The sequence below is a fragment of the Salinispora sp. CH2A1_6 genome (assembly GCF_056820975.1).
This window is the reverse complement of sequence record NZ_JBXEDG010000003.1, coordinates 1-115,343: the sequence shown is the minus strand read 5'-3', so window position 1 is coordinate 115,343 and position 115,343 is coordinate 1. Positions and strand designations below refer to the sequence as shown.

Annotated in this window: 93 protein-coding genes (1 of these 93 running past the window's edge); 41 read left to right on the top strand and 52 right to left on the bottom strand. The window is 70.6% G+C overall.

Going from position 1 to position 115,343, the window contains the following annotated elements:
• A protein-coding gene (locus tag AC1UKG_RS05330) for a cytochrome P450 (protein WP_018814137.1) crosses the window boundary here: on the top strand, positions 1-1,011 show its 3' portion. It extends 237 nt beyond the left edge of the window; the window shows 1,011 of its 1,248 coding nt (coding positions 238-1,248); its start codon lies off the left edge, out of view; its stop codon occupies positions 1,009-1,011.
• The gene (locus AC1UKG_RS05325; RefSeq protein ID WP_018731723.1) at positions 1,005-1,199 is read left to right on the top strand and encodes a ferredoxin; all 195 of its coding nucleotides are present in this window, start codon (positions 1,005-1,007) and stop codon (positions 1,197-1,199) included. Before AC1UKG_RS05330 ends, AC1UKG_RS05325 begins: the two co-directional genes overlap by 7 nt.
• 172 nt (positions 1,200-1,371) lie before the next feature.
• Here AC1UKG_RS05325 and AC1UKG_RS05320 read toward each other — a convergent pair whose 3' ends face one another.
• From AC1UKG_RS05320 to AC1UKG_RS05305, 4 genes are all read right to left on the bottom strand, one after another.
• Positions 1,372-2,184 carry a hypothetical protein gene (locus tag AC1UKG_RS05320; protein ID WP_018744320.1) on the bottom strand — a complete coding sequence of 271 codons (813 nt, stop codon included), beginning with the start codon at positions 2,182-2,184 and terminating at the stop codon, positions 1,372-1,374.
• Between the two features lie 139 nt (positions 2,185-2,323).
• Positions 2,324-3,433 (bottom strand): SPFH domain-containing protein, encoded by a 1,110-nt coding sequence (locus AC1UKG_RS05315; protein WP_018744319.1) that lies wholly within the window; start codon positions 3,431-3,433, stop codon positions 2,324-2,326.
• A gap of 4 nt (positions 3,434-3,437) precedes the next feature.
• Entirely contained in the window at positions 3,438-3,908 is a 471-nt protein-coding gene (locus tag AC1UKG_RS05310; protein ID WP_018744318.1) for an NfeD family protein, read from the bottom strand.
• Positions 3,909-4,107: 199 nt separating this feature from the next.
• The gene (locus AC1UKG_RS05305; protein WP_482642731.1) at positions 4,108-4,923 is read right to left on the bottom strand and encodes a DUF3097 domain-containing protein; all 816 of its coding nucleotides are present in this window, start codon (positions 4,921-4,923) and stop codon (positions 4,108-4,110) included.
• Between the two features lie 116 nt (positions 4,924-5,039).
• Between AC1UKG_RS05305 and AC1UKG_RS05300 the strand changes: the two genes are divergently transcribed.
• Entirely contained in the window at positions 5,040-5,834 is a 795-nt protein-coding gene (locus AC1UKG_RS05300) for a hypothetical protein (protein ID WP_018744316.1), read from the top strand.
• Between the two features lie 62 nt (positions 5,835-5,896).
• Here AC1UKG_RS05300 and AC1UKG_RS05295 read toward each other — a convergent pair whose 3' ends face one another.
• The 7 genes from AC1UKG_RS05295 to AC1UKG_RS05265 all read right to left on the bottom strand — a co-directional run bounded on the left by AC1UKG_RS05295 (position 5,897) and on the right by AC1UKG_RS05265 (position 12,984).
• A complete protein-coding gene (locus AC1UKG_RS05295) occupies positions 5,897-6,676 on the bottom strand; it encodes an HAD-IIA family hydrolase (protein WP_018731717.1) in 780 nt (259 codons plus the stop codon).
• A gap of 34 nt (positions 6,677-6,710) precedes the next feature.
• The gene (locus AC1UKG_RS05290) at positions 6,711-7,742 is read right to left on the bottom strand and encodes a ferrochelatase (RefSeq protein WP_018814136.1); all 1,032 of its coding nucleotides are present in this window, start codon (positions 7,740-7,742) and stop codon (positions 6,711-6,713) included.
• A 64-nt stretch (positions 7,743-7,806) separates the two neighbouring features.
• The gene (gene fabI / locus AC1UKG_RS05285; protein WP_018744314.1) at positions 7,807-8,574 is read right to left on the bottom strand and encodes an enoyl-ACP reductase FabI; all 768 of its coding nucleotides are present in this window, start codon (positions 8,572-8,574) and stop codon (positions 7,807-7,809) included.
• 14 nt (positions 8,575-8,588) lie between these two features.
• Entirely contained in the window at positions 8,589-9,326 is a 738-nt protein-coding gene (gene fabG, locus AC1UKG_RS05280) for a 3-oxoacyl-ACP reductase FabG (RefSeq protein ID WP_018744313.1), read from the bottom strand.
• A gap of 618 nt (positions 9,327-9,944) precedes the next feature.
• Positions 9,945-10,895, bottom strand: a complete 951-nt coding sequence (locus AC1UKG_RS05275) for a VWA domain-containing protein (protein ID WP_018744312.1) — start codon at positions 10,893-10,895, stop codon at positions 9,945-9,947.
• A complete protein-coding gene (locus AC1UKG_RS05270; protein WP_018814134.1) occupies positions 10,892-11,911 on the bottom strand; it encodes a DUF58 domain-containing protein in 1,020 nt (339 codons plus the stop codon). The genes AC1UKG_RS05275 and AC1UKG_RS05270 overlap by 4 nt, the downstream gene beginning before the upstream one ends.
• Positions 11,890-12,984 carry an AAA family ATPase gene (locus AC1UKG_RS05265; protein ID WP_475890791.1) on the bottom strand — a complete coding sequence of 365 codons (1,095 nt, stop codon included), beginning with the start codon at positions 12,982-12,984 and terminating at the stop codon, positions 11,890-11,892. The genes AC1UKG_RS05270 and AC1UKG_RS05265 overlap by 22 nt, the downstream gene beginning before the upstream one ends.
• 243 nt (positions 12,985-13,227) lie before the next feature.
• On the opposite strand from AC1UKG_RS05265, the gene AC1UKG_RS05260 reads away from it, so the two are divergent.
• The 5 genes from AC1UKG_RS05260 (at position 13,228) to AC1UKG_RS05240 (ending at position 16,968) form a co-directional block, all read left to right on the top strand.
• The gene (locus AC1UKG_RS05260) at positions 13,228-13,452 is read left to right on the top strand and encodes a hypothetical protein (RefSeq protein ID WP_080638668.1); all 225 of its coding nucleotides are present in this window, start codon (positions 13,228-13,230) and stop codon (positions 13,450-13,452) included.
• A 22-nt stretch (positions 13,453-13,474) separates the two neighbouring features.
• Positions 13,475-14,023 (top strand): PH domain-containing protein, encoded by a 549-nt coding sequence (locus AC1UKG_RS05255; RefSeq protein WP_018744309.1) that lies wholly within the window; start codon positions 13,475-13,477, stop codon positions 14,021-14,023.
• Positions 14,020-15,591 (top strand): PH domain-containing protein, encoded by a 1,572-nt coding sequence (locus AC1UKG_RS05250; protein ID WP_482642730.1) that lies wholly within the window; start codon positions 14,020-14,022, stop codon positions 15,589-15,591. The genes AC1UKG_RS05255 and AC1UKG_RS05250 overlap by 4 nt, the downstream gene beginning before the upstream one ends.
• 160 nt (positions 15,592-15,751) lie before the next feature.
• Positions 15,752-16,144 carry a thioesterase family protein gene (locus tag AC1UKG_RS05245; RefSeq protein WP_482642729.1) on the top strand — a complete coding sequence of 131 codons (393 nt, stop codon included), beginning with the start codon at positions 15,752-15,754 and terminating at the stop codon, positions 16,142-16,144.
• A complete protein-coding gene (locus AC1UKG_RS05240) occupies positions 16,141-16,968 on the top strand; it encodes an MBL fold metallo-hydrolase (RefSeq protein ID WP_018814131.1) in 828 nt (275 codons plus the stop codon). Before AC1UKG_RS05245 ends, AC1UKG_RS05240 begins: the two co-directional genes overlap by 4 nt.
• Before the next feature lie 7 nt (positions 16,969-16,975).
• Here AC1UKG_RS05240 and AC1UKG_RS05235 read toward each other — a convergent pair whose 3' ends face one another.
• A complete protein-coding gene (locus AC1UKG_RS05235) occupies positions 16,976-17,470 on the bottom strand; it encodes a MarR family transcriptional regulator (protein WP_018814130.1) in 495 nt (164 codons plus the stop codon).
• 72 nt (positions 17,471-17,542) lie between these two features.
• Between AC1UKG_RS05235 and AC1UKG_RS05230 the strand changes: the two genes are divergently transcribed.
• A complete protein-coding gene (locus AC1UKG_RS05230) occupies positions 17,543-18,784 on the top strand; it encodes a multidrug effflux MFS transporter (RefSeq protein ID WP_482642728.1) in 1,242 nt (413 codons plus the stop codon).
• Between the two features lie 368 nt (positions 18,785-19,152).
• A complete protein-coding gene (locus tag AC1UKG_RS05225; RefSeq protein WP_050586561.1) occupies positions 19,153-20,190 on the top strand; it encodes a lytic polysaccharide monooxygenase in 1,038 nt (345 codons plus the stop codon).
• A 59-nt stretch (positions 20,191-20,249) separates the two neighbouring features.
• On the opposite strand, the gene AC1UKG_RS05220 is transcribed toward AC1UKG_RS05225, so the two are convergent.
• The 3 genes from AC1UKG_RS05220 to AC1UKG_RS05210 are packed head-to-tail and all read right to left on the bottom strand — an operon-like array spanning position 20,250 to position 22,502.
• The gene (locus AC1UKG_RS05220) at positions 20,250-20,711 is read right to left on the bottom strand and encodes a hypothetical protein (protein ID WP_482642727.1); all 462 of its coding nucleotides are present in this window, start codon (positions 20,709-20,711) and stop codon (positions 20,250-20,252) included.
• A gap of 16 nt (positions 20,712-20,727) precedes the next feature.
• Positions 20,728-21,291 carry an RNA polymerase sigma factor gene (locus AC1UKG_RS05215; RefSeq protein ID WP_018744301.1) on the bottom strand — a complete coding sequence of 188 codons (564 nt, stop codon included), beginning with the start codon at positions 21,289-21,291 and terminating at the stop codon, positions 20,728-20,730.
• Between the two features lie 32 nt (positions 21,292-21,323).
• Positions 21,324-22,502, bottom strand: a complete 1,179-nt coding sequence (locus AC1UKG_RS05210; RefSeq protein WP_018744300.1) for a S8/S53 family peptidase — start codon at positions 22,500-22,502, stop codon at positions 21,324-21,326.
• Positions 22,503-22,992: 490 nt separating this feature from the next.
• On the opposite strand from AC1UKG_RS05210, the gene AC1UKG_RS05205 reads away from it, so the two are divergent.
• The 12 genes from AC1UKG_RS05205 (at position 22,993) to AC1UKG_RS05150 (ending at position 40,860) form a co-directional block, all read left to right on the top strand.
• Complete coding sequence (locus AC1UKG_RS05205) at positions 22,993-25,395, top strand: CHAT domain-containing protein (RefSeq protein WP_018744298.1); 2,403 nt, start codon at positions 22,993-22,995, stop codon at positions 25,393-25,395.
• Positions 25,396-25,670: 275 nt separating this feature from the next.
• Positions 25,671-26,291 (top strand): NADPH-dependent FMN reductase, encoded by a 621-nt coding sequence (locus AC1UKG_RS05200; RefSeq protein WP_482642726.1) that lies wholly within the window; start codon positions 25,671-25,673, stop codon positions 26,289-26,291.
• An 18-nt stretch (positions 26,292-26,309) separates the two neighbouring features.
• Positions 26,310-26,570, top strand: a complete 261-nt coding sequence (locus tag AC1UKG_RS05195; protein WP_026271378.1) for a lymphostin biosynthesis Trp-donating RiPP — start codon at positions 26,310-26,312, stop codon at positions 26,568-26,570.
• Positions 26,558-28,357: a hypothetical protein gene (locus AC1UKG_RS05190; RefSeq protein ID WP_475890869.1), complete on the top strand. Its 1,800-nt coding sequence runs from the start codon at positions 26,558-26,560 to the stop codon at positions 28,355-28,357. Before AC1UKG_RS05195 ends, AC1UKG_RS05190 begins: the two co-directional genes overlap by 13 nt.
• A gap of 2 nt (positions 28,358-28,359) precedes the next feature.
• Complete coding sequence (locus AC1UKG_RS05185) at positions 28,360-30,795, top strand: lantibiotic dehydratase (protein WP_482642725.1); 2,436 nt, start codon at positions 28,360-28,362, stop codon at positions 30,793-30,795.
• Positions 30,792-33,077 (top strand): lantibiotic dehydratase, encoded by a 2,286-nt coding sequence (locus tag AC1UKG_RS05180; protein WP_482642724.1) that lies wholly within the window; start codon positions 30,792-30,794, stop codon positions 33,075-33,077. Before AC1UKG_RS05185 ends, AC1UKG_RS05180 begins: the two co-directional genes overlap by 4 nt.
• Positions 33,074-34,543, top strand: a complete 1,470-nt coding sequence (locus tag AC1UKG_RS05175) for a hypothetical protein (protein WP_482642723.1) — start codon at positions 33,074-33,076, stop codon at positions 34,541-34,543. Before AC1UKG_RS05180 ends, AC1UKG_RS05175 begins: the two co-directional genes overlap by 4 nt.
• Entirely contained in the window at positions 34,540-36,789 is a 2,250-nt protein-coding gene (locus tag AC1UKG_RS05170; protein ID WP_475890876.1) for a lantibiotic dehydratase, read from the top strand. The genes AC1UKG_RS05175 and AC1UKG_RS05170 overlap by 4 nt, the downstream gene beginning before the upstream one ends.
• On the top strand, positions 36,786-38,045 hold the full coding sequence (locus AC1UKG_RS05165; RefSeq protein ID WP_018744290.1) for a metallopeptidase TldD-related protein: 1,260 nt from the start codon (positions 36,786-36,788) through the stop codon (positions 38,043-38,045). Before AC1UKG_RS05170 ends, AC1UKG_RS05165 begins: the two co-directional genes overlap by 4 nt.
• The gene (locus tag AC1UKG_RS05160; RefSeq protein ID WP_018744289.1) at positions 38,038-39,114 is read left to right on the top strand and encodes a hypothetical protein; all 1,077 of its coding nucleotides are present in this window, start codon (positions 38,038-38,040) and stop codon (positions 39,112-39,114) included. Before AC1UKG_RS05165 ends, AC1UKG_RS05160 begins: the two co-directional genes overlap by 8 nt.
• Positions 39,089-40,189, top strand: coding sequence for an FAD-dependent oxidoreductase (locus tag AC1UKG_RS05155; protein ID WP_026271376.1), 1,101 nt, complete (start codon positions 39,089-39,091; stop codon positions 40,187-40,189). Before AC1UKG_RS05160 ends, AC1UKG_RS05155 begins: the two co-directional genes overlap by 26 nt.
• Positions 40,189-40,860, top strand: a complete 672-nt coding sequence (locus AC1UKG_RS05150) for a VOC family protein (RefSeq protein ID WP_018744287.1) — start codon at positions 40,189-40,191, stop codon at positions 40,858-40,860. The genes AC1UKG_RS05155 and AC1UKG_RS05150 overlap by 1 nt, the downstream gene beginning before the upstream one ends.
• Positions 40,861-40,892: 32 nt before the next feature.
• Here the strand turns inward: AC1UKG_RS05150 and AC1UKG_RS05145 are convergent, their stop codons facing one another.
• Complete coding sequence (locus tag AC1UKG_RS05145; protein ID WP_018814121.1) at positions 40,893-42,101, bottom strand: M20 family metallopeptidase; 1,209 nt, start codon at positions 42,099-42,101, stop codon at positions 40,893-40,895.
• Positions 42,102-42,202: 101 nt separating this feature from the next.
• On the opposite strand from AC1UKG_RS05145, the gene AC1UKG_RS05140 reads away from it, so the two are divergent.
• From AC1UKG_RS05140 to AC1UKG_RS05130, 3 genes are read left to right on the top strand one after another with little or no spacing between them, the layout of a single operon-like run.
• A complete protein-coding gene (locus tag AC1UKG_RS05140; protein WP_018814120.1) occupies positions 42,203-44,725 on the top strand; it encodes a lantibiotic dehydratase in 2,523 nt (840 codons plus the stop codon).
• Positions 44,718-45,575 carry a methyltransferase domain-containing protein gene (locus AC1UKG_RS05135; protein WP_482642722.1) on the top strand — a complete coding sequence of 286 codons (858 nt, stop codon included), beginning with the start codon at positions 44,718-44,720 and terminating at the stop codon, positions 45,573-45,575. The genes AC1UKG_RS05140 and AC1UKG_RS05135 overlap by 8 nt, the downstream gene beginning before the upstream one ends.
• Before the next feature lie 56 nt (positions 45,576-45,631).
• Positions 45,632-52,759, top strand: coding sequence for a thioester reductase domain-containing protein (locus tag AC1UKG_RS05130; protein WP_482642721.1), 7,128 nt, complete (start codon positions 45,632-45,634; stop codon positions 52,757-52,759).
• A gap of 174 nt (positions 52,760-52,933) precedes the next feature.
• Here the strand turns inward: AC1UKG_RS05130 and asnB are convergent, their stop codons facing one another.
• Positions 52,934-54,895, bottom strand: a complete 1,962-nt coding sequence (gene asnB / locus AC1UKG_RS05125; RefSeq protein ID WP_018744283.1) for an asparagine synthase (glutamine-hydrolyzing) — start codon at positions 54,893-54,895, stop codon at positions 52,934-52,936.
• A 120-nt stretch (positions 54,896-55,015) separates the two neighbouring features.
• Here asnB and AC1UKG_RS05120 point away from each other — a divergent pair, with 120 nt between their 5' ends.
• The 3 genes from AC1UKG_RS05120 (at position 55,016) to AC1UKG_RS05110 (ending at position 61,314) form a co-directional block, all read left to right on the top strand.
• Entirely contained in the window at positions 55,016-56,494 is a 1,479-nt protein-coding gene (locus AC1UKG_RS05120; RefSeq protein WP_018744282.1) for an aminopeptidase P family protein, read from the top strand.
• Positions 56,495-56,774: 280 nt separating this feature from the next.
• Positions 56,775-58,481, top strand: coding sequence for a right-handed parallel beta-helix repeat-containing protein (locus tag AC1UKG_RS05115; RefSeq protein WP_482642720.1), 1,707 nt, complete (start codon positions 56,775-56,777; stop codon positions 58,479-58,481).
• 268 nt (positions 58,482-58,749) lie between these two features.
• On the top strand, positions 58,750-61,314 hold the full coding sequence (locus AC1UKG_RS05110) for a hypothetical protein (protein ID WP_482642719.1): 2,565 nt from the start codon (positions 58,750-58,752) through the stop codon (positions 61,312-61,314).
• A 61-nt stretch (positions 61,315-61,375) separates the two neighbouring features.
• Here AC1UKG_RS05110 and pulA read toward each other — a convergent pair whose 3' ends face one another.
• The 3 genes from pulA to AC1UKG_RS05095 form a co-directional block, all read right to left on the bottom strand.
• Positions 61,376-64,219 (bottom strand): pullulanase-type alpha-1,6-glucosidase, encoded by a 2,844-nt coding sequence (gene pulA / locus AC1UKG_RS05105; RefSeq protein WP_482642718.1) that lies wholly within the window; start codon positions 64,217-64,219, stop codon positions 61,376-61,378.
• A gap of 121 nt (positions 64,220-64,340) precedes the next feature.
• On the bottom strand, positions 64,341-64,952 hold the full coding sequence (locus tag AC1UKG_RS05100; protein ID WP_018744277.1) for a disulfide bond formation protein B: 612 nt from the start codon (positions 64,950-64,952) through the stop codon (positions 64,341-64,343).
• A 15-nt stretch (positions 64,953-64,967) separates the two neighbouring features.
• Positions 64,968-65,126, bottom strand: a complete 159-nt coding sequence (locus AC1UKG_RS05095) for a DUF5993 family protein (RefSeq protein WP_018744276.1) — start codon at positions 65,124-65,126, stop codon at positions 64,968-64,970.
• 333 nt (positions 65,127-65,459) lie between these two features.
• Here AC1UKG_RS05095 and AC1UKG_RS05090 point away from each other — a divergent pair, with 333 nt between their 5' ends.
• Together AC1UKG_RS05090 and AC1UKG_RS05085 are read left to right on the top strand one after the other, a co-directional pair.
• The gene (locus AC1UKG_RS05090; RefSeq protein WP_018815298.1) at positions 65,460-68,309 is read left to right on the top strand and encodes an aconitate hydratase; all 2,850 of its coding nucleotides are present in this window, start codon (positions 65,460-65,462) and stop codon (positions 68,307-68,309) included.
• 156 nt (positions 68,310-68,465) lie between these two features.
• Positions 68,466-68,714, top strand: coding sequence for a DUF2630 family protein (locus AC1UKG_RS05085; RefSeq protein WP_033662835.1), 249 nt, complete (start codon positions 68,466-68,468; stop codon positions 68,712-68,714).
• Positions 68,715-68,753: 39 nt separating this feature from the next.
• Here AC1UKG_RS05085 and AC1UKG_RS05080 read toward each other — a convergent pair whose 3' ends face one another.
• Positions 68,754-69,677, bottom strand: a complete 924-nt coding sequence (locus AC1UKG_RS05080) for an RIO1 family regulatory kinase/ATPase domain-containing protein (RefSeq protein WP_018744273.1) — start codon at positions 69,675-69,677, stop codon at positions 68,754-68,756.
• Between the two features lie 154 nt (positions 69,678-69,831).
• The gene (locus AC1UKG_RS05075) at positions 69,832-70,476 is read right to left on the bottom strand and encodes an HAD family hydrolase (RefSeq protein WP_018744272.1); all 645 of its coding nucleotides are present in this window, start codon (positions 70,474-70,476) and stop codon (positions 69,832-69,834) included.
• A gap of 198 nt (positions 70,477-70,674) precedes the next feature.
• Here AC1UKG_RS05075 and AC1UKG_RS05070 point away from each other — a divergent pair, with 198 nt between their 5' ends.
• Together AC1UKG_RS05070 and AC1UKG_RS05065 are read left to right on the top strand one after the other, a co-directional pair.
• Positions 70,675-71,247, top strand: coding sequence for a TetR/AcrR family transcriptional regulator (locus AC1UKG_RS05070; RefSeq protein ID WP_012014281.1), 573 nt, complete (start codon positions 70,675-70,677; stop codon positions 71,245-71,247).
• A 120-nt stretch (positions 71,248-71,367) separates the two neighbouring features.
• Entirely contained in the window at positions 71,368-72,129 is a 762-nt protein-coding gene (locus AC1UKG_RS05065; RefSeq protein WP_018815297.1) for an SDR family oxidoreductase, read from the top strand.
• 46 nt (positions 72,130-72,175) lie between these two features.
• Here the strand turns inward: AC1UKG_RS05065 and AC1UKG_RS05060 are convergent, their stop codons facing one another.
• The 14 genes from AC1UKG_RS05060 to AC1UKG_RS04995 form a co-directional block, all read right to left on the bottom strand.
• A complete protein-coding gene (locus AC1UKG_RS05060; protein ID WP_033662834.1) occupies positions 72,176-74,152 on the bottom strand; it encodes an ABC transporter ATP-binding protein in 1,977 nt (658 codons plus the stop codon).
• 145 nt (positions 74,153-74,297) lie between these two features.
• A complete protein-coding gene (locus AC1UKG_RS05055; RefSeq protein WP_018744269.1) occupies positions 74,298-75,065 on the bottom strand; it encodes an enoyl-CoA hydratase/isomerase family protein in 768 nt (255 codons plus the stop codon).
• Positions 75,066-75,111: 46 nt separating this feature from the next.
• Complete coding sequence (locus tag AC1UKG_RS05050) at positions 75,112-75,339, bottom strand: helix-turn-helix domain-containing protein (RefSeq protein ID WP_007462679.1); 228 nt, start codon at positions 75,337-75,339, stop codon at positions 75,112-75,114.
• 152 nt (positions 75,340-75,491) lie between these two features.
• The gene (locus AC1UKG_RS05045) at positions 75,492-77,096 is read right to left on the bottom strand and encodes an ABC-F family ATP-binding cassette domain-containing protein (protein ID WP_018744268.1); all 1,605 of its coding nucleotides are present in this window, start codon (positions 77,094-77,096) and stop codon (positions 75,492-75,494) included.
• Between the two features lie 236 nt (positions 77,097-77,332).
• Positions 77,333-77,989 (bottom strand): acVLRF1 family peptidyl-tRNA hydrolase, encoded by a 657-nt coding sequence (locus tag AC1UKG_RS05040; protein ID WP_475890326.1) that lies wholly within the window; start codon positions 77,987-77,989, stop codon positions 77,333-77,335.
• A 41-nt stretch (positions 77,990-78,030) separates the two neighbouring features.
• Positions 78,031-78,726 carry a hypothetical protein gene (locus tag AC1UKG_RS05035; RefSeq protein ID WP_475890337.1) on the bottom strand — a complete coding sequence of 232 codons (696 nt, stop codon included), beginning with the start codon at positions 78,724-78,726 and terminating at the stop codon, positions 78,031-78,033.
• 236 nt (positions 78,727-78,962) lie between these two features.
• Positions 78,963-79,382, bottom strand: a complete 420-nt coding sequence (locus AC1UKG_RS05030; protein WP_018744265.1) for a metal-sulfur cluster assembly factor — start codon at positions 79,380-79,382, stop codon at positions 78,963-78,965.
• Positions 79,379-79,855 (bottom strand): Fe-S cluster assembly sulfur transfer protein SufU, encoded by a 477-nt coding sequence (gene sufU, locus AC1UKG_RS05025; protein ID WP_018815293.1) that lies wholly within the window; start codon positions 79,853-79,855, stop codon positions 79,379-79,381. Before sufU ends, AC1UKG_RS05030 begins: the two co-directional genes overlap by 4 nt.
• Complete coding sequence (locus tag AC1UKG_RS05020; RefSeq protein ID WP_018744263.1) at positions 79,855-81,159, bottom strand: cysteine desulfurase; 1,305 nt, start codon at positions 81,157-81,159, stop codon at positions 79,855-79,857. The genes sufU and AC1UKG_RS05020 overlap by 1 nt, the downstream gene beginning before the upstream one ends.
• 25 nt (positions 81,160-81,184) lie before the next feature.
• Positions 81,185-81,958 carry a Fe-S cluster assembly ATPase SufC gene (sufC, locus tag AC1UKG_RS05015; protein WP_018744262.1) on the bottom strand — a complete coding sequence of 258 codons (774 nt, stop codon included), beginning with the start codon at positions 81,956-81,958 and terminating at the stop codon, positions 81,185-81,187.
• On the bottom strand, positions 81,958-82,302 hold the full coding sequence (locus AC1UKG_RS05010) for a non-heme iron oxygenase ferredoxin subunit (protein WP_018815291.1): 345 nt from the start codon (positions 82,300-82,302) through the stop codon (positions 81,958-81,960). The genes sufC and AC1UKG_RS05010 overlap by 1 nt, the downstream gene beginning before the upstream one ends.
• Entirely contained in the window at positions 82,302-83,498 is a 1,197-nt protein-coding gene (gene sufD / locus AC1UKG_RS05005) for a Fe-S cluster assembly protein SufD (RefSeq protein ID WP_018744260.1), read from the bottom strand. The genes AC1UKG_RS05010 and sufD overlap by 1 nt, the downstream gene beginning before the upstream one ends.
• A gap of 75 nt (positions 83,499-83,573) precedes the next feature.
• Complete coding sequence (gene sufB / locus AC1UKG_RS05000) at positions 83,574-85,004, bottom strand: Fe-S cluster assembly protein SufB (protein WP_012014297.1); 1,431 nt, start codon at positions 85,002-85,004, stop codon at positions 83,574-83,576.
• Positions 85,001-85,756 (bottom strand): ArsR family transcriptional regulator, encoded by a 756-nt coding sequence (locus tag AC1UKG_RS04995; RefSeq protein ID WP_018744259.1) that lies wholly within the window; start codon positions 85,754-85,756, stop codon positions 85,001-85,003. Before AC1UKG_RS04995 ends, sufB begins: the two co-directional genes overlap by 4 nt.
• A 98-nt stretch (positions 85,757-85,854) precedes the next feature.
• On the opposite strand from AC1UKG_RS04995, the gene AC1UKG_RS04990 reads away from it, so the two are divergent.
• The gene (locus AC1UKG_RS04990) at positions 85,855-86,862 is read left to right on the top strand and encodes a COX15/CtaA family protein (RefSeq protein ID WP_482642717.1); all 1,008 of its coding nucleotides are present in this window, start codon (positions 85,855-85,857) and stop codon (positions 86,860-86,862) included.
• 93 nt (positions 86,863-86,955) lie between these two features.
• Here the strand turns inward: AC1UKG_RS04990 and AC1UKG_RS04985 are convergent, their stop codons facing one another.
• The 3 genes from AC1UKG_RS04985 to AC1UKG_RS04975 all read right to left on the bottom strand — a co-directional run bounded on the left by AC1UKG_RS04985 (position 86,956) and on the right by AC1UKG_RS04975 (position 89,438).
• Positions 86,956-87,879 carry an ATP-grasp domain-containing protein gene (locus AC1UKG_RS04985; protein WP_482642716.1) on the bottom strand — a complete coding sequence of 308 codons (924 nt, stop codon included), beginning with the start codon at positions 87,877-87,879 and terminating at the stop codon, positions 86,956-86,958.
• Between the two features lie 10 nt (positions 87,880-87,889).
• Complete coding sequence (locus AC1UKG_RS04980; protein WP_018744256.1) at positions 87,890-88,225, bottom strand: hypothetical protein; 336 nt, start codon at positions 88,223-88,225, stop codon at positions 87,890-87,892.
• Positions 88,226-88,475: 250 nt separating this feature from the next.
• Complete coding sequence (locus AC1UKG_RS04975; protein ID WP_482642715.1) at positions 88,476-89,438, bottom strand: heme o synthase; 963 nt, start codon at positions 89,436-89,438, stop codon at positions 88,476-88,478.
• A 255-nt stretch (positions 89,439-89,693) separates the two neighbouring features.
• Between AC1UKG_RS04975 and tkt the strand changes: the two genes are divergently transcribed.
• Genes tkt through pgl form a run of 6 tightly spaced genes read left to right on the top strand, consistent with a single transcriptional unit; the run spans position 89,694 to position 98,051 of the window.
• Positions 89,694-91,832 carry a transketolase gene (gene tkt, locus AC1UKG_RS04970; RefSeq protein ID WP_018744254.1) on the top strand — a complete coding sequence of 713 codons (2,139 nt, stop codon included), beginning with the start codon at positions 89,694-89,696 and terminating at the stop codon, positions 91,830-91,832.
• A 15-nt stretch (positions 91,833-91,847) separates the two neighbouring features.
• Positions 91,848-93,026, top strand: coding sequence for a transaldolase (tal, locus tag AC1UKG_RS04965; protein WP_018744253.1), 1,179 nt, complete (start codon positions 91,848-91,850; stop codon positions 93,024-93,026).
• The gene (locus AC1UKG_RS04960; RefSeq protein ID WP_018744252.1) at positions 93,023-94,687 is read left to right on the top strand and encodes a hypothetical protein; all 1,665 of its coding nucleotides are present in this window, start codon (positions 93,023-93,025) and stop codon (positions 94,685-94,687) included. The genes tal and AC1UKG_RS04960 overlap by 4 nt, the downstream gene beginning before the upstream one ends.
• Before the next feature lie 31 nt (positions 94,688-94,718).
• On the top strand, positions 94,719-96,236 hold the full coding sequence (zwf, locus tag AC1UKG_RS04955) for a glucose-6-phosphate dehydrogenase (RefSeq protein WP_018744251.1): 1,518 nt from the start codon (positions 94,719-94,721) through the stop codon (positions 96,234-96,236).
• A 34-nt stretch (positions 96,237-96,270) separates the two neighbouring features.
• Complete coding sequence (locus tag AC1UKG_RS04950) at positions 96,271-97,284, top strand: glucose-6-phosphate dehydrogenase assembly protein OpcA (protein WP_482642714.1); 1,014 nt, start codon at positions 96,271-96,273, stop codon at positions 97,282-97,284.
• On the top strand, positions 97,281-98,051 hold the full coding sequence (pgl, locus tag AC1UKG_RS04945) for a 6-phosphogluconolactonase (protein WP_475890327.1): 771 nt from the start codon (positions 97,281-97,283) through the stop codon (positions 98,049-98,051). The genes AC1UKG_RS04950 and pgl overlap by 4 nt, the downstream gene beginning before the upstream one ends.
• 134 nt (positions 98,052-98,185) lie before the next feature.
• Here pgl and secG read toward each other — a convergent pair whose 3' ends face one another.
• The 7 genes from secG to rapZ all read right to left on the bottom strand — a co-directional run bounded on the left by secG (position 98,186) and on the right by rapZ (position 104,786).
• Positions 98,186-98,446: a preprotein translocase subunit SecG gene (gene secG / locus AC1UKG_RS04940; protein WP_018744248.1), complete on the bottom strand. Its 261-nt coding sequence runs from the start codon at positions 98,444-98,446 to the stop codon at positions 98,186-98,188.
• A 96-nt stretch (positions 98,447-98,542) separates the two neighbouring features.
• Positions 98,543-99,334 carry a triose-phosphate isomerase gene (gene tpiA / locus AC1UKG_RS04935; protein WP_029125118.1) on the bottom strand — a complete coding sequence of 264 codons (792 nt, stop codon included), beginning with the start codon at positions 99,332-99,334 and terminating at the stop codon, positions 98,543-98,545.
• Positions 99,335-100,534 (bottom strand): phosphoglycerate kinase, encoded by a 1,200-nt coding sequence (locus AC1UKG_RS04930; RefSeq protein WP_482642713.1) that lies wholly within the window; start codon positions 100,532-100,534, stop codon positions 99,335-99,337. It abuts the gene before it with no gap.
• Positions 100,535-100,586: 52 nt separating this feature from the next.
• Entirely contained in the window at positions 100,587-101,591 is a 1,005-nt protein-coding gene (gene gap / locus AC1UKG_RS04925) for a type I glyceraldehyde-3-phosphate dehydrogenase (protein WP_018744245.1), read from the bottom strand.
• A 265-nt stretch (positions 101,592-101,856) separates the two neighbouring features.
• Entirely contained in the window at positions 101,857-102,837 is a 981-nt protein-coding gene (gene whiA / locus AC1UKG_RS04920; protein WP_018731644.1) for a DNA-binding protein WhiA, read from the bottom strand.
• Between the two features lie 54 nt (positions 102,838-102,891).
• Positions 102,892-103,881, bottom strand: coding sequence for a uridine diphosphate-N-acetylglucosamine-binding protein YvcK (locus AC1UKG_RS04915; protein ID WP_018815283.1), 990 nt, complete (start codon positions 103,879-103,881; stop codon positions 102,892-102,894).
• The gene (gene rapZ, locus AC1UKG_RS04910; RefSeq protein ID WP_018744242.1) at positions 103,878-104,786 is read right to left on the bottom strand and encodes an RNase adapter RapZ; all 909 of its coding nucleotides are present in this window, start codon (positions 104,784-104,786) and stop codon (positions 103,878-103,880) included. The genes AC1UKG_RS04915 and rapZ overlap by 4 nt, the downstream gene beginning before the upstream one ends.
• 207 nt (positions 104,787-104,993) lie before the next feature.
• On the opposite strand from rapZ, the gene recQ reads away from it, so the two are divergent.
• Entirely contained in the window at positions 104,994-106,835 is a 1,842-nt protein-coding gene (gene recQ, locus AC1UKG_RS04905; RefSeq protein ID WP_482642712.1) for a DNA helicase RecQ, read from the top strand.
• On the opposite strand, the gene AC1UKG_RS04900 is transcribed toward recQ, so the two are convergent.
• The 6 genes from AC1UKG_RS04900 to rsgA all read right to left on the bottom strand — a co-directional run bounded on the left by AC1UKG_RS04900 (position 106,832) and on the right by rsgA (position 114,816).
• Positions 106,832-107,098, bottom strand: a complete 267-nt coding sequence (locus AC1UKG_RS04900) for a type II toxin-antitoxin system Phd/YefM family antitoxin (protein WP_482642711.1) — start codon at positions 107,096-107,098, stop codon at positions 106,832-106,834. The genes recQ and AC1UKG_RS04900 overlap by 4 nt on opposite strands.
• 7 nt (positions 107,099-107,105) lie before the next feature.
• A complete protein-coding gene (locus AC1UKG_RS04895; RefSeq protein WP_482642710.1) occupies positions 107,106-107,906 on the bottom strand; it encodes an alpha/beta fold hydrolase in 801 nt (266 codons plus the stop codon).
• A 45-nt stretch (positions 107,907-107,951) separates the two neighbouring features.
• A complete protein-coding gene (uvrC, locus tag AC1UKG_RS04890; RefSeq protein ID WP_482642709.1) occupies positions 107,952-109,964 on the bottom strand; it encodes an excinuclease ABC subunit UvrC in 2,013 nt (670 codons plus the stop codon).
• 92 nt (positions 109,965-110,056) lie between these two features.
• Entirely contained in the window at positions 110,057-110,551 is a 495-nt protein-coding gene (locus tag AC1UKG_RS04885; RefSeq protein WP_482642708.1) for a Rieske (2Fe-2S) protein, read from the bottom strand.
• A 218-nt stretch (positions 110,552-110,769) separates the two neighbouring features.
• Entirely contained in the window at positions 110,770-113,733 is a 2,964-nt protein-coding gene (gene uvrA / locus AC1UKG_RS04880; RefSeq protein ID WP_482642707.1) for an excinuclease ABC subunit UvrA, read from the bottom strand.
• 288 nt (positions 113,734-114,021) lie between these two features.
• Positions 114,022-114,816 (bottom strand): GTPase RsgA, encoded by a 795-nt coding sequence (rsgA, locus tag AC1UKG_RS04875; protein WP_482642706.1) that lies wholly within the window; start codon positions 114,814-114,816, stop codon positions 114,022-114,024.
• Between the two features lie 114 nt (positions 114,817-114,930).
• Here rsgA and AC1UKG_RS04870 point away from each other — a divergent pair.
• On the top strand, positions 114,931-115,343 hold a 413-nt coding region (locus AC1UKG_RS04870; protein WP_482643187.1), incomplete at its 3' end, for a maleylpyruvate isomerase N-terminal domain-containing protein.

Below are 115,343 nucleotides of genomic sequence, written 5' to 3'. Positions count from 1 at the left end.
AGTTCCGACATGTCGCATCCAGGCTTTCCCAACCGGACTGGCAAACCGGTCGACGACCTCCTCAAGGACACGCTCGGCGCCATGGACGGCGAGCGGCACAGGTACTACCGCCGCATGTTGACCGGCGAGCTCACTGTCCGGCGGGCGAAGGCCATGCGGCCGGTCATCACCCAGATCACCGACGAGGCACTCGACCAGCTGGCAGCGGCCGGGCCCGGCGCTGACCTCGTCACGCATGTCGCGCTCGTAGTTCCGTCGCGGGTGGCCTGCCACCTCGTCGGCATCCCGTTGAGCGAATACGAACTGTTCACCGGCATGGCGGCCAAGCTGATGGACTCGACCAGCAGCGCCGATCAGATCGCCGCCCTGCAGGACATGGTCTCCTACTTCGACACGTTGGTGACCGACCGGGAGCACCACGACCGAGATGACCTGCTGGGACACATGGTGCGCCGCTACCTGGCCACCGGCGAGCTGGACCGGGAAATGCTGATTAGGCTGGCCTGGACCACCATGGCCGCTGGGCAGGAGACCACAGCGCACATGATCGGTTTGGGCGTCGCGGCGCTGCTACGCCATCCCGACCAGCTCGAACTGCTGCGGCGCGAGCCCCACCTGATGCCCGGGGCGGTGGACGAGCTGATGCGCTACCTGCCCATGATCCAATTCGGCATACCCCGGGTGGCCATGGACGACGTGGAGGTCGACGGCCAAACAGTGACTGCGGGCGAGGGGGTGGTGGCCCTGCCACCCCTCGCCAACCGCGATCCCGCGGTGTTCGAACGGCCGGACGAACTGGATGTGCGACGCAACGCACGCCAGCATCTGTCCTTCGGCTACGGCCCCCACCAGTGTCCGGCCCACGCCCTGGCCCGGCTGGAGCTCGAGGTGGTCTACGGCCGGTTGCTGGAACGCTTTCCCACCCTGCGCCTCGCCGACAGCGACGCCGACCTGAAGGTGCAGGACGAGGACATCATGTACCGCGTGTCAGAGTTGGCGGTGGCGTGGTGAGGGTGAACCTCGACCGTGACCGATGCTACGGCCTCGGACAGTGCGTTCTCGCCGCTCCGGACGTCTTCGACCAGGACGACGAAGGCATCGCTTGGCTACTCGTGGAAGAGCCGCGACCCGAGCAGCACGACGAGGTCCGGCAGGCGGCGCTGGCCTGCCCCCGTCAGGCCATCGGTGTGGCCGACTAACCACGGCCGCCACGTCTGACCCGGGCTTCCACCGCCCACCCGAACCGCCGCCTGTTCGCATCCAGATCGAATACGCGGCGGTTCGGAGGTCGGCACCGGGGGTGCCACGAAGCGATCTCAACGTCCGGATCAGCCACCTGTCGGATCCCGCGTGATCCCCGGTCGAAGCAGGTCAGCCGGCGGCCAATGGTCCGCCGGTTCCGGCCGGGCCGCCGGCAGTCGGCGCGGCCGTGGGCAGACTGGCGTTGGCGGCGTCGCGAATGATGTCGCGGGGCAGCAGGCGGCCGGAACGGTAGCCGATGCCGATGCCGGCGATCAGTGCGAAGATCGCGCCGAAGGTCTGCAACGAACCGATCAGCGAACCCGCCAGGCCGAGCAGCGGCGCCGCGATCATCAACATCACACCGTCGCCGATGCTGAACATGCCGGAACGGGCGACCGCCCATCCGGTGGCCAGCCAACCCAGGCCGTAGCAGGCGGAGCCGACCAGAACCACGACCCGGGCGGTGGTGCCGAAGACCGGCGTCTGCGCGGCCAAGCCGGCGAACGGCAACATCAACACCAGGCCCGTGATACTGAGCAGGAGCCCGGTCACCGCGGCCCGTCGGCTCCGGGTCGCCGCCAGCAGACCAGCCAGCGCGAGTACCGCGAGCAGTCCCAGCCAGGTCGCCAGCAACCAGCCCACCAGGTATAGCGGGCGGCCGTCGCTTGGGTACGGCGCGTTGCCGATGCCCCGGTCGCTCGCCATCGCGACGATCCCGTAGAGGATCGCGTACGCGGGCAGCAGCCACACCGCCGCGCGGGCCAGCCGACGGATCGACCACGCCCAGGTCGCGTCGGTAGCCGGCGCGCCCGGCGGCGGGTCCCCGATGAACGGCAACACGCCGAATCCGCCGCCGGCGCGGCGGGTGCCCAGTGGCGCGATCGGGTCGTGCGCCCCCACGTCCGCCGCCGCGGAGTGGCGTTGCCTGTCCGCCTTCTTCATCCGTCACCTCGCTCCGCCCGAGCGGTGCGGGACGCGCTGAGGCGCCCCGAAACCTGGTCACCGCCCGCCTTACGACCGATGGTGGCAGGCACCGGAGCGCTACATGAGGGGTTCTCGCGTTATCGCGCGAGGTCGACGGTCAGCCCCGCTCGCGCTGCTCGGTGGAGTCGTTCAGCAGGTTCTCCGCGCGGACCGGCTCGGGCGCGGGCAGCCCCTTCGGCTCCGCACCTCCGGCGGCCTGCGCCTCGGCGACGCGTGCCTCGTCGTGGACCTGCCGCGCGGCGTCCGCGGCGGCCCGTGCGGCCTCGTCGGCCTCCCGCTCGACCTGGCTGGCCCCGTCGGAGGCCTCCGGTGACGGTGCGTCACCGACCATCTGGCTCAGGCCCCCCAACGCGCCGCCCATGCCCTCCAGCGCCTTGGTCAGCTCGGCCGGAACGATCCAGACCTTGTTGGCGGAGCCGTTCGCGATCTGCGGTAGCGCCTGCAGGTACTGGTAGGCGAGCACCTTCTGGCTCGGGTTCGCCTGGTGGATGGCGTCGAAGACGGTCCGGACCGCCTTCGCCTGCCCCTCGGCCTCCAGGATGCGGGCCTGCCGGTCACCGTCGGCGCGCAACACCGCCGCCTGCTTCTCGCCCTCGGCGGTGAGGATCTGCGACTCCTTGTGCCCCTCGGCGTTGAGGATCGCGGCCCGACGGTCCCGCTCGGCGCGCATCTGCTTCTCCATCGAGTCCCGGATGCTCGGCGGCGGCTCGATCGCCTTGATCTCCACCCGGGTCACCTTGATGCCCCAGCGGCCGGTGGTCTCGTCCAGCACACCGGAGAGGTGCCGGTTGATCTCCTCCCGGCTGGTCAACGCCCGCTCCAGATCGAGCGAGCCGATGACATTACGCAGCGTGGTCACCGTGAGCTGCTCGATCGCCTGCAGGAAGTTCGAGATCTCGTACGTGGCGCGGACCGAGTCCACCACCTTGAAATAGAGCACGGTGTCGATCGACACCACCAGGTTGTCCGAGGTGATGACCGGCTGCGGCGGGAAGCTGACCACCTGCTCCCGCATATCGACCTTGGTGCGCACCGAATCGATGAAGGGCACCAGCAGGTTCAGCCCCGGGTCCAGGGTGCGCTTGTATCGGCCGAGCCGCTCCACCACGTCCTGGCGCTGCTGCGGCACGATCCGCACCGCCTGGGCCAGGGTCACCACGCCGATTATCGCCAGAGCAATCAATAGGACCGGCAACAGGAAGTCCATCTACTCACCTTTTCGTCTCAGGTAGCTCGCCGGGCCGGGAAACATCATCCCGCCACACCTGCGCGGTCGCGCCGCGCACCTGGATCACCTGCACCTGGTCCCCCGGCGCGAAAACCTGGGTCGCATCGTAGGAACGGGCCTGCCACAACTCGCCGTCGATTTTGACGAGCCCGTTGTGGGCGTCGACCCGCTCCAACACGAGGGCCGCGCTCCCCTCGATCGCGCCGACACCGAATGGTGATTCCTCGGTCGAGGTGAGGGTAATCCGACGCCGCAACGCCGGACGGGCGCCCAGCACGGTCAGCGCCGAGACCACGGCGAAGACAACCGCCTGGATCTCCACGGGCGCCCCGAGCGCGGCTGCGCCGGCAGCCGCGAACGCCCCGACCGCAAACATGATCAGGAACAGCGTCGTCGTAAAGATCTCGGCGACGGCGAGCACCGCCCCGACGACAATCCACAGCACCGCGTCCACACCACGATCGTGACACGCCGGTGCACGTGTCATCGAATTGCCAACTCGCCGTAGCCCGGCAGCACGTGTTCACACCCGCCCCGGTCGGATCTCTAACCCGAACCGGGTCAGCCCGGAACGCCCACCGGAATCGGACGAACCCGCTGGCTCAGGGCGCCGCCGCCGGGCTCGGCTAACGCCTGACTCCAGCGCCGCCGACTCAGGGCGCCGGCTCGGTGACGAAATCGATCAACCGCTCCATCGAATTGATCAACGGCGTCTCGACGTCGGCGAAAGAATTCACCCGGGACAGGATCCGCCGCCACAACTCGGCGGGTTCGGCCACCCCGAGCGCCGCACAGACCCCCTCCTTCCAGGGCTGCCCGGGCGGCACCACCGGCCAGGCCGAGATGTGCAGTGCGGCCGGCCGTACCGCCTGCCACACGTCCACGTAGGGATGCCCGGTCACCAGCACATGCGGCGAGCTCACCCGGGCCACCAGCCGACTCTCCTTGGAACCGGGGACAAGGTGATCAACAAGTATGCCGAGCCGCCGGCCCGGGCCGGGGGCGAAATCGCGTACCCGGACGTCGAGCTCGTCGATCCCGTCCAGCGGCTCCACCACCACCCCCTCGACGCGCAGGTCGTCGCCCCAGATCCGCTCCACCAGGGCGGCGTCGTGCACCCCCTCCACCCAGATCCGGCTCGCCTTCGCCACCTGGGCGCGGACGTTGTCGACGGCAATCGAGCCGGAGGCGGTCCGTCGCCGAGCCGCCGGCACCGCGGGACGGGAGGGGCGACGCAGCGTCACCGGCTCCCCATCAAGCAGGAACGCCGCCGGTAGCAGGGGAAAGGTACGCCGCCGTCGGTGCCGGTCCTCAAGCAGCACCGCGCCGGCCTCAAACCCGACCACCGCGCCGCAGAACCCCGAGTCGGCGTCCTCGACCACCAGGTCGAGCTCCGCGGCCACCTCCGGGATGACCCGGCGCCGCCGCCAGTCCCCCGCCAACACGTCATGGTCGTAACGCCCTGCCATGCTGATCAAGCTAGCCCCAGCGGGCCCCCGCCACCGACCCGGCACGCCGGTCGGGGTGCGGGACGGCTGGGGCGGCAGCCGAGACAGAGGTGGGCGGGAGGACGTACCCTTTCGGCATGTCCACCCCCGCAGCGGGCGCGGTCACTGCCGTGCCACGCCGGTCCAGCCGGTTCGTTGCCTGGGTGCGCGCGTGGCGTGCCGGGCTGGTGCCGTTCGACGAGGTCGCCGACGCCATCGCCGGTGACGAGGAGCACCTGGTCGCCGACGCACCCGGGACCTGGACCGATGTCGCCCTACCCGAGGCGCTGCCCACGCTCGCCAAGCTCTCGCCCGACGTGATCCGCTTGGTGCTGCCCGCGCCCGGTGACCCCCGCGGACTGCCCGGCCCGGGTGACTTCGCCGGTGCCGCTCTCCTCACGGGCGAGGGGGTGGTCGCTGGTTCACTCGGCCTGGTCCCGCAGCTGCGCACGCACACCTCCGGCTCCGGGGATGTCTTCGAGACCGTGCTGTGGCGGGTCTACCCGCTGCCGGCCGACGCGCCGGCCGCATCACTCCATCTCCCCGGCGCGGCGGAGGCAGAGGCGGAGCTCGCCGCCGCCCTCGCCGAGACCACTGCCACGCTGACCCGGCTCGACGTGGCCCAGTGGCGGCCGGAGCTGGCCGGGGCGTTGGAGGCGCTGCGCCGCCCCGACGGCACCACCGACCTGCCGCCCGGCTTCGACCCCCGCGCCCGCCGGCTCTTCGCCCGCGCCGCCGTGCTGGATCGGGTACTCGCCCTGGCGGGGCAGACCGCCCCGGGGGGCGCGGTCAACAACTACGAGGCCCAGCAGCGCGACGCGGCGCTGCGCCCGTTGACCAGCGCCTGTCGACAGGCGCTGGCCGCCGCCTGCAACGCCCCGCTACGCCCGTAACGGGGCGCGGGTAGCCCGCCCCGGGCCGCCGCACCGCCCGGCCGCCACCGCGGCGGCCGGCCTCAGATCTCGTCGATCAGGTCAGCCACCGAGGCCACGATCCGCGACGGCCGGTACGGGTAGCGCTCGGCCTCCGTCCGGCTGCTGATGCCGGTGAGCACCAGGATCGTCTCCAACCCCGCTTCCAGCCCGCAGAGGATGTCGGTGTCCATTCGGTCGCCGATCATCGCCGTGGACTCGGAGTGCGCGTCGATGGTGTTCAACGCCGACCGCATCATCATCGGATTCGGCTTCCCGACGAAGTACGGCTCCACGCCCGTCGCCTTCGACACCATCGCGGCGACCGAACCGGCGGCAGGCAGCGCGCCCTCCATCGACGGGCCGGTCACGTCGGGGTTCGTGCAGATGAACCGGGCCCCGTCGTTGATCAGCCGGATCGCCTTGGTGATCGCCTCGAAGCTGTAGGTACGGGTCTCCCCCAGCACCACATAGTCCGGTGCGAAGTCACTGAGCACGTAGCCGACCGCGTGCAGCGCCGTGGTCAGCCCCGCTTCGCCGATCACGTACGCGGTGCCGCCCGGCCGCTGATCGGCCAGGAACTGCGCGGTGGCCAACGCGGACGACCAGATCGCGGACTCTGGCACGTCCAGCCCCATCCGAACCAGCCGGGCCTGTAGATCGCGCGGCGTGTAGATGGAGTTGTTGGTCAACACCAGGAACGGCCTACCGGAGGAGCGCAGCCGGGCGATGAACTCCGGCGCGCCGGGCACCGGCTGGCCCTCGTGCACCAGCACCCCGTCCATGTCGGTGAGCCAGCTCTGGACGGGCTTACGATCATTCATCTCTCGGATCCCTGGTGTCGGGCCGCCGAAGCGGTCAGGAGGGGCGGCGGGCCGGAACGCAGCAGGCTGTCGGGCAGGTGTCCCACATCGGCAGGTCACCGAGGCGCCGGCGCAACGTCGCGCCAGCCGGATCGACCCGTTCCCGGACCAGCTCGCGCACCATCGCCACGAACCGGGGATCGGTGCCCGGCGTGGCGGCGCGAACAAAGTCCAGACCGAGCTGCTTGGCGGTCTCCCGGGCTTCGGTGTCCAGATCCCACACCACCTCGAGGTGGTCGGAGACGAACCCGATCGGGCTGACCACCACCCCGGTGACGCCCTGCCCGGGCAACTCCGCCAGGTGGTCGTTGACGTCCGGCTCCAGCCAGGGTACCTGTGGGGGCCCGGAACGACTCTGCCATGCCAGGTCGTAGGCGAGGTCGGGGGCCGCGGCGGCGTGCACCAGCCGAGCGGTCTCCGCCAACTGCGCCTCGTACCGGCCACCGTGCGGGCCGGCGGCTGCCGCCGCGGAGGTGGGAATCGAGTGGGCGGTGAAGACGATCCGGGTGCTGTCCCGTCGCGCCGGGTCCACCTGGGCCAACGCCGTCCGCACCGCATCGACGTGCGGCTCGACGAACCCGGGGTGGTCCCAGAACTGGCGCAGCTTCTCGATCACCGGCGCGTCCGGGCCGACCGCCGCCCGGGCCGCGGCGATGTCCTCCTGGTACTGCCGGCAGGAGGAGTATCCGCCGAGGGCACTGGTCACGAAGGCCAGGGCCCGCTCGACCCCGTCGTCGCGCATCTGCGCCACGGTGTCGGCGAGCATCGGGTCCCAGTTCCGGTTGCCCCAGTAGACCGGCAGGTCAACACCGTTGGCGGCGAAGTCGTCCCGAACCGCGGCAAGCAGCTCCCGGCACTGCTGGTTGATCGGCGACACCCCGCCGAAGTGCTGGTAGTGCTCGGCGACCTCGGCCAACCGTTCCGGCGGCACACCCCGGCCCCGGGTCACGTTCTGCAGGAACGGCATCACGTCCTCGGGCCGCTCGGGCCCGCCGAAAGAAACCAGCACCACCGCGTCGTACGCCATGGCCCCATTCTTCCCCGCAGCCTCGGTGACCTTACGACGGCCCCGGCCGGGGCCGTCGGCCGGATCAGGCGCCGATGGCGTGGTAGCCGCCGTCGACGTGGACGATCTCGCCGGTGGTCGCTGGGAACCAGTCGGAGAGCAGCGCCAGACAGGCTCGGGCGGCCGGCTCGGAGTCGGTGAGGTTCCACCCCAACGGTGCCCGCGCCGACCAGGCGTCCTCGAACTGCCCGAAGCCCGGGATCGACTTCGCGGCGATGGTCCGCAGCGGCCCGGCCGCGACCAGGTTGCTGCGGATGCCCTTCGGGCCCAGGTGCAGGGCCAGATAGCGGCTGGCGGACTCCAGGCCTGCTTTGGCGACGCCCATCCAGTCGTACACCGGCCACGCCTTGGTGGCGTCGAAGGTGAGCCCGACCACCGAGCCTCCCGACGCCATCAGCGGCAGCGCCGCGGTGGCGAGGGCCTGGTACGAGTAGGTCGAGACGTGCACGGCCGTCGCGACGTCCTCCCAGGGCGCGTCGAGAAAGCCACCGCCGAGGCAGCTCTGCGGGGCGAAGCCGATGGAGTGGACGATCCCATCGAGGCCGTCGACGTGCTCCCGGACCCGGTCGCCGAGCCCGGCGAGGTGCTCGCGGTTGGTCACGTCCAGTTCGATTACCGGAGCTGGCTCGGGTAGCCGCTTGGCGATCCGCTCGACCAGGGAGAGCCGACCGTAGCCGGTGAGCACCACCTGCGCGCCGTTCTCCTGGGCGAGGCGGGCCACCGAGAAGGCGATCGAGGCGTCGGTGATGACGCCGGTGACCAGCAGCCGTTTACCGGCGAGCAATCCTGACATGTCGATGTCTCCTCTCAGTGCCCCATGCCGAGGCCACCGTCGACCGGGATGACCGCACCGCTGATGTAGCCGGCGGAGTCCCCCGCCAGCCAGGTGACGGCGCTGGCCACCTCGTCCGTGGCGGCGAAGCGGCCAGCCGGGATGGCTTTGCGGTATTCGGTCTTGCGGTCCTCGGGTAGCGCGGCGGTCATATCGGTCTCGACGTAGCCGGGTGCCACCACGTTCGCGGTGATGTTGCGGCTCCCCAGCTCCCGCGTGATGGACCGGGCGACGCCGACCAGGCCGGCCTTGCTGGCGGCGTAGTTGACCTGGCCCGGGCTGCCGTAGAGCCCGACCACCGAGGAGATGAAGATCATTCGACCCCACCGGGCCCGGAGCATCTTGGTCGAGGCGCGCTTGGCGCAGCGGAACGCGCCGGTCAGGTTGGTGTCCAGCACCCCGGTGAACTGGTCTTCGGACATGCGCAGCAGCAGCGTGTCATCGGTGATGCCGGCGTTGGCCACCAGCACCTCGACCGGGCCGAGCTCCGCCTCGATGGCGGTGAACGCCGCGTCCACCGAAGCAGTGTCCGTCACGTCGCAACGGACCCCGAAGAGACGGCCGGCACCGGTTCCCGAGTCGGCCGCGTCGGCGCCGGGCGCCGTCCCACTCCGGTAGGTCACCGCCACCCGGTCACCCTGCTTGACGAAGGCCTGGGCAACAGCCAGACCGATACCGCGGTTACCCCCGGTCACCAGCACGGTACGGGCCACGATTCCCCCTCAGCTCCGAAGATCTCCACGTCGGGTCGGAGCCTAGGGGTTACCGGCAGGTAAGCGCTAACGCGCCACGGCGGCGACCACGACCGACCAGGCGAAACCCACCTCAACCACCCGGCGACGGTCACCCCACCCCGGCCTACTTCGAGACCCCACCGACCAAGGTGTACGATGGCGCCGTTTTGCGAGCCCGCCTTACGACTCGCATCCCTGGGCCCCGCCGACCGCAGGAGGTGATCGCTGTGCGAGATAGCGATCCTCCGAGTCGTGGCCGGGCCGACCGTCAGCCCCGCTGAGTTCCGTTGGCACGGCTGACCAGACCCGCTCCCTCGCGCCACCGGATGCCGGCCCACACCGGACCGATCACCGGGTGACGATCGGAGCTGCCGGCCACGACTTTGTGTGCGCGTTCTGACCACCCTCCCGCGGACCCCGACGCCCGCGCCCAGTCGCCACCGGAGCCACTTCCCATGAGCCGTTACGTCGCCCCCCTGGGCTTCACCCTGGCCGCGGTCTGGGTGGCCGTCCTCTTCGTCCTGGCCGGTGGCGGTCACTGACCCGCCACCGGATCCCAGTGCGATCCTCTCGCCGCCGCCGCCGGCAGCGGCGGCATCAGACGATCCGAGACGACCACAACAGACTGGTCGCGCCGGCGCAGAGCGCCAGCAGCAGCGCCACTGCGGCGTACCACTGGGTGACCTCGCGCGGCTCGGTCCGGAACCCGATCGACGATCCCATGTCCTGGTACACCTGCTTCAGCTCGCTCACCGAGGCCGCCTCGTAGAAGTGCCCGTCGGTCGTCGCCGCCAAATCCGCCAGGGCGAGCCGGTCCACCGGCACCCGTTGGCGTTGGCCACCGATGTCGACCTGACCGCCGTCGGTCCCGAAGGCGATCGTGGAGACGGCGACATTAGCGGCCTGCGCCGCCGCGGCGGCCTCCTCCACCGACCGGCCCGACGTGCGATAGCCGTCGGAGAGCAACACGATCCGGGCCGGCGGAATCCCCGCCGTGCCGTCGGCCGGCACCGCACGGATCGCCTCGAGACAGGTGAAGACCGCCTCCCCGGTCGCCGTCGACTCGGCCAGCGCCAAGCCGTTGATGGCGGTGACCACGGCCTGCCGGTCCTTGGTCGGCGGCACCAGCACGTTGGCTGCCTTCGCGAACGAGACCAGCCCGAGGTTGTAGCTGGCCGGCAACTCGGCGACGAACTGCTGCGCCGCCTCCTGGGCCGCCGCCAGCCGGTTCGGGGCCACATCGTCGGCCTGCATGGACAGGGAGACGTCGACAGCGAGCATGACGGTGGCCCGTTCCAGGGGCTGCCGGGTGTCGATCGACGGCCGGGCCAGCGCCGTGGCGAGCACCAGCAGACAGAGGAGGAACGCGGTCGCCGGTACGTGCCGACGCCACCCGAGGCCCTTCGGCGCGATCGTACGCAGTAGCTCCACGTTCGTGAACCGCAGCGCGTACGCCCGGCGGTGCAGCTGCCGCCACACGTACAGCCCGGCGAGGACGAGGACCGGCAGTACGGCCAGGAGCCACCACGGTTGTAGAAAACGAATCATCGTGTCGTCCCCCGGGTGCGGGTGTGCCGCTGCGCGGCGACGAAGCGCACCATGTCCAGCAGCCAGTCTCGGTCAGTACGCAGTCTCAGGTGGGCGGCACCCCCGGCACGTAGCGCCGCGGCGATCTCCGCCCGCTGGGCGGCAGCCGCCTCGGCGTAGCGGCGGCGCAGCCGCGGATCGCCGGTCCGTACCTCGTGCAGTTCGCCGGTCTCTGGGTCAACCACCGGCAGTACGCCCACGTCGGGCAGCTCCAGCTCACGCGGATCGAGCACCTCGATGGCCAGCACGTCGTGGCGTACTCGCAGCTTGCGCAGCGGCCGGGCCCACTGGGCCGGTGGCGCCAGGAAGTCGGAGACGACGACCGCCACACCACGCCGCCGCGGTGGCCGGTTCAACCGGTCGACCAGGGCGCCGAGGTCGCCCCGGCCGGGCCGGATCTCGGTGCCGGCGACGGCCCGGACCAGGGCCTGCACCTCCCGGCGACCCGAGCGAGCGGGCAGCCGGGTGAATCGGCCGGGCCCGGACGCCGACGCACCCCGACCGGCGGCGGCCGGCTCGCTCCCGGTGCCGATCACCGCACCGACCCGGTTGCCGCCCCGGCTGGTCAGGTGAGCCAGCGCTGCGGCGGCGGCCACCGCCACGTCCCGCTTGAGCCAGCGGCCGGTACCGAAGTCGAGGCTGGCCGAGAGGTCCACCGCAAGCCACGTCTCCAGCTCCCGGTCAGCCACCGTGCGCCGCACGTGCGGCATCGTGGTGCGCGCCGTGACCGGCCAGTCCATCCGCCGAACGTCGTCGCCCGGGCGGTATTCGCGCGAGTCCCCCGCCTCGCTGCCCGGACCGGGTAGCAGTCCGACGTAGTCACCCTGGAGCAGACCGTCAAGCTTGCGGGTGACGAGCAGGTGTAGCCGGGACAGGGTGGCCTCGGTGCGCTTACGGACGGTGGGGTCGACGGCATCATGGCCGGTGGCGTCGGTTGACCGACGGGCGGGTGGGGTCACGGCTGCTGCCCAGGCCACTCGGGGCCGGGGGGCACCGCGGCCGGGGTGGCCTGCTGGCGCGGCGCCACCGCGGGCAGTGGGATCGTCGCCAGCACCCGGCCGACGATGTGGTCGGCCGGCACCTCGTCGGCGAGCGCATCGTAGCTCAACACCAGCCGGTGCCGCAGGATGTCGGGCGCGATGTCCTGGATGTCCTGGGGTAACGCGTAGTCCCGGCCGCGCAGCAGTGCCAGGGCTCGGGTGGCGCGGACCAGGCCGAGCGAGGCTCGCGGGCTCGCCCCGTACTGGATGTGCTGGGCGACGTCGGGCATGCCGTGCTCGGCGGGGCTCCGGGTCGCCAGCACCAGCCGGACCGCGTAGTCGACCAGCGCATTGTGCACGAAGACCTGGTCTGCCCTGCGTTGTAGCGCGACCAGGTCGGCGGTGGTGAACACCGGGTCGGGTTCCGGCGGTGCCACGCCCATCCGGTACACGATCTCCCGCTCCTCGGCGGCTGTCGGGTAGCCGACGACGATCTTCATGAGGAAGCGGTCCCGCTGCGCCTCCGGAAGCGGGTAGACACCCTCCTGCTCGATCGGGTTCTGGGTGGCCATCACGAGGAACGGGTCCGGTACCCGGTGCGTCTCACCGCCGATCGAGACCTGCCGCTCACTCATCACTTCCAGGAGCGCCGACTGCACCTTGGCGGGTGCCCGGTTGATCTCGTCGGCGAGCAGAAAGTTGACGAACACCGGCCCCAGTTCGACATCGAACTTCTCACTCGACTGTCGGTAGATCCGGGTGCCCATGATGTCGGCCGGCACCAGGTCGGGCGTGAACTGCACCCGGCCGAACGACCCGCCGACCACCGTGGCGAGGGTGTCCACGGCGAGCGTCTTCGCCACCCCCGGAACCCCCTCCAGCAGGCAGTGCCCCCGCGCGAGCAGCGCGACGACCATCCGCTCGACCATCCGGTCCTGCCCGACGATCACCCGCTTGACCTCGAACAGCGCCCGTTCCAGCACAGTGGCGTCCGCAGCCGGAGTGCTCTGCGGAGACGGCGGGGTCGACCCGTCGGAGGTCCTGGCATCGGGCGTGCTCGGCTGGGCCACCGGTCCTCCACAGCATGATCGGTACTCGGGCGTGGTGCGGTACAAGACTGACATGACCGGTGGCGGTACGCGGCGGCGCGAGCCCCCGTTTCCCGCCCCGCGGGCCGATCCACCGAAATCGCCCGTCAGCGGGGTGGACAGCGATCGGTACGGAACGTGTACGATTCATCCCGTCGCCGGGCGGCTCCCCCCGTGGTCGCCCGGCGCTCAAACTCTCCCTCGGCCACCCTTAGACTTGCCGGGATGGATACCCCCGCAAACCCCGCCCTGGTCTGCTCAGCCCGTGGCTGCACGGCCCCCGCCCAGTGGGCGCTGCGGTGGAACAATCCCCGCCTACACGACGCGGCGCGACGTAAGACCTGGCTCGCCTGTCCCGAGCACCGGGTGACGCTCGGCGACTTCCTCGGCGCCCGGGGCTTCCTCCGCGAGGTTGTTCCGACGGAAGAATCGCCTACTCTCGACTCGTGAACGCGCACAACGGAACCGCACGGTGACCGGCGACGAGCAGGCCGGGCTCCCGCCCGCTGCCCCGCCCCCGACCGGTCCACCCCCCGGTCCGCTGGAGCCCTGGCCGGAGACTGTCCGCTGGCGGTCCGTCTCCACCGACCTGATCTGGGTGGAGCTGCTGCGACTGGCTGTGCTGATCGTCGTCGTGCTGGCCGGGCTGGCAGTGGGGTGGGCGGTCAGCGGCCTGGGGGCGTTCGGCGTGGCCCTCGCCGGGGTGCTCCTGCTGACCGCGCTACGGACGATCACCATCGTGCGGGCCGTACGCGCGTGGGGATACGCCGAACGCGAGGATGACCTTCTGGTCCGACACGGGCTGCTGGTGCGCCGGCTCTCCATCGTCCCGTACTCGCGGATGCAGTTCGTTGATGTCAGCGCCGGACCGCTGGAACGGGCCTTCAGCCTGGCTACCGTCCAACTACACACGGCGGCGGCGGCCACGGACGCGCGAGTGCCGGGGCTACGCCCGGCCGAGGCGTCCCGACTCCGCGACCGCCTCACCGCGCTCGGTCGCGACCGGGCGGAGGGCTTGTGAGCGAGCCGGCCGCGCGAGACCCAGAAGAGACCCGGCCACCCGACCCACAGCCACAGCCCGGCGGCTATCCGCCCGCCCCGGCACCACATCCCGGCTGGCACCCACCAGCCGGCATGCCCCCGCCGCACTCCGGCTGGCACCCACCAGCCGGCATGCCCCCGCCGCACCCCGGCGGCTATCCGCCCACCCCGCCACCACACCCCGGCTGGCGCCCACCAGCCGGCATGCCCACCCCACCGGTGCCCCCGAACGGCGCCGAACGGCGGCAGCGGCTACATCCGCTCTCCCCCGCGCTGCACGGTGCCAAGTCACTGGTCGTGGTCATCGCTGGGCTCTCCTGGTCCACGTTGTCCCGGGTGGGCGTGGGTTGGTTCGCGGTGCTGGCGGTGGTGCTGGCGCTCGGTGCGACCGTGCTCGCGGTGGTCAGCTGGTACAACACCGGCTATCACATCGTGGACCGCGAGCTCCGGGTGTACGAGGGTCTGCTCTGGCGACGCATCCGGGCGATCCCGCTGGAGCGGCTCCAGGCCGTGGAGGTGGTCCGACCGTTACTCGCCCAGCTCACCGGGTTGGCGGAGCTGCGCCTCGAAGTGGTCGGTGGCGGCAAGACCGAGGCGCCGCTGGCCTATCTGAGCGTGGCGGACGCCGCCGCCCTGCGACAGCGGCTGCTCGCCCTGGCTGGTCCACAACCGGAGGCCACCGCACCGGCACCGGACGCACCGTTGGTCCGCCCGGAGTCGGCTCCGCCCGGCCAACCGCTGCACGCCGTCCGGAACCAGGACCTGTTACTGAGCCAGCTGCTCACCCCACAGGCCCTCATGATCCCGTTCGGGGTGGCCTTCGTGGCGACGCAGTTCCTCTCCGGGGACTCCTGGTCGTTCGTCGCGGTGGCGAGCACGTTGACCGCGATGGCCGGGGTGCTGCTCCAGCCCATCCGCCGCGTGCTCGACGACTGGAACTTCCAGCTGGCTCGTGCTGCCGACACCCTGCGGATCCGCAACGGTCTGCTGGAGACGCGAGCGCAGACCGTGCCACTGCACCGGGTGCAGACGGTCGGTGCCACCTGGCCGTTGTTGTGGCGGGCGAAGGGCTGGCTGCGGCTGCGGCTGGAGGTGGCCGGCTACTCGACGGGGGAAGCCGACGGGCGCAACCGACCAGACCAGCTTCTCCCGGTCGGCAGGCAACCGGTCGCCGAGGCGATCCTCGCCGAGGTGCTGCCCGGGGTACGCCTCGACGAGCTGCCGCTGACCGCACCGCCGCCCCGGGCTCGCTGGCTGAACCCGCTGAGTCAGCCGGTACTCGGTGCGGGGTTGCACGAGCGGGTGTTCGCGGTCCGCTCCGGCCTGCTCACCCGCCAGATCGTGGTCGTGCCGTACGCGAGGATCCAGAGCGTACGAGTGGTGCAGGGGCCGGTGCAGCGACGGCTGGGGCTGGCGACGGTGCACGCGGACACCGCCGGCGGCGCCGGGGCCGCCGCCCCCGACCGAGCAGTCGCCGAGGCGTGGGCCCTGGCCGCCGAGCTGACCGCACGCGCGCACCAGGCGCGCCGCGCCAGCCGACCGCGGTAGCACGCAGCTGTCCAGGTGGCGACGCTCGGTGCCGATCAGCGGCCCGCCGGCAACGGCCACCACGAAGTGGAAGAAGTTGGCGTAGCGGCGGACGCAGGAGGCCCTGGGCGGTTCGGCTCAAGCGTGACCGGCGCCCCATCCGACGCATAGGCTGGTGACCATGCAGGAGCCCTTCTCCCCGGGCTCGACCGCCCGGGTGGAGCTGATCGTCACCGCTGCCGACACCGCCCATGCCATTGGCTCCGGCGACGTGCCGGTCCTGGGCACGCCGCGAATTCTTGCCCTGGCCGAGGCGGCGACGGTCGCGGCGATCGCCCGCCAGCTGCCCGGTGGCACCACGACCGTGGGAGTCCGAATCGCGCTGGAGCACCGCGCTGCCACCCCGGTCGGCCGGACCGTGGTGGCGCTGGCCCGGCTGACGGAGGTCCAGGATCGGCGGCTGCTCTTTGCGATCTCCGTCACCGAGGGCGGCGCCACCGTCGCCGAGGGGCGGGTGGAACGACTCCTGGTTGACCGACAGCGCTTCCTCGAGCGGGCCGGGCGGTCGTCATGACCCTCCGCTTCGTCGAAGTCGCCGACCGGGTGCACGTGCTACGCGAGCCGCTGTTACGGGTCAACGTGACCCTGCTCGTCGGCGACGGCGCGGCCCTGCTCGTGGACACCCTCTCCACGGCCGGCCAGGCAGCGGAGTTGGCCCGGGCGGCGCGGGCCGTCACCCCGCACCCGTGGGTGCTGGTGAACACGCACCACCACTTCGACCACTGTTTCGGAAACGCCACTCTGGCCGGCGATCCACCCCGCCCGGTCTACGCGCACCCGCTCGCCGCCGCCGCCCTACGCGACCCGGACCGGCTACGCCGGGAAGCATCTGCGGAGATGCGCGACGAGCAGCCCCACCTCGCCGACGAGTTGCTCGACGCCGACGTACTGGCACCGACGCACCTGGTGGACCGGCGGGAGGTGCTCGACGTGGGTGGCCGCCAGGTCGTCCTGCGGCACCTGGGGCGGGCGCACACCGCCGCGGACCTGGTGGTGCACGTACCCGATGTGGAGGTGCTCGTCGCGGGTGATCTCGTGGAGCAGAGCGGCCCGCCGGCGTTCGAGGATTCGTACCCGTTGCGGTGGCCGGAGGCGGTCGCCGAGCTGCTGCGGATGACGACCCCGACCACAGTGGTGGTGCCGGGCCACGGCGATCTGGTTGACCAGGAGTTCGTGCACGTCCAGCACGGCCTGCTCAGCGACCTGGCCTGGCAGATCCGGGCTGGCCATGCCGGTGGGACGCCAGCGGAGCGGGTGGCCGCCGAGGCACCCTTCGGTGCCCGTCCCGCGCTGATCGCCACCCGGCGCGGCTACGCCGAACTCAACGGCGAGCTGTGACCGAGGGTTAATCCGAAGGGTCTAGCAGGTCTGCCAGGCAGGTCAGGTACGGAGTGGCCGCCACGACCGCCGCGCGTGCCTCGGGAGACAGCCGGGACACCGCGGCGCCGAGCAGGGCGGCGCGCTGCTGCTCGTGTTCGGCGATCCGAGCGCGGGCGGCGTCGGTGAGGCGCAGCCGGGCGGTACGGCGGTCGGCCGGAGCGCACTCGCGGTGCAGCAGTCCGGCGGCCACCAGGTCCCGGACGAGGGTGCTCACCGTGTTGGGGGCCGCGTGCAGGCGGCACGCGGCGTCCTTCACGCTGACGTCCGGATGGGCCCGGACCAGCAGGAGCAGCTCGACCTGTGCCTCCGGCAACGGGAGGCAGTTGGCGTCGCGGGCGGCCACGCGCCGCAGCCGGCGGTGCAGCTCGCCCACGACGGCACCCAGCGCCGCTGTCGAAGCGAGGTCGAGGCCCGGCACCGGCCGCGCCGTCACGTCCTCGGTCGCCACTGTGTCGCCCACCACCTCACGTTAGAAGACTCTGGATACAGAGCTAAGGTTAGCCGGTTGATCGGCGAATCCCAGGGGACCTCAGTGACGCAGAACGCGCAGTTGACCGCACCCGGCGCCCCGGCTCCCGCCGGCCAGCCGCAGCCAGTCGGGGTCGGTGGTGGGCTTGGCCTGCTGCTCCTCCTCGGGGGGATCACCGCGATCGGCCCGCTCTCCCTGGACATGTACCTGCCGGCGCTCCCCACCATGGCCCGTGACCTGGACGCGAACCAGGCCCAGATTCAGCTCTCCCTCACCACCTGCCTGGTGGGGCTCGCCCTCGGCCAGTTCGTCACCGGCCCGCTCAGCGACCGCTGGGGCCGGCGCCGCCCGGTGCTGATCGGCCTCGCGGCGTACACCCTGCTCGCCCTGGCCTGTGCCGCGGCGCCCAGCGCACCGACGTTCACCGCCTTGCGGTTCGCCCAGGGCTTCGCCGGCGGCATGGGCGCCGTGGTGACCCGTGCCATCGTTCGCGACCTCTACTCAGGCCGGGCGGCAGCGAAGTACTTCTCCCGGCTCACCCTGGTCTTCGGACTCGCCCCGATCGCGGCGCCGACCGTCGGCAGCCTGGTGCTGCGCTTCGGCTCGTGGCGGACCCTCTTCGTCCTCCTCGCTGTCATCGGCGCCCTGCTCACCGCCGTGGTGGCGGCCCGGCTGCCCGAGACCCTGCCCGCGCACCGGCGCAGCCGCGACGGTCTCGCCGGCACCGTCCGGTCGCTTCGCGAACTCCTCACCGACCGGGTCTACCTGGGGTACACGCTGACCCAGGGGCTCGCCTTCGCCGGGCTGTTCGCGTACATCTCCGGTTCGTCGTTCGTCTTCCAGGACGTGTTCCACCTCTCGGCGAGCACATTCGGTCTGCTGTTCGGTCTCAACGCGTTGGCCTTCGTGGCGGTCGGGCAGGCCAACGTCCGCCTGCTGGACCGGTTCTCGCCCCGCACCCTGTTGGTCAGCACCCTCGGGATGAGTGCGGTGGCGGCCACGGCCGTGCTGGCCGGCGCGATCGCCACCAGCCAGCTACTCCTCACGGGCGCGTTGCTGGTCTTCATCGCGTCGCTGGGCATGGTGATGCCGAACGGCACGACCCTCGCCCTCGACCGACACGCACACCACGCCGGGACCGCGGCAGCGCTGATGGGCGCCCTCCAGTCGGTCATCGGATCGCTCGCCGCGCCCCTGGTCGGGTTGGGCGGCGAAGGCAGCGCGGTACCGATGGCAGCGGTGCTCGCGGCCTCAGCCGCACTGTCGCTCACCGCCGCACTCACCCTCGCCCGCCCGCGTCCCTGATCCACCACTCGCGGCCACGCGGGGTTTCGCACCATCGCTCCCGCGAACTGCGCCAACTGAAAAGGACACTGGCCGTCGGCTATTGCGATCGAGTACTGCACCGTGTTGCGATAACGGCGCCGGACGACGCAGGGCTTTTCCGTCGCCGGCTCGGGCTCCACGCGAGGGTATCGGTCCGACCACGGACCACAGGTTCGCGTGCCCGTCACTCCTGTGCACGCCGCCTACACCGTGACCGCTCGTCGCCGCGGGCCGGCCGGGTGCCGCCCCGCGCCCGTCACCCGCGCGGGGTGGTAGGCGCGCCCCGCGAGTCAGGAGCTCCCGTGTCCTCCTATCGAACCCGAACAGCCGCGCTCCTCGCCGCGGCCATGACGCTCCTCGCCGCCGTCGTGGTGCTCACCACCAGGTCGGAGCCGGCGGCGGCGCACGGCGCCGCCATGGCCCCCGGCAGCCGTACCTTCCTTTGCTGGCGGGACGGGCTGAGCCCCACCGGTGAGATCCAACCGCACAACCCCGCCTGCTCGGCGGCGGTGGACCAGAGTGGGGCCAACTCGCTCTACAACTGGTTCAGCGTGCTGCGCTCCGACGCCGCCGGTCGTACCGTCGGATTCATTCCCGACGGCCAGCTGTGCAGCGGAGGCAACTCCGGATTCCTGGGCTACGACCTGGCCCGCAACGACTGGCCACTGACGCACCTGACCGCTGGCCAGAGCATGGAATTCCGCTACAGCAACTGGGCACACCACCCCGGGACGTTCTACTTCTACATCACCAAGGACAGCTGGAGCCCAACCCGTCCGCTGGCCTGGAACGACCTGGAGGAGCAACCGTTCCTGACCGTCACCAACCCACCCCAGCGGGGCGGTCCGGGCACCAACGACGGGCACTACTACTTCACCGGTACGCTGCCGGCTGACAAGAACGGCCGACACCTCATCTACTCCCGCTGGGTCCGTTCGGACAGTCCGGAGAACTTCTTCGGCTGCTCGGACGTCACCTTCGACGGAGGCAACGGTGAGGTGACCGGCATCGGCCCCGGCGGAACCCTCCCGCCACCGAGCCCCACAACCGCACCACCGAGCCCGACCACACCGCCGCCGAACGGCGACTGCATGGCGGTCTACAAGGTGATCAACGCGTGGCCGGACGGCTTCCAGGGGGAGGTCGACGTCATGAACCACACCGCCACCACCTGGAGCGGATGGACGGCGAGCTGGACCTGGCCCAGCGGTCAGTCACTAACCCAGCTCTGGAATGGCACGCACACCAACTCGGGATCGGCGGTAACGGTGACCAACGTGTCGTACAACGGCACCGTGGCCCCCGGAGGTAGGACCACGTTCGGCTTCCTCGCCAGCCTCGCCGGCCCGAACACGTCACCGACCGTGACCTGCAGCGGCAGCTGAACCGCGGGTCATATCCGGCTGTCAACGGTGACGACATCGCTACGGTCTGACCGCTCGGATCACAAGGTCGTCCACTCGGTACAGATCGGACCGGAGTCAGCCGGGGTACAGACCAACCGCGCCGGTCCCGGTGCGGTGCCATCCAGCATGAAGCGTCCCAGACCGTCCGCGTCGGTGCCGACGGTCGACTCCGAGCCCGGCTGCTCTACCTGCACCCGAGCCGGCTGTGGCGGCACCAACTGACCGACGATCCGGAGCCGATCACGAACGGGGATGACCTCCACCTCTATCGTGATCGATTCTGCCCGGAAGGTCAGCAGCCGCGCCTCGTCGCCGCGGACCTCGGCCACCCCGGACATGCTCTCCACCAACTGGGCAAGCTCGGAATCGGGCAAGCGCCAGCTGTAGCTGGCGACCGCGGCGGTGCGTACCGACTCCGGAACCGAGTCGACCTCAGCCAGCAGGCTCCCCAGTCGGACAAGCAGCTCCTCATCTGATGTGGTTAATCGGTCGTCACTCATGCGTACGCACGCTCCCCTAGGTACGTCGCTGCGGTGCTGGTTGATTCAGCAGTGCCCGAAGCCTCGCCAAGCACCGGGCGCGAGAAGGGCCAAGACTGCCGATGGGCACCGAGAGCGCCGCAGCAGCGATCGCATAGCTGCCCACCGGCTCGAACACCAACAACCGTAGTAGCTCCTGACAGCGTATCGGCAACTGACGGTACGCACGCCACAGCTCCGCATCAGTTTCCTCAGCGACCAGCCGCTGCCAGGGCTCCGGCTGTAACTCGTCCATGAGCTCGGAATTGGTGAACTCCGGTGACGGCACCTCCCACCGGTTGCGCAGCAGGGCAAGGGCCTCTCGACGCGCGGTGGTCGCAAGCCACGCCCCCACCGATCCAGGGTCACGTAACTTGTCCAGATTTTCCACAAGCCGTAACCAGGTCGCCTGGCTAACGTCCGCGACATCAGCATCGTCGAGCCGGAATCCCCGCGCCACCGTGTACACCAGTCGGGCGTACCGATCTACCAGCGCTTCCCACGCCGCCTGATCACCGTTGGCAGCAGCACGCACCAGCCGACCCGCGTCGTCGTCGCTCATAGAAATGCATCGTACAGCGCTACCTGAGCGCATCAGATCAGCCCGAGGTGGCCTCCAAACCGCTGGTTGGCCGTCCTCAGGTCGGTCCTCAGCTGGTTGGCAGCGGTCACCGCCCCGACCTCCGAGTCGATCCGCGCGGAGAGTTCGGCAACCACTCGTGGCGCGGCGAACGACGTTCCGCTCCATTGCGCCCACCCTTCCGGGAACAGCGCGTGGTCGATGTACGTGCTTCGCACGTCCGCACCCGGCGCGACGACGCTGACCCACGGTCCGGCGTTACTCCAGGAACAGAGATTGCTGCCGTCGTGCGCGGCGACCGCCAGGACCTGCTCGCTCCACGACTCGCCGGCACCGGCGAAAGCCGCTGGCCAGAACGGGTCGTTGCGGTTGCCCTCGTTACCGGCGGCAGCCACCACCACCCGGTCGATTCCGGACAGGGCCTGCTCCAACGCCGCCCGTACGCCGAGCGGTGCGGACCCGTCGGCGGTGAACCCGCCGAGGGAGAGGTTGATCACCTTGGTGTCCGGGTGTAGCCGGCCAAGTGCGGCAACCAGCTCATCCTCCGTGCAGAAACCAAATGTGTTCAATGCCCGAATCACCCGTAACGCCGCGCGGTCCGTGTGGTTCGCGATGACACCACCGATGAAGTTGGCGTGCCCCACATCGCCATCGAGCAGCCCATCCTCATCGACATCGGTTTCCGTCTCGACCTCCACACCGTCTGCGGCGAGGTAGCCGGCCGGAAGCGGGGTCTCGGTCCAGAACCCGGTGTCGACGATGGACACCGCAACTCGATCGGTTTCGGCCGGCATCTTCAACGTTGCTGCGGCGGTGGGCGCCGGTGGCCCGAACGGACCTCCGTGGTTGAACGGACTGGACAGGAAAACGTGGTTGGGGCTGACCACCTGGTTGCCGGTCGGGCGGCCCGACCGCAGCGCGCGGACCGCAGCCGGCACGTCCAGCCCCGGCGCCCGGTAGCGACGCAGGCCCGGCAGCAGCTCCTCGTCGCCGGAGCCGGGCTGCGCGGCCCGAGCACGGCCGAGATAGCGTTCGGCATCCCGGCGGTTGTCCTCAACGACCAACAGCTCGTCGGCGACGAACCACGCCCGGGCGCTACCGCCGACAGCGGTGTGCGCGAGCTTTGGAAGACGCTCCAGCCGCGCCCGACGGCGAGCGGCGAATCGGTTGACGCGTTCCGAAGACGGAGGCATCCATCTCTCCTTCGGTAGGGGAATCGATCACCATTACCTGCCGGGGACCGGCAAGCAGGCGGTCGCACAGGAGAGAGTGGTGCGCTGCTCGTTGATACACGTCGTGGGCAGCGAGTTGAGTCAGGAATCTGACTGATACCCACCCGAGCTGGGGATTGCCAGAGTGGACGAAACGGAAGCTGCACCGGGCAGCTGTTCGGTCGTTCACCGCTGTGCCAAAATTTTTGGTGTGGGTAGCGCCGACGGCAGTCCAGCATGCAGGGCGCTCCACCTCGTCACCGCCGACCCGGCTCGCGCCACCGAGCTGGCCGATGCCGCGCTCGCCGCTGCCCGTGCCGCTGCGGACCCCGACCAGGAGACCGTGGCGCTGCGGGCACTCGGTCTCGCCGCGCGGGAGCAACACAACGCAGATCACGGGCTCCGCCACCTGCGCCGCGCCCGCCGCGTGGCCGAGGCAGCCAAACTCCCGGTCCGCGCGGCCGAAGCCCGGATGAGCCTGGCGCTGGTCCTGGCCGAGGCCGGCCAGCCGCAACAGGCGCTGCGCGAGATCGACGCCGCGTCACCGACCCTCCGTGGGCTGCCCGCCGCGCGCCTACAGATGCAGCGGGCACTGATCCTCGACCGCCTCGGCCGCTTCGACGAGGCGATGGCCGGCTACACCGACGCGCTGGCCGCATTCCGACGGAGCGGGGACCGGCTGTGGCAAGCCCGTGCGCTCACCAACAGAGGGGTGCTGCACACCTACCGGGGTAGCCTGCGCCAGGCCGAGGCCGACCTGCGGGCCGCGGAGCAGGGCTACGCGGAGCTCGACCAGGAGCTGGCTCTCGCCCAGGTCCGCCACAACCTCGGCTTCGTACTGTCCCGCGCGGGTGATATTCCTGGCGCACTGCGCTGGTACGACCTGGCCGACCAGTACTTCGCCCGGACCTCCCGCCCGGCGATCGCCCTGATGGATCGAGGCGAACTGCTGCTGGGGGCCCGACTACTGCCGGAGGCACGCGCGGCGGCCGAGGCCGCCCTGGACGCGGCCCGGGCAGGCCGAATGGGGCTCTACGAGGCACAGGCCCGGCTGATGCTGGCCGAGGTCGCGCTTGCCGAGGCCGATCTGCCGACCGCCTCGAAGCAGGCGCAGGCCGCCTACCGCCTGTTCAGTCGACAGAACCGACCGGCCTGGGCGGCACTGTCCCGATACGTCAAGCTGCGGGCCAGCTCGCCGGAGGACCCGGCGCACCTGCGACAGGCCCGTTCCGTGGCACGTGCGCTGGCGGCGAGTAGCTGGCCGATACCCGCACTCGACGCCCGCCTCTACGCCGCCCGAGTCGCCCTCGACCGGGCGCTTCGCTCCGGGCGGTGCCCGAAGGCCGCAGGCATCGCCGGGGAGTTGAGTGCCATCCGCACCGCCAGCCGTGGCGGACCGGCCCAGCTCCGGGCCCGCGCCTGGCATGCCGAGGCACTCCGCCGAATCGCCACCGGCGACACCACCGGGGCACGCCGGGCCCTCAACGCGGGAATGGTCTTGCTGGACCGCTACCAGGCAGCCCTCGGCGCCACGGAGCTGCGGGTGATGGCCGGGGTATACGCCCTGGATCTGGCCAGCACCGGCCTTCGACTCGCGGTGGCGGGCGGTAAGGCTCGGGCGGTCCTACGCTGGAGTGAGCGGTGGCGGGCCGCCGCGCTGCGGCTGCCCCCCGCCCGCCCGCCGGACGAAGCCGGGCTCGCCGCCGACCTGGCCGAGCTGCGCCGCACCGTTGACGAGGCCAACCACACGAGCGCCGCGTTGGGATCGACTCTGCTGCGTCGACAGCGGATGATCGAGGAACGGATCCGGACCCGCAGCTGGCAGGCCAGCGGCACCGAGTCTGGTACGGCGAGCGGAATATCGCTGGACCGAGTCGCGGTCGAGCTGGCCGACCAGACGCTGGTCGAGCTGATCGACATTGACGGGACGCTACACATCGTCGTGGTGCACGGCGGCCGGTTTCGCACCCGGGCGCTGGGTGCGCTCGCCGCCGTCACCGACGAGCTCCAGGCACTGCGGTTTGCGCTGCGACGTATCCTGACCAGCCGTGGCACCGATGACTCCCGGGCGGCGGCAGCGACCGCAGCCCGATTCGCGGTGCACCAGCTGGACAACTTGATCTTCGGCGCGATCCAGCCGTGGCTTGGCGCTGGCGGACTGGTCCTGGTGCCGGTCGGCGCACTGCACGCCATGCCCTGGGCACTGCTACCGACCTGTGCCGGGCGACCGGTCACGGTGGTGCCCTCAGCATCGGAGTGGCTCACCGCGTCGGCCCGTCGTCGGGCCGCCCACCCTACGACGGCCACTCCGACCCACCAGCGGAACCCTGTGCTGGTCGCCGGCCCCGGCCTCGCCTATGCCGAAGCAGAGGTGCAGCGGCTGGCGGGAACACTCGCTCCCGTCAAGATGCTCCTCGGCCCCGACGCGACCGCTGAGGCAGCGCTCGCGGCGCTGGATGGTGCTCCCCTTGCGCACCTCGCCGCACACGGCAGGTTCCGCACCGACAACCCCATGTTCTCGCACGTACGCCTCGCCGATGGTCCACTGACCGTCTACGACCTGGAGCGGCTCGACTGTGCACCGGCCACGGTGGTCCTCTCCGCCTGCGACGTGGGGCTGTCCGCGGTGCACCCGGGTGAGGAGCTGATGGGGCTGTCGACCGCACTGCTCCAGCTGGGAACGGCGACGGTACTGGCCAGTGTCCTGCCGGCGCTGGACTCCGCGGCGCAGGAGCTGATGGTGGAGATGCATCGACGGCTGGCCACCGGCGATGCACCGGGTCTCGCCCTCGCCGGCGCACAGGCGGAATTCGGTGCTGGCCTGGATGCCGGCACCGCCACCGCCGCATCGTTCGTCTGCTTCGGCGCCGGCTGACCGACCTCCCCGGCCTCGGCCGCGCCAACGGGCCCGCCCTGCCGGCAGGCCGTCGGCTACCCGGATGAACCCCTGCGAACACCCTCCGTCAATCCACGGCGGAGTGGGCCGTCGCGCGCCGATCTGATACGTCGCCTTCGCGACATGAAACGTATGCATCAGGCGCACCCCGGGCCCGCTCTTATCGGGGAACCGCACGGGGGGCGACGAACGAAACACATCCCATCGCGCCGGACAGCTCGCAGGTTCGAGTCCACGCGCGACAAAGGAGAGGTGTGAAGGTGCTCCAGCTAACCACCACCAGCAATGGTACGAGCAGGGTCCGAAGCCGCACCGGTCCCCTCATCGTCGGCATCGGCGGCACCATGCGCCCCGGCTCCTCCACCGAGCAGGCAGTCCGGGCGGTGTTGTCCGCCGCCGAGCGGGCCGGGGCCCGGACGCACCTGCTCGGTGCCACCGCGCTACAGCTGCCGCTGTACCTGCCCGGCGAGCGTCGGCGGACGGCGGCGGCCCGGCAACTCATCAACGCCGTACGGATGGCCGACGGAATCGTGATCGGAACGCCGGCATACCACGGAGGTATCTCCGGCCTGGTCAAGAATGCCCTCGACTACATCGAGGACCTGAGCGACGCGCCCCGCCCCTATCTGCATGGTCGGGCCATCGGCTGCCTGGTCACCGCTCGCGGGTCCCAGGCCGCTACCACCCTCACCAGCCTCCGGGCGGTGGTACACGCCCTCCGGGGCTGGCCGACGCCGCTCGGCGTCGCGGTCAACACGGAGAACGTCGCGTTCGCCTCCGACGGCACCAGCACGGATTCGCACATCTCCGCCCAGCTGTCCCTCATGGGAAAGCAAGTCGTCGAGTTCGCCCTCGCCCGATCCACCGCTGCCTGAATGCCGAACCAATCCGAAGTGGAGTACGACATGTTGGACAACGCGCGCTCCGGTGCCACCGCGGAAGTAGCTGACGGCACCCTAGACAACCTGCCGCCGGCGGTTGCCACCACGACAGCCACGTCCGGGAACAGCCACCTGACCGGCGCCCAGTCGATCGACTCCGACGTGGATGGGCTCGACGACCTGGACAACGTCGACTTCGACCTCGACGAGGTGGAAAACAAGATCGCACCGCTCGCCCTCGCGTCGAATGAGGCGATCCAGTGGCGCCGGTGACCGTGGCCACCGGTGCCGCCGTCCGGGTGGATATCAACACCGGCCCCGCCAGCTCCTATGTCGGGCTGCGCGAATGTGTCGCCGCGCTCCGTGCGGCAGGTGCCACCTTTGGTGAGCTACCCCACCGCCACGCCGCTGAATGGTCGGAGCTGGCCCCCGACGACACGCCACAGGACAACCCGCTACCACTGGGCGAGATCGCACTCGCCGCCTCCGAGCGGCGACTCCACCGGGAGAGCGAGCAGGTGTACCGAGTTCTCTCGGTCGCTGCCGCCGCGCTCTGCGCCGGCACCGCGGAGTTGGGTCGTCCACTGCTCGTCAGCGGCGCCGGCGGCACCGACCTGTCGTCCCTACGCGGGCTGATGCGGGCCGTGGAGCACGCACGCGTCCACCCCGGCGCGGCACTGCTGCTGGATCGCCCGGAGTCGGTTCGGGCGCCACTTGGACCGCACGCCGACTATCGCGCCGAGCGGGCTCGCTGCCTCCGTCGCATGGACCTGCCCAGCACCGTCGACGATCTCGTGCTGGACCTACCGTCGGTTGCGGCCACCGCGGTGGCGCCCGCCTCCGAGGAGGGCAAGCTCTACCAGCGGGCACGCGACCAGGACAGCTCCGCCGTCGACCGGGTCGCTGCCGCTATGGCCTACTGCCGGCGGGCCTTCTTCTCCGCGAACTGGGAAGGAATGGCGGTCGTCGCCACCGAGGCGATCGAGCTCCTGCCCGGGGTCCCCACGCCGGCCCTTCCCGAGCTTCTGGCCAAGGCGGAACGCGAGGACAGCCTGGTCCACGCCATCGAATTCGAAACCACAATCCTGCGCAGCACCGCTGATATCCGCGGCTTCCTCCTCAAGGTAATCGGCATCCAGGCCGGCTTCCGCGGGGACCAGGACGCGGCTGTCACCGCCTTTCGCGCCATGCGCGAGCACGACGACGGACTCTCTCCGGAGATCCGCGCCCAGTCCCACCTGTACACCGCGCTCACCCTCTCCAAGCGCAAGAACCGCCTGGGCGAGGCGGTGGCCGAGGTCGAGCAGGGGTTCGAGGTCGTCCGGGAACGCCCGAACGAGGCCGACAGCGTCCGCCGGGAGCGGGGTTGGCTGCACAACCTGCGCGGGCTGACCCTCTTCGCCGAGCGACGACTCGGCCCGGCGTTCGAGCATGAGAAGAAAGCGCTCGCCTGCCTCACGGGCCTCAACGATGCCAGCTCCGCTCACCTGCGCATCAATCTGTACTCCAACATCAGTGTGCTGCAGGAGAAGGCCGGCAAGTACTCGTCCGCGCTGGCGACCTGGGACAAGTTCCGGCAGGCCACCGGCTCCTCGACGGCGGGCTTCGCCAAACACCACTCGTATCGCAGCGCCGGGCTGCGGCTGCTGGTCGGTGACCGGGAAGCCGCTGTCAAGGAGATCGATACGACCCTCACCAACGCCGCCGGACTCAACGACATCTTCCATCAGACCGAGGTCCGCCTCGAGCTGGGAATGCTGCACGCCACCGCGGGTGACCGCGAGGCCGCGGTCGCGGAGTACGAGCTGGCCGAGCGGGATGCGCGACTGCTCGGCGACCCGTACCGGATCGCCCTCGCCCAGGCCGGACAGGTGATGACGGGAGGAGCCGGCGCGGATGTCCCGGCCACCGTGGCGAATGCGGCACTGAGCCTGACCCGCCCGGTCGAGGCGACGGCCCTCGCGAAGGCGATGTCCAGCTCAGCGGAGCTCGCCGAGCTCCTGCCGAAGCCCCGCACCAAGCTCAACCGTCCCTTCGACCTGATCAACTTTCAGGACTGACGATGACGGAGCAACCAACCCCCTGGCAGCTCTACCCCCGGCTACTCCTCCGTCGGGCGGGCTTCGACATCGAGCTGTTGACCGCTTTGGCCGATGAACCCACGCGAGCGGGCGCCGCGGAGTACCGCACGGCGGCGGAACAGTTCGGGCGGTGCCGCACCGAGTTGATCGAGGGAATCGCCCGGGCTGTCGCCCGGACCGATCGGCAGTCGGACCGGTCGCGGCTGCGGGCGCTGTCCCGGGCCCGCAGCCGGGCGGGACGTGGCCTGTCGGTAAACCCCGAACAGCTGAGCCCTGACCTGGTGCCAGCGGCGGTGGCCTACGGCACGGCGCAGGCCGAGCTGGAGCAGGCGGGCCAACGGCTGACCGGTGTCCTCGCCGAGGAGGCGTTGCGCCGACCGGGCCGGGTGCGCGCCCTGCTGGGCAACGATCGAGTCTGCGACGCGTTGCTTCAGCTCTCGCCCTCGTTCTACGGCGAGGTCGTGCGCTGGCGGCAGGGGTGGGCCACCCGGGGTGACGAGACAAACCGAAACCGGGCCAAGGACCGCGCTTTCTACCGCCGCGCCTACCTCTACGGCCAGCGCCTGGCCGCGAAGAACGAAACAACCAGTTTCTTCGGTCCGCTGGTGCACGGACAGATCGACCATACGGCCAACGGGATCGCGGTGGGCCCCGAGACCGGGTCGGGAGTCCAGACCACGGAGGCGCAGACCGCGTTCTGGGCCGTGTGCGAGCTGGCCCGCAACCTCGGCACCGATCCCGCCGTCCGCGACCAACTGCCGGTGACCTGGGTGCCGGCCTGCCGTCGCCGGGCGGAGGCCGAAGCCGGAACAGGCACGGTCCAGACCAGTGCCGGGCGCCGGATCCGGCTCTCCGGCACCCACTGGAGACTCGTGCGCGACATCAACGACCACCGTTCGGTACGGGACCTCGCGGACCTCGCCGGGACCGAGGTCACCGAGGCACGCGCGGCCCTGGATCGGCTTCGCCAGGTCGGTGCCGTACGGCTGTGGCCCGAGCCGCCGTCCACCACCGCCCGTCCGCTGGACTGGCTGGTGGGCTTCGCCCAGCAGCACGCCGGTGGCACCGAGTGGCCGGCGCGGCTGCGCGAACTCGCCGCCCTGGCGGACCGGTACGCCGCCGCTGCCGGGCACCACCACCGGGCGGCCGCACTGGCCGAGGTGGAGGCGGGTTTCTCGGCGCTGACGGCGACCGACGCCCGCCGGGCCGGCGGCCAGATGTACGCCGACCGGTTGGTGGTGTCGCTGGACGCCAAGGGTGACCAGTCTCCGGTGGTGGTCGGCGGCGACGTCGCCCGGCGCTGGGAGGAGCAGCTCACCCCGGTGCTGGATGTCGCGGCTCGCTACGGCGAGCTCCAGCAACAGATCGCCGCGCAGCTGTGCGCCAGGGTCATCAGCGAGTCGGGGACCGGCTCGTTGCCCTATGACGAGCTGATCCGTCGGGTGCTACCAGCAGTTGAGGCGGGGGCGCTGACTGCCCTCTCCGACCCGGTGCGGGAGTTCACCCAGATCTACACCGAGCTGGTGCGCGCCGGTCTGCGCGGGCAGGAGGCCCGGTTGTCCCCCGCCGCCCTGGCGGCACTGGCGCCCACCCCGGGCCGGGACCGGTTCGTCAGCCCGGACCTGATGCTGGAGCGACAGCCGGACGGTAGCGACCTGCTGGTCCTGGGGGAGCTGCACCCCTACGTCTTCGCCTGGGGTTCGCAGGGGCTCTTCTGCGACGACCAGGAGCGGATGCTGGCCGACTTCACCGCGGGGCTCGAGCCGTGGGGCGGCCCCGACCAGCTCGCCACGGTGATCCGTCGACGGCGGCACAAGGGCCTGGTCGCCGACTGGTTTCCGGGACGCTTCGTCGAGGTCACCTCCGTGGCCACCGACGACCGCAAGCGCACCGTGGCGCTCGCCGACCTGGCCGCCGTCCTGGTAGACGGGGTGCCGCGGCTGCACGCACCCGACGGTGAGTTGACCCTCTATGCCGGCGAGGACGACCACGTCCACCTCCGGGCCTTCGCCGCACCGGGTGTGGCCCTGCCCCTGATCCGATTCGGTGACTTCGCGCCGCGGATTCGCGTGGGGGAGGTCATCGTGCAGCGGGCCCGCTGGTGGTTCAGCGCCGCTGACCTCGGCGTCGCCGAGGTCCGGGATGCTGCCACCGCGTTCCTCGCGGTGCAGTCCCTACGCGCCCGGCACGGACTGCCCCGCTTCTGCTTCGTCTCGGCGGCGCACGAACCCAAGCCGGTCGGGGTTGACCTCGACAATCCGCTGGCCGTGGACGCGCTGCTGGCGTTGACCCTGGCCGGCGACGGAAAGGTCTCGCTGGCCGAGATGCGACCCGCGCCAGACGCCCTGTGGCTACACCACGGCGACAAACCCGTGACCGCCGAGTTCCGGATCGCTATGAGAAGGGCTTCGTCGTGACCGTCCCCACCAGTGCCGACCCGGCCGACCCCAGCTGGGAGCTGTTGCCACACCTCGTGCTGCGCAGCGCCGGCTTCCCCTGGCAGTTGATCGAGTCCCTGACCTATCGACAGACCGTGGCGCTGCTCGACGAGTTGGCCGTCCTGGAACGAAGGGCCGCCGAGGTGGCCGCCCGGATGCGTACTTCGGCACGCCTGACCCGAGGCCAGCAGAGCAAACTACGCAATGTCCGGCCGCTACCCCCGTCGGACAATTTCGACCACGACTGGCTCGCCGAGTGGAACGACCTCGCCGAGCAGGTGACGCGGATCCGAGAGCAACTGGAGCCGACCGTCGCAGCGGACGCGGCGACGGTAACCGCCGCGCTGGCGGAGATCCGGACCGACCCGCGGATCAACGATGCCATCGTCTGCTCCTCCCCCGCCGTCCACCGGGATCTGGCCCGGGGGGCGACCGGGGGCAGGATCCGCCGCCAGCTCGCCGCGTACGCGCAGCGCCTGGCCGCGAAGAGCGAGACGATGAGCTTCTTCGGGCCGATCAACTATGGCCGGGTGGACACCGCCTCGGACGCTCCAACGACGCTGTCCTGGGCGGGCCACCGGGAGATCCGGGTTCGCCAGGCGCACTGCGCCGCCCGGGTCAACGACGCCGTCCAAGCGATGATCATCGGCGATGACTCGCTGGTGACGCACCTGGTTCCCCTCCGCAAGACCACGGCCCGTCCACCGCGCCGAGACGACCCGTCGGCCGAGTTGATCCGGGCGGTGGACGGCGACCGCACGATCGCTGAGCTCGCCGCGGCCGCCGGCGGCGAGGTAGCCGGTACGGTGGGGCTGTTCCGCACGGCCGTCGCCAAGGGAGTGCTGACGCACTCCTGGTGCCCGCCGGCGACGACGGTGGATCCGTTGCGCTGGACCCTCGAGCGGATCGACGAGGCCGGTGTCGAGATCGCCAGCCGCGCGGCGGCTGTCCGGTCGCTGCTGGTCAAGGTGCTCGACCTCCTCGACAGCTACCCCTGGACCTCGCCGGAGCGCAAGCTGGGCATTCAGGCCGAGGTGGAGGCCCTGCTCCCCACCGATGGGCCGACGAACCGCAGCCGCTTCTACAACGACCGGGTGATCATCCACGAGGCCGCGGTGGGGACTGCCCAGCTGGAGCTCCGTGGGCGGCTCGCCCACGATCTGCGGGCGGCGGCCGCCCCCGTCCTGGACCTGCTCGCGCATGAGGCGGAGCTGACCCGGGTGCAGACCAACCGGGCCGTGGCACGGCGGCTCGGCCCGGGCCGCACTCCGCTACTACGAGCGCTGAGCGCCTGCGCGGACATGTCCATCGAATACGGCGGTCAGCTCAGCACGGAGCTGGCCCGCGTCGTCGGCGAAGCCGGACCGGAGACGGGTGAGATCGACGTCGCCGGGCTGCTGCCCACCGTGCCCGCTCCCACCGCACCAGTTCTGTGCTCCATTGACGTCCTGATCGGCACGGCCAACCTCGCCGACTACGACCCGAGTACGACTCCGTTGGTGCTCGGCGACATCCACGACGCGGCGCTGCTCACCCCGTGGGCCCTTCAGTTTCATCCGGCGGCGGCGACGCTGCTGGCCGAGCGTGACGCCGCGGTGCGGCGGGCCCTCGGCGACCAGCTAGCCGTCAACGTGATCTCCCGGCGGACGACCGGGCTACCGCCGCTGGAGTTCCCCGGGGTCGTACTCGAACTGGGTGGCTCCGCCACGGCGGGTCGAGACCGGATCGGCCTGGACGAACTCTGGCTCGACAGTGACGGGGAGCAGGTGGTGCTCCGGGGCGCCAGCTTCCCTGGGCGGAGTCTGCTGTTGCACAACGGCGAGCTCGACACCGCGGTGCACACCGCGCTCGCGCTGCCCCGCATTCGTCGCGCCGTCCTCCCGACGCTGCCGTACCTGCCGCGACTGCGCTGGGGCAACGCGGTCTTCTCCCGGCGCCGCTGGCTGGTGTCGAGCGCCGAGGTACAGACGTTGCTCCGCGGCCAGCGGGACCTGGACCTGCTGCTCGGTGCCGCCCGACTGGCCACCGAACGCGCCCTGCCGAACCGCTTCTTCGTCAAGTCGCCCGCCGAGCGCAAGCCGGTGTATGTCGACACCGCGAGTCCCGACCTGCTGAAGGGGATGGCACGGCTGGCGGCCACCGCCGACCAGCTCGCCATCACCGAGGCCCTGCCCGCGCCGACCGACGCCTGGCTTCGTGACGGTGAGCTGCGGTTCGCCTCGGAGCTGCGCTGCGTCTACCTGCGGGGTGGTGGACAGTGATGCGCCGGGTGATCCTGCCGCCTCTGCACGACCTGAGCCTCGAGCCGGTCCTCGGGCCCGGAGACGAGTTGTTCGACGCCAACGCCGAATTCCTCGACCGGCTCTGCGCTCCGGTGGGCCTGCGCGTGTTGGCCGAGTCCGCGGCGCGGCCGACGCCCGGTGTGGCCACCGCCGAGGCGGCCACCAAGGCGCTCTTCGCCGCGGCCGCCGCGACGATCCTGAAGCGCGGGCGCTACGACTGGGGCCGGCTCCGGGCGATGGGTCTGGCCCTGCGGCTGACCGCCGAAGCAGATCCGACGATCCGGTTGGCCGTGGACGATGTCGAGTTGGTCAGCGGAACCACCGAGTCGGGCGCCGACGTGGTGTCCGCCGCGACCGGGACGGCCCTGTTCGCGCCGGAGGCCGACCGGGCCCGAACCTGGGCACCGGGCGCTCGGGTGCACCTGCTGGTCGAGACGGACCAGCAGCTTCCGGCGGCCGCCGCGGTGGCGGGGGCGCTGGGGACACACCGGGTCACCCTCTGTGGGCGGTTCGCCGCCGCGCACCGGAAGGCCCTGCGCGCGCTCGCACCGTTCGCCGGCGCCGAGATCGATGACTGGACGCCGTCCTGGCGCCTACGGCGAGAGTGGTCCCCGGCGGGCGAGGAGATCCGCTGGGTACGCGACGCCCACCAGTGGCAGCCCGGTCAGCCCTGGGCGGGTTGGCTCGCTCCCGAGCAGGCCGTGCTGCTGCCGGCCCGAGCGTGGCGGGACTGCCGCGGGGTGGCGCTGACCGTGGCCCGTTTCTCCACCTGGTCGGCGGTGACGGGGGTGAGTGGCGTCGACACCGACCTGGAGACGGTACGCCGGCTCGTCGGCGACGACCGGCTGGCCGTCGAGTTACTGGTCGGTGCCCCCGGGCTGGACGCCGACGCGACCACGACCGCCGCCCGGCGGCTGCGCTCCGGACCTGGCCCCCGGTTGGCGGGACTGAGCCCGTTCCGGCTGGCCAGCCGGCGCGGTTCGCGCGGAGCGACAACGTGGGGTGGGGTGCCGCTGACCCGACAGGACGCGCCGCGGCACGATCTCCCCCGCTGGGATCGTTTTCACGGGCCGGGGTCGCTCGACGACGCCGACCGGCAGCGCATCACCAGCACGCTGACCGCCGAGTTCGGCGCCGCAACCGAGCTGTATCCCGGTCGGCTCGCCTGCTGCGCGCTCGCTCCCGGGATCCAGCCGCCCGCCACGTGGGAACCCGCCGCCGCGGTCGTCGAGGCCAGCGGGACGGGGCCGGATGGGCGCGGACCCGGATCCTTCGTGGTGAACCTGCGCACGGGTAGCGCTTTTCGGCTGCACCCGAGACTGACGCCGGTCGTACGGCGGTTGGCGAACGGCGAGGTTGCCGTCTGGCAGCACCTCAGTGACACGGTCCGTACAAAACTGTCCGGTCAGCTGGTCCGGGCCGGGGCAATCCGGAGTCCACAATGACAAGAAACTGGCGCATTGGCGGCGAGTTCATCGTGCGCCACGCGGGAATGCCGTTCGACTGGCTGGAGGAGCTTGGCGCCCCCGGCGACCTGTTGGAGCTGGCCGACGAGGTGGTCCGACGGGAGGACGTCCTTCTGGCCAGCGTGGCGACGCACTTCACCGGCGATCGCGCCGCCGGGATTCGGGCCGACGTGCTGCACGGCCGAATCGATCAGCTCCCCCGGTCCGCCGGGGCGGACTGGCGGGCGGCGATCGATGCCTGGGGGGAGGCACTGGCCCAGTACGTCCGCGCCTACCGGGAAGCAGACGAGCAGGTCGGCAAAGAACTCCGGAACCTGCTGGCAACGTCCCAGGTCTCCGAAGCGGTCTTCCTGTCCAACCCGGATGCCTACCGCAACATGCTGCAACCATTCTTGGCGTACCAGGGTGCACTGAACTCACGCTGGCGGCGGGTACGCCGACAGATGTACACCTACGTGCAACGGTTCTGCGCCAAGAACGAAACCGTCAGCTTCTTCGGCCCGATGGCGTACGGCACGATGGGCCCCGGAGACGGCGCCCAGCTCCGCCGAGACGTTCCCCGTACGCGCCGGGTATTTCTGTCCCACTGGGCGGCCCGGTCCCTGGCGTTGGCCATCGCCCGGGACTCCGCGATCCTGCCGCACCTGCGCTTCCACCGGACCGGCCGCGGCACCGACCCGGGTGAGCCGATCCTGGCCCGGGTGCTCGCCGGCGGCACCACCGTGCGACAGCTGATCCACCAATCCGGCCGCCCCGCCGCCGAGGTGGTGCGGACGCTGATGAAGCTGGTGGCGACCGAGCACCTCACGATCGGACTCGGCGGCGGCGACTACGACCTGGACCCCCTCACGACCCTGCGCGAACAACTCGCCGCGCTGCCGGCCACACCCGCCCGAGAGCACTGGCTCGCCCGGCTCGGCGATCTCGCCGTGCTCCTGGCCGAGCTGGGGGAACAGCCACTGGACCGCAAGATCACAACGGTAGCCGCGCTGGAGACCCGGTTCACCGAGATCACCGGCAAACCGGCCCGCCGGGGTGCGGGTGCCGCGTACGCCGACCGGGCGGTCTTCTTCGAGGAGTGCGCGTCCCCCTTCGCCCTCACCATCGGAGCCGATCTGATTCGGCGCTGGGAGGAGCAGCTCACCCCACTCCTGGAGGCCTGCGTCACGCACGGTCAAGCGACCCAGGCCGCAGCGGCCGAGGCCGTCCGGGAAAGCTTCGCCGGCAACGGCCAGGACATCCACCTGAACCTCCTCGAGTACGCGACCCGGGCCGCCGCGGACCAGTCCGACTCCACCAGCACCTACCAGGCGACCTACGCACCCAGCTACCCGGGTGAGGAGTGGCGGTCCGAGCTGACCCAGCTCATCGGCCAGGCCAACACCCTCGACGGCGAGCGGTACGCCGTCATCGACCTCTGCCCCGCGGCGGCGGACGTGGCGGGGCTGGACGAGGCACCGTTGGTGTTGTCCCGCGCCCACCACCACCTGCTGGTGGACAGCTGGCTCGCCACCATGCACCCGGATCCGCGACGGTTCGGCGCCGCCGCCGCCGAATGGGTCGCCCGGCGAGCTGACGATCTGGTCGGCCTGGACCTCGGTCGCCGGAACAAGGGCTACTACCGATTCCCCGGCCGGGAGATCGCGATGCGTCCGCTCTCCTGGACCGACGAGGGCCGAGCGGACCTACTCAAACCCGAAGACCTCCGGGTCTCCATCACCTCCGACACGGTCACCCTCCGGGACCCGGACGGTCGCGTTGTCACCGCGTACGTTCCGCTCAGCGACTTCGTCAAGTACGCACCGATCGCCGCACTGTCGCACCCGCAGGTCCTGCACCCCACCTTCCGGACCGCCACCGGCGGCGCGCTGCCCGAGGTCGTACTGGGGGCGGTGACCCTGCAACGCGCCCGCTGGCGAGTACCGACCCAGACATTGGCGGCGGCGGAGCCGCACACCCGGTTCCTCGGGCTGCGTCGGTTGGCCCGGGACACCAACGTCCGGTTCCTCTTCGGGCGCAGCGCCCACGAACGCAAGCCGTACCTGATCGATCTCACCTCCCCACTCGCAGCTGATCTGGTCAACCACATCACCCGGGGCGGTGACGAGATTGACGTGGAGCGGATGGCACCGGGACCGGAAGGGCTGTGGCTCCGCGACGCCGAAGGGCGGCGCTACACCAGCGAGCTGCGGATGCAGGTCGTCGGCGAAGGCGGGCAAGCATGACGCCGACGGTCTGGTTCAGCGAACACTCCCTACGGCTGCGGGTTGACGTACGACCAGACGGCTCGTTGCCGACCCAACGCTCAACCGCCCGCGGGATGAGTGTGGAGCGGCACCTCGGGGACGGCTGCACCGAACACCGGTTCAGCGACGGTGACGCACTGCTCGAGACCGGTTGCGCCGGGCTGGCCGCGCCGGCCGCCGACGTCCTGCGCGAGGTCCAGGGCCGACCGGTGTTCGGGGTAACGGCGCAGCACCGCGCCCTGCTCACCGCGATCGCCGCCGAGACCGGCGCCGAACTCGTTCTCGGTGTCGCGGAGCAGCACGTCGCCGCCGGAGACCCGGACCAGGTCCGCTCCACCCACCGCTTCGTCGCGACGCTGCTGCTCACCCTGACCGGCGACGACGGCACCCGGCACACGCAGTCAGTTCGGTGGAACCCGACCGACGATCCCCGCACGCTGGTGCTGGCGGCGCGGCAGATGGCCAGCCAGATGCGTGGCCGACTCGCTCTGCCGCTGGCCGAGGAGCTACCCGCGGACGCCGACCTCGTCCTGCTGCCGGGGTTCGCCGGGGCGTTCTTCCACGAGCTCGTCGGGCACCCGATGGAGGCCGACGTCGTCGCCTCCGGCACCAGCTACCTGGGCCAGCAGCTCGGACAACGGGTTGCCCCACCCTGGCTGTCCATCCTCGACGGCGGCCACCTCGCCGGCGCCGGCTATCGGAGCGCCTTCGACGACGAGGGAGCCGACTCCGTGACCACCCGCCTGATCGACCGGGGCGTGGTTGGTCGGCCGATGAACGACCTCGCCCTGGCCCAGCTCCTGCACACCACCAGAACCGGCCACGGACGCCGACAGAACTACCGACACCCGGCGATCCCACGAATGACGCACACCGCGGCGGTGCTGGAGCCCGGCGTCGAGGTCGAAGAGCCGGCCGGAGACTGGATCGCTCCCCGCGGCCTGCGGCTGGAGATGATGAACATCGCCTCGGGCGCGTTCGTCTTCCACGCGCCGATCTCCGTACTGCACCGGGCCGACGGCACCACCGCCCGGCTCGGCCCCCTGCGCATCGTCGGCGACGGGGCGCGGGTGCTGGCGCGCCTACGCCCCCACGCACACCGGGTCAGGGGGTACCTCCGCGCCACCGGCGGCTGCGGCAAGCTTGGGCAGTATCCGGTCCTGGTGTCCTTCGCCAACGCGGGCCTCCGGCTCCCCGCAGGATCGGTCGGGATCCGGGCGGTGCGCCATGCCTGAGCTTCGGTTGCGCGCCTCCGGGCTACTCGTCCCCACCTCCGCCGGCCCCCGACTGACCGTGTCGCTGGACCTCGTGCAGCTACGCCGGGACGCCTCCGGACGGGTGCTCGGCTCGGAGCGGGTGGGCGGGTCCGCGGCCGACGCGGCAGCCAAGAACGTAGCGCTGCTGCTCACCGACGCCACCGCCCGGATCGGTGGCGCCCTCGACGGGCTGCAGAGCGCGGTCGCCACGATCCACGAGTGGCGAGCCGGTGCCGACCTGCCGGTGTCGGACCGCAGCGACCTGCTGGTCCGGGTCGAGACCGCGGGTGGGCCCGTCGTACTCGGCACCGCCGGTCACGGCACACCACTCGAATTGGTGTCGGCCGTCGCGGGGCAGGACCTGGCGGTGCTGGCGCGCCCGCCCGCCGCCGAACCGCCGGCGGGGTGGCGGGATCGCCCGCTCATCCTGCGCCCGGCGCCCGCGGCCGTACTCGTCGCCGGCACCGCGTTCTCCCTCTCCTCGCGCAAGGGCCGGCGGAGCGCGGCGCAACTCGCCGGGCGCCGGGTGCTGCCCGCGCTGACCATCCGGGATCTCCCCGTGGTGCCGTCCGGGTACGACCGGGACGACCTGGGTGAACCCGCCGAGGCCAGCACCCTGGTGGACGCCGGCCGCATCTGTCCCCCCGGGCGGTGGCGCGACGGTGTGCCGCTGGGCCGGGCGGTCTGGGATCACGACACCGCCGCCTGTGGTCCGCCCCCGATCGTCCGGCTCGAGCTCGACGGGCCCGATGCGGTAACACCGCCGAACGCCATCGAGCTGCAGTGGTGTGTCGAAGGGCTCCAGCGCTACCACAGCGACGGCACTATTCGAGTCCACTGTGTAGCTCGCCCGGTCGACCGCCCGGAGGAGAGCTTCGTGGTCGTGCTGCACGGCAAGCCCATCCACCTACTCCGTCATGCCCGCGGTCTGACGGGGCCCCGAACGGCTGTCTACGGCGACAGCGACGTAACCACCCGCTCGCTGGTACTCGCCAGCGCAACCGAACTGGAAGGTGCCGGACATGCAGTCGTTACCGTCAACTCCTGACGTCGCCATCGTCGGCGGCGGAATAGTCGGTGCGTGCCTGGCGGAGGAGTTGAGCAGCCAGGGCGCCTCGGTCCTGGTGCTGGACGCCGGCGCCGAGCCCGGACACGCCACCCATCGCGCCGCCGGGGTGGCGGTGCCCTCCCTTCGCTACCTGGACGACCACGAGTTCTACTCCTGGTTGCGGAGCGCGAAGCGGGATCTGGACGCTGACGTTGCCCGCCTGGAGCCGGAGTTCGGCGCCTTCAGCGTGGTGCGGCCGATTCTGCGCGCCCTGCGCGAGCAGGACATCGACACCTACGGCCACCTGTTGACGGCAGCGGGGGCCGGGACTCAGGTCAGCGGGGACGACCTCGCCGCTGTCGCGACCGGCCTGAAGCTCCCCACCAGCCGACACTACCTGCACACCGAGGGCGGGCTCATGATCGACGGACGGCGGTATCTGGCCGCGGTCCGCGGCCGTTGCCGAGAGCAGGGGGTCACCTGGCGGCAGGACTGCCGGGTACGCGAGGTACGCGAGGACGGGCACCGGGTGGTGCTTCGTACGGACCAGGAGACACTGCACGCCGACCGGGTGGTGATCGCCGCTGGCGCGTGGAGCTCCGGCACCGGGCTGGCCGAGTCCACCGGGATCCGGCCGCAGCGCGGTCAGATGGTGGTGCTGCGCACCGACGAGAAGCTGACCAGCATCCTCTCCTCCGCCTACTACCTGGCCCCGGGGGTCAACGGTGACATCCTCGTTGGCGCCACCGAGGAGGACGCCGGTTTCGCCGACCACGTCACCGCGCAGGGCGTCGGCGCACTGCTGCGGTTCGCCACCGCTGCGATGCCCGGCCTCGCCGCCTCCGTCCCGCTGGAGCTACGGGCGGGGCTACGGCCGGTCTCCGACACAGGTCGGCCGTTGGCCGGGGCGCTGCCGGGTCAGGACCGGATCTTCATCTCGGCCGGACATGCCGGCCACGGGCTGCTCTCGGCCCGTACCACCGCGAAGGGGATGGCGGCCGGGCTGCTCGGCGACGACTGGGACGCCCTGCCGTACCGCATGTGCCCGACGCACGCACAGGAAGGTACCGCGTGATGCGCATCGATCACGTGATTCTCGGCGCCCGCACGATCGCCCCGCTCCGGGAGTTGCTGTGGGAGCGGCACGGCTTCGGGATCACCGACGGCAGCCCCAACCCGGACGGCACCGCGAGCTGGATCGTGCCGTTCGACACCCCCGATGTCCAGTATCTGGAGCTTCTCGTCACCGACAACGAGCGGGAACTGGGCAGCACTGACTTCGGCCGGGCCTTCCTGGAGCGGACCGCGGACGGGCCGACCTTCCTCAACTGGGCGGTCCTCACCGACGACATCGCCGCCACCGCGCAGCGGGTGGAACAGGTCACCGGCACCGACCCCGGCCTGCTGCGGGGCGAGTCGGTACGCGCCGACGGCCAGCGGGTGCCGTGGGCGGAAGCCGCATTCGACCTGTCCTGGCAAAGCCGGGTGCTGCCGTTCTTCCTAAGCTACGGCAATCCCGCGGACCGGGCGGACCGGGTGGCAGGTGACCTGCGGGCAGCCGGACACCGGGTACGGCCGACCGCCCTCGCGGGTCTGGCGACCGGCCCGGCGCGGGAACGAGACTGGGCGCCACAATGGCCCGGCCTGGCGGGGCTCGCGGTAACGGTCCACGACGACGCGGGCCCCGAGATCACCGCGGTCCGGGTCGAGACCGGCGCGGGTGACACCGTGGTGCGACTGCCATGAGTCGAAGCCGAGCCGCTCGTGGGTGCCCGCCACTACTGTGGACTCGCCGTCAACGTGCCCCGCGCCCGGTGCAGGTCCAACAGCCGCTGCCGGGCCGAGGGGTCCTGGGCGGCCTGGGCGGCGGTCCAGGCCAGCGCGACGGCGCCCTGCAGCAACGCCCGATCAGCACCGGGGGCCACACAGGCGGCCGCGAACTCGGGCTGGTGGTTCACGGCGTCGCCGCTGTCGATCCCGATGCTCGGGTGCAGGCTGGGCAGGGCGCGACTCACGTTGCCCATGTCGGTGCTGCCGGTGGGCAGCTCCCGCTCCTGCTCGCGGGAGACCAGCGGGCGGCCCAGCTCGGTCGCCGCCGACCGGTAGGCCTCGGACAGGAAAGGGTCGTGCACCAGTTCCGCGTAGGCGGGGGTGGCGCTGACCTCGTGGGTGCAGCCGCTACCGACGGCGCCCGCGGCGAAGCAGGCCCGGATCCGCGACTCGAGCCGGCTCAGGGACTCCATGTCGGCCGCCCGGAGGTTGTAGCGGGCACGGGTGTGCGCCGGGACCACGTTCGGCACGTCACCGCCGCAGGTAACGATGCCGTGCACCTGTTGGCGCGGCTCGAAGTGCTGGCGCCCGACGCCCACGGCGACCTCGGCGATGGTCAACGCGTCCGCGGCGTTGACGCCCAGCTGCGGCGCGAGCGCGGAGTGGGACTCCCGCCCGGTGTAGGTGACCTCCAACTCGACCAGTGCCAGCGGGCGCGGGGTGCAGTTGTCCTCCGGCGCGGGGTGGACCAGCATGGCCATCGAGACCTCGTCGAAGACCCCGGCCTCCAGCAGAGTGATCTTGCCGCCTCCGTCTTCCTCGGCGGGCGTGCCGATGACCACAATCGTGAGGTCAAGCTCCGCCGCCACCTCCCGCAACGCCAGGGCCGCGCCGACCGAGGAAGCGGCGATGATGTTGTGTCCGCAGGCATGACCGAGCCCCGGCAACGCGTCGTACTCGGCGCACAGGCCGACCACCAGCGGACCGTCGCCGAAGCGGGCGGTGAAGGCGGTGTCGAGGCCACCGACGCCGACGTCCACCGCGAAGCCCTCCTCGCGCAGCAGACCGCTCACCTTGGCCGCGCTGCGATGCTCCCGGAACGCCGTCTCCGGCTCCGCGTGCAAGCTGCGCGACAGGGCGAGCAGTCGATCCTCGGCTTGGTCAACAGCGTCCGCACACCGACGCCGGACCTCGGGGCTGAGCCTCATCTGCGGCATGTTCCCTTCCGTCGCACCGGCCGGGCCGCGGTGACGTACCCGGCTCCTTCCGTTCCTACCCGAGCCGGCAACCGAAAGCGAGACCAGTCAGGAGGCTCGAGATGGCAGCACTGACCTGGACGGTGCCCGCCGGGCGAGGAGAGTTGACCGTCGAGACCGTACCGTCGGCGCTGCTCCGCAGCACCGGCTTTCCGGTCCAGCTGGTGGCGGGGCTCGCCACCGCGACCCTCATCGCCGCGGCCGACCGGGTGTTCGCCGCGGAGCAGGAGATCGAGGCGGCCCGCCTCCACTTTCTGCACGAATGCTGGCCCGCTGCCCGCGAGGCCGTCCGGGAACTGGAGCCCCGCCAACGATCCCTGCGCGCGTTGCAGAGCTGTCGCCGACGGATAACGGCCGGGGCGCGGCTGGACGAGCGGGGTATCGAAATCCTGGCAGCCACCGGAGTGCCGCAGTGGGCTTCGCGGTGGAACACCCTGGTCGACGCGCACGCCGAACACCTGGCGACCGTCCGGACGGAGTTCGACGGGGCACTGCGCCAGGCCCGGCTGCGCACCGCGCAGGCCGCCAGCTCCGACGCCTTCCGGCACGCCGTGTTCGTATCCAACCCGAGCTTCTTTCACTCCGCGCTGCGGACGCCGCCGCTGGAGCACCCCGGCTGGGACAGCTCGGCGGCGGGTACCGACCTCCCGCGGGCGCTGCGCCGCCGACTCGACACCCTGCATCGGTACCTTCGCCGCTTCGCCACCAAATGCGAGACCGTCTCGTTCTTCGGCCCGGTGCTGTTCAGCACGCTTCGCCCGGAACAGGACCAGCCGATCCGGGTCGGGGCACCCGCGCCCGAGCGCATCGTGGTGGAGGCCAGCGCCTGGCTGGTCGAGCAGCTCCGCAAGGAGGCTGCCGGCGACACTCCACTACGGACCCAGCGCGCCTGGCCCAGTCCCTTGTTCCGCCAGCCGGGCCCGGAGCACGTGCTGGAACGGGTCGTGGACGGCCGCCGCTTCACCGCCGCCACCGCCGCGCTGGCACTGTGGCAGGCGGCAGCGGCCAGCCCCGGATCCCACCTGACCGACCTGCTGGCCGCCACCGGGGCGACGGACCAGTCCGACGAACGCCTGGCGCGGCTGGTCCGGGCACTGGGGCCGGCGCTGACCGTCTCGCCCTGGCGCCTTCCGGCCACCGAGCTGCACGCGTTGACCCGGCTCGCCACCGAGCACCCCACACCCACGGTTGTCGAACTCACCGACTGTCGGGACAGGTACGCCCAGGCCGGGTGGCCGGACCGTGTTGCGCAGCTCACCGCGGCGCAGCAGGCCAGTGCCCGGGCCGGCGGGGAGGCCTCCCGCAACAGTGGACAGCACTACGCCGATCGGGAGCTGTTCCACGAAGACAGATCCAGTCCGTTGAGCGAGCAGGTCAGCCTCGGCGCGCCCATCGTTGACCGGATCCGTCAGGTCACCGAGGCCGTCTTCCCGCTGACCTTCCTGGCCGCCCTGCTCGCCCGCGAGGACGCCCGGGACGCGCTGTGTACCGCACTGCGGGGCACGTCGGCCCCCCTCGCGGCCCTCGCCGCCCGGGAGATCCCAGCCCGTACGGATCGGCGGGACCAGCTGGATGCCATCCTGCACGAGCTGACCACGAAGGCCGTCGGAGACCTGACGGTGGTCGCCGACCGTCCACCGGTCGTCGAACTCGACCCACACGTACTCGCCGACGCCCTCGCCCCGTTGTGGGAGTTGGTCTCCCTCGACCCGGCCGACGCCTGCCTGCCCAGCCCCGACCTGATGGTCGCCGGCCCGGACCCCGCCACCGCCACCTGGGTGCTCTCGGAGCTGCACGACGACTGCAGCTCCATTTTCGGCGGGCTGGAGCGACCCCTGCACAGCGATCCGGACGGACTCTGGGCGGACTTCGTGTCCCGGGTCGAACAGGCGGTGTCACCGCGGACGGCCGCGACGATCGTCTCCCGCCGCCGCAGCGCCCACGTCACCCCGGAGCTACCGGGGGTGGCGATCGAACTCAGCGGCCTGTCGAGCAAGGACCGCGCCGACGTGGTGCCGATCGCTGCGGCCCAGGTCCCCGCCACGGCAGATGCCGTCCTGATCGACGGCGAACGTCGCCTGCTGTGGCCGGGGGATCTCTCCTCCACCCTGCACCGGGCGCTCTCCCGCCCGGCGCTCGGCCCGGTGTCGATCGACCTTGGCGCCTACACGCCGCGCATCGTCGTCGCCGGCGTCGTGCTGCAACGCGCCCGGTGGCGGGTACGACTCCCGGAACGCACCGATGACGCGTACGGGCAGTGGCTGGCGCTCCACCGCATCCGGGCGCAGCACCGGCTGCCGCGCCACGTCTATGTCCGGCATCCCGCCGAACCGAAGCCGCTGTACGTCGACTTCGCCGACCCGATGGCGGTGCTCGACCTCGCCCGACTCACCTCGGCCGACATCGTGGTCTCCGAGATGCTGCCCACGCCGGAGCAGCTCTGGTGGCGCCCCGACGACCAGCCGCACTGCGCGGAGCTCCGCCTCGGCGCGGTGGTACGACCGACGGCCTCCGCCCGCACCGACGGCGACGTCATCCCCACCACCCGTAGCCACCCCCCGCGACAAGGAGAAGACCATGTCTGAACAGAGCGACCTCACCGCCCGCGTCCGGGAGGCCTACGACAAGTCCGCTGACCAGTACGATTCGGCCGGCCAACTCGTCTTCCACCCACTGGGCAAGATGGTCGCCGACCAACTGGAGCTCAAGCCGGGTGAGCGGGTACTCGACCTCGGCTGTGGCCGGGGCGCCTGCCTGTTTCCCATCGCCGCCCAGGTCGGTGCCGAGGGCTTCGTGCTCGGCATCGACCAGGCGCCGGGCATGGTGGAGGCGTGTGGAGCCGACCTCGCGGCCCGCGGAATGGCCGACCGCGCACAGGTGCGGCTCGGTGACATCCAGAACTTCACCGTCGACCAGCCCTTCGACGCGATCAGCGCTGGCATGGTCCTGTTCCTGCTGCCGGCGCCGCAGCAGGCGTTGACCGCTGCCGCGGCGGCGCTGCGCAGCGGTGGCCGGTTGGTCGCGACGACCTTTCCCACGGAGAACGGCCGACTCGCCGCCGGCTGGGAATCGGCGGAGATTCTGGCTGAGGTGTTGGCCACCTACCTCCCGGAGGGCGTGGACGATCCGTGGCGGCTTGTCCTCGGTCTCCACGGACCGTTGGTCTCCGAGGAGTCGACCGGCGCGGCGGTTCTGGCCGCGGGCTTCACCGAGGTCGAGATTCGGCACGTACCAGCGAAGTCCCGATTCGAGTCGGTCGACGACTACCTCGCCTGGACCTGGACGGTCACTCCGCGGATGTTGTGGGAACTGGTGCCGCAGGAGCGGCGGGCCGAGGCGACCGATGCGGCCCGGAGCGCGTTGCAGAGCCTGGCGAGCACCGACGGTTCGCTGGAGTTCTCCTGCCCAACCCGGACCATCCGCGCTCTCCGTTGACCGGCGTCGCCCGCCCACACCTACCCCGAGCTCAGGAAGCCGAAAGGTACGAAGACATGCGTAGCGAGTTGATCCGGCCGCTGTCCGAGCTACTCGGCGGACACGCCGTTCAGCGCGGAGACAAGATCGCCTTCGCCGACGGTAAGCGTGGCGTCAGCTACGCCGACCTCGATCAGCGGACCGCTCGACTGGCCGGGCACCTGGCCACCCTGGGGTTGGAGACCGGTGGGCGAGCCGTGATCCTGATGGGTAACAGCGTCGAGGCGGTAGAGAGCTGCCTCGCGGTGATCCGGGCCGGCGGCATCGCGGTGCCGCTCAACCCACAGTCCTCCGCGGCGGAGCTCGACCACCTCCTCGACGACGCCGAACCGACGGTCATCCTGTGCGACCCAGCCCGCTTCGACCAGGTGGGCCGGCGACACCAGCCGGGTCAACGGATCATTTGCACCGGCGAGGTCGAAGCAGCGGAGCACGCCGGAACGGAGACGGTGGGTTACGAGGAGCTGATGGGCACCGAGCCACGCGGCCCGGCCCCCGACGAGGCCCCGCTGGATGCCCCGGCGTGGATGCTCTACACGTCGGGAACCACGGGCCGGCCAAAAGGGGTGCTGTACTCGCTGCGCAGTTCGTTGTGGCTGGTGGCAGCGGGCCATGCGCCGGTACTGGGGCTGTCGGAGCAGGATCGGCTGTTGTGGCCGATGCCGCTGTTCCACGGGCTCGGGCAGAACCTGTGCGTGCTGGGGGTGACGGCGGTTGGCGCGAGTGCGCGGCTGATGAGCGGCTTCGCGCCGTCCGAGGTGCGCGACCTCCTGCACGAGGAGGCCATCACCTTCCTGGCCGGGGTGCCGACCACCTACCACTACCTGTTGGACCAGGGCACCGACGCCACCACCGGCCTTTCCGCGCTTCGACTCGGTTTCGTGGCGGGATCGGCGAGCGGCGCCGCGCTGGGCAGCCGCTTCGAGGAGGCGTTCGGGGTTCCCCTGGTGGACCAGTACGGATCCTCCGAGACCGGCGCCATCACCTCGAACCGGCCCTTCGGGGAGCGGGTCCCCGGTTCCGTGGGACCGCCGCTGCCCGGCGTGGACCTCCGCCTGGTCAACCCCGACACCGAGCAGGACGTGCCGAACGGGGAGGAAGGTGAGGTCTGGGTCGCCGGACCGAACCTCATGCTCGGCTACCACCGGCAGCCCGACGCCACCGCCGCGGTCCTGCGCGACGGCTGGTACCGCACCGGTGACCTTGGGCGGCGGGACGCCCTGGGGCACCTGACCCTGACCGGCCGACGCAAGGAGCTGATCATCCGTGGGGGCGAGAACATTCACCCCGTCGAGGTCGAGGAGGTGCTGCGGGCCGCCACCGGGGTAGCCGACGTCGCGGTGGGCGCCGAGCCACACGACGTGCTCGGTGAGGTACCGGTGGCCTATCTGGTGCCGGGCCCGGAGGGCGTGGACGTGGCGGCGGTCTTCACGCACTGCCGGCAGCTGCTCTCCTTCTTCAAGGTTCCCGAGAGGCTCTACGCCATCGAGCGCGTCCCCCGGACCAGCACCGGCAAGATCACCCGACGCCTGCTGCCGGAGGCGAACCCCCGACTGCTGGGCGTAGCCACCCCGGACGGCGAGCCCGACGAGGCCGGACCCATCGACGGTGTGGAGTGGGCAGCACAGTTGCGAAAGATGCCGCCGAGCGAGCGAACCCGGAACGTCCTGGAGCTGGTGCGTGCCGAGGTGGCCCGTACCGTGGGGCTGGACACCCCCGCGCAGATCCGACCTGACCAGCCCTTCGTTGACCTCGGGCTCGGCTCCCTCGCCGTCGTCGGGGTTGGTCGGCGGATCTGCGCGCGAGTCGGGCTGCGGCTGCCAGCGACCATCGTCTTCGACCATCCGACGCCCACCGCCCTTGCGGCCCGGCTGGTCGCCGAAGTAAGCGGAACGAGTGCACCGGCCGAAACCGCTACTCCGGAGCGGGCCAGCTGGGCCAACGCCGACGAGCCGATCGCCATCGTCGCGATGGCCTGCCGTTTCCCGGGCGGAGTCGAGGATCCAGACCAACTCTGGAGGCTGATCGCCGAAGGACGGGACGCCACCACGGAGCTCCCGGAGGACCGGAACTGGCCGCTGGACACTCTCATCGACCCGGACCCGGACCACCTCGGCACCAGCTATGTGACCCGGGGCGGGTTTCTCACCGACCCCGCCGGCTTCGACGCCGCCTTCTTCGGGATCAGCCCGCGGGAGGCCACCGCGATGGACCCACAGCAGCGGATCCTCCTGGAGATCGCCTGGGAGGCGTTCGAGCGCGCCGGAATCGATCCCACCCGGGTGGCCGGTTCGCCGACCGGTCTCTTCATCGGCACGAAGGGGCAGACGTACAGCTCCCTCGCCGCTCCGGCCTCGGAGTACGAGGGCTACCTGGGCTTCGCCACCTCGGGCAGTGTCCTGTCTGGACGCGTCGCCTACACCCTCGGGTTGGAGGGTCCGGCCATCACGGTGGACACCGCCTGCTCGGCCTCGTTGGTCGCGCTCCACCTGGCCTGTCAGTCGCTGCACTCCGGGGAGTCCCGCCTCGCCCTCGCCGGTGGGGTCACGGTGATGGCCACTCCTGACGATCTGATCACGTTCAGCCGACAGCGTGGCCTCGCCGCGGATGGCCGGGTCAAGGCGTTCGCCGCGGGAGCAGACGGCACCGCCTTCGGCGAAGGTGCGGGGGTCGTGCTGCTGGAGCGCCTCTCGGACGCGCGTCGGGCGGGACGGAAGGTGCTCGCCGTCATCCGGGGCAGCGCGGTCAACCAGGACGGCACGTCGAACGGGCTCACCGCCCCCAACGGCCAGGCCCAGCAGCGGTTGATCCGGCAGGCTCTCGCCACCGCCCGGCTCGGTCCCGCCGACATCGACCTGGTCGAGGCGCACGGCACGGGAACCGCGCTCGGTGACCCGATCGAAGCCGAGGCGATTCTCGCCACCTACGGGCAGGGGCGTGCACCCGAGCGGCCGGTGTGGCTCGGATCGGTCAAGTCCAACATCACCCATACCCAGGCGGCGGCCGGCGCCGCCGGTCTCATCAAGATCGTGCAGGCGATGCGCCACCGGACTCTCCCCGCCACCCTCAACGTCGACCAACCGTCGCCGCACGTCGACTGGACCTCCGGCCAGGTACGCCTGGCGACCGAGCCCCAGCCCTGGCAGGTGGCCGGGCGGCCCCGGCGGGCCGGGGTCTCCGCCTTCGGGATCAGCGGCACCAACGCGCACGTGGTCGTGGAGGAGAGCCCGGTCGAGCCGCCGGTGCCGGCACGCGATGCCGAGTCCCGGCGCCCCGCCGTCGTTCCCTGGCTGCTCTCCGCCAAGTCGCCGGCGGCGCTGCGGACGCAGGCTGCCCGGCTCGCCTCGATGACCCGCTCCGCGCCAGAGCTCACCCCGGTGGCCGTGGGCCGTGCGCTGGCTCGCTCACGCGCGGGCCTGGACCATCGGGCGACCCTGGTGGGTACGGATTCCACGCAGCTCCTGGCTGGCCTGGAGGCCCTCGCCTCGGACGCCCCGGCCGCCGGGCTGACGACGGCACGCGCGACACCCGGTCGAGCCGTCGCTGCGCTCTTCACCGGCCAGGGCGCGCAGTACCAGGAAATGGGCCGCCACCTCTATGACAGCTTCGACGTCTTCGCCGACAAGCTGGACGAGGTCTGCCGTTATCTGGCACCGGAGGTGCGGCCGGCCCTGCTGACGCCCGCCGACGCGACGGACGACGAATCGATCCACCACACCGGTCTCGCCCAGCCGGCCCTCTTCGCGCTGGGGGTCGCCCAGTTCGCCCTGCTGCATTCCTGGGGGGTACACCCCAGTGTGCTCGCTGGGCACTCCATCGGCGAGCTCACCGCGGCACACGTGGCCGGGGTGCTCTCGCTGCCGGATGCGGCCCGCCTGGTCAGCGCCCGGGGTGCCCTGATGCAGGCGCTTCCCCCGGGCGGGGCGATGCTCGCGGTCAACGCCACCGAGAAGGAGCTACGGCCCCTGCTCGCCGGGGAGGAGGCGCGGATCGGAATCGCCGCGGTCAACGCACCCCGGTCGGTCGTCGTCTCGGGCGACGAGGAGGCCGTGACCGCGCTCGCCACCCGGCTGGCCGATAACCGGGTCCGGGCCACCCGCCTCCGGGTGAGCCATGCCTTCCACTCTGCTCACATGGATCCTGTCCTGGACGACTTCCGCGCCGTGGCGGAGTCCCTGACCTACCAGCGACCGACCATTCCGATCGTCTCCACCGTGACCGGTGTGGCCGCAGGTCCGGAGCTACTCACACCGGAGTACTGGGTCGGGCAACTCCGCCAGCCGGTTCGCTTCGCACCCGCGGTACACACGATTCGTGCGCAGGGGACCGACACCTTCGTCGAACTCGGTCCGGACGGGGTACTGACCGCGCTGGTGCGGGAGACCCTCGGTGCGGACGAGCACCACGCGGTCCCATTGTGCCGTCGTAGCCGCTCGGGTGCCGAGGTCGCTGCCCTGGGTGTCCTGCACGCCCTCGGTGTCCCGGTGGAGTGGGAGGGCTTCTTCCCACCAACCGGTGAACCCGAGGTCGACCTGCCCACCTACCCGTTCCAACGACGGCGCTACTGGCTCCCACCGGCCGCCGTGCCGCCGCCCACCCGCCCGGATCCGGCCCCCCGCGAGTTGGCCGGTGGAGCCGACTCGCCCCGCCTCCCCGCAGCCACCCGGCGGTCAACCGACACCGGGCCGTCGGCTGGTGCCACGCCGGCGACCAGTGGCACGCAGGTGACGGGCACCCTGCTCGCCGCTCGCCTCGGCGACCTGGACGACCAGGAGCAGTTCCTGCACCTGGTCCAGACCGTCCAGACTCTGGTCGCCGCCGTGCTCGGTCATGCCGACCCGGACGAGCTCGATCCGGACGAGTCCCTGCTGGATCTGGGTTTCGACTCCCTCACCGCGGTGGAGCTGCGAAACCAGATCCGCGACCTCAGCGGGGTCAACCTCCCGGCCTCGCTGGTCTTCGAATACCCCACCGTGGCGGTCCTCGCCGACCACCTGCTGAGCCGGGTGCTCCGCGCGGCCGACGACGATGAGGAGCGGGTGGACTTCGCCGCCGAGGTAACCCTGGCCGCGGACATCGTCTGCGCGGACCAGGTCATCACCGCCGCCACCGAGCCCCGAGAGGTCCTCCTCACCGGAGCGACCGGCTTCCTCGGCGCCTTCCTGCTTCGCGACCTGATGCGGAGCACGAACGCCGTGGTGCACTGCCTCGTTCGGTCCACTGACGGGAAGCCGGCGCTGGACCGGCTGCGGGACAACCTCCAGTGGTACCAGCTCTGGGACAAGATCGATCCGCGCAGGCTGTCCGTGGTGGTCGGCGACCTGGCCACCCCTGGATTCGGCTTGCCGAAGCAGCAGTACGACGAGCTGTCCCGCCGAATTGACGCGGTCTACCACGCGGCTGCCACCGTCAACAGTCTCTACCCCTACGCCTCGCTGAAGGCAGCGAACGTGACCGGCACCGAGGAGATACTGCGGCTGGCCGCTCGGCACCGCAGCGTTCCGGTCCACCACGTGTCGTCCACGGGTGTCTTCTCCGCCGAGGTCGTACCCGGGGTGGCTCTGAAGTCGACCGACCCGCCGGGGCCCGCCGCGGCCCTCTCCTCCGGGTACCGACAGACCAAGCTGGTCGCGGAACAGATCATCGAGATCGCCCGGGAACGCGGGCTGCCGGTGTCGATCTATCGGGTCGATGAGATCTCCGGTGACTCGGAGCTGGGCCGCTGCCAGCGGCACGACTTCGTGTGGCTGAGTATGAAGGGCATCCTGCAGGCGGAGGCGGTTCCGGCCGACCCGGCCGGGATCTTCCACCTCGTGCCCGTCGACTACGTCAGCTCGGCGATCCTGGGGTTGTCCCGGAACCCGGCCGCCGCCAACCGCAACCACCACCTCGCCAACAGCACGCATCTGCCGTTCGTCGAGATGATGGACGCGCTGCGGGCGCGCGGCTATCGCCTCGACGAGTTGGGCTGGGACCCCTGGGTCAGGCGGGTGCGGTCCAACCCCGAGAACACCATGGTGGCGATGGTGGACAGCTTCGAGTCCACCATCTACAGCGGACGTAATCACTACCTGACGGTCGACACCGCCGAGACCCGCACCCTGCTGGCCGGCACCGGCATCGACTGCCCGCCCATGACCCAGGACCTGTTCGACAAGTACGTCGACTTCTTCGTCCGGGTGGGCTACTTCCCGCCGCCCGGCGCGCACGCGGCGGCCTCCCCCGGCGGTCGCCTCCACATCCGCCCGGCAACCACCGCCGACCTGCCACGGTTGGCCCAGATCTGCTACCAGGCATTCGAGGACACCAACGCCTCGCTGGGGCTACCACCCGAGTGGTCCTCGGAGCAGGCGGTGCTGGAGATGCTCCAGGGGCGACTCGCCGCACCGAGCTGTGTGAGTGAGGTAGCGGTCGATGCGACGGGCTCGGTGGTGGGCTCAAACTTCCTGGTGCTGGGCGAGGAGGTAGCCGCCTTCGGACCGGTGAGCGTCGCCCCCAACACCCAGGGAAGTGGGGTAGGCCGGCTACTGATGGAGTCAATAGTCACCGCCAGCAGGCGGCGTGGCTGTTCCTCCGTGCGGGCCGTCCAGGTCGCCAACAACACCTGGGCCTACCGGCTGTACTCATCGCTCGGCTTTGTGCCACAGGAACAGCTCTCCCTCATGGTGGGGTACGCCCCGCCGACTCCCGGCAACATGGCGGGCTTCGAGGTGCGTCCCATGACCGAGGCGGACGTCGCCGGCTGCCAGACCCTGTACCGCAAAATCAACGGCCACTCCCGGGACAGTGAGATCCACATGGCGGCCAAACGGGCATTCGAGTGGTCAATGCCGTACGTGGTGCTGGGCAGAACCACCGGTGAGCTCTCCGGCTACACGACCGGCCTGGCCGACCTGGGCCACCTGGCAACGACATCGGAGGCGGCGGCGCGGGCGCTGTACGCCGGAGCGGGCGAGCTGATGCGCCGCCAGGATCCCCATGGCCCGGCCCCCCGACTGCGCATCCCGGGCCGGCTGGCACCAGACCTGCTCAGCTGGGCCGCCCGCACCCGAGGGGTCTCGCTGCTCCGCCTGGAGACGCTGATCTCGCTGGGCAGCTACACGCCCCCGGAGGGCGGGGTGTACTGCCCCGGGCTGTCCTACTGAGCTGCGCGCAGCGGAGCACCCCTCGCGGAACGGAGCGGAGCAGATCGGCCCGGTGACACGTCGGGACGGCGTCGGGGCGGGCTCGTGCAGCCGCCCCGACCAGCCGGACGCGCCGGCCGGCATCCCCCGGGTCGGCCCGGTACACCCGGGTCGACCCGACGCCTCCGCCACCGCTCAGCGGACCATGCTGCCCACAACCGGCTTCGTGAGCAGGGCCGACTGGTTGCGCTGGATGCCGGGGTCGAGCGTCTTGGCGACGAAGATCGCGTGCCAGATACAGAAGATCAGCACCGTCCAGACCTTGCGGGAGTTGTCGGCCTCCTCCCGCTTGTGCTCATCGAGCAGCCGAAGTGCGTACGGCAGATCGATCAGGTCACCGGCGCCGGAGGTGGCCAGCATGTGCCGGGCCCACTCGTACATCTCGCCCCGCAGCCACACCCGCGTCGGAGTCGGGAAGCCGAGCTTCCGGCGGTTGACGATGGCCGGCGGGACCACGCCCTGCAGCGCCTGGCGCATCGCATACTTGGTGGCGTCGGAGCGTGGGGGCAGCCGGAGCTCGACCGGGATCCTCGACGCCACGTCGAAGACCGCCCGGTCGAGGAACGGCACCCGCACCTCCAGCGAGTGCGCCATCGAGATCCGGTCCGCCTTGACCAGGATGTCGCCACGCAGCCAGGTGTAGAGGTCCACGTACTGCATCTTGGTGACATCGTCGAGTTCGGTGCACTCGGCGTAGATCGGGGCGGTGATGTCGGTGTAGCGCACCGAGGGGTCGTAGCGGCGTAGCAGGTGCTGCTTCTCCTCCTCGGTGAACATTCGGGCGTTGCCGTAGTAACGTTCCTCGATCGGAGTGGTGCCGCGTTCCAGGAAACTCTTGCCCTTGACCCCCTGCGGGATCGCCTTCGACACCGCCCGCAGCCCTTTCTGCACGCCGTCGGGCAACCCGTTGACCGAGCTCAGCGAGAGCGGTTCCCGGTAGATGGTGTAGCCGCCGAAGAACTCGTCGGCGCCCTCACCGGAGAGCACCACCGTGACATGTTCGGCGGCCTTACGCGCCACGAAGTAGAGCGGCACCAACGCCGGGTCGGCAACCGGGTCGTCCAGGTGCCAGACGATCTTCGGCAACGCCGACATCATGTCCTGCGGCCCGATCTTGGTGGGAATGGTGGTGACATCAAGGTGGCGAGCCGACTCCTGGGCCACGTCGATCTCCGAGTAGCCGGGCACGTCGTAGCCGACCGTGAAGGTCAGAATGTTCGGGTTGAACTCCCGGGCCAGGGCCACCACCGCGGTGGAGTCAATTCCACTGGAGAGGAACGAACCGACCGGGACATCCGAACGCATGTGAATCCGGACGCTGTCCCGCAACGTTTCCCGGATCTCGTGGTAGAGCTTCTGCTCGTCCGGCACCGGAGCGGGCCGGAACATCGGGCGGTACCACCGGCGCACATCGATCCGGCCGCCGGGCGTCCAGGTAAGGTATTCCCCCGAGCCGATTCGGCGGATCCCCTGGTGCAGGGTTCCGGGCTCCGGCACGTACTGCAACGTCAGGTAGTGGCTGAGGCTGGCCGTGTCGATACCGGCGTCACCCTGGTAGTTGGCCGGCGCGAACGGCAGCAGGGCCTTCTTCTCCGACGCAAGGTAGAGCCCGTCGGCCGTCTCCAGGTAGTGCAGCGGCTTGATCCCGAAGTAGTCGCGCGCGCCGAACGCCCGCCGCTCCTGCCGGTCCCAGATGACGAAGGCGAACATCCCCCGTAGCCGGGTGAGCACCTGCTCACCCCAGTAGTGGTAGCCGGCGACGATCACCTCCCCGTCACCCGAGGTCGCGAACTGCGCCCCGTAGGTACGGGCCAGCTCCTCCCGCAACTCGATGTAGTTGTAGATCTCACCGTTGAAGGTCAGCAGGTAGCGTCCGTTCGCGTAGGGCAACGGCTCGTGGCTGGAGGCCACATCGATGATCGCCAGCCGTTTGTGGGCGAACACGCCATCCGCGTACTGGCCCGATGCGTCGCCGACAACCTCAACCCCGGCCTCGTCCGGGCCACGATGGTGCAGGCATTCCAACGCGTTGGCGATGTGGTCGCGGTGAGCCGCGGCGTCTCCGCGCGCGCTGAAAAAGGCCAGGAGTCCGCACATAGTTGTCATCTTTTCACGCCCCGGTGGCGGCCGTAGCGGCCGTCCGCGCAACCAGCTTCAGCCGCCGGCCCGGCCCCGTCGGATACCGTCGAGACCAGCGACAACGCGAAGGGGGCGGAGATGACCGAGGAACGCATCCACCGCGACCCCGGGGGCACCGAGTCGCATGACCCGAACTTCCCGGCGGCGTTCCTGACATTCATGCGGCAGGGCTGGCGGGACAGTCCGCTGCCGGCTGTCCCGCACCCGGCGGCACCGAACCACGCCAAACGCCGGGCGGCCCTTTCCGCGGCCTTCCCCGGCGAGACCCTGGTGATCCCCACCGGCGGCGAGCAGGTACGCGCCAACGACACCGCACACCGATTCCGTCCGGGCAGCGACTTCGCGTACCTGACCGGCGACCACGAGCCGGACAGCGTACTCCTGCTCCGTCCGACCGGTTCCGGACATGAGCCCCTCCTCTACCTACGGCCGCACACGTCCCGGCAGACCGACGAATTCTTCCGGAGCCGGCACGGCGAGCTGTGGCTCGGTCGACGGGGCACCCTCGCGGAGAAGTCGAACGAGTTGGGCATGCCCACCGCCGACCTCGCCGACCTGGACGCCGCTCTGGCCGACCTCGCCCCGGCCCGAACCCGGGTACTGCGCGGCTTCGACGCCCGGGTGGACGCGGCCGTGCGCGCCTACGACGACCGACGGGAACGGGGACAGCCAGCTCGTGACCGGGAGCTGGCCATCGCGATCTCGGAGCTACGCCTGGTCAAGGACGAGTGGGAGATCGCCCAGCTCCAGGACGCGGTGGACGCCACGGTCCGCGGCTTCGAAGATGTGGCGCGAGCGCTTCCGGCCGACCGGGGGGTCTCCGAACGGCTACTCGAGGGCATCTTCGCGCTGCGGGCCCGGCACGACGGAAACGACGTCGGCTACGGCTCGATCGTCGGTGCCAGCGAGCACGCCACGATCCTGCACTGGGTGCACAATCACGGCACGACCCGCCCGGGTGAACTACTGCTGATGGACATGGGCGTGGAGAACAACCACCTCTACACCGCCGACGTGACCCGGGTGCTCCCGGTGAACGGCCGGTTCACCGCGCTACAGCGCCAGATCTACGACATCGTGTACGCCGCGCAGCAGGCCGGCATCGAGTTCATCCGGCCGGGTGTGGCGTTCGAGGACGTGCACCTGACCTGCATGCGGGTTCTCGCCGAGGGCCTGACGGAGCTGGGCCTGCTACCGGTCAGCGTGGACGAGGCGATGGACGAGAGGTCGTCGGTGTACCGACGGTGGACCCTGCACGGCTTCGGACACATGCTGGGCATCGACGTACACGACTGCGCGAACTCGCGCAGTGAGGTGTACCGCGACGGCACCCTGGGCGAGGGCTACGTGCTCACCGTGGAGCCAGGCCTGTACTTCCAGCCCGAGGATGAGTTGGTACCGGAGGAACTGCGCGGAATCGGCATCCGGATCGAGGATGATGTCCTGGTTACGGCGACCGGCACCCGGAACCTCTCCGCCGGGCTTCCCCGCACCGCCGGCGACGTGGAGACCTGGCTGGCCACACAACGGGAAGCAGGCCCGCGCCTGCCGGGCTGACCTCGACGACCAAGCTTCGGCCTCGCCGCTGTGCCGCCGACCCGTTCGGGTCACCGGTCAGCAGCGGGGCCTTTCGTCTAGGTAGCCCCTTTCGAGCTGACCCGCGCCAGCTGCGCTAGCCGCCCTGAGATGAGCCGAATGTGGGGATTTTTCGGATACATCCCCTCCATGAAACATCTTCTCATACGGTGGTCATCGGAGGCTGCAACCGTTTTGTAGCAGTTCGCGCCACCTTCGTTCGGTGCGGACCGTCTGGTAGTCGAAAGGGCGGAATGCTCTGATGTCCATTGACGTAACAACTCCTGACGGCGGGAACAACGCCGACCCCCCGAACCGGGGACGGCGGACACTGTGGGTCGCGGCCGGTGTCGTTGGCCTGACCGGCGTCGTCGGGTTGGCCACCCTCGGTGGGGTCGCCGCCCGAGACAACGAGACGGCCGAAAACACCGGCCGGGCGGAGACGCAGGCCAACATCCAACAGAAGGTCAGCGATGCCGACCCCGCTGAGACCATTCCCGCCGAGGGCGGCGCGGTCGGCGACAGCCAGGGCCAGGGCCAGTGGGGCGGCGGCGACAGCGAAGGCCAAGGCCAGTGGGGCGGCGGCGACAGCGAAGGCCAAGGCCAGTGGGGCGGCGGCGACAGCGAAGGCCAAGGCCAGTGGGGCGGCGACAGCAGCGGCCGAGAGGGCGACCGGAAGACTGCAGACCACGCGAAAGCTGTCCCATGCAACAGCGACAAGCTGATCCAAGCAATCGTCCACGCCAACCAGAACCGCGGCGGTGTGCTGTCGCTCGCCAAGGGCTGCACCTACGAGCTGACCCGAGGCGAGCACGGTAACGGACTTCCAGTGATCAAGGAACCGATCGTTCTCAACGGGTACGACACCACGATCGCTCGGGCAGCCAACGCCGCGCACTTCCGGATCTTCAATGTCGGGCACGATGGCCACCTGACCCTCAAGGGCATTACCGTCAAGGGCGGACAGACCACGCCCCGCTGGGCTTACTCAACGCCCGAGGCGCTGCCATCGCTCGACCTCTCGATGACGCACGAAGCTACCCAGGCACCTGAGCAGGCGATAGCTGAACCAACAACCACCGGCACGGCGGTCGCCCCCTACGGCGACGGCGACGGCGCGGGAATCCTGGTCCAGCGTGGCGGCAAGGCCGACATCGAGAAGAGCTCGATCGTGCTGAACCACGGCCGAAACGGCGGTGGCGTCGCCAACTACGGCACGACCACCATCCGGGACTCCGCAGTCGAACACAACAGCGCCACCGAGTTCGGCGGCGGCGTCTTCAGCACCGGCATCCTACGGATCGAGCGGTCCAAGATCGAACAGAACAACGCTCGCCAGGGTGGCGGCGGATTTGCCAACGGCTCGTTCAAACCCGGCGCCAAGGGAGGCACCGTCTGGGTATGGAGTAGCACGATCAGCCACAACCAGACCCCGGGCCTGGCCGGCGGCATCCTCGACCGCTCCGGCAACACGAGTGTTACCCGTAGCGAGGTCACGGACAACACCGCAGGGCGGGATGCCGGCGGCATGCTCGGTATCGACAAGTCCAGGTTGTACCTGGAGCAGGTGAAGATCGAGCGGAATGTCGCCACGGACGTTGCGGGTGGTCTCGCAGTAGCCAACAACTCCAACGCGGTCCTGGAGGAGAGCGTACTCAAGGAGAACGTGGCCGAGGGCACGGGCGGCGCTGGCCTGTTCACCATGAAGGCCTCCGTGACCCTGCGGAAGAGCGAAGTCGTCCGCAACCGGGCGGTCGGCCCCTTCGCGGTGGGCGGTGGCATCGTCAACGCCTACGGACAGGTCTCCCTGATCCAGAGCACGGTGTCCGAGAACTACGCCACCACACCGCCCGGCGGCATCTTCACGACGAACGACGGGGTCAAGATCGACGAGAAGTCCGCGGTCAAGAAGAACCGGCCGACGAACTGCACGGGCAGCCCGGTCGTTCCGAAGCGCTGCTTCGGATGAGTCACCCCTGAGTGCACCACCACATAGATCGGGCTCCTCCGGCCGTACCCGGCCGGAGGAGCCCCGAATCTGTCCGAACGTGAAGAAGTGCGCTCTACGCCCCAGTCCATCCCCCTCCGAGCCTAATGTGGGCTTCTTTCACAAAAGACCTCGAGGTGAGAATGATTCCCATACGGTGTTTCTGGGAGCTACAACCGATTTGTAGTAGGGACACTCGCTCTCGAGCGAGGCGCCCCTGTCTGGTATGAGGAGAGGGTAGAGAGCTCCAATGTCCAACTACCAAGATCCAAACAACGCCACCGGCCCGGAGGCTGCGTCGAAACGACGACGCAAACTCTGGCTCGCCAGCGGCGTCGCCGGCGTGGTCAGCATCGCCGCGGTTGGTTTCACCGGGGCCGGAGCCGGCGCCCGGGACCTGGCCTGGAACACCGCTCAGATCACCACGAACGACGAGCAAACAGCCGACGACCGAGGCGCGGGCCGCGAGGGCGACTGGGAAGCCAACCACAGAGGAAACTGGGACGGTAAGCAAGACAAGGAGAACCCCGGGAAAAAGCACGGAAAGGAGGTGCCCTGCCAGACCGACAAACTGATCCAGGCGATCATTCACGCCAACAGCAACCAGGGCGGCGTACTCAAGCTGGCGAAGGACTGCACCTACACGCTGACCCGGTCCGATGGCTACGGCAACGGCCTGCCGATCATCAAGGAACCGATCACCCTTGTCGGGCACAACACCAAGATCGCCCGGGACAGCCAGGCCGAGTTCTTCCGAATCCTCAACGTTGGCCGGGGTGGACACCTAAAGGCTCAGGGCCTGACCATCAAGGGCGGCAAGACCCTTGCGGACGAACGGGGCGCGAACAGCCCTGAGGCGGTGTGGTCACGCTTCTCGAACTCGGTCGCGGCGGGAGAGGCTGCCAAGGCTGGCCAGCCGTACCTACCGCTGTTCCAGGGCGAGCCGCAGGCTGCGGGAGCCGACACGACGACCCCGGCCACCACGGACAACCCCACGGCGAACACGGAGACGCCGGTCGACACGGCAGGGCCAGGACAGTGGTCAGGCGATGCGGCGACCGGAGACGCCAGCACTAACGGGGACGCCACGACGGACGACGCCGCGAATGTGGACGCCGTCGTCGCAGACGAGGCCGTCGTGACCGACGAGGCCACCGCCACCGACGACACTGTCGCCACCGACGAGGCCGCAGCTACCGACGAGGTTGCCGCCACGGACGAGGCCACCGCCACGGACGAGGCCACCGCCACCGACGACACTGTCGCCACCGACGAGGCCACCGCCACGGACGAGGTTGCCGCCACCGACGAGGCCACCGCCACCGACGAGGCTGCCGCCACCGACGAGGCTGCCGCCACCGACGAGGCTGTCGCCACGGACGAGGCTGTCGCCACGGACGAGGCCACCGCCACCGACGACACTGTCGCCACCGACGAGGCCACCGCCACGGACGAGGCCACCGCCACGGACGAGGCTGCCGCCACCGACGAGGCTGCCGCCACCGACGAGGCTGCCGCCACCGACGAGGCTGCCGCCACCGACGAGGCTGTCGCCACGGACGAGGCCACCGCCACCGACGACACTGTCGCCACCGACGAGGCCACCGCCACGGACGAGGCCACCGCCACGGACGAGGCTGCCGCCACCGACGAGGTTGCCGCCACGGACGAGGCTGTCGCCACGGACGAGGCTGTCGCCACGGACGAGGCTGTCGCCACGGACGAGGTTGCCGCCACCGACGACACTGTCGCCACCGACGACAACGGCGCCGCAAACTGGAACCAGAACAGCTCCACCAACGCAGACGCCAACCACAACGGCGCCGCAAACTGGAACCAGAACGACGCCACCAGCGTGAACGCCAACGTCGGCGGCCCAGCCGCCGCGTGGACGGCCCCTTCCGAGATGGCAGCTGAAGGCGCGGAGCACAAGTACTTCCCGCACCACAACACCAAGGACGGCGCCGGCGTCCTGGTGCAGGCAGGCGGCACCGCTGATTTTGAGAAGTCCTACCTGGAGCACAACCTCGCCGGTGGCGTCGGAGGTGGGATCGCCAACTTCGGCAAGACCAGCCTCTACCACACGACGCTGATCAAGAATGACGCCTTCCACTACGGTGGCGGCATCTTCAACGGCGGTGTCCTGCGGGTCTCCTCGTCCCGGGTGATGCAAAACGGCGCTACAGTCGGCGGCGGCGGTATCGCCAACGGGGCAGCGTTCCTGGACCGCAAGGACATCAAGGCCGGGATGGTCTCGGTCGAAAAGGCCGAGGTCACCGGGAACGACACACTTGGCTTCGGCGGCGGCCTGTTCGACCTCGGCGGCGACATGACGGTCAAGCAGACGATTGTTGCCCGGAACCTGGCGCTGCTCGCCGGCGGAGGAATCGGCGCGGCCGAGCGAGGCAGCCTCTACCTGCAGGAGGCGCAGCTTGTTGACAACGGCACCGTCGGTGACGGTGGAGGCATGGCGCTGGCACTTGGCGTGATCGCCAACGTCGACAAGAGCAACATCACGGACAGCAAGGCCGGCGTCTTCGGGGGCGGTGTGTTCAACCTCCTCAGCGCGGTCACCTTCCGGAACAGCTCAATTTCCGAAAACCTTGCCGGCTTCTCCGGCGGCGGGATCTTCAACGTCCTGGGCAGCGTCGATCTGACTGCTTCCAAGGTGACGAAGAACCGCTCGACCTTCAAGCCGGGTGGCGTGTTCAGCGCACTGGGTAAGGTCACGGTCGACAACAAGTCCGCAATCAAGGGCAATGACCCGACCAACTGCCAGGGCAGCCCCGAGCCGATCGAGAACTGCTTCGGCTGATCGACCAGCTAGTCAGTCCGGCCCCCTCCGCGTCAGCGGAGGGGGCCGGACCAATGGTGTGTCACCGCTGCACGAAGGCGGCCACGCTGCGGGCCGGAACCGTGAACGTGCCGCTGTCGGACGCGAACGAGGAGGTTCGCAGGACTTCATCAGCGGAGGTACGCAGCACCGGGTGCAACACCACGTCCGCTCCGCGCAGGTCGGTGAGCTGTTGGGTGGCTGCCTGAGGGGTGGCATTGAAGACCACCGTCACCGACTTCCACGGACCACCCAACCCGCGGCTGTCCAGCGTCATCGTCAGTACACCCGGCTGTTCCGCGGGGCCCGACAACGGGAACGCCACCCGTCGCTGCACCTGCTCTGCCGTCCGCAACCCGAACACCGGCGACGATGAGCGGATCCGAAGCAACTCGGTGTGCCGGGTCCCGGCCAGGTCGATCGTCGCGCAGTCCGGCACCAACCCCGCATCGGCAAGCAGGGGGCGAGCGTAGGGCCACTTGTCCTTGTTGTCCTGCTCGGACGGGAGGCCGATGCCAAACCCGTTGCCCTGGGTGCAGTCCCATCGGATCTGGTTGAACCAGTCACCAGAGTTGTACGAGTTACGGTCCAGCGACTTCGACCGCAGCCGCTCGCTGCCGGCAGTGGCGAAGCCGGTGCCCTGGCCCAGCAGGGCGGTGCCGAGCGCGAGTACCTGCATCCGGGCTCGGTCTACCGCCGCGGTGTCCTCCGGCAGCTTGTACGCCAACGCGTCGTACAGGATCTCGTTGTCATGGGCATCCACATAGGTCACCGCCTCCCCCGGTGCGGCCGTGTAGCCGGCCGGCGATCCGTTGTAGTCCACCTGCGCCCCGGTGACCTGCTCACCGGCGGTGTTGGTGAATCGGTAGTCACGTAGGTTGCCGGTGAGCCCGACTTTGATCAGGTCGTGCTGGTGCAGCAGCTGGGCGCGTTGCTGCGCCGCTGACCCGTTCACCGGGTCATGGTTGGGGTCGGTGTACAGCCCGGAGGCGAAGCCCTGCCGACGTGGGTTGGCGTCGAAGGGGCCGCCTCCGCGCACCGCGTCCCGAAGCCGGTCGTTGAAGGTGCCGATGCCGGTGCCGGCCAGGTTGGCCTGGGTTGCCTGAACGAACCGCGCGTCATCGGCTACCTCGCCGAAGTTCCAGCCCTCGCCGTAGAGCAGGATGCTCCGACCGTCCACTCCGTCGCGGGCGATGGTCAGCTCGTTGAGGGCGGCGCGGACGGCCAGCATGTTCGCCTTCGGGTGGTGACCCATCAGGTCGAACCGGAAACCGTCCACCTTGTATTCCTTCGCCCAGGTGACCACCGAGTCGACCATGAGCTTGCCCATCATGGCGTGCTCGGGGGCGGTGTTGGCGCAGCAGGTTGAGGTGGCGACCGAGCCGTCTGCCAGCAGCCGGTGGTAGTAGCCGGGAACGACCTGGTCCAGCACCGAGTTCGGGTCGGTGCCCGCCGCCGAGGTGTGGTTGTAGACGACGTCGAGCACCACCCGCAGCCCCGCGCCGTTCACCCCGGCGACCATCCGCCGGAACTCGGTGGTCCGCGCCGCCCCGGTCGGGTCAACGGCGTAGCCGCCCTCCGGCACGGTGTAGTGCAGCGGGTCGTACCCCCAGTTGTAGCCGTCGGTGTCGGCGACTGCGGCGACGCATCGCTGCTGTTCGTCTGAGTCCGGCGGGAGCGCCGCCAGGTCGCAGGGGGGTTGCTGCTGGTCGGCACGGCGTTCGGGAATCGTGGCGAAGTCGAATGCCGGAAGCAGGTGCAGGTGAGTCGTCCCGGCGTCGCCGAGCGCCCTCAGGTGTCGCATTCCGGCGGTGGCCGGGTCGGTGAAGGCACGGAACGTGCCGCGTCGCTCGACCGGCACCGTGCTGTCAGCGATCGAGAAGTCCCGCACCGACAGCTCGGAGATATGCGCCTGCGTCGCGGGTACCGCCGCCGGCTTTCGCAGCCGTGTCCACCCCGGTGGCGCGAGCTGAGGGTCGGCGAGATCGACGATCTGGCTGTGGGTGGAGTCGGGGGCGAGCGCCAGCGAGTACGGGTCGGTCACCGCCGCGGTGACCATCTGCTGCTCGGCCGGTTGCCAGGCCTCGACCTGGTAGCGGTAGTACTTCCCGGTCCAGGACGGGGTTCCCCGCACCGACCACACACCGGTGCGGTTGTCCCGATGCATGGGGACTGGCCGCGGTCGCGATGTCGGTGTGTCGAACAACTGCAGTGCCACCGTGCGGGCGGTGGGGGCCCAGACCGCGAGTGTCGGCGCCGCACCGGTGAAGGTCGGGCCGAGCCGCGCCTGGGTCGCCGGGGCGTAGACGTCGTCGAGCACACCTGGGAGCTGGACGCCGGTGGCCGCGCGCAGGGCGCCTCCGCCGTCCCGCTCGGTCACCACGAGTTGTCCGCGCAGTGCCGCCGGCACCCCGTCCAGGTGCTTTCGGTGCAGGGCGAGGGCCTGAAAGGCCGCCAGGTGCGGGAACCGCTCGCGTTGTGCCGCGGAGAGCCCATGCCGCCGGGCCTGCAGCGGGATCGACCGGTACGTCCCGACGAGTTCGCCGTCGACCAGGGTCACCCCGCCGACCGCGGCTGTCACCAGGGCGTACGTCGTGTCGTCCGGGATTTCGGTCGGCCAGGCGACCGTGCCGCGGTCGATCCAGTGCGCCTTCTGCGTGGTCAGGTCGAGGCCGGTGGTGGCCCCAGGTTCGGGTTGGTGGCTACCGGCGGCGAGCAGCGTGGTGGCGAGGTGGTCGGCGGCCCACGGCGCGGCACCGGCCACGGCCGGCGCATCGGTATCGCCGGGTGGTGGGAGGTGAACGAAGGTGTTGGTGCCGGCGAGGGTGAGGGTCGCCAGCGAGACGAGAGTGAGCAGCGCCTTGCGCGGGATCGGCGGGGGTTTCATCGACGGCCTTCCTCTGGTCGCTGATGAGCCGCACGCTAGCTGCCGTCGAAATTTTCTGCAATCCCTTGCAGGTTAAGTCGAAATTCTGCAGGCACCTTGCACGGTGAACCCGGCGCCACCCTCACTCCGTAGCGCCGCCTGATATCGCCCCAGCGTCCCAGAACGCCAGCGAATGGAAGATCTCGTAGCGGTCGGGGTCAGGCGGCAGGAACCAGTGGAAGCCCGCCTGGAGGAACACCACCACCAGGTTCGCCGCCACGATCACCAGGAACAGCCCGCAGACCACCTTTGACGGCCAACCGAACCGCACGCCCCGCGGTACCAGCGCGCGGGCGAAGATCAGGCTCACCCCACAGAACACCAGCACCACGCAGAACGTGATAAATGCCCAGGTATATAGGTGTAGTCCGAAAATGGGCGACCCGTAGCCGGGGTCGGGCGGCACGATGTGCAGCAGGATCTGGCGGACCGCGATGGCGGCACCGACGACGGCGGCGACGATACTCATCCCGTACCCCATGGCGTAGTCGGCGAGCCGTACATCGCCACGGCGGGTCCGCACGATGATGTAGAGCGGCCCGAAGGCCACCAGCATCATCGCCATCCGTTGCAGGATGCAGAGCGGGCACGGGAGGTCGCCGGTCACGAACTGCACCGCGAATCCGCCGAGCAGCACACCGCAGTAGGCGAGGACGAAGAGATGCGCAAGCCAGAAGCCCAGACGGCCGGTCATAACATCCTCAATCAATCAGAAGTTCAGCGGCAGCTTCGCGCCCACGTGATAGTTGAAGAGCAGCAGGATGGCGCAGAGCGAAACCGTCCACGCGGCGAGTACGGTCCCGCGCCCACTGCCCCGGACGATGAGCCAGCCGGCGACGAGGAGCACCGCGAAGAGAATTGTTGCCATTTACTCAAGGTAGTGGCCACATCGGGAGCTCCGAGCCGGAATCACAAACCAACTCGACCGTCGACCGGACATCGACCCGAAGCGGCTACCCCCACCGCCGCCACAAGGGGGCGAGGCCGCAACCCGGCGGCGCACCCGCGAGCGCTCACCACCGCCGCACCCACCCGGCACCAGCGGCGAACCCTGCGCCCGCCCCGCGCCCGGACCGAGGTTGCGTGAATAGCAAGACGGACGTACGGTTTGTACCGCAGTTAATACAGGTAAGGGCCGCCTAAGCACCGCACCGCCCCCGTCGGTGCGACAGACTGCTCAGGACTGCTCACGGCCACTGGTGTGAAGGAGTACGACGTGGCGAGCCTCGACACCTTCGGTGCGAAGACCCAGCTACGCGTCGGCGACGCGAGCTACGAGATTTTCAAGATCAACAAGGTGGAGGGGCACGACCGGCTCCCCTACAGCCTGAAGATCCTCCTGGAGAACCTGCTCCGGACCGAGGACGGCGCGAACATCACCGCCGACCACATCCGGCAACTCGGCGCCTGGGAGCCGGCCGCCGACCCGAGCGTGGAGATCCAGTTCACCCCGGCGCGGGTGCTGATGCAGGACTTCACCGGCGTACCCTGCGTGGTTGACCTGGCCACCATGCGTGAGGCCGTGCGGGACCTGGGCGGCGACCCGACGAGGGTCAACCCGCTCGCCCCGGCCGAGTTGGTCATCGACCACTCCGTCATCGCCGACCTGTTCGGCCGCGAGGACGCCTTCCAACGCAACGTGGAGCTGGAGTACGAGCGCAACAAGGAGCGCTACCAGTTCCTGCGCTGGGGTCAGACCGCCTTCAACGAGTTCAAGGTCGTCCCGCCGGGCACCGGCATCGTGCACCAGGTCAACATCGAGTACCTCGCCCGTACGGTGATGGAGCGCAATGGCCAGGCCTACCCGGACACGGTGGTCGGCACCGACTCACACACCACGATGGTCAACGGCCTCGGTGTGCTCGGCTGGGGCGTCGGCGGCATCGAGGCCGAGGCGGCAATGCTCGGCCAGCCGGTCAGCATGCTCATCCCGCGGGTCGTCGGATTCAAGCTCTCCGGGGAGATGCCGGCCGGCACCACCGCTACGGACCTGGTCCTGACCATCACCGAGATGCTGCGCAAGCACGGTGTGGTCGGCAAGTTCGTCGAGTTCTACGGCCCGGGCGTCAGCGCGGTGCCCCTGGCCAACCGGGCCACCATCGGCAACATGTCCCCGGAGTACGGCTCCACTGTCGCGATCTTCCCGATCGACGCCGAAACCGTGCGCTACCTGGAGCTGACCGGACGCGACCCGCAGCAGGTCGCGCTCGTCGAGGCGTACGCGAAGGAACAGGGCCTCTGGCACGACCCGGCCGCGGAGCCGAACTACTCGGAGCGGCTGGAGCTGGACCTGAGCAGCATCGAGCCGTCACTCGCCGGCCCGAAGCGGCCCCAGGACCGGGTGCCGCTGGGCAACGCCAAGACCTTGTTCCGGGCCGCACTCACCGACTACGTCGCCGTGGACGCGGCCGGCGGTGAGCCGGAGCAGGGCATCAGCGGCCCCGCGGACGAGGCCAGCGCCGAGTCCTTCCCGGCCAGTGATGCCCCCGCCAACGAGGTCACCGACCCCGCTGACGCCCCGCGCGATTTGGTAACCGCGGCGGTGGGCTCCGGCGGCCGGGCCACCAACCCGATCCGGGTCACCGGCGCCGACGGCACCGAGTTCGAGCTGGACCACGGCGCGGTGGTGATCGCTGCCATCACCTCCTGCACCAACACCTCCAACCCGCAGGTGATGATCGGCGCCGCGCTGCTGGCGCGTAACGCCGTGGAGCGGGGCCTGGCCCGCAAGCCGTGGGTGAAGACCACCCTCGCCCCGGGCTCGAAGGTCGTCATGGACTACTACGAGCGGGCCGGCCTCACCCCGTACCTGGAGAAGCTCGGCTTCCACCTGGTCGGTTACGGCTGCACCACCTGCATCGGCAACTCCGGCCCGCTGCCGGAGGAGATCTCCGCGGCGGTGAACGAGAAGGACCTCTCGGTCGTCTCGGTGCTCTCCGGTAACCGCAACTTCGAGGGCCGGATCAACCCGGACGTCAAGATGAACTACCTGGCGTCCCCGCCGCTGGTGGTCGCGTACGCGCTCGCCGGCACCATGGACATCGACCTGGCCAACGAGCCGATCGGCGAGGACGCCCAGGGAAGCCCGGTCTTCCTGCGCGACATCTGGCCGAGCAGCGCCGAGATCCAGGAGGTCATCGCCGCCGCGATCGGCGCCGGCGGCTTCAGCTCGGCGTACGCGGATGTCTTCGCCGGTGACGAGCGGTGGCAGTCGCTACCGACGCCGACCGGCGACACCTTCGCCTGGGAGGGCGAGTCGACCTACGTCCGCAAGCCCCCGTACTTCGAGGGCATGCGGCGCGAGCCGGCGCCGGTCCGCGACATCGGGGCGGCGCGGGTCCTGGCCAAGCTTGGGGACTCGGTAACCACCGACCACATCTCGCCCGCTGGTGCGATCAAGGCCGACTCCCCCGCGGGTCGGTACCTCGCCGAGCACGGCGTGCCGCGGCACGAGTTCAACTCGTACGGCTCCCGCCGGGGTAACCACGAGGTGATGATTCGGGGCACCTTCGCCAACATCCGACTGCGTAACCAGCTTCGGGTGCCCGGCGCCGACTCCGCTGCCGGGGCCGCGCTTCCCGAGGGCGGCTTCACGGTCAACCACCTCACCGGCGAGCAGAGCACCATCTACGACGCCGCGGTGGCCTACCAGGAGGCGGGGATCCCGCTGATCGTCCTGGCCGGCAAGGAGTACGGTTCGGGCTCGTCCCGGGACTGGGCCGCCAAGGGCACGATGCTGCTGGGCGTCAAGGCGGTCATCGCCGAGTCGTACGAGCGGATCCACCGCTCCAACCTGATCGGTATGGGCGTCCTGCCGCTGCAGTTCCCGGCCGGCGAGACCGCCGAGTCGCTGGGCCTGTGCGGCACCGAGTCCTTCTCCATCACCGGAGTCACCGCCCTCAACGAGGGCAACACCCCGCGGACCGTCCAGGTGACCACCGACACCGGGGTCGAGTTCGACGCGGTGGTCCGCATCGACACGCCAGGAGAGGCGGACTACTTCCGGCACGGCGGCATCCTGCAGTACGTGCTGCGCCGGATGATCGGCTAAGGCGGTAACGGACGGGGCCCCGCACCGGTGCGGGGCCCCGTCGCGTTTCCACCTGGCGGTCCGGGTTACCTACCCGATGCGGCTGACCGGGCGTTGCCCCGAGACAGCAGCCCGATCCCGGGTGTGATCTCGCCCTGCTGTGCCAGGCTCGTGGTCATGGACGACAAGACCATCCTGAAACGCATCTCCGAGCTGGTTGACGAAGAACACCAGCTCCGCGACGCGGCCCAGGCCAACGAGGAGGGCACCGACGACGAGAGCCGCGACCGGCTCCGGGATCTGTCGGCGTCGCTGGACCAGTGCTGGGACCTGCTGCGCCGGCGGCGCGCCGCCCGCTCCACCCACGGCGACCCGGACGCCCAGGGCGCACGTCCGGCGCCGGAGGTGGCGCGCTACCTCCAGTAGGGCGCTGGAGCAGTCCCGCTCCAGGTTCCGCCGGAGTGTTCAACGCAGGCCCGCCTCGCGGAGTAGGTGTTCGGTGAGGGCGAGCGGTTCTGCCCGCTCCGCCGGCAGGCCGCGGGCGACGAACCAGGTGGCAACGACCCGTACGTCTCGGGCCAGGTACTCCGGCCCCTGCGGGTTGGCGACCAGATCCACGACCTGAGGCAGATCGATGAGCACCAGCCGCCCCTCGTGCACCAGCAGGTTGTAGGGCGACAGGTCACCGTGGGTGTGGCCGGCCCGAGCGAGTACCACCAGCGCCTCGACGAGTTGTCCCCACAGGTCACGCAGGTCGGCCTCCGCCGGCCGCAGCTGCGCCAGCCGTGGGGCGGCCTGCCCCTCGTCGTGGTCACCGAGAAACTCCAGCATCAACTCGGTGCCGCGGAGCTGCACCGGGTAGGGCACGGTGATCGTGCCGTACCGGGCACCGATCTCCCACAGGCGGCCGAGCACGGCGAACTCCGCCGCCGCCCACTGTCCGGCGATCATCTGCCGCCCGAACGCGGTTCGCCGGGTCATCGCCCGCATCTCCCGGGAGCGTCGGACGCGCCGCCCTTCCAGATATCCCGCGTCCCGGTGGAAGAGCCGGTGGTCGGCATCTCGGTAGCGTTTGGCCACGAGCAGGCAGGACCGATCGGTGTCGGGCACGGCGCGGCGGACGAGGTGGACGTCCGCCTCCTTTCCGGTCTTGAGCACGCCCAGTTCGGTGTCCTTGGCGGCCAGCTCCGTTACCAGCCAGGCCGGGTACGGCTCTGGGCCGTGGACGGCGTCGTCCCAGGACGACCAGGTCTGGGCATCCGGCAGTGGGGCGGATTCGGGCTCCGGTCCGGCTTTCCGCCCGCGTTTGGTGAAGCGTGGTTCGTCATCGTCGAAGCGGCGTCTGCCGCGGGTCCGGCGCTCCGGCGCCGGAAAGTCGTGATCGCGCACTGCGGTGAGATCCCTCGGTCGAGGTCAGTGGAGACAGCTGGAAGTGACCTGTGCAGACGGCCATGACCGACCTCCTCTCCTCGACCGGGCCACTCGCCCGGGGTACACCGTGCGGTCCCATACTCACCGTCGGATCGCGGCGCGGCAACCGGTATTACGCCGCGAGCACCGCGGCGAGGGCGGCGATCAGACCGTCGACTGTGAAGGTGGGGGCGAACCGTCCGTCGGTCCAGGTGCGCCCCCGGTGCAGCCAGACGCTGGGCAGCCCCACGGCCGCGGCACCGCCGATGTCCGCCTCCGGGCCGTCGCCGACCACCCAGGCCCCGCGTAGCGGCATCCGAACCCGCTGCGCGGCCAGTGCGAAGATTCGCGGATTCGGCTTGCTGACCCCGGCCGCCTCGGAGATCACCCAGTCGGCCAGGTAGCGGTCCAGCCCGGTCCGCCGGATCTTCTCCTCCTGCTGCCGTACCGCCCCGTTGCAGACCACCACCGGTATCCACCCGGCGTCGCCGATGATCTGCAGCGCACACGCCACAAGTGGATCAAGTCGGGTGCCGGCGAGCACGCCGTCGTGCAGCTCCTCCACCAGGTCGACCGAGCGGACCGCCAGCGAGTAGCGGTTACGGATCGAGTCGGCCACATCCCACCGATCGGTAAGCCCGTCCGCGTCAACGGAGAGCAGCCAATCGAGGTCACCTGGCGGTGCGCCGATCTTGACCAGGAAGCGCTCGCCCCAGGATCGGAACAAATTTTCTCGATCGAGCAGGGTGTTATCCAGGTCAAGAAGGAGCAGCGGCACTCCGGCACCTTACGGGACCGAGGCGTCTGTCCGACAGGCCCAGGCCGCCAAATGTCCAGAAATTTGTGACAAACGGGTGAAGCAGCTGGTAGGGGGAATGTGCCGAAGAGAGCGGACGCGGGGCTGTCAGCCGACGGGTCAGACCGCAAGCCGTACGTACGGTTTGCAGGACGCCGGGTGGTTTGACACGATCGACCCGTGCCCAGAGTAAGTCAGGACCAACTTGACGCGCGCCGGCAGGAGATCCTCACCGCCGCCCGGGTTTGCTTCGCCCGACACGGGTACGAGGGCGCCACCGTGCGCCGTCTGGAGGAGGCGACCGGGCTGTCCCGTGGAGCGATCTTCCACCACTTCCGCGACAAGGACTCCCTCTTCCTCGCCGTGGCCGAGGACGATGCGGCGGCGATGGTGGAAACTGTCGCCCGCAATGGCCTGGTGCAGGTCATGCGAGATCTACTAGCCCGGGCTGCCTCCCCCGACACGACGGGCTGGCTGGGCAGCCAACTGGAGGTCTCGCGCCGCCTCCGCACCGATCCCGCGTTCGCCCGGCGGTGGACCGAACGGTCCGCGGCGATCGCCGAAGCCACCCGCGACCGCCTACTCCGCCAGCGCGAGGCCGGCGTCCTGCGCGACGACGTCCCCATCGATGTGCTCGCCCAGTTCCTGAAGCTGGCGTACGACGGTCTGGTCCTGCACCTGGCGATGGGACGCCCCGCCGACGACCTCGGACCGGTGCTCAACCTGGTCGAGGAGGCCGTCCGTCGGCGTTGACCATCGGGTCGGCGGCGCCGTCGCGATCCAGTTCGCCGGGCGGGTACGCCTCCTGCGTCCCGCCCGCCGCCGAGCCTAGCTCGGCCCGCCTGCTGGCAGCGGATGCGGCAGGATCAGGGCATGGATCTCGGACTGGTTGACCGCGTGTACGTACTCACCGGCGCTTCCCGGGGCCTCGGCTACGCGACCGCCGAGGCGCTCGTCGCCGACGGGGCGCGCGTCGTCCTCGCCGCCCGGGACGCCGAGGCGGTGAGCGCCGCCGCCCACCGCCTCGGTGGCCCCGCGTGCGCCGTCGGCGTGCCCGCCGACCTGGCCGACCCGGAGCTGCCCGAACGGCTGACGGCGACCGCCCGGGAGGCGTTCGGGCGGCTGGACGGCGCGCTGGTGTCGGTCGGCGGCCCACCGCCGGGTAGCGCGGCTACCGTGAGCGACGAGCAGTGGCGCAGCTCCTTCGAAACAATCTTCCTCGGCACCGTCCGAATGGCCCGGACCGTCGCCGCCGCGCTGCCCGACGGCGGAGCGATCGGGCTGGTGCTGTCCATCACGGCGCGGGCGCCGCTGGCCGGCCTGGGCATCTCCAACGGCCTCCGGCCCGGCCTGGCCGGCGTCGCCAAGGACCTGGCCGACGAGTACGGCCCCCAGGGCGTCCGAGTGGTGGGGCTGCTGCCGGGGCGGATGCTGACCGACCGGAACGCGCAGCTCCTCGCCACCGCCGGGGACCCCGCACAGGCCCGCGCCACCGCGGAGGCTGAGATCCCGCTCCGCCGGCTGGGCGAGCCGGCGGAGTTCGGCCGGGTGGCGGCATTCGTGCTCTCCCCCGCCGCCAGCTACCTGACCGGAATCACGCTACCGGTGGAGGGCGGCGCGCTGCGTGGGCTGTAGTCACCCAGTCCCCGCAGTAGACGCCGGTCGGGGCACCCGATGTGGGCTAATTAGCGGCGGCCGGCGGCAACGCCTCCTCGGCGACGTAGGAGCGCATCGGCAGCGTCACCGGTTCCGGCCCGGTCGCGTCCTGGTACGGCGTGGGCGAGTCGGCGACCGCGAACTGCGTCCGGTACAGCTCGGCGTAGAGCCCGCCCAGGACGACCAGCTCCTCATGCCGCCCCCGCTCGACGATCCGCCCCTGATCGAGTACGAGAATCTGGTCGGCCGCTCGCACCGTGGAGAGCCGGTGCGCGATGACCAGCGCGGTCCGCCCCGTCAACGCCACCGAGAGCGCCTGCTGCACCGCTGCCTCGCTTTCCGAGTCCAGGTGCGCGGTGGCCTCGTCCAGGATCACGATCGAGGGTGCCTTGAGTAGCACCCGGGCGATCGCGATGCGTTGCTTCTCCCCACCGGAGAAGCGGTAGCCGCGCTCCCCCACCACCGTGTCCAGGCCGTCGGGCAACGCCCGCACGAGGTCCGCCACCTGAGCACCGGCGAGGGCAGCCCAGAGTTCGTCGTCGGTGGCCGCCGGCTTGGCGTACCGCAGATTCTCGGCGATGGTCTCGTGGAACAGGTGTGCATCCTGGGTGACGACACCGATCTCGTCGCGCAGGGAGTCCAGGCTGGCGTCCCGGACATCAATCCCGCCGACGAGCACCTGGCCCTCGGTAACGTCGTAGAGCCGAGAGATCAACATGGACAGCGTCGACTTGCCCGCGCCGGAGGGCCCGACCAGGGCGACCATCTGCCCCGGCTCGACGGTGAAGGACACCCCCCGGAGCACCGGCTCGGTGGCCGTCCGATCGAGCGCGGCGACCTCCTCCAGGGAGGCCAGCGAGATCTCGGCGGCGCTCGGATAGCGGAAGTGCACCGACCGGAACTCGACCCGACCGTCGCCCCGCGGCACGGTGACGGCAGCGGCCTTCTCGGTGATGGCGGGTTGCAGGTCGAGCACCTCGTAGACCCGGTCGAACGAGACCAACGCGCTCATCACGTCAACCCGCACGTTGGAGAGCGCGGTGAGTGGACCGTAAAGCCGGGTGAGTAGTAGCGCGAGCGTGACGACGGTGCCGGCACTGACGCTGCCGGTGACCGCCAACCATCCGCCCAGCCCGTAGGTGAGCGCCTGCGCGAGCGAGGCGACCAGCAGCATCGCCACGAAGAAGGTCCGCGAGTACATCGCGGACTGGATGCCGATGTCCCGGACCCGCTCGGCCCGCCCGGCGAACCGACGTGCCTCATTGTCGGGTTGGCCGAAGAGCTTGACCAGCAGTGCGCCGGAGACGCCGAAGCGCTCGGTCATCGTCGCGTTCATCTTGGCGTCGAGGTTGTAGGACTCGCGGGTGATCTCGGCGAGGCGCCGCCCGACCCGGCGGGCGGGAATGATGAACACCGGCAGCAGCACCAGCGACAGTGCGGTGATCTGCCACGACAGGGTGAACATCACCGCCGCGGTGAGCACCAGCTGGATGACGTTGCTGACCACCCCGGACAGGGTCGAGGTGAACGCTCGCTGCGCGCCGAGCACGTCGTTGTTGAGCCGGCTGACCAGCGCGCCGGTCTGGGTCCGGCTGAAGAACTGCAGCGGCATCCGCTGGACGTGGTCGTAGACCCGGGTCCGCAGGTCGAGGATGATGCCCTCACCGATGCGGGCCGAGTACCACCGCTGGGCGAGCGAGAGCAGCGCATCTGCCACCGCGAGCGCGGCGATCACCAACGCCAGCCGAACGATCAGGCTGGATGCCTCGCTGCCGCCCCGGGTGATGGCGTCGATCACTTTGCCGGCGAGCACCGGGGTGGCAACCCCGATCATCGCGGCCAGCACGACGGTGGCCAGGAAGACGACGATGTCCCGCCGGTAGGGCTGGGCGAAGCCGACGATCCGACGCGCCACCCCGCGCTGGAGCCGGTGCGCCGAGATCTCGTCGTGGCTCCGCATCGACCGGAGCATGCTCCAGCCGCCTATGCCGCCGCCGGACATCGGATTGGACACGGTCACCTCCGGGTCATCGGGCCGACCACGACCTCCGGGTCGATTCTCCCGACGCCTGTGACAACCCGGTCAGTAACCCGAATCTTCCCGTACGGCCCTGACGGGCGCTGACAGGTGCCAGCGCCCCGCCCGGCTATTCTCCCCGGCCGGCGAGTTCCCGCAGCCGCCGGGTCTGTGCCTCCCGCTCCGCCCGTTCCTGCTCGGCCGGGGTGCGATCGGACGCGCCGGCGAGCAACGCCTTGATCTCTACGACCGCGTCCCGGTCGTTGGCGAGCAGCCCCGCCGTCAGGTCGCTGACCGCGCCGGCCAGCTCCCCGGTCGGCACGACCAGAGTCGCCAGCCCGATCCGGTCCGCCTCAGCGGCGTCCAACCGCCGCCCGGTGGCGCAGAGCTCCAGCGCGCGCGAGTAGCCCACAAGCTCGACTAGGCGCTTGGTGCCGGCCAGGTCGGGGACCAGGCCGAGTGTCACCTCCGCCATGGAAAACCGGGCATCCTCGGCGAGAACCCGCAGGTCGCAGGCGAGCGCCAGCTGAAACCCGGCGCCGATCGCGTGCCCCTGCACCGCCGCGATCGACACCAGGTCGGGGCGATGCAACCAGGTGAAGGCATCCTGCAGCTCGGCGATCCGGTCCGCGCACTCCTGCTCGGGCAGGGTGGACAGCTCGGCGAAGGAACCCGGCCCGGAAGCACCCGCCACCGACAGGTCAAGGCCGGCGGAGAAGGCCCGGCCTTCCCCGCGGACGACCACGACGCGCACGTCGCCGGGGAGCTTCCGGGAGAAGTCGCGCATCGCTTGCCACATCGCCGGAGTCTGCGCGTTGAGCACGTCGGGCCGGGCCAGGGTGACCGTGGCCACCGCACCGTCGCACTCCAGCCGGACCCCGGTCGCCGCGGCAGTCACCGGACGGCCCGGGGAACGGTGCTGATGGGTGGCGCCGCTCGGCGGGTCACGCCTTCTTGCGACGCCGGGCGCCGCCGCGCTGCCGCAGCTGCACCCCGGACTCGGTGAGCACCCGGTGGATGAATCCGTAGGAGCGGCCGGTTGAGGCCGCGAGCGCACGGATGCTCTCCCCCGAGGTGTACCGCTTGACCAGGTCCTTGGCGAGCGTCTGACGCTCGGCCCCGACGATCCGGCGACCCTTCTCAGTGCTGGTGGCTGTGCCAGTGGCTGCCATGCTGTGTCCTCACGTCCCAGACTGTGCGGTTCGGATACGGTCCCACCTATTAGACCGTCTCGAACGATCATGCGCCAGATATCAACTAATCGCCAACCGACACGCTATGTAATGTCGGCTACCCGATAGGCAGACCGGAGGCCCACGATCGGTCAGGCCAGCTCAACCAGCTCCAGGAGGTCGTCGCTCCAGGCGTCCTCGTCCCCGTCGGGCAGCAGGATGGCCCGATCCGGCTTGAGTGCGGTCACCGCCCCCGGATCGTGCGTGACCAACACGATCGCCCCGGGATAGCGGGCGATCGCGTCCAGCACCTGCTCCCGGCTGACCGGGTCGAGGTTGTTCGTCGGCTCGTCCAGTAGCAGCACGTTCGCACCGGAGCAGACCAGAGTGGCCAGGGCCAGCCGGGTCTTCTCCCCACCGGAGAGCACCCCGGCGGGCTTCTCCACGTCCTCCCCGGAGAAGAGGAACGCACCGAGAATCCGGCGCAGGTCCGTGTCACTCTGCTCCGGCGCGGCGCTGCGCATGTGTTCCAGAATCGTCCGCTGGACGTCCAGGGTCTCGTGCTCCTGGGCGTAGTAGCCCAGCCGGAGCCCGTGTCCGGGCCGCACCTCGCCGGTGTCCGGTTCCAGCAGGCCACCGAGGATCCGCAGCAGGGTGGTCTTGCCGGCACCGTTGAGGCCGAGGATCGCCACCCGGGATCCGCGGTCGACCGCGACATCCACGTCGGTGAAGATCTCCAACGATCCGTACGACTTCGACAGTCCACTCGCGGTCAGCGGGGTACGACCGCACGCCGTGGGGGTGGGGAAGCGCACCTTCGCCACCTTGTCGCCGACCCGCACCTCCTCCAACCCGGAGAGCAGCCGCTGGGCCCGACGGGCCATGTTCTGGGCGGCGACGGTCTTGGTGGCCTTCGCCCGCATCTTGTCCGCCTGCGCCATCAGCGCGCCGGCCTTCTTCTCTGCGTTGGCCCGCTCCCGGCGGCGACGCCGCTCGTCGGTCTCCCGCGCCTCCAGGTACGCCTTCCACCCCAGGTTGTAGACGTCCACCACCGAACGGGTGGCGTCGAGGAACCAGACCTTGTTGACCACCGCCTCCAGCAGAGCGGCGTCGTGGGAGATCACGATCAGGCCGCCCTTGTGATTGGCGAGGAACCCGCGCAGCCAGGTGATCGAGTCGGCGTCCAGGTGGTTGGTCGGCTCGTCGAGCAGCAGAATGCCGCCACCGTTCTCGCCCGCGTCGCGGAACAGGATCCGCGCCAGTTCGATCCGACGGCGCTGGCCGCCGGAGAGGGTGCCGATGGTCTGGGCCAGCGCCCGGTCGGGGAGCCCGAGGTTGGCGCAGATGCGGGCCGCCTCCGCCTCGGCCGCGTACCCGCCCAGCGAGGCGAACTGGTCCTCCAACGCGCCATAGCGGCGGACCAGCTTGTCGTCGGGTGTCTCGGCGAGCTTCCCCTCCAGCTCGGTCATCCGCGCCATCAGTTGGTCGAGGCCGCGGGCGGAGAGGACCCGGTCGCGCCCGGTCACGTCGAGGTCGCCGGTGCGTGGGTCCTGCGGCAGGTAGCCGATGTTGCTGCGGCGGTCGAGCTGACCGGCGTACGGCTGCCCCTCGCCGGCCAGCACCTTCAGCGTCGTGGTCTTGCCGGCGCCGTTGCGGCCGACCAGGCCGATCCGGTCCCCCGGCTGTACCCGCAGCGTGGTGTCGGAGAGCAGGATTCGGGATCCGGCGCGGAGTTCCAGGCCGGTGGCAGTGATCATGTCGGAAGACTCGCTCTCGGGGTGGAAAGGCTGGCTCAGGGCACGCGAAAGCACCGGCGGGCCGGAGGACCGTCGGTGCGGGGCGGTTCAGCCTTCGCAGAGCAGCACGCGCCAATTGTACCGGGACGGGCCCCGCCCGGTCCTGCGGATTACCTCACCAAGATCACTGACCCGGGATCGCTGTGGGCCGGCACCGCCCACCGGCAAGGCGGCGGACCCGGCGTTACCCGGGGGCCCTAAGCCCCTACCTCGGAATCACGGACGAGGATGTGGACGGCTCGGGCGGCGGGAATGGCGTCGAGTAGCACGGCGCGGCGGGGCTCCGGCACGGTCAGCAGGCGCTCGGCCCGCAGCCCGACCAGCGGAGCCAGCCGACGATCCGCGAGCACCGTGTCCACCGTCCGGCGGTCCCCACCACAGACCAGGGCCGCGAGCGTCGGAGCCGCTGGCAGCAGCAGGCGCAGAGCCAGCTCGACCGCGTCCGCCACCGCCGCCTTCGCCTGATTCTCCCGCCGCCGGGCAAACCGCTGCTGCGACCAACCGCCGGCAGCTGTCCGGCCCTGCACGTAGTGCGTATCGACCTTCGACACGACCAGCTCCGTTCCCTCGGCGACGCCGAGGGCCACCGCACCCTTGCGGGCGAGCAGCAGGCCGATCCGCCGGGGCCGGGACACGGCCGCCAGGAACCCATCCAGGTCGACCGCGCCGGGAGCGCCGGGCGGGGTGTGCAACTCGGCGGTCGCACCGTCCGAGGCGGTTAACAGCAGCCCGTACTCCTGCGGGGTGGAGATCGACGGACCGTGCCGGTCGGCGAAGCCGGCAACCCAGCGAGCGGCCCGGCCCGGGTCCACCTCGACCCACCGGCCGCCTCCCGCTGCGGGCCTACTACGCACACCTCGAACCTACCGCTGCCCTCCGGCTCCCCTTCGTCGGGTCAGGCCGACACGAGCGTGACGACGACGAGCGCTCCGATGGTGCTGGATATCAGGGCAGTGCCGAGCCGGCCGCGCGGGCCGGCGAGGATCCGGCCGGCCAGCATGCCACCCCTGGCAACCACCAGTTGGCAACTCGCCGAGGCGAGAAACACCCCGAGCAGGAGCACCGCAGCGGCCGGCAGATCCGGGACAGCGGGGGCCCGGTAGCCGAGTACAAGCATCGCGAGATAGAACATGGACGCGGGATTCAACAAGGTCAACATCAGTATCCAGACGAACACCCGCCGCGGCGGCGGCTCCAAGTCCCCGCGGCCCACGACCGACCGGCCAACGACGTCGGGGGCGCCGGCCGTGGATGTAGCTTCGGCATCCGGGCCGGCAACCGCACCCGAGCGGGCGGAACGCCGCGTCGCGGCGTGGGTTGCCAAGGCGAGCAGTACCACCGCGGCGCCCACCCGCACTGGGCCGGCGGCCGAAGCGAGCACCCAGGCCAACGCGACACCGCCGAGGATCGCAACGGCCACGTACAGACCGTTGGTGAGGGCGACGTTGAAGGCCGCGGCCGTCTCCACCCGCGACGCGATCGGCGCGACCTGCAGGACAAGTACCGCGAAGACGCCGACCGGGATGGCCACGACCAGGTAGCCAAGACCCTCGGCTACAGCCGAAGCGGCTGCGAACAGGCCATCGGCCAGCACGACGCCGAGGGCCACGGCCACACCCACCCGCGACGCGGTCCGCCTGACCCGCCACAGGACGAGTACCGCGAAGACGCCGACCGGGATGAGCAGGCCGAAACCGGCGGCCAGACCTAACAGAAACGCATCGATCACACCGTGATCCTGCGTCGCCCCCAACGCCCGCGGCTATCGGCTTTCCGACGGAGGCGACGCAGCGCCTGGCACAGTGGATGCGGCGGAGGGCACCGTGGTCAGACGTTGAAGCCCAGCGCCCGAAGCTGCTCGCGCCCCTCGTCGGTGATCTTGTCTGGTCCCCACGGCGGAAGCCACACCCAGTTGATCCGCATCTCGTTGACCAGGCCGCCCCCCGGACCGGTGGTCAGGGCCGACCGCGCCTGGTCCTCGATGACGTCGGTCAGCGGGCAGGCCGCCGAGGTGAGCGTCATGTCCAGCGTGGCGACGTTGTCGTCGTCAACGTGGACGCCGTAGAGCAGGCCCAGGTCGACCACGTTGATGCCCAGCTCGGGGTCGACGACATCCTTCATCGCCTCCTCGACGTCGGCGACGGCGGCCTTGCCGGCCTTCGCGGCCGGCACGCCCGCCGGAGCCGCCGCACCGGTCGCGCCATCACCCGGGGCCGACGTGGCCTCGGTGGCAGTGTCCTCGCTCATCCCTGAACCTCCGTCGGGCTCGTGTCCACACCGGCGCGTGCCGCGGCGTCCTTGAACGCCATCCACGGCAACAGCGCGCACTTAACCCGGGCGGGGTAGCGGGCGACGCCCGCGAAAGCCACCCCGTCCCCGAGTACCTCCTCGTCCGGCGTGACCTCGCCCCGGCCGGACATCAACTCCACGAACGCCGCGTGCACCGCGAACGCCTCGGCGGCCGGACGGCCGGCGAGTAGCTCGTGCAGCACACTCGCCGAGGCCTGGCTGATCGAGCAGCCGTACCCGTCGTACGAGACGTCGTGCAGCACCGCGCCGTCGGTGGCGATCCGGACGGTGACCTCGTCCCCGCAGGTCGGGTTGACGTGGTGCGCCTCGGCGACGGAAGCCGCCGGGTCGTCCGCGTCGCGCAGCCCCCGGCCATGCGGGTGCTTGTAGTGGTCCAGGATGATCTCCTGGTAGAGCTGGTCAACCTGCATCAGGCGAACACCTTCCGCACCTGCTCCAGCCCCGCCACCAGGGCGTCGATCTCCTCCGTGGTGGTGTAGAGGTAGAACGAGGCCCGAGTCGTGGCCGGCACCCCGAACCGGGTGCAGACCGGGCGGGCACAGTGGTGACCGACGCGCACCTGCACGCCCAGCGAGTCGAGCACCTGCCCGACGTCGTGCGGATGGATGTCACCCAGCGCGAACGAGATCGTGCCGCCCCGGCCGACCGGAACGTTCGGCCCGAAGATCCGCAGCCCGGGCACCGTCGCCAGGGCGTCCAGGGCGTACGCGGTGAGTTGCTTCTCGTGCCACTGGATGGCCCGCATGCCGACACCGGAAAGGTAGTCCACCGCCGCGCCCAGCGCGACCGCCTCGGCGATCGGGGGGGTGCCCGCCTCGAACCGGGTCGGCGGCGGGGCGAAGGTCGACCCCGACATCGCCACCGTTTCGATCATCGACCCACCGCCGAGCACCGGCGGCATCGCCGCGAGCAACTCGGCGCGGCCCCAGAGCACGCCGATGCCGCTCGGGGCACACATCTTGTGCCCGGTGAAGACGATGAAGTCCGGGTCGTAGCCGACCACGTCCATCGGCATGTGCGGCACCGACTGCGAGCAGTCGAGCAGCAGCAGCGCGCCGACCTCCCGGACCCGCTGCGTGATCCGGGACGTCGCGTTGACAGTCCCGAGAATGTTGGACATGTGCACCAGCGAGACGATCTTCGTCCGCTCGTTGACCAGGTCCGTCAAGCCCGACTCGTCCAGCCGACCGTGGTCGGTGACCGGGAACCAGCGCAGGGTGGCGCCGGTGCGCTCGCAGAGCAACTGCCAGGGGACGATGTTCGAGTGGTGCTCCATCTCGGAGATCACCACCTCGTCACCCGGGCCCAGTCGGAACCGCGGGTCGGCGTCGGGACGCAGCGACGCGTTCGAGAAGGCGTACGCCACGATGTTGATCGCCTCGGTGGAGTTCTTGGTGAACACCACCTCGTCCGGGCTCGGGGCGTTGATGAAGGCGGCGACCTTGGCACGCGCGCCCTCGTACGCCTCGGTCGCCTCGGTGCCCAACGTGTGCACCGAGCGCGACACGTTCGCGTTACGCCACTCGTAGTGCTCCCGCAGCACGTCGAGCACCTGCCGTGGCTTGTGCGACGTGTTCGCGCTGTCCAGGTAAACCAGCGGATGCCCGTTGACCTTCCGACCCAGGATCGGGAAGTCAGCGCGCACCGCCGCCACGTCGTAGCTTGGCACGTCGCCATACTGCGGCATACCCGGTGGAATCGCGATGGTGGTCATCGTGACCGGCCTTTCCTTGAGGTCGTCAGGCCCGCGCCGAGCCGGCCCCGGCGACGTACCGCTCGTAACCCTCGTCCTCGAGCTTGTCGGCCAGCTCCGGGCCGCCCTCCTCGACGATCCGGCCGGCGACGAAGACGTGCACGTGGTCCGGCTTGATGTACCGCAGGATCCGGGTGTAGTGGGTGATCAGCAGCAGGCCGGTGTCACCGGTCTCCCGGACCCGGTTGACGCCCTGGCTGACCACGCGGAGCGCGTCCACGTCGAGGCCGGAGTCGGTCTCGTCGAGGATCGCCACCTTCGGCTTGAGCAGCTCCAGCTGCACGATCTCGTGCCGCTTCTTCTCGCCGCCGGAGAAGCCCTCGTTGACGTTGCGCTGGGCAAACGCCGGGTCCATCTGCAGGCGCTCCATGGAGCCCCGCAAGTCACCCGCCCAGGTGCGCAGCTTCGGTGCCGTACCGTCGATCGCGGTCTTCGCGGTGCGCAGGAAGTTCGCCACCGACACCCCGGGAACCTCGACCGGGTACTGCATGGCCAGGAAGAGGCCGGCGCGGGCCCGCTCGTCCACGGACATCGCCAGGACGTCCGCGCCGTCGAGCGTCACCGAACCACCGGTGATCTCGTACTTCGGATGCCCGGCGACCGAGTAGGCCAGGGTGGACTTGCCGGAGCCGTTCGGGCCCATGATGGCGTGCGTCTCCCCCGACCGGACGGTCAGGTCGACACCGTGCAGGATCGGCTTGAGCTCACCCTCGGGCAGCTTGACCGACACCTGCAGGTCACGGATCTCAAGGGTGCTCATTATCGGGTCACTCCATTGCTTGGCATCGGGCGGCCGTCGGCGCCCACTGGGATGTAGATGTCGCCGTCGCGGATCTCGACGGGGTAGACGGGGACGGGTTCGGTGGCGGGTAGCCCGGTCGGCTCGCCGGTGCGCAGGTCGAACCGCGAACCGTGCAGCCAGCACTCCAGGGTGCAGCCCTCGACCTCCCCCTCGGAGAGGGCCACCGCGGCGTGCGAGCACTCGTCGTAGACGGCGTAGAAGGCGCCGTCCGCACCGTGCACGATCGCGATCTTCACGCCGTCAACGTCCGCACTCACCACGCTGCCCTTCGGCACGTCCTCGGCGGCGCAGATGCGGATCATCACGCACCGGCCTTCGCGGCGTTGTCCCCGCTCACGTACGTGGGGTCGGCGAATTCGCTCTCCCCACTGGCCAGCCGGGCCTCGATCGCCGTGCCGAGGCGCTCCCGCAGCGACTCGACCGGGATCTTGTTGAGCAGCTCGGCGAAGAAGCCGCGGACCACGAGCCGCCGCGCCTCGGCCTCCGGGATCCCCCGGGCCATCAGGTAGAACAGCTGCTCATCGTCGAAGCGACCGGTCGCGCTCGCGTGACCGGCGCCGGCGATCTCCCCGGTCTCAATCTCCAGATTGGGTACGGAGTCCGCCCGCGCCCCCTCGGTGAGCAGCAGGTTTCGGTTGATCTCGTAGGTGTCGGTGCCGGTCGCCTCGGCCCGGATCAGCACATCGCCGACCCAGACGGTACGGGCGCTCTCGCCCTGCAGGGCACCCCGGTAGCCCACGTAGCTGCGGCAGTCCGGGACCGAGTGGTCCACCAGCTGCCGGTGCTCCAGGTGCTGCCCCTCGTCGGCGAAGTAGACCCCGTACAGCTCGGCCTCGCCGCCCCGCTCGGTGTACTCCACGGTGGTGTACTGCCGGACCAGGTCGCCGCCGAGGCTGACCTGGACGTGCAGTACCCGGGCGGCGCGCCCCAGCCGCACCTTCAGGTGCTGCGCCTGTACCGCGTCGTCGGCCCAGTCGGCGACGGTGACCAGGGTCAGCTTCGCGCCGTCGGCGACCGAGACCTCGACGTTGTCGGCGAGCGTCGCCGAACCGACGTGCTCGAGCACCAGCGTCGCCTCGGCGAACCGGCCCACCTCGACGAAGGTGTGCCCGAAGGCGATTTCGTCGACGCCCTCGCCGACCACCCGCAGGGTCACCGGCTCGGCCAGCACGGCCTCATCGGCGATCCGCACCAGCTGCGCCTGCGCGGCACCGCGGTACGCGAGCGCGCTGATCCGGTCCGCCGGCACGAGTACGCTGCCGATCCGCGGATCGTCCTTCGCGACCGACTCGACGGTGACGCCCGCGGGCAGGTCGCCGTACTCGTGCCGGACCGCGCCCGCGCTGGCCGGCACCCCGCCGGTCAAGCCCCGCAGACGGTTGAGTGGGGTGAAGCGCCACTCCTCCTCCAGGCCGGTGAGGGCCGAGAAGTCGGTGACATCGTATGAGCGCAGCGCCTGCGACTTGGTGCTGGGCGGCGCGGAAGCCTGGGTAGTCATCTCTTCCTTGGTTCTGTTCTGCGACGACGGTGTCAGTAACGGGGACGGGTCGGGTCCGTCACGGCCGCGGCGGCCTCAGCCGACCGCGCCCTCCATCTGCAGCTCGATCAGGCGGTTGAGCTCCAGGGCGTACTCCATCGGAAGCTCCTTGGCGATCGGCTCGATGAAGCCACGAACGATCATCGCCATCGCCTCGTCCTCGCTCAGCCCCCGGCTCATCAGGTAGAAGAGCTGGTCCTCGCTGACCTTCGAGACGGTCGCCTCGTGCCCCATCGACACGTCGTCCTCGCGGATGTCGACGTACGGGTAGGTGTCCGAGCGGGAGATGGTGTCGACCAGCAGCGCGTCGCACTTCACGGTGCTCTTGCTGCTGTGTGAACCCTCCAGCACCTGCACCAGACCGCGGTACGAGGTACGACCGCCACCGCGGGCGATCGACTTCGAGACGATGGTGCTGCTGGTGCGCGGTGCGGCGTGCACCATCTTGGCACCGGCGTCCTGGTGCTGGCCTTCACCGGCCATGGCCACCGAGAGCACCTCGCCCTTGGCGTGTTCGCCGGTCATGAAGACCGCCGGGTACTTCATCGTGACCTTGGAACCGATGTTGCCGTCGATCCACTCCATGGTCGCGCCCTCGTGGCACACCGCGCGCTTGGTGACCAGGTTGTAAACGTTGTTCGACCAGTTCTGGATGGTGGTGTAGCGGCAGCGGGCGTTCTTCTTGACGATGATCTCCACGACGGCGCTGTGCAGCGAGTCCGAGGAGTAGATGGGGGCGGTGCAGCCCTCGACGTAGTGCACGTACGCACCCTCGTCCACGATGATCAGGGTCCGCTCGAACTGGCCCATGTTCTCCGTGTTGATCCGGAAGTAGGCCTGGAGCGGGATCTCCACGTGCACGCCCTTCGGCACGTAGATGAAGGAGCCACCGGACCAGACCGCGGTGTTCAGGGCGGCGAACTTGTTGTCGCCGACCGGGATCACCGTGCCGAAGTACTCCTTGAAGAGGTCCTCGTGCTCCTTGAGCGCGGTGTCCGTGTCGAGGAAGACGACGCCCTGCTCCTCCAGGTCATCACGGATCTTGTGGTAGACGACCTCGGACTCGTACTGCGCCGCCACCCCCGCGACCAGCCGCTGCTTCTCCGCCTCGGGGATGCCCAGCTTGTCGTAGGTGTTCTTGATGTCCTCCGGCAGCTCCTCCCAGCTGGTCGCCTGCTTCTCGGTGGAGCGCACGAAGTACTTGATGTTGTCGAAGTCGATCCCGGTGAGGTCGGCGCCCCAGGCCGGCATGGGCTTGCGATCGAACAACCGCAGCCCCTTGCGCCGCAGGTCGAGCATCCAGGCCGGCTCAGCCTTCTTGGCCGAGATGTCCCGCACGACCGCCTCGTTGAGGCCACGCTGCGCGACGGCCCCGGCCGCGTCGGGGTCGGCCCAGCCGTACTCGTAGCGACCGAGGGCGGCGAGCTGCTCCTCCTGGGTCAGGGGCTGAACGGTCTGCTCGGTCATCTATCTGTCCTCACAGTGGTGACGGTCTTACTGGACTGAACATGCCCCGGCTGGGCCGGGATGTGCGTCGTGCACACCCCATCGCCATGCGCGATGGTCGCCAGGCGCTGCACGTGGGTGCCGACCAGCCGGGAGATCACCGCGGTCTCGGCCTCGCACAGCTGGGGGAACTCGGCGGCCACGTGCGCCACCGGGCAGTGATGTTGGCACAGCTGCCCCCCCGAGGCGATCGTGGAGGCGTTGGCAGCGTAGCCCTCCGCGGTCAGGGCGGCGGCGAGTGCCTCCGCGCGGGCGAGCGGGTCGTCGCCGGCGTCTTCCATGGCCGCCAGGCAGCGGGTCTCCAGGGCGGAGACCTGCTCGGCGGCGAAGGCCGCCACCGCCTCCGATCCCCCGCCCCGGGCGATCCAACGCAGCGCGGCGGTGGCCATGTTGTCGTAGTGGTGGGTGCCGCAGCGACCTCGGGCCGCCTCGGTCAGCAGAAAGACCTTGGCCGGACGGCCGCGCCCGCGGTGGCCTCGGACCGCCGGATCGCGGGCGAGGACATCTCCCTCGGCGAGCATCGCGTCCAGGTGCCGCCGAATCGCGGCGGGGCTGAGCCCGAGCTCGCGCCCCAGCTGCGCGGCGGTGGTGGCACCCCGCTCCAGCAGCAGCTGGGTAACCCGGTCGCGGGTTGACGGGTCGGCGACGGCCGACCCACCGGCGAGCCCGACAGGCGCCGGCTGGCGCCCCGATAGCCCCGCCGCGTTTTTCACAACGCCAACGTTACGTAATTCGCCGGAGGCCTGCAAACTCGGGGTCCGGTGATCCAAAACACCGTTGTGGCGAAGCCGCCCGAGGGGGCACCACTACGATGCGTAGGATTTGCGCCGTGACTGTCGCCGCCCGGTTCCCGGTCTCCACCACCATGCTGCGTCGGCTGGCGTTCGCCAACATTCTCGCGAACGTGCTGATCGTCGTGACCGGCGGGGCCGTCCGGCTGACCGCCTCCGGCCTGGGCTGCCCCACCTGGCCCCGCTGCACCGACGCGTCGTACACCGCCACGCCGGAGATGGGCCTGCACGGGGCGATCGAGTTCGGCAACCGGCTGCTCACCTTCGCGGTCGGCATCGTCGCCATCGCCGTGGTGGTGGCCGTCCTGCTACACCGACCACGCCGACCCGGCCTGCTGCCGCTCGCGGTCGCGGTCCTGCTCGGCATCCCGGCGCAGGCGGTGATTGGTGGGATCACCGTCCTCACCAAGCTCAACCCGTGGGTGGTCGGGCTGCACTTCCTCGCCTCGATGGTCGTGATCGCCCTCGCGTACACCCTCTGGCGGCGGATCGCGGAACCGGACGGCCCGACCGTGCCGGTGGTGCCCGGGCCGCTGCGCACCCTCGCGGTGATCACGACCGTGGTCTGCGTGGCGGTACTCGTGGTCGGCACCTGGGTCACCGGCAGCGGCCCACACGCCGGTGACGGTGGGGCGGCCCGCAACGGCCTCGACGCCGAGCAGATCTCCCAGGTCCACGCCGACGGGGTGTTCCTGCTGATCGGCCTCTCGGTGGCCCTGGTCTTCGCGTTCCGGGCGGTCGGCGCCGCGGGCCCCGCCCGGGCCGCGCTGGTGTTGGTCGGGGTGGAGGCGGGGCAGGGTGTGATCGGCTACGTGCAGTACTTCACCAACCTGCCGGCACTGCTGGTCGGCGCCCACATGCTCGGCTCCTGCCTGGTGCTGCTGGCCACCCTCGCGGTACTCCGGTCGACCCGGGAACGCCAGCCGGCCGTCACCCCCACGCCGACCAGCGCCCCCACCGCCCACGACACCGCGCCTGAGCCCGCGGTCCCCGCTCCCGCCGGAGTCGTCGGTCCCGGCCGGGCCTGAATCGTCGGTCCCGTTCGATCGGCGAGGTCGGGGCCCAGACGCCACCGTCGTCGGCCCGCGAAGGGCGGTCCGACGACGGTGGGCGAGCGTGTTTCAGGGTTGACGGTGCAGCTGGGTCAGGATGGCGTCCGCGAGACGATCCGGGGCACCGTCGGCGTACCCGAGGAAGAGTGACGGCTCGGTCAGCTCCAACTCGACCAGGAGCGGCGCGTCGCCCTCGCCCGGGATCAGGTCAACCCGGGCGTAGAGCAGCCGCTCCGGTCCGCCCGGCACCTCGGCGAGGATCTTCTCCGCCACCGCCACCTGCTCCGCGGTGGCGGTGCGGGGGGTGATCCGCTCGGCTTTACGGGGCTCCTCCGGCCCCAGGTCCGGGCCGGTCAGCATCGCGCCCTTACGGATCGCATGACTGAAACGCAGGCCGTCGGAGCCAGCGAGAAAGAGCAACGCGGTCTCGCCGTCGGTGTCCACAGCGGAGAGGTACGGCTGCACCATGGTCACTCGCCCGGCCGCGGCGAGGCGCCGCACATGCGCCTGGGCGAGTTCTCGGTGCTCGGGGTCGGCCAGGTCGTACCGGCCGGTGTCCCGGCTGTCCGCGCTGACCGAGGGTTTGATGACGTACTCCCCGCGCTCCGCGGGGTGCGCCCACTGCTGCCCCGGCTGGATCCAGGCGGTGGGGACGGTGGCCACTCCGGCGGTGGAGAGCTGTTCGAGGTAGCGCTTGTCGGTGTTCCAGCGGACGACGTCCGCCGGGTTGGCCAGGGCCGGCACCGTCGCCGCCCAGGCGATGAAGGCGTCCCGGCGCGCGGTGTAGTCCCACGGCGAACGGAGAACCACGAGGTCATAACCCGCCCAGTCAACGCCGGGATCATCCCAGACCACCGCCTCGGCGGTGACGCCACGCGCCGCGAGCGGCGCGTGGACGAGGCGGTCGTCACTCTCAAGGTCAGGAAGGGCGGCGCAGGTCACGAGGGCGACCCGGGCTTCCCGCCGGGCCGACTCGGACGAAGTGATCACCATAACCGGGAGCCTAACGAGCCATCGTGCGCCGGGCCATCGACCGCCAGAGGTCGTTACTCGGACGCATCTGGTCCATCAGTTCACGCTCCCACGCGTTCTCGACGGTGACGCCCGCCGTGGCACACGCCTGCCGCGCGACGACGGTGTCGTCCGCGAACTGGTCGCCCCAGACCCCGTCGGAGCCGACGAGGACGATGCGCGCACCGCGCTTGCCGACGTACTCGATGACCGCCTTCGCGCCGCCGTGACCGGCGGCGAACGACTTGATGCCGGCGACCAAGCCGCTGGGGGCCGGGCCGTTGGGGGCCTGCTCGGCCGTCAGCGTCGTATCGGAACGATCTGCCATGACGCGAAGCCTAAGCAGAGTTCCCCCCATGCGGGCGAGTTCGGTGAACCTTTTGTGATGCCAGTTACCCCGAAAGCGTGACCGGAGATGCCCCTTTTCGCCCGATTTACCTGCATAATTTTCGCATTATCGGCAAGGAGATTTCTAAAACGTAAACCACGCTGACGGATTTCCGACCAACCCGGGATTCCCGGACGTCAATGGCGAAGCCGACAAACCCCATACCTTCGCCCTCGGTCCGACCGGGCGGTCAGATCACCGCGTCCAGCGCCACCGCCGCGAAGACGACGGTCAGGTAGGTGGTGGACCAGTGGAACAACCGCATCGGCTTGACCGCTTCCCCCCGCGCCGCCCGACGGCACAGCCGATGCGCCTCGACCAGGAAGACGACCCCCACGACGAGGGTCGGCAGCCCGTAGACCGGTCCGATCCCAGCCCCGAGCGGCCAGGCCGCCAGCGAAACCAGCACCGTCAGCCAGGCGAAGACAAGAATCTCGGCGTTGACCCGTCGGGTTGACGCCACCACCGGCAGCATCGGGATGCCCGCCCGGGCGTAGTCTTCCTTGTACTTCATCGCCAGCGGGTAGAAGTGCGGCATCTGCCAGAAGAAGACGACCCCGAAGAGCGCCCAGGCAGCCGGCGCGAGGGAGCCGGTCACCGCGGCCCAGCCGATCAACACCGGCGCCGCCCCACAGGCCCCACCCCAGAAGGTGTTCGCCGGGGTGGTGCGCTTGAGCCAGGCGGTGTAAACCAGGTCGTAATAGAGAATCGCGGCCAGCGTCAACCCGGCGGCCAACGCGTTGGTGAAGACAGCCAGCAGGGTGACCGAGACCACCGCCAGCACCAAGCCAAAGATCAATGCACTCCGCGGTGCGACAGTGTGTGCCGGCAGCGGGCGACGCTTGGTGCGCCGCATCACCTGATCGATATCCCGGTCGATGTAGCAGTTCAGGACGCTGGCCGCGCCGGCCGCCAGCGACCCGCCGACCAGCACCACCGCCATCAGCCAGAGCGACGGCAGACCACCGTGCGCGAGCATCATCGCCGGCACGGTGGTGACCAGCAGCAGCTCAACGATCCGCGGCTTGGTCAACGCCACGTACGCCGCGACCACCGCCCGCGGGTCCCGCCGCGAGCCGACCGCCCCATCCCCCGTCGCGCCGACCGACTTCCCGGCGGTGTCGCTGACGGGGCGCTCGGTGATCATGCTCACGGATGCCACCTTCCGGCATGGGCGGGGGAGGTCAGAATGATCGGGCCCCACTCCGGGACCATCACCGCCCCACCCTACGCGCCGCCGTTATGGCTGCCCTGGTGACCCGGCAACGGTGCGGGGCGTCACACTCGTACGCGACGAAGCGGCCGGAACCGGGAGAACAGCATGCACGGATCCGTGGGCGGACGTTTAGGGCCGCTCGATAGGGTCACCGGTGAGGGTTCCGCCCATCTGCCGAGGAGCACACCGAACGTGGCTGACAACCGACCTGAGCTTCCTGCACTCAACTGGTCCGACCTCGACCGTCGGGCGGTCGACACGGTCCGCGTGCTGGCCATGGATGCCGTCGAGAAATCCGGCAATGGCCATCCCGGCACCGCGATGAGCCTGGCGCCCGCGGCCTACCTACTCTTCAACCGGGTAATGCGCCACAACCCCGCCGACCCGACCTGGCCCGGCCGGGACCGCTTCGTCCTCTCCGCCGGGCACTCCAGTCTCAGCCTCTACATCCAGCTCTACTTCTCCGGCTACCCGATGAGCCTCGCCGACCTCGAAGGCCTGCGGCAGTGGGGCTCCCTCACCCCCGGCCACCCCGAGTACGGGCACACCCCGGGAGTGGAGACCACCACCGGCCCCCTCGGGCAGGGCCTGGGTAACGCGGTCGGGATGGCGATGGCCGCCCGCCGGGAACGCGGGTTGTTCGACCCCGAGCCGGAGCGTGGCACCTCGCTCTTCGACCACGACATCTGGTGCATCGCCTCCGACGGCGACATCGAGGAGGGGATCAGCCACGAGGCCAGCGCCCTCGCCGCGCACCAGCAGCTGGGCAACCTCTGCGTGATCTACGACGACAACGAGATCTCGATCGAGGACGACACCCGGATCGCCAAGAGCGAGGACGTCGTGGCCCGCTACCAGGCGTACGGGTGGCATGTGCAGACCGTCGACTGGCGACGCGGCGACGCCGACGAGGGCGACTACCACGAGGACGTGGCCACGCTGTACCGCGCGCTCTTGGCGGCCAGGGCGGAGACCGGCCGGCCGTCGTTCATCGCGCTGCGCACCATCATCGGCTGGCCGGCGCCGAACAAGCGGAACACCGGCAAGATCCACGGTTCGGCGCTCGGCGCCCCCGAGGTCGCGGCGACCAAGGAACTCCTCGGCTTCGACCCCGAGCGCACCTTCGAGGTTGACGAGGACGTCCTCAAGCACGCCCGCCAGGTGCTGGAACGCGGCATCGCCGCCCAGCGCGAATGGACCGAGACCTTCGAGGCCTGGGGGCGGGCGAACCCGGAGCGGCGGGCGCTCTGGGACCGGCTGGCCCACCGGACCCTGCCGACGGACTGGACGGACGCCCTACCCACGTTCCCCGCCGACGCCAAGGGCATCGCCACCCGCGCCGCCTCCGGCAAGGTCCTCGCCGCGCTCGCACCGGTGCTGCCGGAGCTGTGGGGCGGCTCGGCCGACCTGGCGGACAGCAACAACACCACCATGAAGGGCGAGCCCTCCTTCATCCCGGCCGAGCACGCCACCAAGGACTTCCCGGGCAACGAGTACGGCCGCACGCTGCACTTCGGCATCCGTGAGCACGCGATGGCCGCCATCCTCAACGGAATCGCCCTACACGGCGGCACCCGCCCGTACGGCGGCACCTTCCTCGTCTTCAGCGACTACATGCGCCCGTCGGTACGCCTCGCGGCGATGATGAAGCTGCCGGTGACCTACGTCTGGACGCACGACTCGATCGGCCTCGGTGAGGACGGTCCGACCCACCAGCCGGTGGAACAGCTGACCGCGCTGCGGGCGATCCCCGGACTGGACGTGGTACGCCCCGCCGACGCGAACGAGACGGCCTGGGCGTGGCGACAGGTCCTGACGCACACCGACCGACCGGCCGCGTTGGCACTGAGCCGCCAGCCGTTGCCGACCCTGGATCGATCCGTGCTCACCAGCGCGGAAGGGGTGGCCCGCGGCGGGTACGTGCTGGCCGAGGCCTCCGGCGGCAAGCCGCAGGTGATCCTCATCGGCACCGGCTCCGAGGTGCAGCTCTGCCTCACCGCCCGGGAGCGGTTGGAGGCCGACGGCACCCCCACCCGTGTCGTCTCCATGCCCTGCCAGGAGTGGTTCCGGGCCCAGGATGAGGCGTACCAGGAGTCGGTCCTACCCCGTGGGGTAAGGGCACGGGTGAGCGTGGAGGCGGGTGTCGCGATGTCCTGGCGGGCCTTCGTCGGTGACTGCGGTGAGAGCATCAGCCTGGAGCACTTCGGGGCGAGCGCCCCGCACACCGTGCTCTTCGAGGAGTTCGGTTTCACCCCGGACCGGATCGTGGGTGCGGCGCACGCCACGCTGACCCGGGTCGGCGACATCACCGGTAATCCGACCGGCAACTGAGGGGAGCGCGACGGCATGACGGACAGGCTGGGTGAGCTCACCGCCGCGGGTGTGGCGGTCTGGCTCGATGATCTTTCACGGATGCGACTCAGCTCCGGCGGGCTGGACCGGCTGCGCCGGGAGAAGCACCTGGTCGGGGTGACCAGCAACCCGACGATCTTCGCCAAGGCCCTCGGCGACGCGGAGGAGTACGACTGGCAGCTGCACGACCTCGCGATGCGCGGGGTGAGCGTCGAGGAGGCGGTCCGCACCCTCACCGCGTACGACGTGCGCTGGGCCTGTGACGTGATGCGACCGGCGTACGAGGCGTCGGCGGGGGTGGACGGACGGGTCTCGCTGGAGGTGGACCCGCGGCTGGCGTACGAGACCGACCAGACCATCGCCGAGGCGCGGGCGCTCTGGTGGCTGGTGGACCGGCCGAACCTGTTTATCAAGATCCCGGCTACCGAGGCCGGGCTGCCGGCGATCACCGCCGCCCTGGCCGAGGGGATCAGCGTGAACGTCACCCTGATCTTCGGGCTGGACCGTTACTCGGCGGTCATGGAGGCGTTCCTGACCGGCCTGGAACAGGCGAAGGCGAACGGCCACGACCTGTCCAAGATCGGCTCGGTGGCGTCGTTCTTCGTCTCCCGGGTCGACACCGAGGTCGACAAGCGGCTGGAGAAGATCGGCTCGGAGCAGGCCAGCACGCTGCGCGGTCGGGCCGCGATCGCCAACGCCCGGCTGGCCTACGAGCGCTACAGCCAGGTCTTCGCCTCCGACCGGTGGCAGGCCCTCGCCGACGCCGGGGCGCATCCACAGCGACCGCTCTGGGCCTCCACATCGACGAAGAACCCGGACTACCGGGACGTGATCTACGTCGAGGAGCTGATCGCCCCCGGCACCGTCAACACGATGCCGGAGCCGGTGATCAACGCCTATGCCGAGCACGGCGAGACCAGCGGCGACACCGTCACCGGCGGCTACGACGAGGCGCGGGAGGTCTTCGCGGGCCTGGCGACGGCCGGGGTTGACCTGACCGATGTGATCGACACCCTGGAGCGCGAGGGGGTGGAGAAGTTCGAGGCGAGCTGGAAGGAGCTCCTCGACGGTGTCCGCCGTTCCCTCGCCGCCGCGAACCGCGGCATCGACCACCCCGGCGACGCCGCCACGACGAACGCGCGGGCCGCTGAGCGGGCGGGAGGCAACGCGTGAGCGAGTCTTTCGGACAGCCCGTGGAGGCCGCCGCCGGCCTCTCGGTGCGCGGGGCAGACGCGGTTGACCAGACCGGGGCCGCCTCCACCCGGACCGCGGTCACCACGGCCGGGATTGCGGGCCAGCTGGCCGCGAAGGATCCCACGCTCTGGGGGCCGGAGGCGGAGGCCGAGGCGCGGATTCGGCTGGGTTGGGTCGACACCCACACCCGTAGCCGGGATCTGCTTCCGCAACTCGCCGAGCTGACCTCGGAGCTGGCCGACCTGGATCACGTGGTGCTCTGCGGGATGGGCGGTTCGTCGCTGGCTCCCGAGGTGATCTCCCGGACGCTCGGCCGGCCGCTGACCATCCTGGACACCACCGATCCGGGCCAGATCCGGGCGGCGCTCGCCGACCGCCTGGAACGGACCGTCGTCGTGGTGGCCAGCAAGTCCGGTTCGACCGTGGAGACCGACAGCCAGCGACGCGCGTACTGGCAGGCGTTCCTCGACGCGGGGATGTCCGAGGCGGAGGCCGGGCGGCACTTCGTGATCGTCACCGACCCGGGCTCGCCGCTGGCGGCGACCGCGGCCGAGATGGGCGCGTTCACGGTGCTGGCCGACCCGAACGTCGGCGGGCGCTTCGCCGCGCTGACCGCGTTCGGACTCGTTCCGACGGCGCTGGCCGGGGTCGAGGTGGCCGAGCTGCTGGACCAGGCCGAGGCTTTCGCCGGGTCGTTGGCCGCCGAGCGGGACAACCCGGCGCTGGCGCTGGGCGCCGCGCTGGGTGCGGCGGCCACCGCCGGCCGGGACAAGGTGGCGCTGGTCTCGGACGGCAGCGGAATCGACGGGCTCGGTGACTGGGCCGAGCAGTTGATCGCCGAGTCGACCGGCAAGTCCGGGAGCGGCATCCTGCCGGTCGTCGTCGAGTCGCCGACCAGCCCGGGCGCCACCGGCGAGGACATCCTCACCATCAGCTATGGCGGGGCGCTGACCGCCGGGGACCTGAGCGGCGGGGAAGGGCCGGGCGGCACGCCGGACGTGGCGGTCAACGGGCCGTTGGGGGCGCAGTTCCTCGCTTGGGAGTATGCGGTCGCGGTTGCCGGCGTGGTGCTCGGCATCGACGCGTTCAACCAACCGAACGTCACCGAGAGCAAGGAGAACACCAACAAGATCCTGGCCTCGGGCGCGCCGACGGAGCAGCCGGCCTTCACCGAGGGCGCGATCGAGGTGTACGCCCCGGCGGGGGTACCGAACGATCTGGCCGGCGCGGTGCGCTGGCTGATCGATGGCGTGGATGACGACGGCTACCTCGCGGTCATGGCGTACCTCGACCGCGGGGCCGATGCCGACGCGGCCCGGCTCCGCCCCGCGTTGGCCGAGGCGGCCGGCCCGCCGGTGACCTTCGGCTGGGGTCCCCGGTTCCTGCACTCCACCGGGCAATATCACAAGGGAGGCCCACAGGTGGGCAGCTTCCTTCAGCTAACCGGTACCGTCGACGTTGATCTGCCGGTGCCCGGGAAGCCGTACAGCTTCGGGGAACTGCAGGCGGCGCAGGCCGCCGGCGACCGGCAGGCCCTGGCGGACCGGAAGCGTCCGGTGCTGCGACTGCACCTGACCGACCGGTCCGCGGGTGTGGCGCAGCTGTTGGAGGCAGCTGGCGCGCTACCCAAGCGACGATGACGGACAAAACAAAGCGGAGCAAGGAGACAGCGTGACAAACCCGTTACGCGACCCGCAGGATCGACGGCTGCCCCGCATCCCAGAACCCTGTGCTCTGGTCATCTTCGGCGTTACCGGCGACCTGGCCCGCAAGAAACTGTTACCGGCGGTATACGACCTCGCCAACCGGGGGCTGCTGCCCCCGAGCTTCGTCGTGCTCGGCTTCGCCCGCCGGGACTGGGGAGACGGCGACTTCGAGTCCCTCGCCCAGGCGGCGGCGAAGGAACACGCCCGCACGCCCTGGCGGGAAGAGGTGTGGGCGCGGCTGGCCGGCAACATCAAGTTCGTCGGCGGGTCGTTCGACGACGACGAGGCCTTCGACCAGCTGGCGGGGACGTTGGGAGAGCTACGCCAGACGCACGGCATTCCCGGCAACGCCGCCTTCTACTTCGCCATCCCCCCGCCGGCTTTCCCGGTGGTACTCAAACAGCTCGCCCGCACCGGAATGGCGGACAACGCCAGCTCCGGCGGGTGGCGACGAGTCGTGGTCGAGAAGCCCTTCGGGCACGACCTGCCCTCGGCCAAGGAGCTCAACGACCTGGTGGACGATGTCTTCACCCGCCCGGACGTCTTCCGCATCGACCACTACCTGGGCAAGGAGACGGTTCAGAACATTCTCGCCCTGCGGTTCGCCAACAACCTCTTCGAGCCGTTGTGGAACTCGAGATACGTCGACTCGGTGCAGATCACCATGGCCGAGGACGTGGGCATCGGCACCCGGGCCGGGTTCTACGACACCGCCGGTGCCGCCCGGGACGTGCTCCAGAACCATCTCCTCCAGCTCCTCGCACTGGTGGCGATGGAGGAGCCCACCAGCTTCGCCGCCGACGAGATCCGCGCCGAGAAGCTCAAGGTACTCAAGGCCATCACCCTGCCACCCGACGTGGCCCAGGGGACCGTACGGGGCCAGTACCTGCCCGGCTGGGTCGGCGGCGAACGCGCGCTCGGCTACCTGGACGAGAAGGGGGTCCCGACGGAGTCGACCACCGAGACCTACGTCGCGGTGCAGCTTGGCATCCAGAACCGACGGTGGGCGGGGGTGCCCTTCTACATCCGCGCCGGAAAGCGGATGCCCCGGCAGGTGACCGAGGTCGCAATCATGTTCAAGCAGGCCCCACACCTACCGTTCAACGACGCCGATGTGGAGTCGCTGGGCAACAACCAGCTCGTCATCCGGGTCCAGCCGGACGAGGGCGTGGTCCTCAAGTTCGGCTCCAAGGTGCCCGGGACCGCGATGGAGGTCCGCGACATCGCGATGGACTTCCAGTACGGCGAGGCGTTCACCGAGGCGAGTCCGAAGGCGTACGAGCGGCTGGTGCTGGATGTCCTGATCGGCGACCGGACCCTCTTCCCGGACGCCGCCGAGGTCGAACAGAGCTGGCGCGTGGTGGACCCGCTGGAGCAGGCGTGGGCGGAGACGAAGCCGGAACCCTACCGGTCCGGTGAGTGGGGTCCTCACCGCGCCGACGAGATGCTGGCGCGGACGGGCCGCGCCTGGCGGCGGGCGTGACGATCGAGCGACGCGAGCAGACCGGGAGGCAGCGATGATCGGCCTGTGGGACACCACCGGCAACGAGGTGGTCAAGGCGCTCGCTGCCGAGCGGCGCAGCGCCGGCGGGGTGGCCAGTGGCATGGCACTCACCCTGATCGTGGTGGTGGACGAGAAGCGGGTCCGGGAGGCGGAGGCAGCGGCGACGATCGCTTCCGCCGCCCACCCGTGCCGGCTGCTGATCGTGGTGCGTTCCGACGTGGATCGGGACCGAAGCCGGCTGGACGCGGAGATCGTGGTGGGGGGCCGGCTCGGCCCCGGCGAGGCGGTGGTGGCCCGGATGTACGGGCGGCTGGCCCTGCACGCCGAGTCGGTGGTGATGCCGCTGCTGGTGCCAGACGTTCCGGTGGTGACCTGGTGGCACGGGGATCCGCCGGCCGAGATCGCCGCCGACTTCCTGGGCGTGGTAGCTGACCGGCGCATCACCGACGCCGCGCAGGCCGACAACCCGATCGAGGCGTTGCGGCAGCGGGCGCACGACTATGCACCCGGCGACACCGATTTGGCCTGGACCCGGGTCACGTTGTGGCGCACCCTGGTGGCAGGTGCCTTCGACACCACCGAGGCACGGGTCACCGCGGCGACCGTGGTGGCACCACCGACCGATCCGACGGCGGCGCTGATGCGCGGCTGGCTCGCCTCCCGACTGGGGATCGACCCCGAGTGGCGGCACACCGACCAGTACTCCCGGATGCATGAGGTGCAATTGCACTGCGCCAACGGCGACGAGCTGACACTGACCCGCAACGACAGCATGGCGGTGTTCCGCCGCACCGGCCAGGAGGACCGCCTGCTGCCGCTGGTGCGCCGGCCGCTCGGCGACGAGCTGGCCGAGGAGTTGCGCCGGCTCGACGCCGACCAGGTATACGCGGAGGCGCTCGGTGCCGCGGCGGGGCTCTCCGGGCTGGACCGCCGCCCCGCGCAGCGGATGCATGTCTGGAAGGACCCGGCTCAGGCCCAGCGGGCCGAGGCGGGGATCACTACGCACGCGGGGGTCGCGCAGGCATGAGCGAGGCGAGTATCGCGGTCCACGCCGACGCCGAGCTGCTGGCGCAGGCGGTGGCCGCCCGGCTACTGGTCCGAATCCTCGATGCGCAGACTGGGCGCGGTCAGGCGTCGGTGGTCTTGACCGGCGGACGGATCGCCGCCGCCGTCTATCGGGCCTTGGCGGCCCTGCCCGCCCGTGCGGCGGTCGACTGGTCCCGGGTGGACGTCTGGTGGGGCGACGAGCGGTTCCTGCCTGAGGGGGACCCGCAGCGCAACGCGACGCAGGCCCGGGCAGCGCTCCTGGAGGCGGTGCCGCTGGACCCGGCCCGGGTACACCCGATGCCGGCTTCGGACGGCCCGACCGGCAGCGACCCGGAGGAGGCCGCCGCCCGGTACGCGGCGGAGCTGGCCCAGGCGGCCCGCCCCGGCACCGCCGCCCTCCCCCACTTCGACGTGCTCCTGCTGGGAGTGGGCGAGGACGGGCACGTCGCCTCGGTCTTCCCGGAACATCCGGTGCACTACGAGAGCCGGCCGGTCAGTGCGGTCCGGGGCAGCCCGAAGCCGCCGCCGATCCGGACCACCCTGACTCTGCCGACGATCAACACCGCGGAGGAGGTGTGGCTGGTCGCCAGCGGGGCGGACAAGGCCCGCGCGGTCGGTCTGGCGCTGGCTGGTGCGGGGCCGGTGCAGCTACCGGCCGCGGGTGTGCGGGGCGTCAACCGCACCCTCTGGCTGCTGGATCGGAGCGCCGCCGCCGACCTACCCGCCCGCTTCCGCAGCGTCCGCTGAGGTATCGCCCGCTGAAGTGTCGCCCGCGGCCGCTATACCGCCGCGGGCAACACTTCAGACACCGCAAAGGTAACGCACCGCGCGTGGCCCGTCCGAAGACGAACCGCGCGCGGTGTTGACTCGACGTGCTGGGCTCAGCCGAGGCTGGTCTGCTGCAGACGCAGCCAGAGCCCGAGTCCGACGATGCAGGCGAACCAGACGATGCCCACCAGAACGGTGTAGCGGTCCAGGTTCTTCTCGGCGACCGACGACCCAGCCAGGCTGGAGCTGACCCCGCCGCCGAACATGCTGGACATCCCACCGCCCTTACCCCGGTGCAGCAGGATCAGCAGGGTGAGCATGACGCTCGTAATGACCAGCAACACGATCAACGTGTACGCGAACCAGATCGGCATGGCGGGGGATAGTCCTCTCGTTGCGATCCTCGCCCGAGCAGAACGGGCACGGTGGCACCGACCGGCGGACGGGCGGAGTCAAGGATAGCGAAGCGATCAGCCGGTGGTGTGCTCCGGGAACCGGCAGATCTTCGCGAACTCCTCAGCGTCCAGGCTGGCGCCGCCGACAAGGGCGCCATCCACGTCCGGCTGAGCCATGATGGCGGCCACGTTCGACGACTTGACCGACCCGCCGTACAGGATCCGAACCCGGTCGGCCGTCTCCTGGCCGAAGCGCCCGGCGAGGCGCTCACGGAGCGCCCCACACACCTCCTGGGCGTCCTCCGGGGTGGCCGTCTTGCCGGTGCCGATCGCCCAGACCGGCTCGTACGCGACGACAACCTCGGCCATCTGCTCGGCGGTGACCCCCTTGAGGGCGGCGTCGAGCTGGTCGTTGCAGTGCGCCACCTGACCGCCCTGCTCCCGAATGTCCAGCCCCTCCCCCACGCAGAGGATCGGGATGAGGGCATGGGTGAGCGCCGCCTGCACCTTCGCGTTGACGATCGCGTCGTCCTCGTGATGGTTCGCCCGCCGCTCGGAGTGGCCGACCGCCACATAGGTGCAGCCCAGCTTGGTCAGCATCGGCCCGGCGATGTCACCGGTGTGCGCTCCCGACGCGTGCGGCGAGAGGTCCTGCGCGCCGTAACCCACCAGCAGCTTGTCCCCGTCAACGGCGGTCTGCACCGTCCGTAGGTCGGTGAACGGCGGTAGCACCACCGTCTCGACATCGGTGAGCTGCTTCGCGGTGAGACTCGCGGCGAGCTTCTGCACCAGCAGATTCGCCTCGAGATGGTTGAGGTTCATCTTCCAGTTGCCGGCCATCAGTGGCCGGCGGGTGGGGTTGGCCATTCAGCTCTCCAAGGCCGCGATGCCGGGGAGGGTCTTGCCCTCCAGGTACTCAAGACTGGCTCCGCCGCCGGTCGAAATATGGCTGAACGCCTGCTCGTCGAGGCCGAGGGCCCGCACCGCGGCAGCGGAGTCACCGCCGCCGACCACGGTGAACGCGTCCGACTTCGCGATCGCCTCGGCGACGCCGCGGGTGCCGTACGCGAAGGCCGCCATCTCGAACACGCCCATCGGGCCGTTCCAGAAGATCGTCCGCGCGTCCCGCAGCGCGGCGGCGAAACCAGCCACCGTCTCCGGGCCGATGTCGAGCCCGACCCGCTTGCTGGGGATCCCGTCGGCCCGCACCGTGTCGTGCGGGGCGTCGGGGGCGAACGCGTCCGCCGCCACCACGTCAACCGGAAGCATGATCTTGCCGTCGGCCCGTTCCAGCAGGCTGCGGCAGGTCTCGACCATCTCCTCCTCCAACAGCGAGGAGCCCACCTCGTAGCCCTGGGCCTTGAGGAAGGTGAAGCACATGCCGCCACCGACCAGCAGCCGGTCGACCGTCGGCAGCAACGCCTCGATCACCGCCAGCTTGTCGGAGACCTTCGACCCACCGAGCACCACCACGTACGGACGGTCCGGCTCCCCGGCGAGGGCGCCGAGCACCTCCACCTCGCGCAGCACCAGCCGGCCCGCCACGTGCGGCAGTCGGGCCGGTACGTCATACACGCTGGCGTGTCGACGATGCACCGCACCGAACGCGTCATCCACGTACGCGTCGGCGAGTGCGGCGAGCTGGTCGGCGAAGGCGCCCCGCTCCGCCTCGTCCTTGCTGGTCTCACCCGGGTTGAACCGGAGGTTTTCCAGCAGGGCGACCTGACCGTCGGCGAGACCGGCCACGGTGGACCGGGCCGAGTCGCCGACCGTGTCCTCGGCGAAGTGCACCGGCGCGCCGAGCAGCTCACCGAGCCGCCCGGCGACCGCACGCAGGCTGAACGCCGGGGCGGGGCTGCCCTTCGGCCGCCCCAGGTGGGAGCAGACAACCACCTTCGCGCCGGCCTGGACCAACGCGCCCAGGGTCGGCAGCACAGCCCGGATCCGGCCGTCGTCGGTGATCTGACCAGTCTGCTTGTCGAGCGGGACGTTCAGGTCCGCGCGGACCAACACCCGCCGACCCGTTACCTCCTCGGCGAGCAGGTCGTCGAGGGTGCGGATAGTCACCGGACCGACCTTCCCTTCGTCACCAGGCCCCCCGCGAGCTGCCTACGCGCACTCACAGCGACTGACCAACCAGCTTCACGAGGTCCACCAGGCGGTTCGAGTAGCCCCACTCGTTGTCGTACCAACCGACGATCTTGACCTGGTTGCCGATCACCTTGGTCAGCGGGGCGTCGAAGATGCAGGACGCCGGGTCGGTGACGATGTCGGCCGAGACGATCGGGTCCTCGTTGTAGGACAGGATGCCGTTGAGCGGGCCGTTGGCGGCCGCCTTCATCGCGGCGTTGACCTCGTCCGCCGTGGTCTCCCGGCCGACGGTGACGGTCAGGTCGGTGGCGGACCCGGTCGGGATCGGCACCCGCAGCGCGTAGCCGTCCAGCCGACCCTTGAGCTCCGGCAGCACCAGGCCGATCGCCTTCGCCGCACCGGTGGAGGTCGGCACGATGTTCAGCGCGGCGGCACGGGCGCGACGCAGGTCCTTGTGCGGAGCGTCCTGGAGGTTCTGGTCCTGGGTGTAGGCGTGGATGGTGGTCATCAGACCCTGCTCGATGCCGAACGTGTCCTGCAGGACCTTCGCCATCGGCGCCAGGCAGTTGGTGGTGCAGGAGGCGTTGGAGATGACGGTGTGCTTGGCCGGGTCGTACTCCGCGTGGTTGACGCCCATCACCACGGTGACGTCTTCGTTCTTCGCCGGCGCGGAGATAATCACCTTCTTGGCGCCGCCGTCAACGTGCGCCTTCGCCTTGGTGGCGTCGGTGAAGAGACCGGTGGACTCGATGACCACGTCCACGCCCGCCTCACCCCAGGGCAGCTTCGCCGGGTCCTTCTCGGCGAACACCTTGATGGTCTTGCCACCCACGGTGATCTCGTCCGCGCCGGCCTTCACCTCGTGCGGCAGACGACCGAGGATGCTGTCGTACTTGACAAGGTGGGCGAGCGTCGCGTTGTCGGTCAGGTCGTTGACCGCCACGACCTCGATGTCAGCGCCGGACGCCAGCACTGCCCGGAAGAAGTTACGGCCGATCCGGCCGAAGCCGTTGATGCCAACCCGGATGGTCACAGGTCCCATCTCCTCGCGTTCTAGTCCGCCGGCGTGATGACCCACGGGCCGGCGACTAGTCTGCGCCAGCCGGTGGAACCGGCCGTTTGACGGTTCATCTCGGCCGCCCCGCCGCGGTCCGAGGGACCGACCGCCCGAGGCGGTGCGCACGGCGAGGAGTGCCGAGTGCCGGCTCCCTTGCCGTACGCAGCGACCCTATCCGAGCACGGGGGTTCACGCTGCGGCGGGTGGCGATCCTGCCGCCCCGTAAGCCGCCACCGTCCTATCAGACCACGAGCATGTCCGGCGTGACTGCCGCTTCGGTATCCGGAATGCCGAGATCGCGGGCTCGCTTGTCGGCGAGCGCGAGCAGCCGCCGGATCCGTCCGGCGATCGCATCCTTGGTCAACGGCGGCTCGGCGAGCGCGCCCAGCTCCTCCAGCGATGCCTGGCGGTGCTCGAGCCGCAGCCGCCCGGCCGAGGTCAGGTGGTTCGGCGCGTCCTCGGCGAGGATCTCCAGGGCCCGGGTGACCCGAGCGGCGGCGGCGACCGCCGCGCGCGCCGACCGACGCAGGTTCGCGTCGTCGAAGTTCGCCAACCGGTTCGCGGTGGCCCGCACCTCGCGCCGTACCCGACGTTCCTCCCAGGCGAGCACGCTGGAGTGGGCACCGATCCGGGTGAGCAGGGCGGCGATGGCGTCGCCGTCCTTGACCACCACCCGGTCCACCCCGCGCACCTCGCGGTTCTTCGCGGCGATGCCGATCCGGCGGGCCGCGCCGACCAGGGCGAGTGCCGACTCCGGGCCGGGGCAGGTGATCTCCATCGCACTGGAGCGGCCCGGCTCGGTCAACGAACCGTGTGCCATGAACGCGCCACGCCACGCCGAGACCGCGCAGCAGACGTTGGCGGCCACCACGTGCGGTGGCAGGCCCCGCACCGGCCGACCGCGGACATCGAGCAGGCCGGTCTGCCGGGCGAGAAACTCGCCGTCCTTGACCACCCGCACGATGAAGTGGCTGCCCTTACGCAGCCCACCGGAGGCGAGGACGTGGATCTCGCTGGGATAACCGTAGACCTCGGCGATCTCACGCCGCAGCCGTCGGGCCACCGCCCCGGTGTCCAGCTCGGCCTCCACGACCACCCGACCGGAGACGATGTGCAACCCGCCGGCGAAGCGCAGCAGCGCCGCCATCTCCGCCCGCCGGCAGCAGGGCTTGGGCACGTCAACCCGGCTCAGCTCGTCCTTGACCGCCGCCGTCATCGCCATTGTGCGTCCTCTCACGGACCGGTTCCGGCGTGTCGCCGGAGATTACGTACGTGTCTAACGAGCGGCGCCCAGGACCGGCACCAAAGCAGCGGCGAGAGCAGCCGAATCATGACAGGGCGTGCCGTCGTCAACCGCGACCGGGGCGAGGATCAGACGAGCACCCAGCGATTCTGCCGCACGTTCGACCGGTACTGGGTCACCCACCGCCTTGGCGTCTCCGAGCACGCAGTCGACCCGCAACGTCGGCAGGTACCACCGCAGCTCGGCCAGGTGATCAGCGACGGAGAGCCCGAACGTCTCCCTCTCGGCGGCCAGGTTCAGGGTGACCAGCCGGCGGGCGGGGCTCGCGACGATGGCCGCGGCCAGCTCCGGCACCAACAGGTGCGGCAGCACGCTGGTATACCAACTGCCCGGGCCGAAGAGAAGCCAGTCGGCCGTGCCGATGGCGGCCAGTGCCTCCGGACAGGCCGCCGGTGCCACCGGGCTCAGCCGCAGCGACTCGACCCGACCGGTGGTGACGGCCACCTGATGCTGGCCGCTGACGATGCCGACCTCCGCCGGCCGGTCCGGGTCGACGCCCCGAACCCGCGCCTCGATCCCGACCGGCTCGCAGGACATCGGCAGTACCCGCCCGACCGTGCCCAACATCGCGCCGGCGTGCTCCAGCGCCGCCACCGGGTCGCCGAGCAGCTCCATCAGCCCGCAGAGCACGAGATTGCCGATAGCGTGCCCGGTCAGCCCGCCCGCCGCCGCCCGGTCGTCCATCGTCGAGGTCGAGACCGCGGCGAACCGGTGCTGGAAGAGCCCGGCGCTGCGCTTGGTGGCGGGGTGGTCTCCGGCCAGCGCGACGAGCGCCTGGCGCAGGTCCCCCGGCGGCAGTCCGCCCCGCTCCGCGCGCAGCCGGCCACTGGACCCACCGTCGTCGCCGACGGTCACCACGGCGGTCAGGTCAAGGTCGAGCTCGGGGGCACAACGCCGCAGTGCCCGCAGCGAAGCGGAGAGTCCGTGCCCGCCACCGAAGGCGACCACCCGGATAGCCGTCACTCGCGCCCCAGGTCCCGGTGCTGGGCGTTGGCGGCGAGGCCCGTCCGGCGCAGCCGCGCCGCCAACTCCTCGGCGATGGCGACGCTGCGGTGCTTGCCACCGGTGCAACCGACGGCGGCGGTCAGATACCGCTTGCCCTCCCGCTCGAACCCGGCGGTGGTGGCGTTGAGCAGGTCGGCGTAGGTCGCCACGAAGTCCTCGGCGCCGGCCTGGCCCAACACGTACGAACTGACCGCCTCCACCTGCCCGGTGTGCTCGCGCAACTCCGGCACCCAGTACGGGTTCGGCAGGAACCGCGCGTCGCAGACGAAGTCAGCATCCGGCGGCACGCCGTACTTGAAACCGAACGAGACCACGGTCACCCGCAGCTGACGGGCGTCCTCGGCGCCGAAGAGCTCCTCGATCCGCCGCCGCAGCTGGTTGACGTTGAGGTGGCTGGTGTCGACGAACACGTCGGCCTGGTCGCGGGCCCCCTCCAGCAGCCCGCGCTCGACCGCGATGCCGTCGGCGAGCCGCCCGTCCCCCTGCAGCGGGTGCGAACGCCGGACGCTCTCAAAGCGCCGGATCAACACCTCGTCGTCGGCGTCAACAAAGACCACCCTCGGGCCGAAGCCCCGCTCCTTGAGCTCCCGGATCGCACCGGCCAGGTCGGTGGAGAACGCCCGGGAGCGCACGTCCAGCACCATCGCCGTACGCCGGGCGGCGCCACCGGCCTTCATCGCCAGCTCGGCCATGTCCAGCATCAGCGCCTGGGGCAGGTTGTCCACCACGTAGTAGCCGACGTTCTCCAGGGCACGGGCGACGGTACTGCGCCCACCGCCGGAGACCCCGGTCACCACCACGAGCGTGGTGTCGGTGCCCGACGGGTCGGGCCCATCCGGCACGCTCGTCTGCCCCTCGATCACCTGATACCCCCAACGTGTGGCACCGCGACCGGAATCGGGCCACGGGTTCGAACAGCGACTCTAACCCGCCGAGCCACACAGATCTTCCGCGTCACATTCCCGACACCGGGACAGCTCACCCACCACCGGCCACCAGACTTCTCCGCCCGCTACGCACGGCCCCGGGCGTGGGCCGTCGCGTCAGGGGCCACTCGTAGACTGCGCCCCATGCCCTCCCCCACCGACCAGCAGCCCGCCGCGCTGGAAACACTGCGGCGCGTCTTCGGCTACGACGCCTTCCGGGGCTTCCAGCAGGAGGTCATCGAGCACCTGGCGGCCGGCGGGGACGCCCTGGTGCTGATGCCCACCGGCGGCGGCAAGTCGCTCTGCTACCAGATCCCGGCGCTGCTGCGGGACGGGGTCGCGGTGGTCGTGTCACCGTTGATCGCGCTGATGCAGGACCAGGTCGACGCGCTGACCGCGGTCGGGGTCCGGGCCGGCTTCCTCAACTCGACGCTGGACCTCGACGCCCGCCGCGCCGTCGAGCGGGCCTTCGTCGCCGGGGAGTTGGATCTGCTCTACCTCGCCCCGGAGGCCCTCGGCACCCGGGGCGTGCAGCACCTGCTCGACCAGGGGCGGATCAGCCTCTTCGCGATCGACGAGGCGCACTGCGTGTCGCAGTGGGGGCACGACTTCCGCCCGGACTACCTGGCCCTGTCGATGCTGCACGAACGCTGGCCCGGGGTGCCCCGGGTGGCGTTGACCGCCACCGCGACCAGCGCCACCCGCGCCGAGATCGCCACCCGGCTTCAGCTCACCTCGGCCCGACACTTCGTCGCCAGCTTCGACCGGCCCAACATCCAGTACCGCATCGCGGCGAAGCGGGAGCCGAAGCGGCAGCTGCTGGCCCTGCTCCGGGACGAGCACCCGGGGGACGCCGGCATCATCTACTGCCTCTCCCGGGCCAGCGTGGAGAAGACCGCGGAGTTCCTCGTCGACAACGGTATTGCCGCGTTGCCCTACCACGCCGGCCTGGACGCGGTCACCCGCGCCCGGCACCAGCAGCGTTTCCTGCGCGAGGACGGCCTGGTCATGGTCGCGACGATCGCGTTCGGGATGGGCATCGACAAGCCGGACGTACGGTTCGTCGCCCACCTTGATCTACCGAAGTCGGTGGAGGGCTACTACCAGGAGACCGGCCGCGCCGGACGGGACGGCCTGCCGGCGACGGCCTGGCTCGCCTACGGCCTGACCGATGTGGTGCAACAGCGCCGGCTGATCGACACCTCGGAGGGGGACCTGGCGCACCGGCGCAACCTCGCCGCCCATCTGGAGGCGATGCTCGCGCTCTGCGAGACGGTCCGCTGCCGGCGGGTGCAGCTCCTGGACTACTTTGGCGAGACCGCCGCCGCCTGCGGCAACTGCGACACCTGCCTGCAGCCGCCCGAGTCGTGGGACGGCACGGTCGCCGCACAGAAGCTGCTCTCCACGGTCTACCGGCTCGACCGGGAACGCCACCAACGCTTCGGCGCCGGGCACTGCGTCGACATCCTGCTCGGCCGCGCCACCGACAAGGTCCAACAGCACCGGCACGACTCCCTGACGGTCTTCGGGATCGGCACCGAGCTGAGCGAGGCGGAGTGGCGGGGGGTGGTCCGGCAGCTGCTCGCCGAGGGGCTGCTGGCGGTCGAGGGAGACTACGGCACCCTGGCCCTCACCGACACCAGCGCGGAGGTGCTGGGCCGGCGTCGCACCGTCATGCTCCGCCGCGAGCCGGCCCGGAAGGCCCGGCCGGCGAAGCCGCGCGGCGCGGCCACCGTGGTCGCCGAGCTGGCGCCGGCCGCCGCCGAGGCCTTCGCGCGGCTACGCGCCTGGCGGGCCACCACCGCCAAGGAGCAGGGCGTGCCGGCATACGTGATCTTTCACGATGCCACGCTGCGGCAGATCGCCACCGACGCACCGGCCGCCCTGGCCGACCTGTCCCAGGTCAGTGGCGTCGGCGAGGCGAAGCTGGCGAAGTACGGCGAGCAGGTGCTGGCCGTACTCGCTGACGACGCACACCCTGCTTAATCAACAGTGGGCAGCCGATCCGCTGCCCACCCAGGGTCCATGGGCTGGTGGAACACGCTGGCAATGTCGTCCCATCCGCGCCAGGCGCGGGGACCGACCGGGCCGAGCACAGCTGCTGGCCGACCGGCAACGGTAATCGTCACGCGTTCACCCGCTTGCGCCCGACGTACCAAGTCGCTGGCGTTCTGCCGCAGCTCCCGTAGCCCAACCTCGTCCACGTGACCCACGTTAGTCGGGTGTGCGCAGGTCCGCGCTGGCGTCATCGGCGGTTCAGCCTCGGGCGATGAAGTCCGTCAGCACCGGGGCGAGGGTCTGCGGCGACGGTACGTGCCCCTCGCCGGGCAGCACCCGGTGCGTGCCCCGCGGCAGCGCCGCGGCGGCGGCGCGGGCCACCTCGATCATCCACTCCGGGCTCTCGCCGCCGCTGAGCACCAGCGCGGGCACGGAGACCCGGGCGGCGACCTCCACCGGCAGGATGCCGCCGCGGCTGCGGTCACCCATGACCGCCGAGTCGTAGGCGAGCGTCGGCGCGAGCGCCACCACGTCGGCCCACCACGGCTCGTGGCTCAGCTCGGCCACCGCCTCCGCCGGCACGCCGGTGGTCTGGAAGAACAGCGCCACCGCGTCGTCGCGTCGATCCTCCGCCAGCAGCGTGGTCAGGGCCTCGGCGTAGTCGCGGGCCTCCTGGCGGTCCTCGTCGGTGTCCGCGCCGAAGGGTGGTTCGTGGAGCACGATCGCCCGGGCCGGCACCCCGGCGGCCGCGGCGTGCAGCACCAGTGCGGCACCCGACGAGTGCCCGTACAGGATGACGCCGGCACCGAGGTCGTCCACGAGGGCGGCGAGATCCTCGACCTCCCGCTCGACGGCGTACGGGCTGACGTCGCCGCTGTCGCCGCGACCACGGCGGTCGTAGTTGACGACCGGCAGGTGGGCGCCGAGTCCTTCGGCCAGTTCTCGAGTCTTCGCCCGGTCGCAGGTGGCGCCGCCGACCACGATCAGCGGATCCCCGCCGTGCTCACCGCAGCGTTCGTACGCGATCGCCGTGCCGTCCGCCGATGTCACCTTCAACATGCCCGTGCCGGACCCTTCTGTCAGAAACGCTCCGATTGACAGGTACTAGGTGCGTGGTTCATCTGACTGCGTCGAGCCGCCGAACGCGGCGAGGATCGCCTCGGCGGTCCGCTTGCCGACCCCCGGGACCTCGGTAATCTCCTCCACCGAGGCGGCGGAGAGCCGCTTCAGCGAACCGAAGTGGCGCAGCAGCGCCGTGCGCCGTACCTCGCCCAGCCCGGGCACCCGGTCCAATGCCGACTCGGTCATCCGCCGGGAACGCCGCTGCCGGTGGAACGTGATGGCGAACCGGTGCGCCTCATCCCGTACTCGTTGCAGCAGGTAGAGGCCCTCCGACGTGCGCGGCAGGATGGCCGGGAAGTCGTCGTCGGGCAACCACACCTCCTCCAGCCGCTTCGCCAGCCCGCACAGCGCCACATCATCGACGCCCAACTCGGCGAGGGCCTGCGCCGCCGCCGCTACCTGCGGCGCGCCCCCGTCCACCACCACCAGCTGCGGTGGATAGGCGAACCTGCGCGGCCGGCCGGTCGTCGGATCGACCAGGGTGCCGACCCGCCGCTCGTCGGCCGCGCCCGGCCCGGTCGACGCCAGCCCGGTCGACGCCAGCCCGGCCGGGGCGGCGGGGTCACCGGCCGACTCGACACCGGCCTCCCCCGTCTCGGCCCGGGCGTCCAGGTAGCGGGCGAACCGCCGCCGCAGCACCTCCGACATCGCCGAGAGGTCGTCGGTGGCGCCCCGGATGATGAACCGCCGGTACTCGCTCTTGCGCGGCAACCCGTCCTCGAAGACCACCATGCTGGCCACCACGTCGGTGCCCTGGATCTGGGAGATGTCGTAACACTCGATGCGCAGCGGGGCCGTCTGCAGGCCCAACGTCTCGGCGATCTCGTCGAGGGCCTTGCTCCGGGTGGTCAGATCGCCGGCGCGCCTGAGCTTGTGCCGGGCCAGGGCGTCGGTGGCGTTACGCGCGACCGTCTCCAGCAGGGCCCGCTTGTCGCCGCGCTGCGGCACCCGCAGCGTCACCCGGCTGCCGCGGTGGTCGGAGAGCCAGTCGGCGAGCGCCTCGGCATCGGCGGGCAGCTCGGGCACGAGCAGTTCCCGGGGGACATCGGCCTCACCCTGCTCCCCGCCGTACACCTGGGTGCAGAAGTGGTGGACGAGATCACCGATGGTCAGCTCCTCGGTCTTCTCGACCACCCAGCCGCGTTGGCCGCGGATGCGCCCGTCCCGCACGTGAAACACCTGCACGGCCGCCTCGAGCGGATCATCGGCGAAGGCGACCACATCGGCGTCGGTGCCGTCGCCGAAGACCACGGTCTGCTTCTCCATCGCCCGGCGCAGGGCGGCCACGTCGTCGCGGAGCCGGGCGGCCCGCTCGAACTCCAGCGCCGCGCTGGCGTCGGCCATCTCCCGTTCCAACCGGCGGACCATGACATCGGTCCGGCCGCCCATGAAGTCGCAGAAGCCGTCCACGATCGCCCGGTGCTCCTCGGCGGAGACGCTGCCGACGCAGGGCGCGGAGCACTTGTCGATATAGCCCAGCAGGCAGGGGCGGCCGACCTGACCGGCCCGCTTGAACACCCCCGACGAGCAGGTGCGCGCCGGAAAGACCCGAAGCAGCAGGTCGAGCGTCTCGCGGATCGCCCAGGCGTGCGAGTACGGCCCGAAGTAGCGCACACCCTTGCGCTTCGACCCCCGCATGACCTGGAGTCGGGGGAACTCCTCGGCGACGGTGACCGCCAGGTACGGGTAGGACTTGTCGTCCCGGTAGCGGACGTTGAACCGCGGATCGTACTGCTTGATCTCGGTGAACTCCTGCTGGAGCGCCTCGACCTCGGTGGCGACGGAGATCCAGTCCACCGATTCGGCGGTGAAGACCATCTGCCGGGTGCGCTGGTGCAGATTGACCGGGTCGGCGAAGTAGGAGTTGAGCCGGTTGCGCAGGTTGCGCGCCTTGCCGACATAGATGACCCGCCCGGTGCCGTCGCGGAACCGGTAGACCCCAGGTGACTCCGGGATCGTGCCGGACGCGGGACGGTAGGACGAGGGATCAGCCACGTTCCGAGCCTAGTCGCCGGCCCCGACAACCTCCGGCCGCGCCCGCCGACGCGGTCGGCCCGCCCGAGGCCGACCAGGCCGACCACGGCCGGTCAGGCGAGCGAGATCTGGTCGCCGTTGACTTTGACATCCCGCGGGGCGAGGGGCTTGGTGGACGGGCCGGTCAGCACCGCGCCGTCCTCGATCGAAAACTTGCTCCCGTGACAGGTGCAGTTGATCGTGCCGCCGTCGACGTTCCCCACCGGACAGTTCTGGTGCGGGCAGATCGGGTCGAAGCCCTTGAACTCCCCCGCTGACGGCTGGGTGATGACAATCCCCTGCGCGGCGTAGACGACACCGCCGCCGACCGGGATGTCACTGGTCCGGGCCAGCGACTGGGCTCCCTCCCGATCGCCGCCACCCGGGTCGCCGCTCTCGGTCAGGGCCGGGCCGGGCCGGGCCTCGGCTTCGCCGGTGGAGTCGTCGCCGCAGGCGGCCAGGGCCATCGCCGCGCCAACGGCACCCGCGCCGGCCAGCACGGCCCGCCGGGTCCGCACGCCGTCGCCAGTGCCGATCTCCGCACCGGTCCCCGTCTGCTCGTCACTCATGTCGCATCTCCTCGGCCAACGAACCGCGCCGCCATGGTGGTGTGCCCCGGTCGGTCTCCCGACACCAACGCACCCCGTCGGTTCACCCGGTCCGCGCCCCGGGGCCACCCGTGCGACCCTACCCGGCCGGCGAAGGTCACCGGTCTGGTCACCTGGCCGCCCTGATCATTCACCGGTCCGTGTCGCCCCGGGTGACCCGGACCGGTGACGCAGGCCAGTCATCGTGCCTTGACGGCGGATCTGCGAGGGGCACGGGTCTTCGCCTCGGCCGCGCGGGTCTTCGCCCCGTTGGCCTTGGCCGCCCGGGAGGTGGCCTGCGCCGCACCCTTCGCCGCACCGTCCAGCTTGAGCACCTGGCGCACAAACTGGCCGGTGTGACTCTCGGGCACCTCGGCGACCTCCTCCGGGGTGCCGGCCGCGAGGACCGTGCCGCCTCGATGGCCGCCCTCCGGCCCCATGTCGATGATCCAGTCAGCGGTTTTGATCACGTCGAGGTTGTGCTCGATGGTGATCACGGTGTTGCCCTTGTCGACCAGCCCCTCCAGCACCATCAGCAGCTTCCGGATGTCCTCGAAGTGCAGCCCGGTGGTGGGCTCGTCGAGCACGTAGACCGTCCGCCCGGTAGAGCGCTTCTGCAGCTCGGAGGCGAGCTTGACCCGCTGCGCCTCGCCCCCGGAGAGGGTCGGCGCGGGCTGGCCCAGCCGGACGTAGCCGAGCCCCACGTCCACCAGCGTCCGAAGGTGCCGGTGGATGGCCGGAATGGCGGAGAAGAACTCCGCCGCCTCCTCGATCGGCATCTCCAGCACGTCCGAGACGGTCTTGCCCTTGTAGCGCACCTCCAGGGTCTCCCGGTTGTACCGAGCGCCCTTGCAGACCTCACACGGCACGTAGACGTCGGGCAGGAAGTTCATCTCGATCTTGATCGTGCCGTCGCCGGAGCAGGCCTCACACCGGCCCCCCTTGACGTTGAACGAGAACCGGCCCGGCCCGTAGCCCCGAACCTTGGCCTCGACCGTCTCGGCGAACAGCTTGCGAACGTGGTCCCAGACACCGGTGTAGGTGGCCGGGTTGGACCGCGGGGTGCGGCCGATCGGCGACTGGTCCACCCCGACGACCTTGTCCACGTGTTCCAGGCCGGCGACCCGGGTGTGTCGCCCCGGCACCAGCCGCGCCCCGTTGATCTGGTTGGCCAGCACCGCGTACAGGATGTCGTTGACCAGGGTCGACTTGCCGGAGCCGCTGACCCCGGTGACGGCGATCAGTTGACCGAGCGGGAACGTCACGGTCAGGTTCCGCAGGTTGTGCTCGCGGGCCCCCCGCACCGTCAGCTCCCGGCCCGGCGTCTGCGGCCGGCGCCGCTTAGGCGTCGGGATCTCCTTCCGGCCGGCCAGGTACGCCCCGGTCACCGACTCCGGGTTCGCCAACAGCGCCGGGACCGACCCGCTGTGCACGATCTGGCCGCCGTGCTCGCCCGCCCCCGGGCCGATGTCGACGATCCAGTCCGCCGTCCGGATGGTGTCCTCGTCGTGCTCGACGACGATCAACGTGTTGCCGAGCCCGCGCAGGCGCAACAGCGTCTCGATCAGGCGGTGGTTGTCGCGCTGGTGCAGGCCGATCGACGGCTCGTCCAGCACGTAGAGGACGCCGACCAGGCCGGAACCGATCTGGGTGGCCAGCCGGATGCGCTGCGCCTCGCCCCCGGAGAGGGTGCCAGCCGGGCGGTCCAGGGATAGGTAGTCCAGCCCGACGTCGAGCAGGAACCGCAGCCGAGCGTTGATCTCTTTGAGAACCCGCTCGGCGATCAGCCGCTGCCGATCAGTCAACTCGACGCCGGCGAGCAGCTCGGCGCACTCCCCGACGGACATCCCGCACACCTCGGCGATACTCCGACCGGCGACGGTGACCGCCAACACCTCCGGTTTGAGCCGGGCACCGCCGCAGGCGGCACAGGGCACATCCCGCATGTAGCCCTCGTACTTCTCCCGGGACCACTCCGACTCGGTATCCGAGTGCCGGCGCTCGATCCACTGCATCACGCCCTCGAAGCCGGTGTAGTACGAGCGTTCCCGGCCGTACTTGTTGCGGTACCGCACGTGCACCTGGTCGTCGGCGCCGTGCAGGATCGTCTTCTGGATCCGGGCCGGCAGCGCCCGCCACGGCGTGTCCAGATCGAAGTGCTCCGCCTCGCCCAGCGCCCCCAGCAGGCGCAGGAAGTGTTCCAGCGTGTGCCCGCCGGACCAGGGCTGGATCGCCCCCTCCCGCAGGGTGCGCTCCGGGTCCGGGATCACCAGCTCCGGGTCGACCTCCTTCTTCGTGCCCAGGCCGGTGCACTCCGGGCACGCGCCGTAGGGGGCGTTGAAGGAGAAGACCCGGGGCTCCAGGTCCTCGATCGCGAGCTGGTGGTCGTTGGGGCAGGCCAGATGCTCCGAGTAGCGGCGCTCCCGCTCCGGGTCGTCCTCGGGCAGGTCGACGAAGTCCAGCAGCACCAGACCGCTGGAGAGCCCGAGCGCCGCCTCGACCGAGTCCGTCAGCCGCTGCTTGGCGGACGGCTTCACGGTGAGCCGGTCGATGACCACCTCGATGGTGTGTTTCTCCTGCTTCTTGAGCTTCGGTGGCTCGTTCAGCGGGTGCACCACCCCGTCCACCCGGGCGCGGGCGTATCCCTTCGCCTGCAGCTCGGCGAAGAGGTCCACATATTCGCCCTTACGGCCCCGGACGACCGGCGCGAGCACCATGAACCGGGTGCCCTCCGCCATCGCCAGGACCCGGTCAACGATCTGCTGCGGGGTCTGCCGGGAGATCCGCTCGCCGCAGACCGGGCAGTGCGGCTGGCCGATCCGGGCGAAGAGCAGGCGCAGATAGTCGTAGACCTCGGTGATCGTGCCCACTGTCGACCGGGGGTTACGTGAGGTCGATTTCTGGTCGATGGAGACGGCCGGGCTCAGCCCCTCGATGAAGTCCACATCCGGCTTGTCCATCTGACCCAGGAACTGCCGCGCGTACGACGACAACGACTCGACGTAGCGCCGCTGCCCCTCGGCGAAGATCGTGTCGAAGGCCAGGCTCGACTTGCCGGAACCGGACAGCCCGGTGAACACGATGAGTGCGTCCCGCGGCAAATCGAGACTGACGTCACGCAAGTTGTGCTCGCGCGCGCCACGGATGATGAGTCGGTCAACCACGGTGCGTGTACTCCCGGGGTGTGGATTGGTGGCAGCTGTCGCCCGACGGCCGGCCCGGGAGGTCTGACCCGGATGACGGCCACGCGGTCGCGCTGTACGGTTGTGTCGCCCATCGGGCGTGGTGGTTAGCCCGTTGAGCGTGGTGGTTCCCTGGTCACTTGGTCACCTTTGTCACTCACTTGGTTACCTTTGTTACCTGGTTCCCAAAGCACCAAAGAGCGCCTCGGCAAGCCTAGCCCTGGGGTGTGACACTTCCCTTCGCCTGCGCATTCCCCCAGCTCAGATCGGTCAGCCGGGCACCGCCCGTACCCCCGGGGTTTCCACCACCGCGCCACCGCCCGGCACCGCCACCAGCGCCCGCCCAGCGGAGTGGGGTCGGCCCGCGCCGTCCACCCGCCGGCTCGCCGACGTCGGCAGCGTCACCGCGCCGGCCAGCGCGTTCACCAGACTCGACCGCCCCGCCCGGGACGGGCCGAGCAGGCCGAGGGTCCGACCCGGCGCCACCTCCGCGCGCAGCGGGTCGAGCCCATCACCTCGCTGCGCGCTGACCGGCAGCACCGGCACCCCCGGCGCCGCCGCCGCGACCTGCCGCACCACCGCAGCCGGCTCGGCGACCAGGTCAGCTTTGGTCAGCACCAGCAGTGGCCGGGCTCCCGACTCCCGCGCGAGCGCCAGCAGACACTCGATCCGTCCGAGGTCGGGCCCGGGACGCATCGGCTCGACCACCGCCGCGACGGTCAGGTTGGCCGCCAGCACCTGCCCCTGGCCGGCCCTGCCGGTGGTCCGGGACACCACCGCGGTACGCCGGGGCAGCACCACCTCGACCGTCACGTGCCGGTCGGGCCAGGTGGCGAGCAGCACCCAGTCCCCCACGCACGGCAGGTAGCTCCGGTCCCGGGCCGCCGTGGCCAGCACCGCCCCGCCGAGGGTGGCGCGGAGCGGGCCGGCAGCGCCGAGGACGGTGCACACCCCCCGCTCCACCCGAGCCACCCGGCCCGGCTGACAGTCGGCGCGCCGTCGTGCGTCGGACGCCCAGTCGGCGTCCCAGCCCAGAGCCGTCAGGTCGATGGTCATGAAATCCACTACCTCCTCCGACCTCCCGGCCGCGCGTTGCCGCCGACCGTAGGGCGCACCGCCGCGCACCCGAAACCGATTTCCCCGGCGACGAACGGACGGCCCGACCGCTAGGGTCGAGAGGTGACCTCCGATCCACTACGGCTGACCGGCGAAGTGGACGACGCGACCGCCCGTCTCCTGCGCACCACGGCTGAGCTCGACGAGACGAGCCTGGCCACCGCGTCCCTGCTGCCCGGTTGGACCCGGGGGCACGTCTTGGCCCACCTCGCCCGCAACGCCGACGGGTTCGTCAACCTGCTCACCGCCGCCCGCACCGGCGCCCCCATCCCGATGTACGCGAGCCCCGCCGCCCGCTCCGCGGACATCGAGGCCGGCGCCGTCCGCCCACCCACGGCACACCGGGACGACCTGCGCCGCAGTGCGGACCGGTTCGCCGAGGCGGTGGCGGCGATGCCGGCCGAGGCGTGGGGCGCCACCGTCACCACCCGACGCGGGCCGTGGTCCGCGGCGAACCTCGTCTGGGGTCGACTCCG

What these genes read in the sequence shown, in the direction of transcription:
- AC1UKG_RS05320 (WP_018744320.1), bottom strand. Translation starts at nt 2,184, where the DNA reads ATGAAGAAGGCGGACAGGCAACGCCACTCCGCGGCGGCGGACGTGGGG.
- AC1UKG_RS05315 (WP_018744319.1), bottom strand. Translation starts at nt 3,433, where the DNA reads ATGGACTTCCTGTTGCCGGTCCTATTGATTGCTCTGGCGATAATCGGC.
- AC1UKG_RS05305 (WP_482642731.1), bottom strand. Translation starts at nt 4,923, where the DNA reads ATGGCAGGGCGTTACGACCATGACGTGTTGGCGGGGGACTGGCGGCGG.
- AC1UKG_RS05300 (WP_018744316.1), top strand. Translation starts at nt 5,040, where the DNA reads ATGTCCACCCCCGCAGCGGGCGCGGTCACTGCCGTGCCACGCCGGTCC.
- AC1UKG_RS05295 (WP_018731717.1), bottom strand. Translation starts at nt 6,676, where the DNA reads ATGAATGATCGTAAGCCCGTCCAGAGCTGGCTCACCGACATGGACGGG.
- AC1UKG_RS05290 (WP_018814136.1), bottom strand. Translation starts at nt 7,742, where the DNA reads ATGGCGTACGACGCGGTGGTGCTGGTTTCTTTCGGCGGGCCCGAGCGG.
- fabI (WP_018744314.1), bottom strand. Translation starts at nt 8,574, where the DNA reads ATGTCAGGATTGCTCGCCGGTAAACGGCTGCTGGTCACCGGCGTCATC.
- AC1UKG_RS05275 (WP_018744312.1), bottom strand. Translation starts at nt 10,895, where the DNA reads ATGATTCGTTTTCTACAACCGTGGTGGCTCCTGGCCGTACTGCCGGTC.
- AC1UKG_RS05260 (WP_080638668.1), top strand. Translation starts at nt 13,228, where the DNA reads ATGGATACCCCCGCAAACCCCGCCCTGGTCTGCTCAGCCCGTGGCTGC.
- AC1UKG_RS05245 (WP_482642729.1), top strand. Translation starts at nt 15,752, where the DNA reads ATGCAGGAGCCCTTCTCCCCGGGCTCGACCGCCCGGGTGGAGCTGATC.
- AC1UKG_RS05240 (WP_018814131.1), top strand. Translation starts at nt 16,141, where the DNA reads ATGACCCTCCGCTTCGTCGAAGTCGCCGACCGGGTGCACGTGCTACGC.
- AC1UKG_RS05225 (WP_050586561.1), top strand. Translation starts at nt 19,153, where the DNA reads ATGACGCTCCTCGCCGCCGTCGTGGTGCTCACCACCAGGTCGGAGCCG.
- AC1UKG_RS05220 (WP_482642727.1), bottom strand. Translation starts at nt 20,711, where the DNA reads ATGAGTGACGACCGATTAACCACATCAGATGAGGAGCTGCTTGTCCGA.
- AC1UKG_RS05215 (WP_018744301.1), bottom strand. Translation starts at nt 21,291, where the DNA reads ATGAGCGACGACGACGCGGGTCGGCTGGTGCGTGCTGCTGCCAACGGT.
- AC1UKG_RS05210 (WP_018744300.1), bottom strand. Translation starts at nt 22,502, where the DNA reads ATGCCTCCGTCTTCGGAACGCGTCAACCGATTCGCCGCTCGCCGTCGG.
- AC1UKG_RS05205 (WP_018744298.1), top strand. Translation starts at nt 22,993, where the DNA reads ATGAGCCTGGCGCTGGTCCTGGCCGAGGCCGGCCAGCCGCAACAGGCG.
- AC1UKG_RS05185 (WP_482642725.1), top strand. Translation starts at nt 28,360, where the DNA reads ATGACGGAGCAACCAACCCCCTGGCAGCTCTACCCCCGGCTACTCCTC.
- AC1UKG_RS05170 (WP_475890876.1), top strand. Translation starts at nt 34,540, where the DNA reads ATGACAAGAAACTGGCGCATTGGCGGCGAGTTCATCGTGCGCCACGCG.
- AC1UKG_RS05165 (WP_018744290.1), top strand. Translation starts at nt 36,786, where the DNA reads ATGACGCCGACGGTCTGGTTCAGCGAACACTCCCTACGGCTGCGGGTT.
- AC1UKG_RS05160 (WP_018744289.1), top strand. Translation starts at nt 38,038, where the DNA reads ATGCCTGAGCTTCGGTTGCGCGCCTCCGGGCTACTCGTCCCCACCTCC.
- AC1UKG_RS05155 (WP_026271376.1), top strand. Translation starts at nt 39,089, where the DNA reads ATGCAGTCGTTACCGTCAACTCCTGACGTCGCCATCGTCGGCGGCGGA.
- AC1UKG_RS05150 (WP_018744287.1), top strand. Translation starts at nt 40,189, where the DNA reads ATGCGCATCGATCACGTGATTCTCGGCGCCCGCACGATCGCCCCGCTC.
- AC1UKG_RS05145 (WP_018814121.1), bottom strand. Translation starts at nt 42,101, where the DNA reads ATGCCGCAGATGAGGCTCAGCCCCGAGGTCCGGCGTCGGTGTGCGGAC.
- AC1UKG_RS05140 (WP_018814120.1), top strand. Translation starts at nt 42,203, where the DNA reads ATGGCAGCACTGACCTGGACGGTGCCCGCCGGGCGAGGAGAGTTGACC.
- AC1UKG_RS05135 (WP_482642722.1), top strand. Translation starts at nt 44,718, where the DNA reads ATGTCTGAACAGAGCGACCTCACCGCCCGCGTCCGGGAGGCCTACGAC.
- AC1UKG_RS05130 (WP_482642721.1), top strand. Translation starts at nt 45,632, where the DNA reads ATGCGTAGCGAGTTGATCCGGCCGCTGTCCGAGCTACTCGGCGGACAC.
- asnB (WP_018744283.1), bottom strand. Translation starts at nt 54,895, where the DNA reads ATGTGCGGACTCCTGGCCTTTTTCAGCGCGCGCGGAGACGCCGCGGCT.
- AC1UKG_RS05120 (WP_018744282.1), top strand. Translation starts at nt 55,016, where the DNA reads ATGACCGAGGAACGCATCCACCGCGACCCCGGGGGCACCGAGTCGCAT.
- AC1UKG_RS05115 (WP_482642720.1), top strand. Translation starts at nt 56,775, where the DNA reads ATGTCCATTGACGTAACAACTCCTGACGGCGGGAACAACGCCGACCCC.
- AC1UKG_RS05110 (WP_482642719.1), top strand. Translation starts at nt 58,750, where the DNA reads ATGTCCAACTACCAAGATCCAAACAACGCCACCGGCCCGGAGGCTGCG.
- pulA (WP_482642718.1), bottom strand. Translation starts at nt 64,219, where the DNA reads ATGAAACCCCCGCCGATCCCGCGCAAGGCGCTGCTCACTCTCGTCTCG.
- AC1UKG_RS05100 (WP_018744277.1), bottom strand. Translation starts at nt 64,952, where the DNA reads ATGACCGGCCGTCTGGGCTTCTGGCTTGCGCATCTCTTCGTCCTCGCC.
- AC1UKG_RS05095 (WP_018744276.1), bottom strand. Translation starts at nt 65,126, where the DNA reads ATGGCAACAATTCTCTTCGCGGTGCTCCTCGTCGCCGGCTGGCTCATC.
- AC1UKG_RS05085 (WP_033662835.1), top strand. Translation starts at nt 68,466, where the DNA reads ATGGACGACAAGACCATCCTGAAACGCATCTCCGAGCTGGTTGACGAA.
- AC1UKG_RS05065 (WP_018815297.1), top strand. Translation starts at nt 71,368, where the DNA reads ATGGATCTCGGACTGGTTGACCGCGTGTACGTACTCACCGGCGCTTCC.
- AC1UKG_RS05060 (WP_033662834.1), bottom strand. Translation starts at nt 74,152, where the DNA reads ATGTCCGGCGGCGGCATAGGCGGCTGGAGCATGCTCCGGTCGATGCGG.
- AC1UKG_RS05050 (WP_007462679.1), bottom strand. Translation starts at nt 75,339, where the DNA reads ATGGCAGCCACTGGCACAGCCACCAGCACTGAGAAGGGTCGCCGGATC.
- AC1UKG_RS05045 (WP_018744268.1), bottom strand. Translation starts at nt 77,096, where the DNA reads ATGATCACTGCCACCGGCCTGGAACTCCGCGCCGGATCCCGAATCCTG.
- AC1UKG_RS05030 (WP_018744265.1), bottom strand. Translation starts at nt 79,382, where the DNA reads ATGAGCGAGGACACTGCCACCGAGGCCACGTCGGCCCCGGGTGATGGC.
- sufU (WP_018815293.1), bottom strand. Translation starts at nt 79,855, where the DNA reads ATGCAGGTTGACCAGCTCTACCAGGAGATCATCCTGGACCACTACAAG.
- AC1UKG_RS05020 (WP_018744263.1), bottom strand. Translation starts at nt 81,159, where the DNA reads ATGACCACCATCGCGATTCCACCGGGTATGCCGCAGTATGGCGACGTG.
- sufC (WP_018744262.1), bottom strand. Translation starts at nt 81,958, where the DNA reads ATGAGCACCCTTGAGATCCGTGACCTGCAGGTGTCGGTCAAGCTGCCC.
- AC1UKG_RS05010 (WP_018815291.1), bottom strand. Translation starts at nt 82,302, where the DNA reads ATGATCCGCATCTGCGCCGCCGAGGACGTGCCGAAGGGCAGCGTGGTG.
- sufD (WP_018744260.1), bottom strand. Translation starts at nt 83,498, where the DNA reads ATGACTACCCAGGCTTCCGCGCCGCCCAGCACCAAGTCGCAGGCGCTG.
- sufB (WP_012014297.1), bottom strand. Translation starts at nt 85,004, where the DNA reads ATGACCGAGCAGACCGTTCAGCCCCTGACCCAGGAGGAGCAGCTCGCC.
- AC1UKG_RS04990 (WP_482642717.1), top strand. Translation starts at nt 85,855, where the DNA reads ATGCGTAGGATTTGCGCCGTGACTGTCGCCGCCCGGTTCCCGGTCTCC.
- AC1UKG_RS04985 (WP_482642716.1), bottom strand. Translation starts at nt 87,879, where the DNA reads ATGGTGATCACTTCGTCCGAGTCGGCCCGGCGGGAAGCCCGGGTCGCC.
- AC1UKG_RS04980 (WP_018744256.1), bottom strand. Translation starts at nt 88,225, where the DNA reads ATGGCAGATCGTTCCGATACGACGCTGACGGCCGAGCAGGCCCCCAAC.
- tal (WP_018744253.1), top strand. Translation starts at nt 91,848, where the DNA reads ATGACGGACAGGCTGGGTGAGCTCACCGCCGCGGGTGTGGCGGTCTGG.
- AC1UKG_RS04950 (WP_482642714.1), top strand. Translation starts at nt 96,271, where the DNA reads ATGATCGGCCTGTGGGACACCACCGGCAACGAGGTGGTCAAGGCGCTC.
- pgl (WP_475890327.1), top strand. Translation starts at nt 97,281, where the DNA reads ATGAGCGAGGCGAGTATCGCGGTCCACGCCGACGCCGAGCTGCTGGCG.
- secG (WP_018744248.1), bottom strand. Translation starts at nt 98,446, where the DNA reads ATGCCGATCTGGTTCGCGTACACGTTGATCGTGTTGCTGGTCATTACG.
- tpiA (WP_029125118.1), bottom strand. Translation starts at nt 99,334, where the DNA reads ATGGCCAACCCCACCCGCCGGCCACTGATGGCCGGCAACTGGAAGATG.
- whiA (WP_018731644.1), bottom strand. Translation starts at nt 102,837, where the DNA reads ATGGCGATGACGGCGGCGGTCAAGGACGAGCTGAGCCGGGTTGACGTG.
- recQ (WP_482642712.1), top strand. Translation starts at nt 104,994, where the DNA reads ATGCCCTCCCCCACCGACCAGCAGCCCGCCGCGCTGGAAACACTGCGG.
- AC1UKG_RS04900 (WP_482642711.1), bottom strand. Translation starts at nt 107,098, where the DNA reads ATGACGCCAGCGCGGACCTGCGCACACCCGACTAACGTGGGTCACGTG.
- AC1UKG_RS04895 (WP_482642710.1), bottom strand. Translation starts at nt 107,906, where the DNA reads ATGTTGAAGGTGACATCGGCGGACGGCACGGCGATCGCGTACGAACGC.
- AC1UKG_RS04885 (WP_482642708.1), bottom strand. Translation starts at nt 110,551, where the DNA reads ATGAGTGACGAGCAGACGGGGACCGGTGCGGAGATCGGCACTGGCGAC.